The organism is Fibrobacter sp. (assembly GCF_045601785.1).
Classification (GTDB): Bacteria; Fibrobacterota; Fibrobacteria; order Fibrobacterales; family Fibrobacteraceae; genus Fibrobacter.
In genome coordinates, this window is sequence record NZ_JAZSAF010000064.1 from 1 (window position 1) to 115,343 (window position 115,343).

Annotated in this window: 98 protein-coding genes, 1 tRNA gene and 1 pseudogene (1 of these 100 running past the window's edge); 40 read left to right on the top strand and 60 right to left on the bottom strand. The window is 52.0% G+C overall.

Annotated features, from left to right (window positions below):
- From ACKI61_RS10070 to ACKI61_RS10085, 4 genes are all read left to right on the top strand, one after another.
- Window positions 1-444 (top strand): iron-containing alcohol dehydrogenase (locus ACKI61_RS10070; RefSeq protein WP_407457589.1); only part of this gene is annotated, 444 nt, incomplete at its 5' end.
- A gap of 108 nt (window positions 445-552) precedes the next feature.
- Window positions 553-1,971 (top strand): vWA domain-containing protein, encoded by a 1,419-nt coding sequence (locus ACKI61_RS10075; protein ID WP_407457590.1) that lies wholly within the window; start codon window positions 553-555, stop codon window positions 1,969-1,971.
- A 94-nt stretch (window positions 1,972-2,065) separates the two neighbouring features.
- A complete protein-coding gene (locus ACKI61_RS10080; RefSeq protein ID WP_407457591.1) occupies window positions 2,066-2,308 on the top strand; it encodes a CotH kinase family protein in 243 nt (80 codons plus the stop codon).
- A gap of 54 nt (window positions 2,309-2,362) precedes the next feature.
- Window positions 2,363-3,118, top strand: coding sequence for a fibrobacter succinogenes major paralogous domain-containing protein (locus ACKI61_RS10085; protein WP_407457592.1), 756 nt, complete (start codon window positions 2,363-2,365; stop codon window positions 3,116-3,118).
- Window positions 3,119-3,177: 59 nt separating this feature from the next.
- Here ACKI61_RS10085 and ACKI61_RS10090 read toward each other — a convergent pair whose 3' ends face one another.
- The 4 genes from ACKI61_RS10090 to ACKI61_RS10105 form a co-directional block, all read right to left on the bottom strand.
- Entirely contained in the window at window positions 3,178-3,936 is a 759-nt protein-coding gene (locus ACKI61_RS10090; protein ID WP_407457593.1) for an RNA methyltransferase, read from the bottom strand.
- A 106-nt stretch (window positions 3,937-4,042) separates the two neighbouring features.
- Window positions 4,043-4,113, bottom strand: a tRNA-Gln gene (locus ACKI61_RS10095).
- A gap of 44 nt (window positions 4,114-4,157) precedes the next feature.
- On the bottom strand, window positions 4,158-5,555 hold the full coding sequence (locus ACKI61_RS10100) for a carboxypeptidase regulatory-like domain-containing protein (RefSeq protein ID WP_407457594.1): 1,398 nt from the start codon (window positions 5,553-5,555) through the stop codon (window positions 4,158-4,160).
- On the bottom strand, window positions 5,552-6,403 hold the full coding sequence (locus ACKI61_RS10105; RefSeq protein ID WP_407457595.1) for a TIGR02147 family protein: 852 nt from the start codon (window positions 6,401-6,403) through the stop codon (window positions 5,552-5,554). Before ACKI61_RS10105 ends, ACKI61_RS10100 begins: the two co-directional genes overlap by 4 nt.
- A 250-nt stretch (window positions 6,404-6,653) precedes the next feature.
- On the opposite strand from ACKI61_RS10105, the gene ACKI61_RS10110 reads away from it, so the two are divergent.
- The 3 genes from ACKI61_RS10110 (at window position 6,654) to ACKI61_RS10120 (ending at window position 8,823) form a co-directional block, all read left to right on the top strand.
- On the top strand, window positions 6,654-7,457 hold the full coding sequence (locus tag ACKI61_RS10110) for an alpha/beta hydrolase (protein WP_407457596.1): 804 nt from the start codon (window positions 6,654-6,656) through the stop codon (window positions 7,455-7,457).
- 143 nt (window positions 7,458-7,600) lie between these two features.
- On the top strand, window positions 7,601-8,350 hold the full coding sequence (locus tag ACKI61_RS10115; RefSeq protein ID WP_407457597.1) for a hypothetical protein: 750 nt from the start codon (window positions 7,601-7,603) through the stop codon (window positions 8,348-8,350).
- Window positions 8,351-8,370: 20 nt separating this feature from the next.
- Window positions 8,371-8,823 carry a hypothetical protein gene (locus tag ACKI61_RS10120; protein ID WP_407457598.1) on the top strand — a complete coding sequence of 151 codons (453 nt, stop codon included), beginning with the start codon at window positions 8,371-8,373 and terminating at the stop codon, window positions 8,821-8,823.
- Here ACKI61_RS10120 and ACKI61_RS10125 read toward each other — a convergent pair.
- On the bottom strand, window positions 8,820-9,545 hold the full coding sequence (locus tag ACKI61_RS10125) for a UDP-2,3-diacylglucosamine diphosphatase (protein ID WP_407457599.1): 726 nt from the start codon (window positions 9,543-9,545) through the stop codon (window positions 8,820-8,822). The genes ACKI61_RS10120 and ACKI61_RS10125 overlap by 4 nt on opposite strands.
- Window positions 9,546-9,580: 35 nt before the next feature.
- Between ACKI61_RS10125 and ACKI61_RS10130 the strand changes: the two genes are divergently transcribed.
- The 3 genes from ACKI61_RS10130 to lnt are packed head-to-tail and all read left to right on the top strand — an operon-like array spanning window position 9,581 to window position 12,837.
- On the top strand, window positions 9,581-10,144 hold the full coding sequence (locus ACKI61_RS10130; RefSeq protein WP_407457600.1) for a hypothetical protein: 564 nt from the start codon (window positions 9,581-9,583) through the stop codon (window positions 10,142-10,144).
- A 31-nt stretch (window positions 10,145-10,175) separates the two neighbouring features.
- A complete protein-coding gene (rsmI, locus tag ACKI61_RS10135; RefSeq protein WP_407457601.1) occupies window positions 10,176-10,859 on the top strand; it encodes a 16S rRNA (cytidine(1402)-2'-O)-methyltransferase in 684 nt (227 codons plus the stop codon).
- Between the two features lie 34 nt (window positions 10,860-10,893).
- On the top strand, window positions 10,894-12,837 hold the full coding sequence (gene lnt / locus ACKI61_RS10140; protein ID WP_407457602.1) for an apolipoprotein N-acyltransferase: 1,944 nt from the start codon (window positions 10,894-10,896) through the stop codon (window positions 12,835-12,837).
- Here lnt and ACKI61_RS10145 read toward each other — a convergent pair.
- Complete coding sequence (locus ACKI61_RS10145) at window positions 12,834-13,472, bottom strand: alpha/beta fold hydrolase (protein ID WP_407457603.1); 639 nt, start codon at window positions 13,470-13,472, stop codon at window positions 12,834-12,836. The genes lnt and ACKI61_RS10145 overlap by 4 nt on opposite strands.
- Window positions 13,473-13,612: 140 nt before the next feature.
- Here ACKI61_RS10145 and ACKI61_RS10150 point away from each other — a divergent pair, with 140 nt between their 5' ends.
- The 5 genes from ACKI61_RS10150 (at window position 13,613) to ACKI61_RS10170 (ending at window position 17,697) form a co-directional block, all read left to right on the top strand.
- Window positions 13,613-14,563 carry a DUF6175 family protein gene (locus tag ACKI61_RS10150; RefSeq protein ID WP_407457604.1) on the top strand — a complete coding sequence of 317 codons (951 nt, stop codon included), beginning with the start codon at window positions 13,613-13,615 and terminating at the stop codon, window positions 14,561-14,563.
- Window positions 14,564-14,595: 32 nt separating this feature from the next.
- Window positions 14,596-15,813 carry a hypothetical protein gene (locus tag ACKI61_RS10155; RefSeq protein WP_407457605.1) on the top strand — a complete coding sequence of 406 codons (1,218 nt, stop codon included), beginning with the start codon at window positions 14,596-14,598 and terminating at the stop codon, window positions 15,811-15,813.
- Window positions 15,814-15,884: 71 nt separating this feature from the next.
- A complete protein-coding gene (locus ACKI61_RS10160) occupies window positions 15,885-16,718 on the top strand; it encodes a TPM domain-containing protein (protein ID WP_407457606.1) in 834 nt (277 codons plus the stop codon).
- Between the two features lie 8 nt (window positions 16,719-16,726).
- Window positions 16,727-17,416: a hypothetical protein gene (locus tag ACKI61_RS10165; protein WP_407457607.1), complete on the top strand. Its 690-nt coding sequence runs from the start codon at window positions 16,727-16,729 to the stop codon at window positions 17,414-17,416.
- Between the two features lie 11 nt (window positions 17,417-17,427).
- The gene (locus tag ACKI61_RS10170; RefSeq protein WP_407457608.1) at window positions 17,428-17,697 is read left to right on the top strand and encodes a hypothetical protein; all 270 of its coding nucleotides are present in this window, start codon (window positions 17,428-17,430) and stop codon (window positions 17,695-17,697) included.
- Between the two features lie 132 nt (window positions 17,698-17,829).
- On the opposite strand, the gene ACKI61_RS10175 is transcribed toward ACKI61_RS10170, so the two are convergent.
- From ACKI61_RS10175 to ACKI61_RS10190, 4 genes are all read right to left on the bottom strand, one after another.
- Window positions 17,830-19,599: a CotH kinase family protein gene (locus ACKI61_RS10175; protein WP_407457609.1), complete on the bottom strand. Its 1,770-nt coding sequence runs from the start codon at window positions 19,597-19,599 to the stop codon at window positions 17,830-17,832.
- Between the two features lie 271 nt (window positions 19,600-19,870).
- On the bottom strand, window positions 19,871-21,220 hold the full coding sequence (locus ACKI61_RS10180) for a hemolysin family protein (RefSeq protein ID WP_407457610.1): 1,350 nt from the start codon (window positions 21,218-21,220) through the stop codon (window positions 19,871-19,873).
- Window positions 21,220-21,702, bottom strand: coding sequence for an rRNA maturation RNase YbeY (ybeY, locus tag ACKI61_RS10185; protein WP_407457611.1), 483 nt, complete (start codon window positions 21,700-21,702; stop codon window positions 21,220-21,222). The genes ACKI61_RS10180 and ybeY overlap by 1 nt, the downstream gene beginning before the upstream one ends.
- Entirely contained in the window at window positions 21,702-21,986 is a 285-nt protein-coding gene (locus ACKI61_RS10190; RefSeq protein ID WP_173567445.1) for a hypothetical protein, read from the bottom strand. Before ACKI61_RS10190 ends, ybeY begins: the two co-directional genes overlap by 1 nt.
- A 150-nt stretch (window positions 21,987-22,136) precedes the next feature.
- Here ACKI61_RS10190 and ACKI61_RS10195 point away from each other — a divergent pair, with 150 nt between their 5' ends.
- The 7 genes from ACKI61_RS10195 (at window position 22,137) to ACKI61_RS10225 (ending at window position 36,522) form a co-directional block, all read left to right on the top strand.
- A complete protein-coding gene (locus tag ACKI61_RS10195; RefSeq protein ID WP_407457612.1) occupies window positions 22,137-24,032 on the top strand; it encodes a FecR domain-containing protein in 1,896 nt (631 codons plus the stop codon).
- A complete protein-coding gene (locus ACKI61_RS10200; RefSeq protein WP_407457613.1) occupies window positions 24,032-27,496 on the top strand; it encodes a right-handed parallel beta-helix repeat-containing protein in 3,465 nt (1,154 codons plus the stop codon). The genes ACKI61_RS10195 and ACKI61_RS10200 overlap by 1 nt, the downstream gene beginning before the upstream one ends.
- 76 nt (window positions 27,497-27,572) lie before the next feature.
- Window positions 27,573-29,207 (top strand): NAD(P)/FAD-dependent oxidoreductase, encoded by a 1,635-nt coding sequence (locus ACKI61_RS10205; protein WP_407457614.1) that lies wholly within the window; start codon window positions 27,573-27,575, stop codon window positions 29,205-29,207.
- Between the two features lie 112 nt (window positions 29,208-29,319).
- On the top strand, window positions 29,320-30,450 hold the full coding sequence (locus ACKI61_RS10210; protein WP_407457615.1) for an RluA family pseudouridine synthase: 1,131 nt from the start codon (window positions 29,320-29,322) through the stop codon (window positions 30,448-30,450).
- Window positions 30,451-30,554: 104 nt separating this feature from the next.
- Entirely contained in the window at window positions 30,555-33,389 is a 2,835-nt protein-coding gene (locus ACKI61_RS10215) for a TIGR02171 family lipoprotein (RefSeq protein ID WP_407457616.1), read from the top strand.
- Window positions 33,390-33,487: 98 nt separating this feature from the next.
- Window positions 33,488-35,923 (top strand): phenylalanine--tRNA ligase subunit beta, encoded by a 2,436-nt coding sequence (pheT, locus tag ACKI61_RS10220; protein WP_407457617.1) that lies wholly within the window; start codon window positions 33,488-33,490, stop codon window positions 35,921-35,923.
- 134 nt (window positions 35,924-36,057) lie between these two features.
- Complete coding sequence (locus tag ACKI61_RS10225) at window positions 36,058-36,522, top strand: hypothetical protein (protein ID WP_407457618.1); 465 nt, start codon at window positions 36,058-36,060, stop codon at window positions 36,520-36,522.
- 61 nt (window positions 36,523-36,583) lie between these two features.
- Here ACKI61_RS10225 and ACKI61_RS10230 read toward each other — a convergent pair whose 3' ends face one another.
- The gene (locus ACKI61_RS10230) at window positions 36,584-36,949 is read right to left on the bottom strand and encodes a hypothetical protein (protein WP_407457619.1); all 366 of its coding nucleotides are present in this window, start codon (window positions 36,947-36,949) and stop codon (window positions 36,584-36,586) included.
- A 77-nt stretch (window positions 36,950-37,026) separates the two neighbouring features.
- Here ACKI61_RS10230 and dnaX point away from each other — a divergent pair, with 77 nt between their 5' ends.
- Window positions 37,027-38,793: a DNA polymerase III subunit gamma/tau gene (gene dnaX / locus ACKI61_RS10235; protein WP_407457620.1), complete on the top strand. Its 1,767-nt coding sequence runs from the start codon at window positions 37,027-37,029 to the stop codon at window positions 38,791-38,793.
- 15 nt (window positions 38,794-38,808) lie between these two features.
- On the opposite strand, the gene ACKI61_RS10240 is transcribed toward dnaX, so the two are convergent.
- The 4 genes from ACKI61_RS10240 to ACKI61_RS10255 all read right to left on the bottom strand — a co-directional run bounded on the left by ACKI61_RS10240 (window position 38,809) and on the right by ACKI61_RS10255 (window position 45,305).
- Window positions 38,809-39,684, bottom strand: coding sequence for an EamA family transporter (locus ACKI61_RS10240; protein ID WP_407457621.1), 876 nt, complete (start codon window positions 39,682-39,684; stop codon window positions 38,809-38,811).
- 422 nt (window positions 39,685-40,106) lie between these two features.
- Window positions 40,107-43,661 (bottom strand): chromosome segregation protein SMC, encoded by a 3,555-nt coding sequence (smc, locus tag ACKI61_RS10245; protein ID WP_407457622.1) that lies wholly within the window; start codon window positions 43,659-43,661, stop codon window positions 40,107-40,109.
- Window positions 43,662-43,689: 28 nt separating this feature from the next.
- Entirely contained in the window at window positions 43,690-44,082 is a 393-nt protein-coding gene (locus ACKI61_RS10250) for a hypothetical protein (RefSeq protein WP_407457623.1), read from the bottom strand.
- Window positions 44,082-45,305, bottom strand: coding sequence for a hypothetical protein (locus ACKI61_RS10255; RefSeq protein ID WP_407457624.1), 1,224 nt, complete (start codon window positions 45,303-45,305; stop codon window positions 44,082-44,084). The genes ACKI61_RS10250 and ACKI61_RS10255 overlap by 1 nt, the downstream gene beginning before the upstream one ends.
- A gap of 119 nt (window positions 45,306-45,424) precedes the next feature.
- Here ACKI61_RS10255 and ACKI61_RS10260 point away from each other — a divergent pair, with 119 nt between their 5' ends.
- Complete coding sequence (locus tag ACKI61_RS10260) at window positions 45,425-46,300, top strand: radical SAM protein (RefSeq protein ID WP_407457625.1); 876 nt, start codon at window positions 45,425-45,427, stop codon at window positions 46,298-46,300.
- 31 nt (window positions 46,301-46,331) lie between these two features.
- Here the strand turns inward: ACKI61_RS10260 and ACKI61_RS10265 are convergent, their stop codons facing one another.
- Together ACKI61_RS10265 and ACKI61_RS10270 are read right to left on the bottom strand one after the other, a co-directional pair.
- Window positions 46,332-46,922, bottom strand: a complete 591-nt coding sequence (locus ACKI61_RS10265) for an inorganic diphosphatase (protein ID WP_407457626.1) — start codon at window positions 46,920-46,922, stop codon at window positions 46,332-46,334.
- A gap of 104 nt (window positions 46,923-47,026) precedes the next feature.
- Entirely contained in the window at window positions 47,027-48,352 is a 1,326-nt protein-coding gene (locus ACKI61_RS10270) for a BamA/TamA family outer membrane protein (protein ID WP_407457627.1), read from the bottom strand.
- Window positions 48,353-48,526: 174 nt separating this feature from the next.
- On the opposite strand from ACKI61_RS10270, the gene ACKI61_RS10275 reads away from it, so the two are divergent.
- Both ACKI61_RS10275 and ACKI61_RS10280 read left to right on the top strand, forming a co-directional pair.
- Window positions 48,527-48,991, top strand: coding sequence for a hypothetical protein (locus ACKI61_RS10275; protein ID WP_407457628.1), 465 nt, complete (start codon window positions 48,527-48,529; stop codon window positions 48,989-48,991).
- A gap of 54 nt (window positions 48,992-49,045) precedes the next feature.
- Window positions 49,046-51,613: an ATP-dependent helicase C-terminal domain-containing protein gene (locus ACKI61_RS10280; protein ID WP_407457629.1), complete on the top strand. Its 2,568-nt coding sequence runs from the start codon at window positions 49,046-49,048 to the stop codon at window positions 51,611-51,613.
- A 162-nt stretch (window positions 51,614-51,775) separates the two neighbouring features.
- Here ACKI61_RS10280 and ACKI61_RS10285 read toward each other — a convergent pair whose 3' ends face one another.
- The 15 genes from ACKI61_RS10285 to thiL all read right to left on the bottom strand — a co-directional run bounded on the left by ACKI61_RS10285 (window position 51,776) and on the right by thiL (window position 68,493).
- Window positions 51,776-53,332, bottom strand: coding sequence for a choice-of-anchor I family protein (locus tag ACKI61_RS10285; RefSeq protein WP_407457630.1), 1,557 nt, complete (start codon window positions 53,330-53,332; stop codon window positions 51,776-51,778).
- Window positions 53,333-53,353: 21 nt separating this feature from the next.
- Window positions 53,354-53,779: a hypothetical protein gene (locus ACKI61_RS10290; RefSeq protein ID WP_407457631.1), complete on the bottom strand. Its 426-nt coding sequence runs from the start codon at window positions 53,777-53,779 to the stop codon at window positions 53,354-53,356.
- A gap of 30 nt (window positions 53,780-53,809) precedes the next feature.
- Window positions 53,810-54,772, bottom strand: a complete 963-nt coding sequence (locus ACKI61_RS10295) for an adenosine kinase (protein WP_407457632.1) — start codon at window positions 54,770-54,772, stop codon at window positions 53,810-53,812.
- Window positions 54,772-55,665, bottom strand: coding sequence for a rhomboid family intramembrane serine protease (locus tag ACKI61_RS10300; RefSeq protein WP_407457633.1), 894 nt, complete (start codon window positions 55,663-55,665; stop codon window positions 54,772-54,774). Before ACKI61_RS10300 ends, ACKI61_RS10295 begins: the two co-directional genes overlap by 1 nt.
- Before the next feature lie 37 nt (window positions 55,666-55,702).
- Entirely contained in the window at window positions 55,703-56,203 is a 501-nt protein-coding gene (coaD, locus tag ACKI61_RS10305) for a pantetheine-phosphate adenylyltransferase (RefSeq protein WP_407457634.1), read from the bottom strand.
- A gap of 87 nt (window positions 56,204-56,290) precedes the next feature.
- Entirely contained in the window at window positions 56,291-56,839 is a 549-nt protein-coding gene (gene rsmD, locus ACKI61_RS10310; protein ID WP_407457635.1) for a 16S rRNA (guanine(966)-N(2))-methyltransferase RsmD, read from the bottom strand.
- 5 nt (window positions 56,840-56,844) lie between these two features.
- Window positions 56,845-57,858, bottom strand: a complete 1,014-nt coding sequence (locus tag ACKI61_RS10315) for a hypothetical protein (protein ID WP_407457636.1) — start codon at window positions 57,856-57,858, stop codon at window positions 56,845-56,847.
- Complete coding sequence (locus tag ACKI61_RS10320; RefSeq protein WP_407457637.1) at window positions 57,855-58,766, bottom strand: hypothetical protein; 912 nt, start codon at window positions 58,764-58,766, stop codon at window positions 57,855-57,857. Before ACKI61_RS10320 ends, ACKI61_RS10315 begins: the two co-directional genes overlap by 4 nt.
- A 38-nt stretch (window positions 58,767-58,804) precedes the next feature.
- Window positions 58,805-59,254 (bottom strand): ComEA family DNA-binding protein, encoded by a 450-nt coding sequence (locus tag ACKI61_RS10325; protein ID WP_407457638.1) that lies wholly within the window; start codon window positions 59,252-59,254, stop codon window positions 58,805-58,807.
- A gap of 17 nt (window positions 59,255-59,271) precedes the next feature.
- Window positions 59,272-59,982 carry a 3-deoxy-manno-octulosonate cytidylyltransferase gene (locus ACKI61_RS10330; protein ID WP_407457639.1) on the bottom strand — a complete coding sequence of 237 codons (711 nt, stop codon included), beginning with the start codon at window positions 59,980-59,982 and terminating at the stop codon, window positions 59,272-59,274.
- A 30-nt stretch (window positions 59,983-60,012) separates the two neighbouring features.
- Entirely contained in the window at window positions 60,013-60,300 is a 288-nt protein-coding gene (gene gatC, locus ACKI61_RS10335) for an Asp-tRNA(Asn)/Glu-tRNA(Gln) amidotransferase subunit GatC (RefSeq protein WP_407457640.1), read from the bottom strand.
- Window positions 60,301-60,375: 75 nt separating this feature from the next.
- Window positions 60,376-62,865: an ATP-dependent helicase gene (locus ACKI61_RS10340; protein WP_407457641.1), complete on the bottom strand. Its 2,490-nt coding sequence runs from the start codon at window positions 62,863-62,865 to the stop codon at window positions 60,376-60,378.
- A gap of 193 nt (window positions 62,866-63,058) precedes the next feature.
- Window positions 63,059-65,410 carry an FISUMP domain-containing protein gene (locus tag ACKI61_RS10345; RefSeq protein WP_407457642.1) on the bottom strand — a complete coding sequence of 784 codons (2,352 nt, stop codon included), beginning with the start codon at window positions 65,408-65,410 and terminating at the stop codon, window positions 63,059-63,061.
- A gap of 162 nt (window positions 65,411-65,572) precedes the next feature.
- On the bottom strand, window positions 65,573-67,507 hold the full coding sequence (locus ACKI61_RS10350) for an ATPase, T2SS/T4P/T4SS family (protein ID WP_407457643.1): 1,935 nt from the start codon (window positions 67,505-67,507) through the stop codon (window positions 65,573-65,575).
- Window positions 67,504-68,493 carry a thiamine-phosphate kinase gene (gene thiL, locus ACKI61_RS10355; RefSeq protein ID WP_407457644.1) on the bottom strand — a complete coding sequence of 330 codons (990 nt, stop codon included), beginning with the start codon at window positions 68,491-68,493 and terminating at the stop codon, window positions 67,504-67,506. Before thiL ends, ACKI61_RS10350 begins: the two co-directional genes overlap by 4 nt.
- Window positions 68,494-68,775: 282 nt before the next feature.
- Here thiL and ACKI61_RS10360 point away from each other — a divergent pair, with 282 nt between their 5' ends.
- Both ACKI61_RS10360 and ACKI61_RS10365 read left to right on the top strand, forming a co-directional pair.
- On the top strand, window positions 68,776-69,198 hold the full coding sequence (locus ACKI61_RS10360; RefSeq protein WP_173565637.1) for a hypothetical protein: 423 nt from the start codon (window positions 68,776-68,778) through the stop codon (window positions 69,196-69,198).
- 61 nt (window positions 69,199-69,259) lie between these two features.
- Complete coding sequence (locus ACKI61_RS10365; protein ID WP_407457645.1) at window positions 69,260-70,237, top strand: hypothetical protein; 978 nt, start codon at window positions 69,260-69,262, stop codon at window positions 70,235-70,237.
- 19 nt (window positions 70,238-70,256) lie between these two features.
- Here the strand turns inward: ACKI61_RS10365 and ACKI61_RS10370 are convergent, their stop codons facing one another.
- From ACKI61_RS10370 to efp, 4 genes are all read right to left on the bottom strand, one after another.
- Entirely contained in the window at window positions 70,257-71,843 is a 1,587-nt protein-coding gene (locus ACKI61_RS10370) for a sialate O-acetylesterase (protein ID WP_407457646.1), read from the bottom strand.
- A 137-nt stretch (window positions 71,844-71,980) separates the two neighbouring features.
- The gene (locus tag ACKI61_RS10375; protein WP_407457647.1) at window positions 71,981-72,277 is read right to left on the bottom strand and encodes a HigA family addiction module antitoxin; all 297 of its coding nucleotides are present in this window, start codon (window positions 72,275-72,277) and stop codon (window positions 71,981-71,983) included.
- 282 nt (window positions 72,278-72,559) lie between these two features.
- Window positions 72,560-73,402 carry a fibrobacter succinogenes major paralogous domain-containing protein gene (locus ACKI61_RS10380; protein WP_407457648.1) on the bottom strand — a complete coding sequence of 281 codons (843 nt, stop codon included), beginning with the start codon at window positions 73,400-73,402 and terminating at the stop codon, window positions 72,560-72,562.
- Between the two features lie 369 nt (window positions 73,403-73,771).
- The gene (efp, locus tag ACKI61_RS10385; protein ID WP_072978494.1) at window positions 73,772-74,356 is read right to left on the bottom strand and encodes an elongation factor P; all 585 of its coding nucleotides are present in this window, start codon (window positions 74,354-74,356) and stop codon (window positions 73,772-73,774) included.
- A gap of 41 nt (window positions 74,357-74,397) precedes the next feature.
- Here efp and ACKI61_RS10390 point away from each other — a divergent pair, with 41 nt between their 5' ends.
- Window positions 74,398-75,372 carry a KamA family radical SAM protein gene (locus tag ACKI61_RS10390; protein WP_407457649.1) on the top strand — a complete coding sequence of 325 codons (975 nt, stop codon included), beginning with the start codon at window positions 74,398-74,400 and terminating at the stop codon, window positions 75,370-75,372.
- Between the two features lie 94 nt (window positions 75,373-75,466).
- Window positions 75,467-75,985, top strand: a complete 519-nt coding sequence (locus tag ACKI61_RS10395; RefSeq protein ID WP_407457650.1) for a TlpA family protein disulfide reductase — start codon at window positions 75,467-75,469, stop codon at window positions 75,983-75,985.
- A 29-nt stretch (window positions 75,986-76,014) separates the two neighbouring features.
- On the opposite strand, the gene ACKI61_RS10400 is transcribed toward ACKI61_RS10395, so the two are convergent.
- The 7 genes and pseudogenes from ACKI61_RS10400 to rpsT form a co-directional block, all read right to left on the bottom strand.
- Window positions 76,015-77,442, bottom strand: a complete 1,428-nt coding sequence (locus ACKI61_RS10400; RefSeq protein WP_407457651.1) for a BamA/TamA family outer membrane protein — start codon at window positions 77,440-77,442, stop codon at window positions 76,015-76,017.
- A 20-nt stretch (window positions 77,443-77,462) separates the two neighbouring features.
- Window positions 77,463-80,351 carry a hypothetical protein gene (locus tag ACKI61_RS10405; protein WP_407457652.1) on the bottom strand — a complete coding sequence of 963 codons (2,889 nt, stop codon included), beginning with the start codon at window positions 80,349-80,351 and terminating at the stop codon, window positions 77,463-77,465.
- Window positions 80,352-80,356: 5 nt separating this feature from the next.
- Window positions 80,357-80,719 (bottom strand): hypothetical protein, encoded by a 363-nt coding sequence (locus ACKI61_RS10410; RefSeq protein WP_407457653.1) that lies wholly within the window; start codon window positions 80,717-80,719, stop codon window positions 80,357-80,359.
- Window positions 80,720-80,839: 120 nt separating this feature from the next.
- On the bottom strand, window positions 80,840-81,259 hold the full coding sequence (locus ACKI61_RS10415) for a roadblock/LC7 domain-containing protein (protein WP_407457654.1): 420 nt from the start codon (window positions 81,257-81,259) through the stop codon (window positions 80,840-80,842).
- A 403-nt stretch (window positions 81,260-81,662) separates the two neighbouring features.
- Window positions 81,663-82,226: pseudogene (locus ACKI61_RS10420) on the bottom strand (GTP-binding protein); the annotation flags it as partial.
- A gap of 110 nt (window positions 82,227-82,336) precedes the next feature.
- Window positions 82,337-83,158, bottom strand: a complete 822-nt coding sequence (locus tag ACKI61_RS10425; RefSeq protein WP_407457655.1) for a mechanosensitive ion channel family protein — start codon at window positions 83,156-83,158, stop codon at window positions 82,337-82,339.
- A 109-nt stretch (window positions 83,159-83,267) separates the two neighbouring features.
- Complete coding sequence (gene rpsT, locus ACKI61_RS10430; protein ID WP_173565653.1) at window positions 83,268-83,528, bottom strand: 30S ribosomal protein S20; 261 nt, start codon at window positions 83,526-83,528, stop codon at window positions 83,268-83,270.
- 102 nt (window positions 83,529-83,630) lie between these two features.
- Here rpsT and ACKI61_RS10435 point away from each other — a divergent pair, with 102 nt between their 5' ends.
- The gene (locus tag ACKI61_RS10435) at window positions 83,631-84,761 is read left to right on the top strand and encodes a DegT/DnrJ/EryC1/StrS family aminotransferase (protein WP_407457656.1); all 1,131 of its coding nucleotides are present in this window, start codon (window positions 83,631-83,633) and stop codon (window positions 84,759-84,761) included.
- A gap of 10 nt (window positions 84,762-84,771) precedes the next feature.
- Window positions 84,772-85,812, top strand: coding sequence for an aminofutalosine synthase MqnE (mqnE, locus tag ACKI61_RS10440; RefSeq protein ID WP_407457657.1), 1,041 nt, complete (start codon window positions 84,772-84,774; stop codon window positions 85,810-85,812).
- A gap of 75 nt (window positions 85,813-85,887) precedes the next feature.
- Here the strand turns inward: mqnE and ACKI61_RS10445 are convergent, their stop codons facing one another.
- The 8 genes from ACKI61_RS10445 to ACKI61_RS10480 all read right to left on the bottom strand — a co-directional run bounded on the left by ACKI61_RS10445 (window position 85,888) and on the right by ACKI61_RS10480 (window position 97,548).
- Window positions 85,888-87,195, bottom strand: a complete 1,308-nt coding sequence (locus ACKI61_RS10445) for a pyridoxal phosphate-dependent aminotransferase (RefSeq protein ID WP_407457658.1) — start codon at window positions 87,193-87,195, stop codon at window positions 85,888-85,890.
- A 3-nt stretch (window positions 87,196-87,198) separates the two neighbouring features.
- On the bottom strand, window positions 87,199-88,761 hold the full coding sequence (locus ACKI61_RS10450; protein WP_407457659.1) for a fibrobacter succinogenes major paralogous domain-containing protein: 1,563 nt from the start codon (window positions 88,759-88,761) through the stop codon (window positions 87,199-87,201).
- Window positions 88,762-88,803: 42 nt separating this feature from the next.
- Complete coding sequence (locus tag ACKI61_RS10455; RefSeq protein WP_407457660.1) at window positions 88,804-89,163, bottom strand: hypothetical protein; 360 nt, start codon at window positions 89,161-89,163, stop codon at window positions 88,804-88,806.
- Window positions 89,164-89,283: 120 nt separating this feature from the next.
- Window positions 89,284-90,849, bottom strand: a complete 1,566-nt coding sequence (leuA2, locus tag ACKI61_RS10460) for a 2-isopropylmalate synthase LeuA2 (protein ID WP_407457661.1) — start codon at window positions 90,847-90,849, stop codon at window positions 89,284-89,286.
- A 489-nt stretch (window positions 90,850-91,338) separates the two neighbouring features.
- Window positions 91,339-93,831, bottom strand: coding sequence for a T9SS type A sorting domain-containing protein (locus ACKI61_RS10465; protein ID WP_407457662.1), 2,493 nt, complete (start codon window positions 93,829-93,831; stop codon window positions 91,339-91,341).
- A 225-nt stretch (window positions 93,832-94,056) separates the two neighbouring features.
- Window positions 94,057-95,580, bottom strand: coding sequence for a fibrobacter succinogenes major paralogous domain-containing protein (locus ACKI61_RS10470; protein ID WP_407457663.1), 1,524 nt, complete (start codon window positions 95,578-95,580; stop codon window positions 94,057-94,059).
- Window positions 95,581-95,590: 10 nt separating this feature from the next.
- Entirely contained in the window at window positions 95,591-97,132 is a 1,542-nt protein-coding gene (locus ACKI61_RS10475; RefSeq protein ID WP_407457664.1) for a PEGA domain-containing protein, read from the bottom strand.
- Entirely contained in the window at window positions 97,132-97,548 is a 417-nt protein-coding gene (locus tag ACKI61_RS10480) for a sugar 3,4-ketoisomerase (RefSeq protein ID WP_407457665.1), read from the bottom strand. Before ACKI61_RS10480 ends, ACKI61_RS10475 begins: the two co-directional genes overlap by 1 nt.
- 320 nt (window positions 97,549-97,868) lie before the next feature.
- On the opposite strand from ACKI61_RS10480, the gene rpsD reads away from it, so the two are divergent.
- The 4 genes from rpsD to ACKI61_RS10500 all read left to right on the top strand — a co-directional run bounded on the left by rpsD (window position 97,869) and on the right by ACKI61_RS10500 (window position 101,750).
- Window positions 97,869-98,474: a 30S ribosomal protein S4 gene (rpsD, locus tag ACKI61_RS10485; protein WP_407457666.1), complete on the top strand. Its 606-nt coding sequence runs from the start codon at window positions 97,869-97,871 to the stop codon at window positions 98,472-98,474.
- 182 nt (window positions 98,475-98,656) lie between these two features.
- Window positions 98,657-100,729, top strand: a complete 2,073-nt coding sequence (locus ACKI61_RS10490) for a carbohydrate-binding domain-containing protein (protein ID WP_407457667.1) — start codon at window positions 98,657-98,659, stop codon at window positions 100,727-100,729.
- A gap of 140 nt (window positions 100,730-100,869) precedes the next feature.
- The gene (locus tag ACKI61_RS10495; RefSeq protein WP_298769546.1) at window positions 100,870-101,064 is read left to right on the top strand and encodes a hypothetical protein; all 195 of its coding nucleotides are present in this window, start codon (window positions 100,870-100,872) and stop codon (window positions 101,062-101,064) included.
- Entirely contained in the window at window positions 101,064-101,750 is a 687-nt protein-coding gene (locus ACKI61_RS10500; RefSeq protein ID WP_407457668.1) for a MauE/DoxX family redox-associated membrane protein, read from the top strand. The genes ACKI61_RS10495 and ACKI61_RS10500 overlap by 1 nt, the downstream gene beginning before the upstream one ends.
- Here ACKI61_RS10500 and ACKI61_RS10505 read toward each other — a convergent pair.
- Complete coding sequence (locus ACKI61_RS10505) at window positions 101,728-102,870, bottom strand: glycosyltransferase (RefSeq protein WP_407457669.1); 1,143 nt, start codon at window positions 102,868-102,870, stop codon at window positions 101,728-101,730. The genes ACKI61_RS10500 and ACKI61_RS10505 overlap by 23 nt on opposite strands.
- A 41-nt stretch (window positions 102,871-102,911) precedes the next feature.
- On the opposite strand from ACKI61_RS10505, the gene ACKI61_RS10510 reads away from it, so the two are divergent.
- From ACKI61_RS10510 to ACKI61_RS10525, 4 genes are read left to right on the top strand one after another with little or no spacing between them, the layout of a single operon-like run.
- Window positions 102,912-103,868 (top strand): glycosyltransferase, encoded by a 957-nt coding sequence (locus tag ACKI61_RS10510; RefSeq protein ID WP_407457670.1) that lies wholly within the window; start codon window positions 102,912-102,914, stop codon window positions 103,866-103,868.
- On the top strand, window positions 103,865-104,962 hold the full coding sequence (locus ACKI61_RS10515) for a glycoside hydrolase family 99-like domain-containing protein (protein ID WP_407457671.1): 1,098 nt from the start codon (window positions 103,865-103,867) through the stop codon (window positions 104,960-104,962). The genes ACKI61_RS10510 and ACKI61_RS10515 overlap by 4 nt, the downstream gene beginning before the upstream one ends.
- Window positions 104,959-105,858, top strand: coding sequence for a glycosyltransferase family 2 protein (locus ACKI61_RS10520; RefSeq protein WP_407457672.1), 900 nt, complete (start codon window positions 104,959-104,961; stop codon window positions 105,856-105,858). The genes ACKI61_RS10515 and ACKI61_RS10520 overlap by 4 nt, the downstream gene beginning before the upstream one ends.
- Window positions 105,842-107,284: a hypothetical protein gene (locus ACKI61_RS10525; protein WP_407457673.1), complete on the top strand. Its 1,443-nt coding sequence runs from the start codon at window positions 105,842-105,844 to the stop codon at window positions 107,282-107,284. The genes ACKI61_RS10520 and ACKI61_RS10525 overlap by 17 nt, the downstream gene beginning before the upstream one ends.
- 15 nt (window positions 107,285-107,299) lie before the next feature.
- Here the strand turns inward: ACKI61_RS10525 and ACKI61_RS10530 are convergent, their stop codons facing one another.
- The 8 genes from ACKI61_RS10530 to ACKI61_RS10565 all read right to left on the bottom strand — a co-directional run.
- The gene (locus ACKI61_RS10530; RefSeq protein WP_407457674.1) at window positions 107,300-107,728 is read right to left on the bottom strand and encodes a PTS sugar transporter subunit IIA; all 429 of its coding nucleotides are present in this window, start codon (window positions 107,726-107,728) and stop codon (window positions 107,300-107,302) included.
- The gene (locus tag ACKI61_RS10535; protein WP_407457675.1) at window positions 107,729-108,742 is read right to left on the bottom strand and encodes an aminoglycoside phosphotransferase family protein; all 1,014 of its coding nucleotides are present in this window, start codon (window positions 108,740-108,742) and stop codon (window positions 107,729-107,731) included. It abuts the gene before it with no gap.
- Window positions 108,743-108,826: 84 nt separating this feature from the next.
- Window positions 108,827-109,843, bottom strand: coding sequence for an ABC transporter permease subunit (locus tag ACKI61_RS10540; protein ID WP_407457676.1), 1,017 nt, complete (start codon window positions 109,841-109,843; stop codon window positions 108,827-108,829).
- A gap of 142 nt (window positions 109,844-109,985) precedes the next feature.
- On the bottom strand, window positions 109,986-110,816 hold the full coding sequence (gene dapB / locus ACKI61_RS10545) for a dihydrodipicolinate reductase (protein ID WP_407457677.1): 831 nt from the start codon (window positions 110,814-110,816) through the stop codon (window positions 109,986-109,988).
- Window positions 110,817-110,886: 70 nt separating this feature from the next.
- Window positions 110,887-112,959 (bottom strand): transglutaminase domain-containing protein, encoded by a 2,073-nt coding sequence (locus ACKI61_RS10550; protein ID WP_407457678.1) that lies wholly within the window; start codon window positions 112,957-112,959, stop codon window positions 110,887-110,889.
- On the bottom strand, window positions 112,959-114,164 hold the full coding sequence (locus tag ACKI61_RS10555) for a DUF58 domain-containing protein (RefSeq protein WP_407457679.1): 1,206 nt from the start codon (window positions 114,162-114,164) through the stop codon (window positions 112,959-112,961). Before ACKI61_RS10555 ends, ACKI61_RS10550 begins: the two co-directional genes overlap by 1 nt.
- Before the next feature lie 123 nt (window positions 114,165-114,287).
- Window positions 114,288-115,199, bottom strand: a complete 912-nt coding sequence (locus tag ACKI61_RS10560) for an AAA family ATPase (RefSeq protein ID WP_407457680.1) — start codon at window positions 115,197-115,199, stop codon at window positions 114,288-114,290.
- A 32-nt stretch (window positions 115,200-115,231) separates the two neighbouring features.
- Window positions 115,232-115,343, bottom strand: partial view of a glycosyltransferase family 2 protein gene (locus ACKI61_RS10565; protein ID WP_407457681.1) — the 3' end only. It continues 632 nt past the right edge of the window; only the last 112 of its 744 coding nucleotides appear in the window; its start codon lies off the right edge, out of view; it ends in the stop codon at window positions 115,232-115,234.

Here is a 115,343-nt window from a genome sequence, read left to right on the forward strand (position 1 = left end):
GAATTCAAGGACGCGCTCCTCTCCGACTCTCCCGTCGACGAAGGCCTTTACGAAAAACTCATGCTCACCTCGACTATCGCGGGCATGTCCATCGCGCACACGAGCACCACGATTCCGCACGGCATGAGCTACGACCTCACGCTGCACCAGGGCGTGCCCCACGGCCCCGCCGTCGGTTACTTCCTCGCCGCCTACGTGGAAATCTGCGAAAAGAAGGTTCCCGAAGATGTCAAGCGCATCTTGGAACTTTTAGGCCTCAAAGGTACCGCCGATTTCGCCGCGATGCTCGACAAGCTCATCGGTAAATGCAAGGTTTCGCGCGAAATGCGCGACCAGTTCGCCGCCGCCATGAAGGTGAACCGCTCCAAGCTGGACCTCGTTCCCGGAGGAATCACGCCCGAAGAAGTCGACTACATTTACGACAAATCGCTGGTCGTGGAATAGAGTCAAACAAAACCCTGTGACATAAAACATCAAAAAAAGCTTTTTCTAGCGACACTATTGCGTCTCGTTTTTGTTCTATCTATATTAGGCATAGATAAGGAGGGTTCTATGAAATCCAAAATCTTTTTTTCGATAGGGTTTGCACTAAGCTTGTTGTGCGCCGCTTGTAGCGACAGCAGCACCAGCGCCGATATAGCGGATATTGCAGACAATAGCGACGAGGAAACAACCGAAGACACACTCATCCACAAGAATCAAAACATCGAAACAGAAAACGGAGCCACCTTCGAAACCAAGGGTAGCGGCTTTTCCAACGAGTTTGGCTTTTCCGAAGATGGAGTAATCGTCGTTCGCGATTCTTACAAGGGCGACTTCATGGTGTCTGCATCTTATGACGCCACAGAAGCTCCATCCGTCATGGAACCCGAAATGCTCGTAGATGAATACGTTCCAATTGACTATGCACCCGGCGGAGATTTTGGGGAATATAATGGGAAAACCTATGGCCTGCTCACGGCCTCCGAATGGAACGATTTGGATAATTGGAGTGCCTGGGCAGACATCCTGACGGGCGAATTTTCTGACAAGACGACCTACTGGAAATTTCACCCCACAACGCTTGCAGTAGTAAAGGTTGTTGATGAAAACGGTACCGGCTTGGCCAACGTTTCTGTAGAACTTCTTAACGGCAAAGACGTAGAATTTGCCACCAAGACCGACAACAAGGGCCTCGCCTACTGCTGGGTAAGATTATTCGACGACGCAACCAAAGAAACCGTAAACGCCAAAGATTTCTCGTTGAAAGTTAACGGCAAAGTCTCTGAAGACCCCGTCAAGCTTTCTATCTTAAGCGATGAACTCAAAATCAACACGATTACCAGCGACGCCAAGCAAGCCGATGCCAAGGCAGACATAGCCTTTATCGTTGACGCCACCGGTTCCATGGGCGACGAAATCCGATTCCTCCAATCGGACCTCAAATACATCATAGACCACGCCCACTCGGAAACTAATGTCGCATTACGCACAGCAGTCGAATTCTACCGCGATGAGGATGACGAATACGTCATCCAAGGCAAGGACTTTTCCACAGACGTCGCCAACACCCAGACATTCATCGACGAACAGGTGGCAAGCGGCGGCGGCGACTACCCCGAAGCGGTACACACAGCGCTCGAATCTTCGTTACAGAACTTTTCCTGGAACGAATCGGCTCGTGCACGCATCGCATTCCTGATTCTCGATGCCCCCGCACACCATCAGGACGACGTCATCGAAAGCCTCCAGAAATCGATAACCCTCTACGCCAAGCATGGCATCAAGCTTATTCCCGTAGCGGCAAGCGGTGTTGACAAGGATACAGAATCCATGTTGCGATTCTTCGAGATTATCACGGGCGGCACCTATGTATTCCTCACCGACGACAGCGGCATCGGCTATTCCCATATCGAAGCGTCCGTAGGAGACCACGAAGTGGAAAAACTCGCCGATTTGATGATCCGGCTGATCAAGAAATACGTGGAATAAAAAATTTCTCCATTACAAGAGAGCTTCAATCTAGTCGATTGGGGCTCTTTTTTGATTACAAGAGATATCAAAATAGGTATATTATCAAAAATTTATGACATTCAAAAGAGAAGGAAAATTGAAATTCGGGCCATTTTGGGACTACGACCTGGCGTTCGGAAACAGCCTTTGGACACCCTACGCCAACGAACTGGACCGCATTTGGATGCTCAAGCTTCCGTGGTTCAAGCGCTTTATGAAAGATCCCGAATTCAAGAAAAAAGTGGCGGAGCGAGCGCATGGAAAATCTCAAACAGAAATTCGACCCTTGGGCACTGAACTAGGGTTTAAAAATTAAAAAAGAAAGAAATTTATTTATATTTTAAACGAATTTTCTAAGAAAGGATAAAATATGCACACCTCCTTCATCGTATTCAACATCATCGGTCTTATAATCGTCATCATCGCTGCGGTCCGCATCGGTATGAAAATTTCCAAGGCATCGAAACAGGAATCCCCCGATGCCCAGAACAAGATATCCTATGACGATTGCCTCGCCAAAAACAACAGCTCATTCAAGTACGGCACATTTACGGATACCCGCGACGGCGAAACCTACCACACCGTCAAAATTGGCAACCAGATCTGGATGGCCGAAAACTTGCGCTACAAGGCAGAAGGTAGTTTCGCCCCCAAAAACGACGAAGAAAACGTGAAGAAGTTCGGAAGACTCTACACCTGGACTTCCGCCCTGGGCATTCCGGACGAATATACGGAACAATCCCCGGCAAAGGACATCGAGATGTACCACCAGATAAAGGAAGATAACTTCCAGGGAATCGCCCCCGAAGGCTGGCACATTCCTAGCCTCAAGGAATGGGAAGAATTGATGAACAATTTCCCCGACAACTCCAATGGTATTGAACTGCGTAGCGAATGCATTTGGCAGCACCCCGGCGAAGACAGTGTCGGATTCTTTGCACTCCCTGCCGGTTACCGCTTCAACAACGGCACCTTCTGCCAGTTCGGCAAGCGCGCCCGCTTCTGGAGCAAGGACGAATACGGTAAGACAAATGCCTATCGCATGAGCATCACCGAAAACTCCATGGACCTCGAAGGGGTTTACCGCTCCGACGCCATCTCCGTCCGCTGCGTCAAGAACGTCTAATCCGCATCTAGATTGTAAGCGAAACTCCACGAATTTTCGTGGAGTTTTTTATCGAAATTTTATTCCTTCACAAGCTTTGCGCAGTAGATGGGGCCACGTCCTTCGGAATGGTCCGGTAGAATATGCACGCCAAATTCTGTGCGATCCGCCCCCGGCAAAAGGTCGGGGATTTCAACCATGTGCATCGAAGGTCGTTTCTTCAGAATTTTGCGGACGACATCGTCATTCTCCAGCGGAGACAAGGCACAAGTCCCATAGACAACGGTCCCGCCCGGTTTCAACGCATCTACGGCGGATGCAAGCAGTGCCCCCTGTTCCACCGACAAGCGTTTGACGCGCTTTGCCGACCACACCTCGAGATGTGCAGGCGAATTCAGCACATGGCGGTCCGAGGAACACGGGGCATCCAGCAAAATCTTGTCGAAGCACTCCTTTTTGTGTAGACCAAACTTCACGCCATCATAGCCGGTCACGCGAATTACAGAACGAAAGGCTTCCGGCAGACTGTTTTCAATAACATGCTGCAAGCGCAGGCGTCTGTCAGGAGAGCGGTCGTTACTCTGCAAGGAACCTTCGCCCTTAAGCATGGATGCAAGAACCAGGGTCTTGCCGCCCGGAGCGGCGCACATGTCTAGCACATCGTCACCAGGTTTAACATCCAAAGCCTTTGCTGCAAAAACAGAAGCTTCATCCAAAAAGTAAGGCTCCAGCGAATCACCGAACCGAAGCTCGACCGCGCAGCCTTCCCCTTTCAGGGCTTCAAGGAGCCCTGGCCAGCGTTCGCCGAAAAGCTTCTCGTAGTAGTCAAAGAATTCCATGGTACAAATATAGTAGGAAGTAGTTCGTAATTAGAGATTCGTGATTTGCGTTTGTGACTTTATAAAAAAAACTCCTTGTTCAGGGGTATGAACAAAGAGTTTTTCGTTGAGCTACCAGGATTCGAACCTAGACAAACAGAGTCAGAATCTGTTGTGCTACCATTACACCATAGCTCAATGCGCCCCCAAATTTAGTAAATAAGATTCCCTTCGGCAAGGGGTTATTTGAAAATATTTTGATTTGGTGGAGTGTAGGTCATCCACTGTTGCCTCTGGATGTTCCCTTCGGGGAGCGATACTGTCGTTAGCGTCACATAGAAGGACATCGGCATGTCCGACTTGCGCAAGGCGTCAACCGCCTTCGGAATTCCAGAATAAAGGACCACTTTCTGGTTCCCAATAGGAAGATCCGACAGCATAATAGGGTTGCAGGTCGCATCACGCACAAAGTGCGACGTTCCCTTGATACCCACCACAACGCTGTTTACCATGCAATTATTCGACTGGGTCGTATCATCACGGTCGATAACCAGGTTCACGCCACTTTCCAAGGCGGAAGGCTTCGAAAGGGATACTTCCTTGACTTTCAAGGTGTCCTTCAAGCCTTCTATTTCCTTCTTGGTCAGGTAGCGAGACACACCCACCTGGGTCACCAGATCGTCCTGCATTTTTCGGAACTCGAAACGGAAGGAGTCGCCGGGCAGGGAATCGGGAACAGGCAACCACCAGCGACCAAGACTGTCGGTCGTGGTCTGGACATCAAACACCATCGAGTCGCCTTCGACAAAATTGAATCCGTAGATGTCCTTGATCAGCATGACTTCGACATCCGCACAGGGATTGCCGTTCTTGCACAGCACCTTTCCCGAAATCCGAGCGACATTTTCAGCTTCCTTGATTAAGGTATCAACTTCGGTCGTCGTACTCCAAACAAACGGACCTGGAGTCACGGTATCCCCTGCCTTGATCTTGTTCAAGTTCCAATTGCGGAAAATAAGGCTGTCCGCAAAACCAAGGGACTGCATGCGGGCCACCGTCATGGAATCTCCCGGGAAGAATTCCAAATCCCAGTCTCCGGCGGGAATCAGCATGAAGGTCGTGTCGGAAGCAAACATGTCTTCGCAGAATGGCGTACCCGAGAGACAGGTTCTGAAGTGACCACCCACGGAAACGGCCGAATCTTCGACATCTTCGAAGTAGAGCACAAAATTCACCACGGCCGCCTTCGCAAGCTTGATGCTGTCGAGAGCCTTTGATTCCAAGGTGGTGCGCGGCAGGAAGAAGATTTCCGCAGCGGAAGTATCAATCACTGCCAGCTGGAACGTATCCGAAATGACCGAGTCAAAAGCATAGACACCGTCACTATCGGTGTAGACTTCGACCTGTTCAGGAATGTGCAAAACGGTATCGTAGACAGCCATACGAGCCATGCGCACCATGGCATCTGCTGCAGGGGTCCCATCGACACGGTGCACGACACCACTTATCAGCGGCCGTTCTTCGGCAATGGTGTTCCCGGTATCTGTAACTGTACCAGCAACCTTGTCGTTGCTGCATGCCACAATAGACAAAGCAAAAGCCGATACAAGACCCATCAAAAGGGAAAACTTCTTTCTCATTTTTCCTCCTCGGTTTCCGGCGGCAGATCCACCTTTTCCTTGCTCAGCGGGAAAAACTGAATATTCATCTGACACACCATCGTCTCGCCTTCGTCGGAGCGGATAATATCCACGACCTCTTTACGGAACAGATCGATTTTGCTGATGATGCGTTCGAGACCTTCGGCAGAAACACTCATGGTCATACAAGATACATTTCTGCGTTCGGTACTGTAATGGTCCAAGGCGTCCTTGCCCAGATCAATCATCTGCTTCTGGAACTGATGGACGAACAGCGGCGCAATCTCGGAGCCGCTGAAAATGGCCTTGTTCACCGAACGGTAGAAGCCCTTGTCGTCGAGTTCGATCAGCTGCAGGGACAACAGCAGCTGAATAGCCTGCTTCGCCTGCGGCAGCGTAATACGGGGATTCAGGAACAGGGCTAGTTCCTGGATGTTCTTGGGGCCAATGTTCAGGACGGACAATGTCTCACGGACGGCCACGTAATACCACTTACTATAATATTCCTGTTGGCTCTTGGTCAGCGACTTGATCGTGCTCGGAAGAAGGGCGGACATCTGTTCGAAGATGGCCTGCTTCGACGCCGGAGTCGTCGCATGCGTAAAATCAACCATCAAGGTGAAATAGCGGCCCTCCTTTTCATTCAGGCCGAGAGCCGCAATAAACTTGGGCAACATCTGAGGCGTAAGCGACTTGCGCCCTCGGACCAGGTCCAAATAGAAACCCGACGAGGAATACCCCGCCTTCTTGGCGAAGGACCTGTAAGAAAAGTAGCGTTGCACAGACTTGCGGTAATCGTAGTAGTCCTGCAGGTACTTTCGATAGTTGTAGTAAGCGTATACGTTCATCACTTTTAAATATACTTTTTTCTTCATTTTTTGGGAACACCCTTTTTCAGGTTTTTATCGTAAAAATGCGTTATTCTTTGTAAAAAGAACACATCGGGAACACTTTTGCATTTTGAAGTGATACGCTTCCGCTTTTTTTTAGATATATTCAAGGAACACCCAATCCCATCCTTTGGACTTTCGTCTGGAATCAGGCGAAAGTCCTTTTTCGTTTCCGAGCGCCACACCGCCTTTTTCTACATTTGGCACCATGAATCAGCCCCTTCCCAAAATCGCCGTGTTTCTGAAAGCAGTCGCATTCCGGCTTCTTCGCATCGCAGGCATTCTGTGCGTCATTTATGTCAGTATGGTGTTCTACCTGGCCCTTACGGAACGCAGGAACGCATTTCCGCGCGCCATCTACCACAAAGAAGCAAACGAAGCGATCCGCAGTAAGGCGAAGGCTCTCACCTGCACGCTCGAGGACGGAACAGTCCTGCACGGTTTTAGCATCGGAAGCGAGAACGCGAAGACTCTCCTCTACTACCCCGAAGCCGACGAGGACGCCGCCCAGTTTTTGGCACAAATCGATTCCATCCCCAATGTGAGCGTCGTCACATTCAACTATCGCGGTTCAGGAGAAAACAAGGGTACTCCAAGCGCTGAAACCTTCGAAAAAGACGCCGAGCAGATCAAGGAATGTGCATCCCAAGTCAATGGGAATATTCCCAGTTACATTGCGGGGCGCGGGACGGGAGCAATCCTTGCCGCACAGCAATCCACCAAGGATTCTTACACGATTCTTATCGACCCCATCCTGGACATCGCCTCTTCCATTCACCGGAAATATGGGTTTCTTTACCCCAAATTCCTGGTGCGAACATCACTGCGCGCAGATACAGATAAAATCAACGCTCAAGGCGAACGGATCATCGTTTTAATGGACCGCAAGCAACACGAAGAACGCACCAAAGAAGAAATCCAAAATCTCAAAAAAATACAAATTGTTGTTCGTGGCGGGGATCCCCTGCAAAAAACACTAACAAATTCTATCCGCGACAATTTATCTCCATAAACTAGGACAAATTCTTGCAGAAAAACATATAAAAAAAACTTTTTGTGAACAGTTTTTGTGCTTTTTTTCTTATAAGTATTGATTTTGTTAATTTTTTTTATTAGTTTACCTAGAAAACCACAAATAAACAAAAAGAGGTGTTTATGGATAATATCATTGTAAAAATGGATATTCGCGGTTTTCTGCGGTTTCCAGAACAAGCCATCAAGGCTATGAAACTCGACAAGATGGCCAAGCAAGAATCGTCCAAGAAGGGTGAAATCGTAGAAATCGGCCCCTATGCCGACATCGAAGTGGACCCTGCCGGCAAGCGTATCGCCATCACCCCCACCAAAGAAGCAAAGACGACCTCCTTCCGCTTCATTGTCGGAGTCAATTCGACCAAGTCCAAGTTTCTCTACATCAAGGGCGCCCTGAACGCCATCGGCGAAAAGATCGTCACGGGCCCCTACGAACTGGAAAAAGAAGGCAACAAGTATATTTTCTCAAGCAAGAATGCCACCAAGAAGAAAGGTCCTTGGCAGCTGATTGCCTGCCGCAACTCGATCGCGAACAAAACCATGCTCTCAATCGATTCCCGTGGCACCATCATTTTCGACCGTCACACCAGAGACGCCGTCAACACGACCGTCAACAAGACCATGATCGCCGACTACGATCGCGTGAAGAAGGTCTTCAAGCTCACCTTCAGCAAGGACAAGGGGTTCATTAACGTGCGCACCATCGCAAGCCATGCCAACGCATCGTTCATGGGAACCTTCTCGGCAAACGGCCTCCAGCTCCCCAAGCAGAGTTTCCGTACCGAATGCAAGGTTGACGGTAAAACAATCACCTTTAGCGTAGCCGCACTGGTATCAAGCCAGAAAGCCGCCGAAAAGTCGTCCAAAAAGTAACCTAGACAGAGAGGTCTATCATGATAGACATTCTAAAACTATTCTATACGACCCACTATAACCTTGGAGCACTCGCCGTGTTGATGGTGCTTCTTCTGATTTTCTTCTTGAGCAAGAAGAACTTCAAGGGAGCAATCATCCTGGTAGTCATCCTCATTGCCTACAACATCGCCATCTACAAAAGGACCGAGGGCAAGTCCTGGACCATTGAGATTGACCCGCCTGCTGCCGAATCGTCCGGATACGACAGTTTCAGCAAGCCCCAGCCGATCAAGATGACCTTCTCTGCCACGCCTGAAAAGTGGACCATCACCGATGAAAAGGGCGAAACCCATCACTGGTGTTGGCTCGATGACATGTGGGACAAGTTTGCAAATACCGACGTTGTCGCCTGGATCTGGGGTGAAAACGCCAGCAAGAAAATGATGAAGTCTACAGAAACTAGGGCGAACGACGCCCAGAACAGCAACTAGGCTTCAAATTCCTTAAGTGTCAACTCGCCTGCTTCCATCTGGAGGTAGGTGAGTTTTTTTATCCACTCGCCAGAAGATGCGACAACGCCGTTTTCGACATTCCAGATGCCCGAGACATGATGGTGTCCCAGGATACAGTAGTCGCAACGGTTTTTGCGGAGCATACGGGCGCCCCAATGCAGGTACTCATCCATTTTGATGACGCGCGATTCGCCTACCCTGCGGCTATTGCGGCCAACAAAGCGAGCAAGTGCCATTCCCCAATCCGGATGGATTTGGCGGAACAGCCAGCGGTTCAAGGGAAAATCTAAAACCCGACGCATGATGCGGTAACCGAAATCGGACTTTGCCACCCCATCGCCGTGCCTAAAGAAAACGCGTTTTCCTTGTATTTCGACGACAATTTCTTTGTGAACCTGCACTCCAATCGATTTTGGAAAAAAATCCCCATACGCAAAGTCATGGTTTCCTTGCAGAAGATGGACTTCGCAACCGGACTTCACCAATTCGTGCAGGGCAAAGAACAAGTCAAAATGGTTCCGGCAGACATAATCGCTGTATTCGTACCAGAACTCAAACAAATCCCCCACAATGACCAGATGAGAGGCACGCCCCTTGATAGATTCGATAAAGCGCACCAGTGCTTTTTCACGATCGGGAACGGCTCCCGGAGGATTCACCCCCAAATGGGCATCTGAAATAAAGTAAGCGGGATTGGACATCGTCCATAAGATAGTAATTTACTAATTTTTCAATAATGAGATTTTTCGTTTCTAAATCAATTTGTGCAGCTACGCTGACAGGCTGCCTCTTGGCGGGTTGTTCGGTAAATCTTGCCAAGTATGACCTGCAGGAATATCCCCGGACAATTCCCTTCTTTGAACCGATTTCCCTATCCTTCGGCGACAAGACAGTCTACCTGGACACAAACCTGCAACGGGCCTACTCATTTGCCGTTGACACAACGAGCTACCCCATGGAAAGCTGCCGAGGTGTTGCGCACATCGATGCTTCGGTCACCCCCGATGCAGAACAGAGTTCCTGGAACATCGGCGCGGCATTCATCCCCTTCTGGCCTGCCATGCCCATTGGCGAAACATGGAATTATCACATGGAAGCCCGCATTTACTGCCATGGCACGCTCACGTTCAAGGCTGAATTCAACGAGAACGAACATATAGAAGCCTTCTGGTTCGCTCGCCTGCGCGCAGACCTTGTCAATGGAGCTTCGCAGGAAATGCACAGAAAGCTCCTGGAGCGCCTAAAGTTTGAAACGCAGCAGAAACGAAGCACCGACTTAAACCTCGCGCAAGACTTCTAGCCCAGTCCCAGCAATTACTATCTTTCATATTATGCATACACTCTATATCGTCGCGACCCCCATCGGGAACATGGAAGACATCACCTACCGTGCCGTGCGAACTTTGAAAGAAGTCCCGTTGGTGCTTGCCGAAGACACGCGACACACGCGCATCCTTTTCGACAACTATGGCATCAATACGCCCATGGAAGCCTACCACGACTTCAATAAGGAAAAGGTGACCCCGAAATATGTGGAGTTTCTGAAAAACGAAGGCGACATAGCACTTGTGAGCGACGCTGGCACGCCGGGCGTTGCCGACCCCGCATTCAACCTAGTGCGGCAGTGTGTACGCGAAGGAATTGATGTCCGCGCCATTCCAGGGCCCTGCGCCATGATTACGGCTCTTGTTTCGAGCGGTATGCCGACGGACCATTTCTGCTTCCAATATTTCTCGCCCAAGAAGAGTGCCCAGCGTATCCACCTGCTCGAAAAACTGAAAGACGAAGAAGCAACACAGATCTTTTATGCAAGTCCGCACAACATCGACAAGTTCGTCGAAGAAATCGGGACGGTCTTTGGTGAAATCAAGGTCGCCCTGATGCGCGAACTCACCAAGAAGTTCGAGGAGCACCTGATCGGAACCCCGTCGGAGCTCTCGGCACACTTCAAGGGGCACCCACCCAAAGGTGAATTCGTGCTAATCTTCAATCCAAAGGATAAGAGCGGTCTGTAACAGATGTGAAATGTGGGATAAAAAAATCGAAAATATGTTGAATAAGATTAAGACTCGACTTAAAGCCCTTCCTAGAATTTACTGGATTTACCTGGCAACGCTTCTTATTGCTGAAATCGTTGCATTTGCAACGCGTCCAAACACACCAGGACTTTACACGCAGTGGCAACAGATTCTTCCGCTCATCGCCACCCTGCCGTTTTTCTTTTTCAAAAACATCCGAAGCTTCTTCAAGCGAGTCCTTTTTTCGTTTTCCATCGTATCCTTCCTCTTCCTCGCTCTCGACTACAACATCGGAGACATCAAGGGAGCAGGCCATGCCGGACTCATTCAGATCATTTTGACTTCGTGTCCCATCGGACTCTTCTGGATATCGCTCTTTGCCAGATGGAATTTTCACCACATCAAGGATAAGGACTCGCGCATCGCCCTTCTGCTATCAGCGTTTTCTTGGGGACTTTTCGCTTTCGCATACCCGCCCATGCCGCTTGGGCCTGCCGCACTCCTCCTTCTCACGCCTTGGTTCATCGTCTTGAATAAGTATTCCCGTGGGCAAGCCCTGTTCGCCACATTTTGGTCGGGAATGCTCTACAACAGCATCAACTACTATTGGATCTATAATGTGATGCACGTGGAGACAGCTCCTTCGGGACTGATCCTCTTTGGGCTGTTTTTGCTGATTGCTTTCTTTAGCGCCTACAACACCTTGGCGGGTTTTGTGTACACGCTCGCCAAAGATTCACCCGCAAAGTTACGCCCCGTTTTGCTCGCACTGTATCCCGTATTCTACGCGGGCCTTGAAATGACGCGCACCTACGGAGACTTCGCATTTCCGTGGAGCCACCTGGGCTATGTGTTTGGGAACCATCTCGAACTTTTGCAGATGCTGTCGTACATCGGAATATTTGGATACACCATTCTGGTGGTCGGATCAAACCAAGCCGTAGCGCACCTGTTCTGCAACGCCAAGAACATGAAAAGAGCCCTTCCTATTTTGGCGCTACCCGCAGTAATCTTTATTGCACTACTCATCCAAGGGAGCATCACCCTTTCAAGGGCCGAAGCGCAGCCGTTCCATGGTGCCGATAGTGAAGGAAACCCCACCATTGCACTCATACAGCCAAGCATTCAGCAAGGCGCCAAGTGGAGCAAGGAACGATTCGACGCCATCGTCAAAAAGACCGTCGGCATGGTAAACGACAGCGTCAAGGACGGCGCAGACCTAATCGTACTTGCGGAGACCGCAATTCCCGACCACATTCGCAGGCAGCCGCGTGTTATCGACTTGCTGCAAGAGACCGCAAATGAAAAGAACGCAAGCATCTTGACTGGAGCACTCGACTACCGAAGAAACCCGCCCAAAAGCATTCGCAAGTTTGACATCTACAATGCATCGTTCCTGTTCACACCCAACACGAAGGCTTTCCCGAAGCGCTATATCAAGAAACACCTGGTTCCCTTCAGCGAACGTATTCCGTTCGACGAAGTGTTCCCCATATTGAATTACGTGGACCTTGGCGAAGGCGATTTCGTTGCAGGCAAGGAAACCCCAGTCTACCAGCCCTTCTCGTGGACCCCCTACATCTGCTACGACGCCATCTTCGGAGACCTTGTCCGCGAAGCGATGCGAGAAGGTTCCAGGCTAATGGTGAATATCACTAACGACGGTTGGTTCGGCAGAAGCACCGCCCCCTACCAGCACCTGAACCTAATCCGTTACCGAGTCATCGAAAACGGCATGCCCATGGCCCGCCTTGCAAACAGCGGCGTATCGGCGTTTGTCGACCAGTACGGCCACTTTGACGGAAACACAGAAATTTTTACCGACCGGGTCATACAAAGAAAGATGCCGCTCAAGACACGCGACACCCTTTACAGCCATATCGGCGATGTTGTCGAAAAAGGTCTCCTTCTGTTTTTCGCCTTTTATCTGCTGACAACGCTTTTTGCGGGATTTTTCCGCAAAAAAACGACCTAGAACAAAAGCATTGGAGGCCAGTGTCCCGCCTTGGGACGCTCCTTAAATTCAACCCCGGGCAGCATGTCCTTCAATTCCAACGTCATAGCAGGAGAAATAGCCTGGTCTAGCTTACCGTAGAGAACCTGGACATTGTCGAGGCCTGCAATCGGGGTTTCTATCCGATTGCGTGCCATGTATTCCAACCCCTGAAACATCAGCTCGGGACTCATTGACCTGGCCTTTTTCAACCAATCATCCTGCCAGTCGCCAAATTCGTTTTCAATCGGTTCATAAAGCGCGTTAAGAGTCGCTTCGACGGCAGTCACCGTCTGGTGTGCAATGAAAGACAAGTTTTCGGGGGTCCAGTTGCCCTGTTCGGAACAATAGTCGGCATAGGGCGAAAGGAGCTTCCACATTTGTCCCTTCGGACGCTTTTCGGCATTCTTCAACATCAGAAACGCCCCGAGCCCCCACCCCACCACAACAGAGGCTTCGGCAATGCCAGGCATGTCGAACAAATGATCCATGTACGGGACCATACTCTCGTAGGAAACAAAGGAATGATCTGCACCGGGATCGATTCCCTCAAGATCATCTTCCCAGATTCCCATATCCGAGGCAAAATCAGGAAGCCAAAACCACTTTTCTAACATAATTCACACCTAAACCTCTAATTGCTATCCTCACCTAAATATATAGAGTTTTTTTTAAATAGTACATCTTTCAGACAAAAAAAAGAATTTTTTCATTTTTTTCTTGACGCACCCTTATCGTTTACATATTTTTATCATATATGAAAACTATTCCTTTCTTGCTTTTGCTCCTGTTCTTTTTTGTGCAAACGGCCTGTGCTGGCGACAATGACGCCATTCGGAAGCGGGCCAACAAAGCCTATAGCGAATTAGATTCCAAGGACAAGAAAAAGGCTTCCAAATATTCCAAGGCGGAATATTCCAATGCGAATAAAGAAGTGGACAATTATGCAAAACCAGTCATCATGGTCATCCCCGAAAAAAACGGGAGCGGAATTTCGGCGCTGCAACAACTGACGAGCAATCCCTTCGTGAAAGCAACGATGGACGGCATCAACGACTATCTCGCGGACAAGCACTACGAAATCAAGTCCCTAGAAGGATCATCTGAAATTGACCACATCGTCCAGCTGCAAAACGACATTGCCGGAAACGATGAAGACCTGGCATACATCGCCAGTTTGACCTTGAACGCAGACATTTTCATCAAGTATTCGGGGAGAATCGACTCCAAGGGGTTTGTCACCGTCGAACTTAAAGCCTACGAGTCCACGACGGCAAGACTGATCGGTTCTCAGAGCAGCTCCGTCGACAGCCACGGAAGAACAAGTCCTGTCGACCAACAGGCAAATCTCAAGTCCGCCGCTAAGAAAGCGATGCCTTCGATTGAAAAACAGATTCTTGCCTACTGGGTCGACGATCTCAATTTCGGTACACAGTACAAGGTCGTCATGAACATCACCGGAAGCTACGGCGACAGCGAACTGGAAGACCTCCAGGATCAAATTACCTTGACGCTCAAGAAGCAGTTCAGCAAGGTGAAGGTCAATACGATGACGGCAAAGACCATCGATATGGTCGTCTATGCGGACCCACTCAAGTACGAAGACGCAAATGAGGTCTACCGAACAATCCGCCAAACCGTAAAACCCTTGGCAGAAACCAAGAAACTGAATATTACAAAGAAGCTCATTGTGATGGAAGTAAAATAGGGATTGAATTAGGTTAGGGTTAAGAGAATCACATGAATCTGTTCAATTTTTCATTTTTAATTTTCGCAGGGATAGCCTTTGCAGGAAAAGTCGTGACCTACACGGCTACCTCTGATGTATCCCAAGAAGAGGCAAACAACACTGCCATGGCGGGAATTGCAAAGCAGATCTCGTCACGGGTCCAGGCCAAGCAGACACTCGAGAAAAAGGAAACGACGGACGCTGGCAAGTCGGCCCTTAGCGAAAACTACCGTTCGCAAAGCAACATTGAAAGCAATGTCAAGATCAAGGGCGCCATCGTAACGCCGGTCAAGGTGAGCAAGGGATACAAGGCAACCGCAACACTCGACCTAGATGAATACACTGCAGACATTCAGTTCCAGATGAAGTCCATCAAGCAGGAACTTGCCGAGTTGGAGACAACCATACACAAAGGACTTGGCAAAAGGCAATACGCCATCGCCGTGAACGCGCTGGATCAAGCCAAGAGAAAAATCAAGACCTACGAGCAACTGGTCGAGCAACTTTCGGCAGTCTACCCCGTAAACGACACGCACCAGCTAAAGCACAACATTCCTTCTTTGGAATCTGAGCTGCAGGAACGCCTATCCAAGATCCGCATCGAAGGGCCGACAGAAAAATTCACTATCGGTATGCCCGAAATGCCCGCATGGAAAGTCACCGTCTACGATGCCATAGGCCCCGTCGAAAACTTTCCCGTCAGAGCTAAACAGGGGTTCCAGACATTGCTGGAACGCCGCACCCAAGCAAACGGATCTGCTACGTTCAATCTGAGAAATGTCAATTTCGACAAAGGCCCATACACAATCGTTGTCGAACCCGACTTTTCGGATGAACTGCTCAGCAGCACAGGACTTGGCAAGGCGTTCGAGCTCTCCTACCAGGTGAACCAGGCCCGGTGCTCCATCCGCATCGTCTGCAACGAACTTGCCAACATCTGCTCTGCACTTGAAAAGAAACTTTCTCAGAAGGCTATTTTTCTCGATGCCGATTCAAAAGGTCCCCTACTGGACCTGAAGATTAGCTCCACCGAAGAAAAATCACTCAAGATCAACGATAGCATGACCCGATATTCCTACAATGTCGATCTCACCCTAAAAGGCAAGGGCATCCAGTTCATCACTTCGGCAAAGGAAGCAGGTAAAAATGTGACAGACGCGACCATCAAGGCTATCGGCAAGATGGATTTTGCCCCCCTACAAAAACAACTTAAGCCTTTTTGCAAATAAAAGCTAAATTCAATTGAAAAATAAAGTTCATAGTTTACCTTTTGGGTAATAAACTTTATATTTTCTAGGTGATGTTTCAAGAAATAAGGTTCTCCATTCGGCTTTTCATCCTTTGCTGCATAGGCTTTGCCATGTGGGCAACGGCAGAGACATCGCCCGATGCCAAGCGGTATCCGGAGCGTCCCGCCGACAGCAGAATCTACGACGAGAACCACCTGCTGAACGCCAACGAGACAAAGCTTTTCGACAACTTGGCACAGGAGCTTTTTCAAAAGACCGGGATCGAAATGGCCTGTGTCTTGATCGATGACATACCCTATTCGAACGAACGCGTCGACCGCTATGCAAACGAAACCGCCGACGCCTGGAAGCTCGGGCAGGGTTCCGGTGAAGGCATCATGATTTTCATCGCCCAGAAGCGGCACGCCAAAAACATCGTCGTGACACAAGCCTCGCAGGAACATCTCAACGATAAGGACCTTGTAGAAATCCAGCAAAAGACGCTTCTCCCCGCCTTTCGCGAATACCACTACAGCGAGGGGATTCTTTCCCTTTCGTACGCCATCGCAAAAAAACTGGCCGATGCCAAAAAAGTTTCCCTAAACATTGACGCGACTCCCTACAGGCTTAGCCAGAACAGCGTTTCATCGCTGATGATACTCTTCATTTTGTTCGTTTTCTTCCTTACTCTTATGGCAAAATTCAGCGGCGGTCGCGGAAACGGGATTTTCTGGTTCCTGTTCGGCGGCGCCATCAAGAACAAGAAGAAAGACGAAGTTGAGAAAACGGGATTCGGCGGCGGTTTTGGAAGCTCCCCGAACGGTTTTGGAGGTGGCTTTGGTGGTGGACTAGGCGGCGGTTTCGGGAGCGGAATGAGCCGATACGGCAACAGGGACTCCTGGTGAGGTAGATTATGAAAAAGAACTTGAGCATCATCGAACTTCAAAGGTCCAGGTGGCCGGGCATGCTGCAGCAAGCACTCGGCGACAACTTGATTTCGGCTTTCATCCACGGCGACGGTCTAGTGGAAGGCTTCAACGCTCTGGAACGCCCCTGGACGGTGAGCTTTATCTTGCGGGACAATTCCACCGAAAAGATTAGGCCGCTTCAGGAACTGCTACGAGACGCAAGGAAAGAAAACATCGAGTTTCGCTATTTCTTTACGCTCAAGGAAATCCAGACATCGGAGGACGTTTTTCCGCTGGAGTTTTTTCACATTGCCAATAGGAACGTAGCCATTGCCGGAGCAAAGCCGCTACCAAACTACGAACCCAACATGGAATGCCTGCGACTGGAATGCGAACGGGAGCTCAGGGGAATCTTGATTCACCTGCGCGAAGCATACCTCTACCTGCAGCAGGACCGCAATCCGCTCGGCTTCTTCGCCCGTGCGAACGCAACGCTCCTCCCCATCATGTACGGCGTCTATTACCTGAAGCACCGAGTCTATCCCGAAAGCCACCAGCAAATCTTTGACGAGCACCCTTCGCTCAGGGCGCCCATCAGCAGCAGAAACGAAAAGCTTTTCCTCGACAGCATAAATAACTATATTGCGACAGTCACCGACATCGTGAACCTAGTGGACTCGATGGACGTAGTGTAAACGAGGAAAGCATGATCTGCAACAATATTCTAGGTACCATTCACCACGGCACCTACAAGAAAGTCATCGACGTTCTGTTCGAGATGCATGAGCTTAAGGAACATTCCATCCGCCGCATCGCCAAGGACGGTGTCGAAATCGAGGTGGATGTAAACGAAGACCTACAGGAAGGCGACATTCTCGTGGAAACGGACCACTACGTGTATGCGGTGAAAATCTACGTTCCCAAGCCCCCAAAAGAAAATCTTGACCCCGTCAACAAGGTCAAGCATTACCTTTAGCATCACATTTTTAATCTGCAATAGAGTCGAGCGGTCTTTTCGTGAGCAACAAAGCCCCAAGCGTTAAGCTGGGGCGGTTGCGAGAGCGAGGCGATATCACATTTTTAATCTGCGATAGAGCCGAGCGGTCTTTTAACGTCCAAGCATCTTGCCGTTGAGCGTCGCAATCCAGTGCCGGTTCATCGCCTTGGCAGGAACCTTCAAGGTCGTGAATCCCTTACCAATTCGCGTCTTGTACAGCACTGTTCCGTTCAGATCTACCAAGGCAAACGTTCCGCCTAGACTCGTCTGAATTTCAATGTATCCGCCATTTACAGCAAAGTAATTTGTGGGAGAAAGCCTGCTCAGGTTTTCCATCTGAACGCTCCGATAAGTCGACTGCGTCATGGTATCCTTTTGCCAATCCGGGTCGTGAATCACAGGCTCTGTTACAATGGGATTTGCCGGTTCCGTAAAACCTAGCTGCTGGTCCATCCAGGCCATTCTTTCTTTCATCTTCTTGCGGAGGTGCTCGAATTCGCCGTCCCAAGTGTTTGCATTATTGCCACCCATGGTGATGCCGCCACCACCGCCACCCCACATTCCCCACGGGTTCTGGTTTTGGCCGCCTTGGTTCTGGTTGCTGCAATATTTCATCGGCTCCGGATCGGGATCCCCCTGACCACTACCCTGCCCCAGGTTAGGCCAACGCTTGAAGTTGCGGTCAGCTGCCTTGGTGATGTAGACCTTCATGGAATCCAGGTACGCATCCATCGTCTTGGTGTGCCATACGCCACTGCGGAGTTCCGCCCAGCGTTTCTTCAATTCACTCTGATAATGGCTGTCTTTCCACATGCCAAGCAGCCAGTTCGGAGCTTTCAGGCCACCACCCATCATCATCATTCCACCCTGGCCCTGTTTCTGCGGGTTCTCGATTTGCCAGCCGTCAGTCGATGTTGTGCCCATGCCGCCACCGTTACTCATGGCGAGGTTGAAATCCCAGGCCGGGCCAAGCGTCACCTTGCCGCCCTTGCTGTCCTTGGGCTTGTGCAAGAAGAAACTGCACCAGTAGGAATCGGAATTGTTGGTCACCTCTTCGTGCAGCACATAGTCCAGCGCAGAAGTCATATCCACATAGTTTTCGTAGCCGCTACCATTCTTTCCGTTCTTGAACAGGTTCTCGAGATCTTCCAGGTACTTTTTCAGGTAGGCCTGCTGCTCTGTTTGCAGGTTTTCCTTCTTGGGGTAGTGCATAATGACATTCAGGCCGTCAGCCGTGCTGAAACCTTCCTTGTTGATATCTTCCATGCCCATGCCACCGGTATTGGTGCCCGTCTTGTCGAAAGCCCAGATGTAGCCACCGGTCACGTCGTCGCCGCTAATGTCAGTTTCCTTGAGCTTGCTCACGTTCACGCGGTACTTGCCGCGCTTGATTTTTTCGATGAGCACGTAGACGCCGCGGTACACGCCGTTGATATACAAGTCGAAATGCCTGGTGCGGGGGCTGTAATGCCCAGCCTGCCTAAACAGCCAATGGGCAAGGGCGTTGCGCATCATGCTCTTGTCCACATACGGACCATGCAAGACCCAGTCGTCAGCTGGAGGGAGTCCGAACAGGCTTACATCCATGCCTTCGCCCTTCTCGTCGCGGACTTCGATGCTGTAACCCGGTTTCGGGAACTTGGCCGAGGACTGCCCACGAACCTTGATACCGATATCGTAGCGGGTCCCCTTGGCACTGTCGGCCACATTGTTCGTGGCGCCATCAAGAACCTTCATGGTGGCAGGGATTTTCTCGGTCACATTCTGGTCGAGGCACTCGCCCTTGGTATCAATGAACACAATCGGCAGATCGTAGGTCTGCGCTAGCGAAAAAGACGCCAATAGCGCCGTGGCAGATATGACTTTAGCCCAATAGCCCATAAAGCCTCCATTTTATCCATACTAAAGATATATCCTAGCGTGTAAAAACAATTGTTAATTTTAGTTTATGTGTTGTGAAAGACAACAACACCTCAAAATTTTTAAAAAACGCCAAAAATGCAGTTTTGACAAAAATTTAAACGCTTTTATCCAAAAAAACAAAGAAACGACCCCTACCGTAAAGTGTGTAAAAAATAACGCATAAAAAAGACTAGGCTAACATAAAAAGCCTAGTCTGTATAACAACAATAAAGGAGAGTTTTAATGCGAGCTAGACAACTTTGAAAGCCTGCGTACGGGGAACACCCTTTCCGCTCTTGCTCTTCACCTTGCCGGGCTGAATCATGAGCACCTTTTCCATGCGGGTACCGTCCATCTTGAGCACACGGAAGGTGTAACCCTTGATAGTGACTTCGGCACCAGGCGACGGAATAATACCGAGCGTCGCCTGAATCAGGCCCGAAAGCGTTTCCACGTGGGAATTTTCGGGAGCCTCGAGCTCTACGCCGAGCTTATATTCCAAATCGGAAAGCGTAATGACCGGATCGAGGATGAAGCGGCCGTCCTTGAGGCGCTGCACGTCTTCATCTTCGTCCACGTCGTCTTCATCCTTGATTTCGCCCACGATTTCTTCAAGGATGTCTTCCAAGGTCACAAGGCCCGCGGTTCCGCCGTATTCGTCCACCACGATGGCGAGCTGGTTACCCGTCTTGCGCAGTTCGGTGAGCATGTCGTCAATCTTCTTGTGGTACGGCACAAAGACCGGCGGCATCACAAGCTTCATGATGTCAAAAGGCTCGTCACGGTGTTCTGTGTACCATTCCAAGAAGTCGCGGTTCGAAAGGATTCCCACGATGTTGTCAACCGTCTCCTTGTACACCGGCAAGCGGGAATGGCGTTCGGTATTCAGGACCTTCACCAGCTCTTCGAGCGGGGTTCCCACCTCGACCGCGCACATGTCCACGCGCGGAGTCATGATTTCGCGCACCGGAGTTTCCACGAAGTCGAAGATGTTCAGAATCATCTGGCGTTCTTCTTGTTCGAGACCTTCACCGTCGCTGTCTTCTTCGTCGTTCATGTCGGCCTGCGCCTGAACCGCATCGCGGCGTTCTTCAGGCAAGAAGCTGAGCTTTGAATCGTAGCCAAGAACTTTAAGCATCTTGACAAACAGCAGGTGGCAAATCTTTGCCGGGAGCGCAAAAGGCAATCGAATGACGTTGAACAGCGGAATGAGCACGACCGCAAACGTATCCGGCTTCAGGTTTCCGAGCAGATTCGCAAAGAATACGGTAATCGTATAGATGCAGATACAGGCGACCACCAGGTAAGCCGCAAAGGCGAGTATCCAGAAATCCTGTACCCAGTTCCACGGAATCATCTGGAACAGGTAAAAGCCGAGAACACCCGCACCTACGTTGCAGAAGATGCGACCAATGGAAATCGTCTCGTTGAATCCGGGAAGTTCCACAAGGGCGGCGACCCGTTCTTCACGGCCTTCACGATCCTTGGCGTCGCGCTTCGCATAGATGGCGCTGAACACAGCCTTGATTAGCGAAAACAGGAACGAAGTCAGGACGAATACAACAAGGAACGCGACAGCGTAACTTTCAGAAGATTCCATTAGGCACCTTCCTTGTACGGGTCAAGTCCCAGGAATTCGCATTCGCGCCTACGCATCACCTTACGGTCAGAAGCCTTGATGTGGTCATAACCGGACAGGTGCAGAAGTCCATGCACAATCACGCGCTTTAGCTCGGCGTAGAACGTATTGCCGTATTCGGGTGCCTGTCTCCTGACCTGTTCCCTGGCAATATAAATTTCACCAAGCATCTGTTCGTCTTCGGGAATATCGACACCGAGCTCGTTCTTCCATTCGAACGAGAGCACATCCGTCACCTTGTCGAGCCCGCGGTAGTCGCGATTCATGGTGCGCACGAACTCGTCGGTGCAAAGCACGATATTCACATTCTTTTCCTTGCTTTCTTCGGCAAGGAGCTTGCGAGCCATACGCTCAAACTTATCCTTGTACGGAAAAGTCTCGATGTCCCCCTCGCAAAGGAACTCGATGACATACTTATTATTTCGACTAGCAGGGTCAGGCATTAAATATTATACCACTTCTTGAGGACATCTATGATAGCTTCGGCCTGGGCCTTACCGGTAATCTTGAACTTACCCTGGGGCTTGAACATGCCGTTCATCTTGCGGTAGCGGCGCAGCGACACCTTGGGTTCGGTGAATTCACCCGACTTGGGATCCTTTTCCTGATAAAGGAACATGACCGTGGGCCAGGCCCCCTTCGAAAGGATTTCCTTGCCGAGTTCCTTGATGACTTCCTCACCGGTATCTTCGTCGCTAAAGGCAACGCTCAGTTCTTCAACTTCCATATTCGGTCCTACAGTTTATATATGACAAACCTTCTTTCAAAAAGCTTTGAAAAAAGTCTTTATTTTGTTACCTCGAAGCTACAATCCGCTATCGAGATGTAAAAAAAATACATATATTTATCGACGAATGTAACTATAAAGCGAGGCTTTATGTCTTTTTCACGTTGTTTCAAGCTCCTAACCACCCTGTTGGCGGTTCTTATCGGGCTGTCTTTTGCGGCCTCCGGAAAGAAAATCGCATCGGGCAAGTTCCGCTATTCCGTCGGAGAAGTGTTTCTGCACCGCAATGGGGAAACCCTCGCGGTGAAAACCACCGAGCAGCCGAACCTTAAAAAGGCGAAAAACGTCCGAGAAGGGGACGACATCGAGACGCTGATTGAATCAGAAGTCATCGTGGCCCTCCCTGACGGAAGTTCCTTCAATGTCCAGGAAAACACCATCGTGTCTATTACGAAGCTTTCGTTCGAAGACGGCGAGAACCACTTTGCCACCGAAGTCAAGAAGGGAAACCTCTCGTTCGATGTGCAGAAGCAGGCGGGCAAGAGCACCTTCAAGTTCAAGACCGGCACCGCAACGGCAGCCATTCGTGGAACGTCGGGCACTATTGGTCAATCCCCCAACAAGAAGAAGGTCTTCGCCCTGAAAGAAGGTATCCTAGACATCAACTTCAACGGCCAGAACTACACCATTACTGAAGGTCAAACCGCCATCGGCAACGACAAGGAGATGAGAATCATCAACATCAACGGTTCCGGCGACCCGTCCTTCATGAACGACTTGCTTAAAGTAATTGACGAAGTCGAAGACCTGGACTCGCTCATCAAGATTATCGAAGATAAAGACCAACTTTATACATCTGTCATCGATTCCCTGAAAAATTCCATCAAGTGCACCTACCATATTCCCGACACGACCCTTGAAAACAAGATTCCCATCGAAGCGACATGCCCTGCGGGGGTCAAGGTCGGCATTCTCGATGATCGCGTGATGTCGGACGGAACCCCCATCCACCTGACTTTCGAGGTGTCTTCCGGCTCCTTCGGTATGAAGAAGATCCCGATCACCTGCCAGAGCGACAGCGTAAGCTTCCAGTGCGCACAACTTTCCGCCTACTACACGGCTCGCGAAATCAAAGCGACGGACACCGATGAACATACAACACTAAAGATTACGACTCCATCACCCTTCTATGTTTGCAACTCGAGCTCCGTCACCGTCGAAGGCTCTTTTGACCCTAGCGTTCCCGATGCAAAACTGTTCGTAAAAATCGGAAACTACCAGTCCGAAGACCTTGTTCCGAGGAGCGCAAACGGCCAATTCTCCCACACGGTCACGATTACCGACAACAACGGACTTTGGAACGAAGACAAAATCACCGTCGAATACACATCGGACAAGCATAAGGAAACCGCAACTCTCGCTCTCAATGTCGACAAGACCTGCAAGGCCGTGAACCTGCTCGTTCCCCAGGTGAGATTCAACGGCTACGACTCCCTGACTTGCAAGGCCCAAGTAAGCATCCTCAACCAGCAAAACGATTTCGTCTTCTACACCACAAGCGTTGACAATGCCCCCAAGAACAGCATCTACATCAACGATGGCGAAAGCTCTCTGGGCATTGACCTCACCCCGGGCATCCACACCTACGAATTCACCGTGGAAGACCAAGCCGCCAACAAGCACAAGATTACAAAGGAACTGGGATGCTATCCCAATATCAACGGAGCAAGCATCATTCTCGACAAGGGGCCCGAAGAAAGACTTCGCGTGCCACCTCCGCCCAGAGGATTCCAGAATACATTCCATAGGACCATGTCCTTTAGGATAGACAAGCTTCCCCAGAGCAGCCCCATTTATATTCAGCAAGTCAAGATCCAGCAAGAAGGGAAACCACAAATCATCTTGCGCGGAACCGACCTGCAAACCAACCGCATTGACCAGGATATCGAGCTCATGCGCAGTAAAACGAAGACTCACATCGATATCACCGTCATCCTGAAAAACGGCACCACCTTGCAGGCCACTAAGACATACGAGGTCCGCTAATGAAAAAGCTCTTTCTTGCAACGATTGCCTTAACAACAGCCATTGCGTCGGCTCAAGCCCAGGCTTCTGCTCAGGCACAGACTCCGGCACAACCCACTCCTGCGCAGGCCAAACCAGCAGTGGCAGACACCCTTGCAAAGGCTCCAGAAGCTACGCCCGCGACATCCCCCGCAAAAGACAGTACTGCGGCGCTTTCCGCAGATTCGGCTGCAAGCAATATTCAAAGCGCAGCTGTCCAGGACTCTACAACAACAGCCCAAAGTGACTCCGCAACGGTCGCCGCCACAGACTCCCTTGCAACACCCGCAAGCGATTCCACAAAGGTTGACTCAACCGTTGCCGCCGTACCAGATACGACAACACCCCCTGTTGCCTATTTGGAAGGAACTGAAATTTCGGGAGAAATCCAGGGCTTTTTCAAGGCAGACAACTCCCCCTACCTGGTCACCGACGACCTGACGATCGAGCCCAACACGGCAGTCATCATCGAACCTGGCGTCGTATTCCTGTTCATGCCGAACACGGGCATCCATTCCGAAGGCCAGTTTATCGTTGCCGGTTCACGTGCAAACACGGTCATCTTCCGTTCCGCGGCATCAAACCCCAAGCCAGGCGACTGGAAGGGCATCACGATTACGGGCAATGCTAGCTCCGAAATCAGAAACGCAAACATCCGCGACGCTGTCGCAGGAATTGCCGTTGAAAACAGCACGCTCTCCCTGCAGTCGACCAATGTCACGAATTCCCTCAGCCGTGGTCTTTTCGCAAGGAACTCCAAGGTTACCGTTACAGACGGAGCTTTCGAGAACAACAAGGGAGCGGCCATTCATGCAGACAGCTACACCGAACTTTCCGTGAAGCAAGTCAAGTTCTCCGGCAACCAGGTCGCACTCTACAGTTCCCCGATGTCCATCACCGATGTGGAATCGTCCCTGATGGAAGGAAACGATTACGGCATTCTCGACATGGGCAACAGCTTCCTAGCATTTAGCAACTCGCAGATTTCCAAGAACAAAACAGGCGCGAGCGCAGACGACGTCTTGGACAAAAGCATCATCGGAAGCGTTTCTGGAAACGAGACCGATTTCAACAGGGACTTCAAGACCGCAGCAAGCCTTCTCCCGCCAAGCCCGGAAATTCCGGGAGTAGAAAGCAGGCCGCTCAACACGAACGACAAGATCGGTGATTGGCTTTCCCAGAAGAACTCCGATGAACAAAAGAACGACACCACGGCAAAGACATGGTCCATTATCGGATCGGTGATGCTGGGCGGTTACTATCATAATGTTACCACACTCAAGAACAAGAGCGACTCTTCGATCGTCGTTTCAAGCGACACCATCAATCCGGGCAAGCATTACGAAAACACTTTCCAGGTTCCGGGATTTGGAGCCGAAGCGTCTGCCTACATGCTCATGCGTTCTAGCGATGGAAAGTCCATCGAATTCAGAACAGACCTGACGGCTGATTCCTGGAACCATTTCTCGCCGAACCCCGTCACCTTGAGCTACGCAGACAACTACAACTACGCAGTCCTGGGCGACTTCACCAAGATGGACGGTGACATCTACATGTCTTCACTTCAGCTGTTCGGCGCAGGCTACAGGCTTTCGCTCCTGAAGAACAATGCGAACCAGCCGCTCTTTGAACTTGACGGATTCTTTGGCGAAGCGCGCAAGCCCTACCTGCTGGGAGAGCGTCACCCCTACATCTACAACAACTACATCGAAGATGGCGAAGCCCAGGCCCAGCGCCTTGCCTACGGAGCCTCTTTCAAGTGGGCTCCTTTACGCCGCTTCGACGCGAAGTTCGGCTTCATCTACTCCGACGACGAGCTGAAGGATCCGCTGCTCCGCGACGGTTCCAGCAAGACATTCTCGACAAGCGAACCGCTCCAGCAGTCCATGACGCTCTATGCCGATGGAAACTGGCTGTTCTACCCGGGCGACATCGAACTTAGGGGACAAATTGCCGTGGGTCGCTCCGACACGACCGACGTTGTACGCGAAAGGGCCATCAACAAGGTCTTTACCGATGCCGGTCTGAATGTTTCTTCGCTAAGCAAGATGCGTGAGCTCATGAATAACGAAGCCAAGATCAGCTCGCTCAACCTGAATGAACTGGAAGAAATCTTTGGAGAAAACACGACTCTCACCCGTGGCGAGATGCGCGATTCCCTGCGCACATTGATTCGCGAAGCCAAGGTGATGAAGGGCGATTACGAAAGCGACCGTGACGAAGGCCGAGTCCTCGGACTCAACTGGGGCAGCCAGAATTTCGCCATTGGCGCATCACTGTACTGGAACATCTACAAGACCACCATTTCTGGAAGCATCAAGTATGTGGGCGAAGACTTCTACAGCGCAGGTTCCGCAAACCAGCTCGCCGATACGCGTGAATTCCATGGAAAAATTGAACAGATTATCACCGACTTCTGGACACTCAACGGTGGCTACGAACTCAACATCGAAAATGCTGCCAACGGCGGAAAGACAAACCTGATTGGTCTTGGCGAAGGTACCCGTTGGGGACTTTTCTCCGACGACGACTCCAAGTGGGCAGAAGAACACGAACTTGACAACGGACGCACCAAGTACATTCAAAACTGGAGACTCGGTAGCTCCTTCAAGATTGGCTCCAATGTCAATTTGGATCTCGGCTACAACCTGGAATACCGCACTCAATACCGCCCCTACCAACTTCACGGAGACTATATCTTGGAAGACGGTATCTATAGAGATGGCTGGTTTGCGGCCCGCAAGAACAGGTCCACGACCAAGATTGAGGACAGAGGCGACACCACAGAAGTTGACTCCGCTCGCTGGGCCGAATACATGAGACTTTCGAGCGAAGAATACCTAGCTTCGAAATTCCAAGAAAGAATCTACAGAAACACCTGGAAACTGGATGTTTCCCTGCAGGCGTTCAAGACATTCTTCAAGGTGGGTGGACGCTGGACGATCCGCACCGACGATTCCAAGTTCTACAAGGACGAGCCGATTGACGGCATTAACCTGTCTAACGAGACTTGGGCAAAAATGGGCTACTACTTTGGCGGAGCCAACTACTTTGAACATTCCTATCCGGTGTCCGCAACAACAAAACTCAAGAGAATCCAGAACTATGTGTCGGTGCAGCCGAGATTCAAGTCCTACAAGCGTGACGACATGAAGGAAAGCGAAATCACCATCGACGACGAATTTGAAATTTCGTTCCTGAACCGCTTCCTGATTCTTGGAATTTCGGGAGAATTCCGTTACCTCACCGTCGATTGGGAAGAAGAAGATGTTTCAATGGACGAAAGCGAAACCGACATTTTGGGAAGCACCAATCTCCGCGTGAACCACACCAAGCGTCTTTACAGCGAATGGTATGTCGGCTCGGCGCTGTATTTCCGTCCGGATAACGAAAGCAGCGAATACACTGATATTTTTGGCGGCGTAAGAGTCAATTACCAATTCTAGGTATAGTTGGCAGAACTTAGTTCGTAGAGCTTAGAGAATCAATCTCTAAGCTCTATTTTCTTTTTCTAAATTTGCTATGATGTTCACCTACCGCTACAGAGAACTTTCCGTTGCGCTTGCCAAGAAAGGCAAGTATCGCGAGGCTTTAGCCAAGGAACTCCGCCTGCACCCCGAAGAGATTTTCAACTTGCAGGTGGAGCGTTTTTCGCTGGATAGCCGCCGGAAAGGCGACCCCAAGTGGTCTTACAATGTGATTTTCGACTTGAAGCGCGAAGTCCGCGCCACGGGGAATCACGCCAAGGGACTTGTAGCGGCAACGCGTGACAAAGAATCTCTCGAAAGCGACCCGCAGAAAAATAGCGTCGCAATGCCCGGGCATGTGGATGTAATTGGCGCAGGCCCGAGCGGACTCTGGGCAGCCTTGCACTTGCTGCGCAAAGGTTTTGCAGTCGATTTGTACGAGCAAGGAAAATGTGTCGAAGAACGATTCCGCGATATTCGCCGGTTCTTTGTTGACCGTAAGTTTAACGCCTACAGCAACGTGCTTTTTGGCGAAGGAGGTGCGGGGGCCTTTAGCGATGGAAAGTTGAATACCCGCACCCGGAACCCGTTCACAGAACTGGTTCTACACGACATGGTGGACTTTGGAGTCGACGAATCTGTCGTGACCTTCGCCAAGCCGCATATCGGCACGGACCGCCTCGTTTTATTGCTGCGGAAAATGCGCGCAGAAATAGAAAGGCTCGGCGGCAAGATTCATTTTAGCACAGCTCTCGAAGACATCGAAATTAAGGATGGCCGCATTGCGGCGATCCAGTTAAAAAACGTCATTGCGAGCGAAGCGAAGCAATCCAATGCAGGCGCCGCAATCCCTCACTGGCAACCCTGCGAAGCGCTGGTGCTCGCCGTCGGGCATTCTGCCCGGAGCATTTACGAAATGCTCCACGCCCGTGGCGTTGCCCTCGAAAGCAAGGCTTTTGCCATGGGCGTGCGCGTCGAGCACCCGCAAGCGCTCATCAACATGCGCCAGCTGGGCCTGAATGTCGATACCAAGCTCACGGGTTCCGCCGAATATTTTCTCGCCACCCCGACACTGAACAAAACAAGCAGCGCCTACAGTTTCTGCATGTGCCCGGGTGGCGTCCTGGTGCCCTGCGCCTCGGAGCCCGGGACCCTTGCCACCAACGGCATGAGCTACAGCCGCAGGAGCGGTCCCTTTGCCAACGGCGCCATCGCCGTGCCCATAGCCGCAAGCGACAAGCTCTTTGGCGGGCTCGATTTCCAGCGAAAAATCGAAAGCGACGCCTACGCGGTCGGCGGCAAGAGCTACGCCGCCCCGGCACAAACTATTAAGGCGTTCCTCGCCCACAAAGAAGACAAATCGCTCCCGAAATCCACCTACCCCTGCGGACTCGTTCAGAGCAATCTGTGGGACTGGATGGACAAAACCATTTGCAAGAGCCTCGCCGAAGGATTCCAGAATTTTGACAAGAAGATCCCCGGATTCATCGAAGAAGGCCTGATTGTCGCCCCCGAAACACGCACCAGCAGCCCGCTTCGCATGAGCCGCAACAACGAGACGCTTGAAAGCGTGAATACCAAGGGCCTATTCGTGCTCGGCGAAGGCGCCGGGTATTCCGGCGGAATCGTCACCAGCGCTGCCGACGGCGTTCGCCTCGCCCACTACGCGAAAAAGGATCAACTGGTATGAGCAATGAGCTCGCTCATAAATTCGCTTTGAGGTCACTCCGCTTAAAGCCAATGCACCTTAAACCTCAAAGGCACGTAGTGCCGACCTCTTACACCACACCTCAGGTTAGCCTATGATTACCCGAGTCATTGACCGCAACTTTGCCAACATGCGCCTCGACCGTTTTTTGCGCAAGGCATTCCCCGACGAATCACTGTCGGTCTTTTTCGCCGTCATCCGCAAAAAGAAAGTCCGCGTGAATGGAGTCGTGGGCAAGGCGAATCAGATGCTTGCCGAAGGCGACACCGTCTGCATCTACGAAAACTTCAAGTCTGTCAGCGAAGAAGAAAAGAACAACGTCATTGCGCAAGCGCATGGCCGCTTCGGCTCAGCAATGCCAGCCTGCAAGCAGTCTGTCGCAGCATTCGCCTCGCACGTCATTGCGAACCCCGAAGGGGTGAAGCAATCCACCGCAGAAGGGTTTGCAAAAGCCAAGTCTACCTGGGGCAAGTCAGCCTCCCCCGCCGAGAAGCAGTCTGGCTGGGGTGCCAAGGAACTTGACCTCATTATACAAACCGAAGATTACGTGGTCGTGAACAAACCCTCGGGCCTTGCAAGTCAGCCAGGTTCCGGCACTCGCCCCGGCGAGAGCCTCGTAGAATATCTGTGGGAATGGGGCCGCCGCGAAGGGCTCGACTTTAAGCCCACCATCGCCCACCGCCTCGACCAAGAAACCTCGGGCATGATTATCGCCGCCCTCCACGGCGACACGCTCCGTGAACTCACGCGCATGATCCGCGAACACGAAGTCGACAAATTCTATTACGCACTCGTCAAAGGGAACCTCAAAAAAGACAAGGGAACCATCAACGAGACGCTCACACGCACCGATGCTGCCAAGGGTAGCAAAATGAAGGTTGGTGAAACCGGCAAAAACGCCCAGAAGGCAGTAACGCATTACCGCGTCAAGCAACATTACGAAGGCTACGACCTCGTAAAAATCAAGCTTGAAACAGGCCGCATGCACCAGATTCGCGCTCATTTTGCAAGCATCGGTCACCCGCTCCTCGGCGACACCCGCTACGGTGATTTCGCTCTCAACCGCGAAGCCAAAAAACAGCTCGGGCTCCACCGACTCTTCTTGCACAGTTGCAGACTAGAATTCACCTGGCACGGCGACAAAATCGTACTTGATTGCCCGCTCCCTAAGGAATTGCAAAGCGTCGTGGACCAGCTAAAGCCTATCCGTCACGAACATCGGTAGAAGCGTTTATTTATTCCCCTACTCGACCTGCTTGATGCATACAACAAACAGCATCATTTTTTCTTATATTGCAATTTAAGGGGTTGGAGGCTAAAGGAAAAAATATGAAATTTCTTTCAGCACTTTTTGTATTCCTGTTTTTGATAGGTTGCAGCAACAGTGAGTCGTTCACGCCCCCCGCAGACGATATTTCTGAGCCATCTTTTGCCGACACGACCGAAATATCTCCCACCACAGAAGACTCCGTTCCAGAGATAACAATCGAAGGTATGCTCCAACTTGCCGGCGGCAAGGTCACCCTTGGCACCAACGACAAGAACTTCAAAGAAAGCGAACGCCCCGCCATGGAAGTTGTACTCGATTACGAATTCTACATGGGCATTCACGAAATCACCTGTGGCGAGTACGCAAGCGTGGCAAAAAAAGCCAAACTCAAGACCTTCGGCAAATGCGAAAACGACAGTCTTCCCCTCACAGACATCACCTACTACGACGTTATCCTTTTTGCTAACGCCAAGAGCAAACTCGAAAAACGCGATACCGTCTACACCTATCGCAGAGCAGTCTTCGATGAAGAAAAGCACTGCACCAACCTAGAAGGATTCGCTTTTCATGCAGATATCGAAGGCTACAGACTCCCGACCGAAGCGGAATGGATCTACGCGGCAACACGCGCATGGGACATCAAGAAAAGCTGGAATAATAGTAACTCCGAATACAAGCTACACCCCGTCTGCAGCAAGGACCCCGACTCTGCAGGGCTCTGCGACATGGCCGGAAATGCTTTGGAATGGGTAAACGACTGGATGGGAAAATTCCGCGACACAACCATCACCAACTATGTCGGTGCACCCGATGGTGGCGATATGGGAGAACATGTCGTGAAAGGCGGAAGCTACAATTCAAGTTCTGAAGAAGTCAACCCCTATAGCCGTGGCGACGTCTACACGGTCACCTCCTCAACGCGGGCTGAATACGTAGGATTCCGTCTTGCTCTCGGAAAAATTCCAAACGCATTATGGATGAGTAACGACGGACACTCTACGGCAAGCATCGTCACGCCCACCGCGAACTCCGAAACAGTCAAGAATTTCACAAGAACATACAATGCGAAGCTCGCTTTCCGTAACGATGTCAGCGGCAAAATCAACTACATCGACTACCTCGACGGAACACTTTCCGTCAAAGAACTTTCTAACGATATCAACGCTTACCATCCAGAAATTTCTCCTGACGGGAACTGGATTGCATTCAGCACCGTCTACGAAGGAATCAGCGGAACATCGTCTGTCTACGTGCAACGCCTCGATGCCGAAGACGCTTCGGAGATCATCAAACTGAATGTAAAAAGCGCAGCCATTCCCCGCTGGCACATTCTCGAAAGCGGGGACACCGCCATTGTGTACGTGACCGACGCCGGCAACAACAAGGAGAAATCGGCATTCAAGGCCGTTTCCACTTGGCAGGTAAAATTTACAGAAGGCAAATTCGGTACACCGCAGAAACTGTTCGACGGAACTTACCACGGCGGCATCAGTGAAGACGAAAAAATCGCAGTATCGGGAGCAAGATTACTCCGTGCACGAATCTCGGGAAAAGATAAAATCTGGTACAATAAGGAACAAGCCTGTAACGTTTCTCTCGCACAGGACGGCAGCAAGCGAGTCGCTTTCCTGGACTTCGGCGGAGAAACCGGCAAAAAATTTGTCGGAAGCAAATATGCGACACACCAAAGAATTTTAATCGCCGATAGCACCGGAAAACTGATTCAGACCATCAAGGCTCCCGAAGGTTACACCTTCGACCATTCCGAATGGAGTACCGATGGAGAAAACACAAACATCGTTGCAACCCTTACCAACATAAATGGCGCCCATACCAAAATCGTCCTGATCACCCCCATTGACAGCAGCATTATCGATTTGGCCGAAGGCGATGAACTTTGGCACCCCAACCTGTGGGTCAAGAAAGTACAAAAGATTATTCCATCAACAGAAGATTCTGCCGAAGTCGACACGACATTCCATCTCGACCCAGACAGTGCGGGAATGTACTACAACACCAGCGGTGTTTATACAAGGGCAAGTATTCTCCGTTATAAAATGGAGATTTTGTGGCAATATAAGGATACAGCCAACACAGTTGTCATAGGATCATCCCGAACTTACCGAGGTGTCAATCCACTACTTTTCAGCGAACCGATTTTTGCTGTTAACTTGGCCGTTGGGGGGACTATCATTCACGCAAACAATGACTTTTTCCACAATTATATTTTGCCACATTATAAGAATTTAAAATTACTCATCATTTCAATCGACCTAGATAGAGCAGGCAACGATGGAAAAAATTCCGAAAATATGTTCTACGAAGCCTACAAATCCTATCCAGGGTACGTCTACGATAAAAATCACAACTACTGGAAAGATGAGTATCCAGAAGGATTATTTGAAGCAACATACAATTCTCCAGGACCTTCTAAAACCGCAAATAAACACAGACCGACAAGAGGATTCCTAGCAGACGTTGATCACGGATGGGGCGAACCCGCCGTTACAACAGATTCTAATTGGCTCGACGAAAATTATGAAATCTATCAAAGCAATTTCAATGAATTCGCGCAACTGCTTGAAACTTGCAATGAAAATGGAATTACTGTTATTGGCGTTATCACACCACAAAATCCTCGCTACAAAGAAACAGGTGCCTTTGGACGAGCCGGACAGCGGAGAAGCGACATGCCTAGGCTCATTCAGGAACTTGCCGATTTAAATATTACCTACCCGAATTTTATTCTAATGGATGAGAATAATATGGGAAATCATGATTATACAGACGATATGGCAAATGACACCGATCACCTGTCCGAAGCTGGGGCAGTCAAACTCACCCATCGTCTTGATTCTTTGATAAAAACGCTAGATATCAATTTTACAGAATAACCATATTTTCTAAATTTACCACCGAATTTTAAGCAGGCACGTGTTTTGCAGCGTCCCCATAAAACCGCGGCATCATTCGTGTCATAAAGGATAATACGATGAAAGTTTCTTTGAATTGGCTCAGACGTCACGTTGATCTTCCGGAATCTGCGGAAGAAGTTGCAAAGGCGCTCACCTCTATTGGCCTCGAAGTCGAAGGCATGGAAGAACCGGGCAAGGTCTATGAAAAGCTCGTGGTAGCGAAGGTGCTCACCTGCGAAGCTCACCCGGACAGCGACCACCTGCACATCACCACCGTGAACGACGGCAAGGAAACGCTCCAGGTCGTGTGTGGCGCCCCGAACGTAGCCGCCGGCCAGACCGTGGTGCTCGCCCCGATCGGCGCAGAACTTCCGCTCCCTGATGGTGGCACGCTCAAGATGAAGAAATCCAAGATTCGCGGCGTCGAAAGTTTCGGCATGATTTGCGCCGAAGACGAAATCGGCCTCAGCGACGACCACGCCGGCATCATGGTTCTCGACGACTCTATTCCCGCTGGCACCCCGTTCGTAAGTCTCGGCCTTTACGACGTTTGCTTTGAACTGAACGTGACCCCGAACCGCCCGGATGCATTAAGCCACCGCGGTGTCGCCCGTGAACTCGCCGCCAAGTTCGGCCGTCCGCTGAAGCCGCTCGCCTACGAACTCAAGGAAGATTCCGAAGCCGCAAGCTCTGCCATCAGCCTCGAAGTGGTTCCCGGTTGCGGTTGCTCACGTTACGTGGGCCGTGTCATCAAGGACGTGAAGGTCGAAAAGTCCCCCGCCTGGCTCGCGAAGCTTTTACACGCCGTGGGCATGAACAGCATCAACAACGTGGTCGACATCACGAACTTCATTCTGATGGACGTGGGCCAGCCGCTCCACAGCTTCGACATGGACCAGCTCCATGGCAACAAAATTAAGGTGCGCCGCGCCGTGAAGGGCGAAAAGATTGAAACCATCGACCACACCGCTCACGAACTGCTGGAAAGCGACCTCGTGATTTGTGACGGCGACCGTCCGGCTTGCGTAGCCGGCGTCATGGGCGGCGTCGAATCCGAAATTGTCGATACCACCAAGAACGTGTTCCTCGAGAGCGCCTGGTTCAACCCGACCATCGTCCGCAAGCAGGCCAAGCGCCTCTGCATCTCGACCGATTCCAGTTACCGCTTCGAACGCGAAATCGACTTTACCACCCAGGACGAATACAGCCGCTACGCCTGCGCCATGATTCAGGAAGTTGCCGGTGGCCGCATTCTCAAGGGAACCGTCGAATACACGGGCGACGACCACAAGAAGAACTTGAACGAAGTCACGCTCCGCACAGCCCGCGCCGAAAAGGTCATCGGCATGAAGATTGATGCCGCCGACATCGAAAAGTACCTCACGGGTATCGCCCTCGAAGTCGTGAAGAAAGACGCCGAATCTATCACCTTCAGGATTCCGGGATTCCGCCCCGACCTCGAACGCGAAGTGGACCTTATCGAAGAAGTCGCCCGCCTCATCGGTTTCGACAACATCCCGTACACGCTGCCCTCCTTCAAGATGCAGCCGAACGAACTTCCGCCCATCGAAGTCCTGAACAGAAAGATTCGCAAAACACTTTCTGCAATGGGTCTGCACGAATGCCTGAGCCTCCGCTTTACCAGCAAGGCCCGCACCGAAGCATTGTTCGGAGCTGAAAATGACGACCGCCGCAGCAAGCCCGCAGCGCTTCTCAACCCGCTTTCCGATGAACTCGGCGTGGTTCCGACCAGCCTGCTCCCGAACCTGCTCAAGTCTGTTGCCGAAAACGAAAAGAACCGCCCCGGTTCCGTTCGCCTGTTCGAAGTGGCCAAGGGCCAGTTCAAGCGCGACCGCAAGGACGTGCGCGACCCGGGCTTTGACGAATCGAACCTCGTCGCCCTCGCCGTTGCAGGCGCCTTCGACGTGAACCCGCTCAACGACAAACCCGCCCAAATCGACTTTGCAGCCTTCAAGGGCCTGGTGCAGAGTTTCCTCAAGCGCGTGGGCCTCGTGGTTGAATTCCGCGTACCTGCCAAGGCTGAAATTTACCTGCACCCGGGCAAGCAGGTCGAAGTCCTCGCCGACGGCGTGGTGCTTGGCACCATGGGCGAACTCCACCCGACCGCCATGGCCGCTTTCGAAATCGGCTACACCACCTACGTGATGGAACTCGACATGGACAAGATGGAACACGCCACCCACAAGAAGATCGTGTTCGAACCGTTCAGCCGCCAGGTACCGTCTAGCCGCGACATTTCTATCGAAGTGGACAAGACCATGACTCACGAAGACATCCTCGCTCGAATCAAGGGCCTGAACCCGAAGAACCTCGCGAAGATTACGCTCAAGAGCATCTACGAAGGCGACAAAATCGAAGCCGGCAAGAAGAACCTAGTCTACAGCCTCACCTACCAGGCCATGGACCGCACCCTTACCGACGACGAAGTCAACAAGGCCCACAACAAGCTGCGTGACAAGCTCGTCGCAAACGGCGATATAGTATTAAGATAGTCGGCAAACCAAGTTTGCCTCCCGCATACGCTTTGCGTATGCGTATGCGAGTAAAAGTTGTGCTCAGTCGGCAATCAAAGATTGCCTTCCGCATACGCTTTGCGTATGCGAAAAAATCTAGGTTATGAGGAAACATGAAATTATACGATTTAATAATTCTGCCGTTTGCATTGGCCTGTGGTGGGCTTGCGGCCTGTTCCACTGATCCTGAACCGGAGGACTTTTCCGCTGAAGAACTCAGGGACATGACCCCCATCATGCAGTTCAAGGGAAACCCCATTCCCGAGGATTGCTATTCCGAAGAACATGTCACCACAGACGTCACTAAAATCCGGGAGCCCGGTGACACATACTCGGGTCCCTTTTGGCGGTTGGAATGCTATTTCTACTATGAAAAATATGATGAATTTTACCAGGCCATTGAAGACATGGGCTGGAAATACGATTCAGACGAAGGCAACCAAGGTGATTGTGGGCCTAAACACGAATACACGAAAACCGTCAGCCACCGCAAATTGCACCTATACGTGAAAACCTGCGATGGCAGCGACTGGTTTGTATCTAAAGACCGCTTCCTATTCCACGTGGAATACAACTAAACCAAGCCAAAACCGTCATGGACATTCCATAACGGTTTTTCTTTCTACATAAAGACAAGCCTTATTCTAGAGCTTCTCTAATCTGCTGGATAAAGTCCATTTCTTCGGGGCTGACGTTGCTCTGGTTGTCGTCTTCGCGAGAGGCATTCGCGATTCGGAGCATGGATTCAAGCACTTTGCTCTTGAATTCCGGTGTTGCATCCTTCAACGCTTCAAGGCAGGCGCCGGCGCGATCTTTGGCAGAGGAATATTCGGCATAGGCTTTATTGAAGTCGTCCCAAGATACGTCCGGAGTCAGTTCGTCGTGAATCTTATCCAGCATATTACTTTCTGATAGCGTCGCCGAAGTAGAGCCCGGCAAGAGCTTATCCATTTCGACTTTATGATACAGGCATGCCGCCTGCCAAGAAAGAATTAATAATGCCATATTTTGATTCATCATGTTCCTCATCATTTACTTAGTAAAGATACTAAAATTTGTCGGATTTTACTATATTACTCTACATGGCATACGTAGCAATGGCCCGAAAGTGGCGACCGCAATCCTTCGACGACATGGTCGGACAGGAACATATCGCAAAGACCCTCCAGAACGCAATCGAAGGGGGAAGACTCCACCATGCATTCCTTTTCACGGGAACGCGCGGAGTCGGTAAGACCACCAGTGCCCGTATCCTCGCCCGTACACTCAACTGCACCGGCGGAGACCCGCTTCACCCCTGTGGACAGTGCGAAAGCTGCAAAGACATCCTGGGCGGAAACCCGATGGACGTCTTTGAAATCGACGCGGCATCCAATACCGGCGTTGACAACATCCGCGACGTGATTGAACGCGTGCAGTACCCGCCCGTCATCGGCAAGTACAAGATTTTCATTCTCGACGAAGTCCACATGCTGACCTCGGGAGCCTTCAATGCCCTTTTGAAGACGCTCGAAGAACCTCCCGAACATGTGATTTTCATCTTCGCCACCACCGAAGTGAACAAGGTCCCGCAGACGATTCTCAGCCGCGTACAAAGGTTCGACTTCAAGCGACTCACCGTCGAGCAGATTCGCAGCCGCCTGCGTTACATCTGCGAACAGGAAGGCATCAACGCATCTGACGAAGCGCTCGACATCTTTGCCGAAAAGGCAGACGGATCGATGCGCGACGGTCTCACCTACTTTGACCAGGCCTACGCTTTCACCGGCAACGAAATGAACGCCGATGCTGTGCGCAGCGTTCTCGGGATTCCTTCGGTAGAGCTGTTCTTCACCCTGGTTTCGGCAATTGAAGGTCACGATCTCAAGGGGTGCTTCAAGATGGTGGACGAAGCCTGCAAGCGCGGCATCGAATTTACACCGCTGCTAGACGGCTTCGGAAAGTTCCTCAGAAACCTGCTGTATGCCCGTCTCGATGCATTCTCGCCTGACGCCCTGAACATTTCGGAAGACCTTTATACCAAATACAAGAGTTGCGCCCTTGAGCTCAAGAACGGCGATATTCTACGCATCAGCAAGATGCTCATCGACCTGCAGGCTACGCTGCGCTACAGCACGAACCCACGACTGCTGGTAGAAACGACCTTTGCCCGCATGGCATGGCTTGACAGGCTGACGGATTTGCGGCGTGCCCTTGCGGCAATCAACGATCCGAGCAAAGCCAGCGCCTCCGACGAGGCGTTAAAAAAAAAAGTAACTGAAGTTCAAACCATGCTGGACGCCGAGGAAGAAGCCAAGGCGTTACGGCAACGTGAAGAAGATCCCTTCGCCGCATTGCGACAGAACTATGCCGGCGGATACAACGGAGACGCCTACAGCCGCTTTGAGATTGCCTCCGCGTGGGGCACAGTCAGGTCGCACATCGCCGAGTCCGACGATTACGCCTTCTCCGCTGCCCTAAACGACACCGTTCTCGAAACGATTGATTTGAATGCAACCCCCTTCCCCATTGCACTCACCTACCTGGGTGACACGGCAAGCGATGTCTGGGGCATCAAGCAAATGGAAGAGCATCCCGAATATATGGAGCGGCTCAAGCAGATTCTCGAAGAAAAACTGCAAACTCCAGTGATGCTGACATTGAAGACTAGGGCCTTCAACGAAACCGAGCTACAGATTCGCAAACAAGCGCAAATGTCCCCCTTTGACCTTGATCTGCAAAAGGAGCCCAATCTCGCCAAATTAAAGGACCTCTTTAAGGCGGAGCTCATCTATAGCCACAAAATCAACCGTCCCGTGGTCCCGCAACAGGCAGAGTCCTGCGACGCAGACGGTGATGAAAATAGCTAGTTTCGCCAACTAACTTCATTTATTTTTCTTTGCGGCAATCAGTACCACAGAGCAAAGAATCAGAGCGATGCCTGCCATGATGCGCGTCGTCAGCGTTTCGGCAAACACAGTCACGCCTATCGTCACGGCAGTCACAGGCTCCAGAGCGCCCAGAATCGCCGTCGGCGTAGAACCCACGATACGCACCGCCTTCACCATAAAGATGAGCGAAAGCACCGTCGGCACAAGGCCGAGCATAAAGCCCCAGCCCCACGAGCTTACCTGCGTAAACACTGGCGGGAGGCCCGAACCGAGCGTCACCGAGTAAAGCAACAAAAAGAACATGCAAAAGCAGATGGCGTAAAAAGTCATCTTGACCGAGCCCATCTGCAAGTTGACGCGATTTGCCATCACCATGTAAATGGCATAACTGATGGACGACAGGAACACGAGCAGGCACCCCACCGTGCTGAGCGTTGCGCCATCTCCCCCGCGGTACAAAAGAGCTATGCCCGCCATAGAAACCGCAATAGAAACAACCGTCCAAATTCTGATTTTTTCCTTGAAGAAAACCGCCATGAGCACAGAGACTTCGAGCGGATAAAGGAACAGGAGCGTTGAAGCAAGCCCCGCGTCCATGTACTTGAACGAGGCATAATACGTGAGCGAACTCGCTGCAAACATGAAGCCGAACGCGACTAAGATGCGGAACTCGCGAAACGAAATTTTAAAGTGCGAACCCTTGGAAAGCATGACGACCATCAGCAACAGCGCCGCCGTAAAGAACCGGTAAAAAAGCACCGTCTCGGGTGAATAGTTCTGCGCATACAAGTGGAGCGCACCCAGCGGATTCGTGCCATAGCAAATAGCCGAAAGGGCAGCAAAAATAAGACCTAAGCCTGTTTTTTTCACACACGCAAATATAAGAAATAAAACAACATATGGAAGCACGGTCTTCCGTGAGCAACAAAGCCCCATGCGTTAAGCTGGGGCGGTGGCGAGAGAACCGACTCCAGAGCAAGGATTCTGGAAAATTTAGTCGGTTCGGTCTTCCGTGAGCATAAAGCGCCTCGTATTAACGAGGCGTGTATGCGAGAGAACCGACTCCAGAGCAAGGATTCTGGAAAATTTAGTCGGTTCGGTCTTCCGTGAGCAACAAAGCCCCATGCGATAAGCTGGGGCGGTGGCGAGAGAACCGACTCCAGAGTAAGGATTCTGGAAAATTTAGTCGGTTCGGTCTTCCGTGAGCATAAAGCGCCTCGTATTAACGAGGCGTGTATGCGAGAGAGTTGGCTCCAGAGTAAGGATTCTGCTGGATTTAGCCAACTCGGTCATTAAATCGCGAACTTGGTGGCATCAGCCAGCTGCACGCTGGCGATGCGGGAAATACCCTTGATTTCCTGCGTCACGCCGTAGAGCATGTCGGCTTCGGCCATGGTACGCTTGTTATGCGTCACCACAATGAACAAGGTCTGCTTGCTGAATTCGCGGAGCAGCGCCATAAAGCGGCCCACGTTAGCGTCATCGAGCGGACCGTCGACTTCGTCCAGCACGCAGTACGGCGAAGGCTTTTCCATGTAAATGGCGAACAGGAGTGCCGTTGCAGTCAGGGCATGTTCACCACCGGAAAGCGCCTTGATACCGCGCATTTTCTTACCCGTCGGACGCACGTTGATTTCAATGTCAGCGTCGAGGATATCCATGGGCTTGCCCATTTCATCCACCTTCTCGACAAGGCTCATCTTGGTTTCGCCGTTCAGGAACAGCTTGCTGAACACGAACTGGAAGTTCTTCTGGATACGGGCAAACGTATCGAGGTAGCGGCTGCGGGCAATGTCATCGAGTTTGGTGATGGTGCGGTCGAGCGAAGCGCGGGCACGGTCCAAGTCGTCGAACTGCGCTTCCACTTCCAAAAGGCGCTTCTTTTCATCTTCGTAGTCTTCCATCACATTCACGTTGATGGGGCCCAGTTCCTTAATCTTTCCGCGGAGTTCGCGAATTTCACGGTCGGCTTCGGGCTGGCTATATTCCACGCGCTCGATGTCGTCGGGGTTCGCAAGGTCCACGCTGTATTCGTTGGTGATGCGTTCGGTGAGGCGGTCGAGGTTTGCCTGCAAGGCTTCCTGCCTGCGGCCCACATCGTTCAATTCCTTCATCTTCTCGATCATGTCGTCGCGAAGGCGGTTGACTTCGCTGCGCCATTCTTCGAGGTCGCCCGACACAAGTTCGTACTTTTCGCGGGCCAGGTCGCGCTGATTTTCAAGTTCACGCAGAGCAGAATCCTTGCTCTGCACCTGGTCAGCGACTCCCCTGCCGTCTTCCTCGTTCTTCTGGATGGCAGCCTGGTTCTTTTCAATTTCAGCCTTACGGCCCTGAATTGCATTTTCCAGGAATTCCACCTGTTCGGCGATGTAGTTCAAACGGTTCGTATTCTGCGTGAGCTTTGCAGTCTTGTCTTGAGCACTGCGTTCCAATTCGCGAACATCTTCTTCCTTTTCGCGGAACATCGTATCCTGTTCCGAAAGTTCGTCGTTCACGCGGGAATATTCTTCTTCGATCTTTTCGAGAGAAGCCTGGGCGTCCATGAGTTCCTGGTCGCTGTTCTTGGAGGCTTCTGCCGCCTGAATCTTGGATTCAGCGTTCTGCATTTCGCCCTGCAACTGCGCAAGTCTGCGGTCGCAACCGGCGATAATGTTATTCTGGATCGAAATGCCGGCGTTTCCGCCGCGCTTCATATCTTCTTTTTCGCGGATTTCGTCGACCAGCGAGGCAAGCATCTGCGTATCTTCGTCGACCAAATCCTGCAAGCGGCCAATTTCTTCTTCGGCCTGAGCCACTTCGAGGTTCACGCCTTCCAACAGGCTGTTCGCCTCGGCAATTTCGTTCTTGCGGCTGAGCGTTCCAGAAGTCGCCGTACCGCTGCTCATGAGGCCGCTCGTACGCACAATGCCTTCGGGAGCCACAAAGCAGAGGTCTTCGCCGCGCATGGCTCGCGCAAGGCGCACCGCCGTCGAGAGCGAATCTACGACAAAGTAACGAGAAAGCAGCGCCTTGAGCCAGCCTGCAATCTGTTCGTCGGCAGTCACGTAGTCCTTGAGGCAACCTACAACGCCATCGCCCTGGAGCGTTCCGGAATAGGGTTCTGCACCGGCACCCACCAGCGCGAGCACCGCCTTGCCTACGTTTTCGCCCTTCATGGCATCCACCGCGGCAATTGCCGCGTCATCCGAGGCAACGACCACGGCATCCATCAAGTCACCGAGGGCGGCCTCCACCTGGGCGGCATATTCGGGAGCAGCTTCGATACGTTCCGACAGGAGCCCGCCCACCAGGTCCGCCTTATGCTCCATGAGCCAGCGGCTAGCGTCGGTGCCCTCGTTGGCAACGCTCTGTAAAACGTCGATTCTTGAGGTGAGCCTTGCCACCTCGTTCTTCAGTTCCTGCAGCTTCTTCTGGGCTTCGAGCAAGTCGGCGCGTTCGGCATCAAGCCGTTCTTCGCGCGTCGAGCGCTGTTCCGTGAGGCGTTCCAGGTCGGCATCGGCGGCATCGAGGCCAGCATTAATGTCAGCCAGGGCCGATTCGGCGCTCGCCTTCTGCGACTGCACCTGTTCCATTTCGGCTCGCCACTTGGCGAGGTTCGCCTGCAACAGGCCCGATTCAGCGTCCATACGCTCGAAACGGCTCTTGAGGGAGTTCACCTGGTTCGTCTTCTGCAGGCGTTCGTTCGCAAGTTCCCTTGACTGGGTACGCAGGTCATCCACTTTGTCGCGCATGACCTGTAAAATTTCGCGTTCGCGTTCCAGCAGCGCGTTCATTTCGTCCACGTCGCTGTCGGAACTGAGCACCGCATTTTCTTCTTCCAAACGGGCGCGTTCAGAAAGGAGTTCCTGCACCTTGCCCGTGTTGCGGTCAATTTCTTCCTGGGACTTTTCGTTCGCGGCTTCCAGGTTGGAAATCACGTCGCGAATGCGGCCCATGCTGTTATTCAAGTCGTTGAGCTCGATGGTCGCCTTTTGCACCTCGCGTTCCAGGTCGCGGTAGGCATTTTCATCTTCGGCAATCAGGAGTTTTTTCTCGTCAATCTTTGTCTGAAGTACCGTGGCGTTGGTCTTCGAATTTTCCACATCGTGGTTCAGACGGCGGGTCGCGGTATCGAGGGTAGCAAGGCCCTCTTTCATGTCCTCGAACTTGTCGATACTGACCGAGAGGTCCAGTTCACGCAGGCGCTTACTGAGGCGCTTAAATTCGTTGACCTTTTCGGCCTGGGTTTCGTACAGCTTCACGGAACGGCGCACGCTACGCAGGTTGTCTTCGACTCGTTCCATGTCCATCTGCACGCGTTCAAGCTGGCGGCGGGTTTCCTTGCGCTGCTGCTTGTACTTGCTCACGCCGGCGGCTTCTTCGAACAGCACGCGGCGGTCGTCGGCCTTGTCAGAAAGAACCGCCTTGATCATGTCGGCGTTCATCTGCGAATAGGTACTGGAACCGAGGCCCGAGTCAAAAAGCAAGGCATGCACATCGCGTAGGCGGCATTCCTGGTTGTTAATCAGGTATTCGCCCGAACCGTCACGGTGCACGCGGCGGGTCACAATCACTTCGGAATACTCAGAATTCAGGGTGCCGTCGCTGTTATCGATTACGATAGAGACTTCAGCAAGGCTCATGGCGGCACGTTCTTCGGTTCCGCTAAAAATCACGTCCTGCATCTTGCTCATACGCAAGGATGCTGCCTTCTGTTCACCCAGAACCCAGCGGATAGCGTCGGTAATGTTCGACTTACCGCACCCGTTCGGCCCCACCACGGCGGTGAGACCCTTCGTCGGGAAGTTGATTTCGGTCCTCTGGGCAAAGGACTTGAATCCAAAAATCTTTAGCTTTGTAATCTGCACTGGCTAATAATGTAGTAATTTGGTAGCTTTACTTGAACTTCCACTGCAGGGAGTCACCATCAGATTTGATCACCAGGAAAAGGCTTCCCCCGTCCAGACTGAACGATTCCGTTGCCGTCAGTTCTTCACCGGAGCCATCCACCGACTTGGTATAGCGGAGACGGAGCGTAAAATCGCCCACCCAGTCTTCTTCAACAACGCGGCTGCGTTCTCCGGGGAGAACCTTTTCATCAATCCACTTTTTATAGGTATGGTCGCTTTTGACCACATCGACTCCAAGCAGGGTGCAGTCTTCGGTATCGTTCAAAACCTGCAAGCGCGACGTTGAATCGACAAACCAATGGCTGAGGCAGCCCGCCAAGACAAAACAGCAAAGCATCAGCAGCGCAAAGAATGGAATCTGTTTCAGCGAAAATTTCATCAGTTGCCCCCTTCAGAACCGGCCCTTTCATAGCGAATTCCCTTCGCCTCAATCGTTTTCGGAGTTCCGGAATCAGAATTCAGCGGAGTGATTTCGCTCTTTTGGGCACCCTTGGACTGTTGCTTGATGATATCCGTTTCGAGCGGCGCACTGCGGGCGGCACCGCGGTTGAACAGCCAGCCATCAACCGTCGCCAGGTTGAACTTGATTTCGGCGATAAAAGTACCCTTTGCGCCAAAGAAGTTGTCGTAATCGTAAGCAGCATTGTAAGCAAAGCGAACAAACAGCAGGTCAATTGCACCACCCCACAGCCAGTCGTCTTCAACATTTACCACGTCTCCTTCAGCCTTTATCTTGTCACGACGCAGGCATGTGGCTTCGAACCCGATCATGCGGGAAGGATCCGGATAAAACTTGAGAGCTGCGCTGTGGAACCAGGTATCGTCCAAGTCCATCTCGACTTCGGCATAAAGCTGCTGGTTGTAAAGATTCTGTTCCCAGGTAATCCGCATCGAATCTATGTCGGATTCGTCGTCGGCGTTGTACATCGCAAGCGACACATTGGGCAAATACGTCAGCAGTCCCGACTTCTTGCCGCCATAGATAGCGCGGCTTTCCAAGTCGAGCGAAAAACGGAAGAAACGCCAGTCGGCGCGATAGAAGTTCGCCTGGGCGCTCGCCTTGCTGAAACGCAGGTGAGCCCAGCTATAGGCCAGGGAATCGTCTTCGTGTGGATACACCTTGCCCACATGTTCCAAATTCTGGTGCTGCATACCAGCCGCAATCGTCCAATCCATCCTGGCATCGGTAAATGTCAAGCCCCATGTCACCACGGAGCGCTGAAGCGAGAAATCGTTATACTGCGGGAAAAGGAAGAAGTCTTCGCCATCCCAGCCAGAACGGTCAAACCAGAGGAGCGCACCCATGTGGCGGTTTTTAGCCACTTCGCCTGCGCCAAAGGCCGCAAAATGATGATTGAAGGCAAAGCCGTCGTGTTCGCCATACTGACTTTCCAAGGGCAACTGCTCACGGCTCGGCGTATAGTAAAATCCAAAGTCGATATAGCCGCCTCGTCCACCGCGCATAATATCGCTGATTTCGGAAAGGTGACGGTCGCGAGTCACCGCTCCGTCGTTGGCGAGGGCGTATGGCTTGATGCCATCGGCAATTGCAATCCCGACCAGCACAAGTGAAATCAAAGCGGACTTCAATACAAACTGCATACTGGAAAAGTAGTAAAAAGTAGGAAGTAGAAAGTCGACTGTAGACAGTAGGATGTTCTATTTTTTTGCTCTAACGGCATATAGATGCAAGCTATAACTTAGATTACTATATTTAGGGCATGACAGAACAGGAAAAAGCACTGATTGCAGCGTGGAGCAGCCACCCCCGCGAATGGAAAAACAACACCTGGGTGTACCCGGTGATTAGCCGTCGTGCAGGCGGTCTTTCTTTGGGCGTCAACCTGAATCCCGACCATCATTGTTCTTTTTCGTGCGCCTACTGCCAGAGCGGCCCGCAAGAAGGCCACAAACGCATTCCCGTCGACATCGATGCCGTCGAAAACGAACTGCGCAACTTTCTTGAGTTTTACGAATCAGGCGAATTCTCCCGCTGCAATTCTTTCGCCAATGTGCCGGCAGAAAAGAAAGCGCTCAAGGACATCTGCCTTTCGGGTGACGGGGAATCCACCCTCGTCAAGGAATTTCCCGAAGTTTGCCTACGCATGCGACAAATCCAGAAGGACTATGCCCCAAAATTGGGAGCATTTAAGCTAAGACTGATTACAAACGCAAGCCACCTGAACAATCCCACCGTAAAGCAAGGGCTTTCCCAGCTGCTCGAAAGTGATGGTGAAATTTGGGCAAAGCTCGATGCGGGATCCGAAGAATGGTTCAAGAAAATCAACCGTTCCCCGCTCCCTCTAAGCAAAATTTTAGACAACCTAACAGAAGTCATCAAGAACTACCCCATCTGCATCCAGACCATGCTTTGCGACGTGCAGGGAGAAGTTCCTGGCGACGACGAAATCGGGCGATATATCGAGAACCTTCGCCAAATTTACCAGAGCAACCCGCAAAATTTTGTGGAAGTGCAGCTCTACACAGTGATTCGCCAAACTCTGCTCGATGGCGTCATGTCGCTCCCAGTCGAATTCCTCGAAAATACCAAAACAAAAATCACCGACGCCATGCCGGTGAAAGTAAGATGCTTTTAATTGAAAACCGTCGCTAAAAAAGCGGCGTTTTTTAAATCAATTCGTCGGGCGGAAGATGGTCGACGCTTTCGGGTTCTTGGTAGCAAGTTTCAGGCACCTGAACCTGCATCTGGAAATAGGCACGGTGAGCGGCAATCACGCGTTCACGAGCAAATTCAGCATTCTTCCATTCGCCAATCTGAACATCCTTGCCTTCAAGTTCCTTGTAGTTCTGGAAGAAGTTCTTGGTAATGCGGAGGAACATCTGGTCCACATCGCCAATATCCTTGATCGGACGCGGGTTGAACACGGGGACTCCGAGAACCTTATAGTCCTTCTTGCCACCGTCCGTCATGTCAAGCGCACCAATCACGCGACAGGTGCAAACTGTTCCCGTCATCATGGAGGCGGGGCTGTAAATCAGCATGTCGAGAGCATCGCCATCGTCGGCCTTGGTGCTCGGGATAAATCCGTAGGTGCAGGGATAGCTCATGGAGCTGAGCAGGCAGCGGTCCAAGCGGAACACGTGCAGCCGTTCGTCATATTCGTACTTGAGATTGGTGTCCTTACCAATTTCCACGACGCAATCCACTTCGAACGGGTACTTGCGACCAATCGGGAGATCCAGATAGTTAATTGACATTTATACTCCAAAGGCCCACTTTGAGCCCATATTATCTTTTTAATACAAATATAAGTCCTAATTTAGCATTTATCAAAAATTTGTAAAGGGTTGTTTACTCAAAACTACCTGCTGCGCCAACGAGAAGAGGTTACCTTGTCAAAGAGGCCAAAGTAGAACGCGGGTTCTCCCCTATCGGGCCTATAACCCACTTCAAAGCGGATGCGGTCTAGTGCCGGGATAACTAGGTGCAGACCTCCATAGACAGCTCCCTCGTAATCGTCCCAGCCGGGTCGGCCGCTATCCCACAAAAGACTTCCGTCGAGACCAGCCACCAGCTGCACGCCATAGAAAAAGTTGACTCCCATGACACTGGCCGCATGGCGTTCCATCAATACAAAACGTTCCTCGAGCGTCAGCAAAACCTCGTGGACACCCAAACGCACCGAATCAGCTTTATCCTCTTTCCCACCAAGTGCACTGCCGCCACGACCGCGGAAAGTATTCGGGCCTCCGTGATAGTAATAATCGTAGAATTTCACATCACCCGGACGATAACGGGCCAGCACCGTCGCACCAGTCACAAAGCGATTCAAGGACCAGTAGGCACGGGCATCCGTCAGGAGTTCCCAGTAGTTTTCGCCACCCATTCCCTCGCAGCTTTCGCCATCAAATACATCACAACCGGAATCCTGATTGTCTCCAGCGCCCACATGAGTCAGCATGTATTCGTAATAAACACCCCTGCGGGTATCTAGCTTACTGTCGCGGAAATCGAAGGCGAAGCCGAAGCCGAACTCCGGCAAGAATGCGGCTTTCTTTAATTCGCGACCAGCAACCGTTCCCAGAAGAGAAAGGTGCGGCAACATTTCGTAATCCACATCAAGGTCCACAAGCCAGCTGTCGTCCTGATATCCATGGATATCATCGTAACTGTCGGTGCGCAGGAACTCGAAATTCCAGCCGAGCGGAAGGCCGAACAGGTATGGCGAACTCGCATAGAACGCATACTCGTTATTTTCGAGGAACGGATCCGTCGAGGTACGATACTGCACTTCAGCACGGATATCTTCACCAAATACGTTGAGATTCGCGAGAGCAAGGCCGATCATCAACCCGTCACGGTCAGTTTCCTTCCCTGCCGGAGACGGAATCCAGCGGAAGATTTCCTTGAAGTGGTACGTGAGATTTCCGCCTTCACACCCTACCGAGATTTCGGTAAAAAGGTCCAAATCCTGCAAGCGGCGTTTTTCCGCCTCGAACTTTTCGACGGAGAACGGCACCCCCACCTTGTTCAAAAGTTCGCGTTCCACCACACGAGGTTTCGTATGCTCAAGCCCCTCAAACTGGATAGACGAAATAACTGTGCCTTCGGGACAACCCGCAACATCAGCAAAGGCCGCGCCCGAAAAAAGCGCCGTTACAGCACATGTAAAAAGACATCGTTTCAAAAAACTTAACACAAATACGAATATAGAAAAGCTTGCCTCCTTAAAAAAGCGTCGGCCAAGGAAGGGGAGGGTGCAGGGAGGGGACCGTGCGGCCTTCGCAACTCCGAGCCGGGTCCCCTCCCGCATAAATCATTTATTTTTCTATATTTTCTTTCGTAAAGAAAAGAGGTTTTTATGTTAGATTTTCTCGCCAGCTATTGGCCCTTCATTGTTGCCCTTGTCCTGATCGTGCTCGGCGTGTTCGCTTTCCGCGGTGTCCGCAAAGCCCTCAAGGAAGGCGGTGGCGCATTCAGCCTTGAAACCATCAAGAAGAATACCGAGCCGAACTTTGCCGCCCTCAAGCAAAAGTCCCACGCTCTGTTGGCCGATGCCGACATGATTTGCGAAGTCAAGGAAGGTTCGCACCTCGTGGTTCCCAAGAAAGAAGACCTCAAGTTTTTCCGCCGCGCCGTGTCCCAAAAATACAAGCTCGCCATGTTCCTGGTGCCCGGCACCAACAAGGTCGCCTATTTCTTCTGCAAGACCGAACAGGGCCTGCGTCGCCGTATCGACAACTTGGTAATTAACCAGAAGTTCCACGAAGGCAAGAAGCCTTACAACGACGTTGCCACCGGCGAAAAGCTCAAGTTCCCAAGGTAGTAGCGAGCACGGCGCAAAGCGCGACCCATTAGGGGAGCGACCTCACGCCTCAATATGAATTACAAAGACTTAGCACTCGCCGAAGAAGAAGGCAAACTGGAAGCCGCGATAGCGGCTTCTCGCAATTTATTGATTGAAGCGCCGACCGGTTCGGGCAAGTCGCTGTTCATCCCCTACTTTTTAAGCAAGCATTGCAAAGGCCGCGTGGTTGTATTGCAGCCCCGCCGCATTGCGGCGCTCGCACTCGCGCAGTTCTCGGCAAAACTCCACGGAGAGTCTTGCGGCAAGACCGTTGGCTACCAGTTCAGGCAAGACAGTTGCAAGAGCGCAGACACGCGCATTCTCTTTCAGACCTACGGTAACTTTCTGCAAGAGCTCTTGCACGGCAAGTTGGACGCAGACTGGATCGTGTTCGACGAATACCACGAACGCAAAGCCGATATGGACTTGTTGTTCGCGTATTTTAGACGAGAGAATTGCGTTCCTCGTATCGCAATCATGTCAGCTGCACTCAACCGCGACGAGCTGGAAAAAGCCCTCGGCGTCAAGTGCTTAAGCCTCGGCCATCCACTCTACCCCGTCCAGATTATCAACCAAACTCCCGCCTCGGGGACATCACTTGTTTCGGGCATTGGACTTGACGCCGAAGTGGTGCGGGCGCTCCGCACGCTCTACCGCAACAACATCTGGCAAACCACGCTGGTATTTTTACCGGGTAAAGCAGAAATCGCCCGCTGCCACACCGCAGCCTCCGAAGCCTTAGGCAACAACTGCGCCGAATTCCTAGAACTCTACGGCGGACAGGACCGCGAAACGCAAGACCGCATCTTTGAAGTCACCGATCGACCTCGCGTCATCTTCACGACAAACATCGCCGAAACATCCATCACTGTTCCGAACGTAACAGGAGTCGTGGACAGTGGCATTGAACGCGTGAGCCTGTACGACGACAGCGAAAAAGTGAACGTGTTGCGCACACTCCCCATTTCGATGCAGAACGCAATCCAGCGCAGCGGCCGCAGCGGCCGTACGCAAAACGGCTGCGCGATTCGCCTCTGGAGCGAAGAATCCGAAAAGCGCATGCCTCAAGGAATCGTCCCCGAAGTCCTGCAAATCGAGCCCTCGGAATTGATTCTGCAGAAAGCGGCACTAGAAACAGTAGGAAGTAGGAAGTTAGAAGTAGACGAGAGAACGGGCTCTGCCCTACAGACGAGAGACGAGAGTATCGCAAAGATCGAGTTGCCGACGGCGATTCCGGATGCACGCGCAAAAACGGCGACGGCACTCCTCGAAAAATTCGGAATGCTCCAAGACGGAGTCATCACCGCACTCGGCCTCAAGGCAATCCGTACGCCCGTTTCCAGCATTCCGCTCGCGCTGCTCCTCGCATCGGCACAAAGCAAGGCAGATCTCCCCGACTTGCTTCTCGCAGCACTCGCCTGGATTCATTCCGGCACCGAATTCTTGCAGAAAGCAAAAGTCGCCTACGACATTCTGACTCTTGCAAGCGACACATTATCTAAAAGCCGCGACATTCCCCGCGAAGTCAGCTTTACGCTCCGGCAACTGCGGGATTACCGCGACAAAATTGCAAACCCCACACCCCAAAGGTGCGAAGCACCGACCTCAAACCTCATAGCGCATAGCCTTCTTAAGGCTTTCCCCGACAGGCTTGCGACCCCGAGCGGTAACGCCTACAAACTCGCCAATCAGAACGTGATTCGCCTTCAAGTTGCAGAACCACCTTACGCGATTCTCGCCCTCAGCATGCTCCGCACAGGCACCACCAAGTCGGAACTCAAGGTAAACCTATACGCGCCCATCTCGCAAGACATGCTCAGTGGCAACAAAGCCAAAACCCGCTACGAGCTCCTGTGGCGCAGCGGCCAGGAAAGATTCATCGGAGTCGAAATCAGCGAATCCGAAAACGCAGACGGAAGTACAACCGAGCTTTCCCGCAAAGAAATTCTCACGCAAGAGGCATCGCCTAAGGTTCTCGAAGAACTCAAGAAACTCACCGTCGACGCCTGGCGCGAAAAAATTGAGAAGGAAAACTGGAGTGGCAAATTCCTGACCGAAACTGTGCAAACGCTGCTCATCAAGATGCGCCTTGCCGCCAAGCTATATCCCGAATATGGTCTCCCCGAATTCAACGAAGAAGACATGGAACTCATCTTCGACGAATTCGCAAGCGGTAAGTTTCTGCTCCGCGACATTAACGAAGACCGTTACAAGAGCATTGTCGAAGATTACTTTGGCAAGTCCATGCTGCAATGGCTAGGCAAGACATTCCCCGACCATTACACGCTTCCGAACGGCAAGCGCGCCCGTTACAGCTACCAGGAAGTCGCCACAAGCGACGACGGGAAATCCGTGCAAAGCATCGAAGGCGTCTTAGTTGAAATTTCAGCCCGCATCGAAGACTTCATGCAGCTCCGCGGCGAGCACAAAATCGCCGACGGCAAATTAAAAGTCCGGTACGACATTCTGGCACCGAACTTCCGCACGATTCAAAAGACATGGGACCTGACAGGATTCTGGCAAAACACCTATGCTGAAGTGCGCAAAGAGTTGCGCGGGCGCTACCCCAAGCACCCCTGGCCAGAGAGGATTGAGCAATGAGCACGGCACTATAGTGCCTTCGAGGTCGCTCCGCTTAGAGTTCAAGGCTTTCTACAAAAAAACATTTTCTATCGCGAAATCGTCACCAAACTTTTTCTCAAAGCCTTGTATAACAAGGCGACCTCATCACTCAAAGAGAGCCGAAGGCGACCGACCTCGCACCTATTTCACCGTATAAATCGTCAGCGTTTTGCTGTATTCGTTGCCGACAATCAGCAAGGCCTGTTCCGCTAGCGGGCTTTTGTCTGCAGGAATGAAGAGAATTCCTTCGGGGCCACGGTCAAGCGGATCCAGATAATAATCAACAAGCTTCGGCGCAACCGGTTCCGTAATATCAATAACCGCCACGCCGCTAGTGCGTTCCAGCCCGACAAACGCATAACGGCGCCTGCCGACTTCACCCACCGTCACATTTTCAGGTTCACAGCCTTTGTCGGAACTTCGCTTATCCATCTTCAACTTGTTTTTCTTGGAATTCCAGTTGAAGTGTTCCGGCGCAATTTTCGCCAAGGCTCGTTCAAAAAGTTCTCCAGAATCCCAAATCAGCTTACCGGATTCACCATCTAAAATGCTCATGGAGCGCGAGCCAAAGGTGTACATGTAAGGGCACGTTCCGTTTGCCGTGCGGTTTTTACCCGTGTCGCAGCGTTCCAATGCACTTACAGACAATTCCTTCAGTTCCAAAAGCAGCGAATCGGTAAACACCTTGCGATCAAGGCGGTTCTGTTCCATAAGCATCATCGGTGTCGTAACATCGGTCCACGCCTTGTAATCGTTCACAGGAGCACCTTCATTCGCCGTGAGTACAAATGAGCGGCCACCTGCGGTAAACGACGCTATGCCATCGGGCTGGCGCAAGCCCCGAAGCGGATAATTCTTGATGTCAATATGGTTATTGCTCACCGCATCAAGGGCAAAGCCTGCCTTGGAATGGTCCACATAACCCAGCGGGAATACATCTACTACTTTTTTGGCAGAGACATCCACCTTTGCAATGGCGTTGTTTTCTTGCAGGCTCACCCACGCCCATTTAGAATCTTCGGAGACCGTAATGTATTCCGGCTCCAGCGAACGAACAAAACCCTGTACGCCTGGTGCACGAACCCCAGCCGCCTTCAAAGCCGCCGTATCCAAAGCATCAAACCCTGCAACAGACTGTTCTGCACTTTTCCAAAGTTCCACATTTGATGGATCTGCCACAGACAAAATGGAGATTCCCCCCTCGGGATCTTCCGCAAAATCAAGACTCGGCGAACCTTCACAGGCCACCAGCAAATTCTTGCCGTCGGGAGTCCACTTGATCATGTCCGGCTGGCTACAGACCCTATAGAGTCCAAGGACTTCAAGGCTGTCCGTATAGCGCAACACCTGCACCTGGCCATCTTTCCATTCTTCATCTTCGAGCAGACTCACCGCAACTAGGTCACCAAAGACAGTCACGCTCGAAGCATTTCCAGGAATCGACTTTTCGGCAATCTTCTTGGGAAGTCCCGGATTGTTCAAATCTACGACTTCGATTATCTTCGCATCGCCCACCACGAAAAGCTTGTTCTTGCTGGGCATAAATGCCGAAATTTCAGCCGTACTCATCGGCAATGAAGAAAGCGGCTTAAGAACCGATCCCAGCTGAAAGGGGCCCGCCAAAGACGCCTTCATCTTGGCAGAACAAAAACCTGCGCACAGAAGCAGGCTTACAGAAAGCACGGCAATTCTATTCATTCACACCTCATAACAACGGGGCTACTTCATAATGAGCCACATGATCAACAGGCCAATGCCCACACCTCCCAAGAACGAAGAGGATGTCGCCATGGCAGCAGCCCTACGGTCTTCCTGCTCTTTTTCTTGTTTTTTTTCATTCATACCTATTGAGGTGACAAGCATCTGGGCACAAGTTTCGTTGTCCTTCTTGACCGTATTGTAGCTCTTTTCCCAGTTATCGCTTTTTGCCTTTTCAGTTTCGATCACCGCACGCAGGGAATCCTTTTCGACAGAGCAGGCATTACCCTGCACCTGCATCACGCTGTCGCGCAACGCAATTTCCTGCTTGAGTTCCGTTGCCACCGTCGTAGCAGAATCCGCTACCGGCGCAGCCGCTTCATCAGCAAAGACCGCCGACAAAGAAAGGGAGAGCAATACCATTACGATTTTGAAAATTCTATTCATATCCGTTCCACCTTCGCTTCTTCATTTTTACTATCCACGGACAGCCAAAATGCGCTTCCAGCCGTCTTCAGGAATCTGGGCACCCATCACCTGCACCACCTCGTTACTCACGACGCTACCCAAGTTACCGCTGCGTTCCATATCCCAGCCGTTCATGTAGCCATACAGGAATCCCGAGGCCCACAAGTCGCCGGCGCCAGTCGTGTCGATGGCTTTTGCAGGGCCCGCCTGCACATGTACCACCTTGCCGTCTTTGGCAATCAGGGCACCGCGCTTGCCTATTTTCACCACGGCGACTTTCGCCTTCTTCGCAAGCACATCGAGAGCAGCTTCTTCCTTGACACCAGCGTATGCATAAGCTTCGTCTTCGTTCGCGATAATGATATCAATCATTCCCTCGGCGAAGAGTTCGTCAAAGAGCTTGCGGCAAGCTTCGACTACGCCAAAGCTGCTAAAGTCGAGGGCAGTTTCTACACCCAGGGTGCGAGCCAAGGTAAAAGATTTCTTGAAGCAATCGGCGTTAAAGGCGCGGTAGCCTTCGGCATACAGCAGACCTACGCCATCGTAAAGCGCCGGTACAAAGTCGTCGCTAGCGAGGAAATCGGAAGCTCCCAGGTAAGTCCACATGGAACGCTGAGCATCAGGCGTCACTGCACTAAAAACGCAACCGGTAGCGGCATCGGAAAGACCTAGCTTCGATTCCACGCCGTTGTTTTCCAAGTGCTTGGTAAAGATACGTCCCAGTTCGTCGTCGCCAATCTTCGAGATAAAGGCCGCCTTGCCACCCAGGCGAGAAAGACCGACCATGGTATTGCAGGTAGAGCCACCCGGCACGCGCAGCGGATTCTCGAGAGCTCCCAGGAACTTTTCCATCTGCGGCCAGTCCACCATGTTCATGCCGCCCTTCTGCACTCCCTGCGACTCAATCCAGGCGTCATCTACATTAGCCAAAATATCGACAAGGGCTGCCCCCATACCTAAGACTTTCTTCATTAGAAACCTCCTCTGCGGCGGCGCAACTTTTCGCTCGCCTGTAATAAGAATTGTCGTTCAGACTCGTTCAGCGAATTGATTCCCTCGCGGTTGACCTTCTTCAGGATTTCATCCATCCGCTTGTTTTCATCGACATAGAAGACTTCTCCTTCAATGGCATTATCCGGTTCGGCATTCGATTCGAAGCGAGATTTTTCCTCTTTACGGCCACCCTGGTGCACCGTAAACTTTGGGCCACGCATTTTTTCGAATGCCTTGCCGAGGTTACCGAAGCCACGTTCATAAAGGTGCATGTAAAGGAATCCACCCACGACACCGCCCAGGTGCGCAAAATGTGCAACACCATCTCCGGAATGCGCCATAAACACATCGACTGCAACCATGAACCACATGGCATACTTGATTCGCATCGGGAAAAAGAAGAACATCAGAAGCATGCGGTCCGGGAAGAACTTGTAATAAGCAACAAATATTCCCATGAGCGCTCCCGAAGCTCCGATAATCGGGGCATTCGTCATACCAATCCAATACATGACCAGGCTAAATACCGCGGCAAAAATGCCGCAGAAGAAATACATTCCCGTAAAATGCTTCGAGCCCATCATATCGGCCACATCGCTACCGAACATCCAGAGCATGAGCATGTTGAACAGGAAATGCCAAAAGTCCACATGCACGAACATGTATGACACAAAGCGCCACGCCTGCTCCGGGGCAAATGGCCAGAATGCGCCAAAGTAACCGATGTATTCGGCAAGGCTGCCATACCCGAGCCCCGGTAAATTCAAATGTAGTCCAAGAATCTTGCCACCTACAAAAGCAAGTCCAAAGACAACCGCATTTATAATCAGCAGAACTCGCAGAACTTTGGGAAGAAATCTAAAAGGTCTCATGGTTAGTAGGAGGTAGGAAGTTGGAAGTAGACAGTGGTTAGTGGTTGGTGGTTAGTAAAGGTACAGTTTCAGCGGGAACGTATTTCGCAAGTTTTGCACTGCCCGGCTTTGTTTTGCCAATCCCCACCTTCAATAGTTCACGGACTACGGTGCTCGAAACCATCAGGTGTTCGGGAGCGCTAGATAAGAAAACCGTTTCACAATCAGGATAAAGAACCTTGTTGTTCCAGGCGACCGTCTGCTCGTATTCCACATCGGCACCGCCTCGGAACCCACGCACCAAATACTTTGCGCCGATGCGCTTCATCAAATCGACCGTGAGCCCGTCAAAGGATTCCACCTTCACATTCGAAATCTCCGCGACAGATGCGCGGACCATCGCAAGCCGCTTTTCCTCGTCGAACATGTATTTCTTGGATGTATTCACCGCCAAAAGCACATACAGTTCGTCAAACAGCACAGACGCTCGCTTCACGACATCGAGATGGCCCAAGGTAAAAGGATCGAACGACCCTGCAAATACGGCGATTTTCTTCATGCTTACAATTTAGAAAAGTAGGAAGTGAGAAGTAGGAAGTACGAAGTTATATTCAAGAAAATCTGTCTACTTCCTACCGTCTACTGTCTACTTTCTATAGATCACTAGTGACGATTCGCCGTAGCGCCGAACCTGTACCGTTCCCGCCTCGTCGGCTTCTTTCACCCATACGGGCAAGTTTCGGCTGGGAGCCTCGAACACGGCAACGCCCCCCGGATTCAGCCAATCCCAGAACGGGCGCAAATCCGGGTATTCCATGTCCTTGAACGGAGGGTCCGCGTAAATCAGGTCGAAGCCCTCGGTTGCGCAAAGCAAGCCCTTATCAAGCGAAAGGGCGTTCTTTTCAAACAAAGTAAGTCTAGACTCCAGCGACAAAGCCTTGTACGCTTGTAAAACAAGACGCGCCTGGGCATGCGCCATTTCGACCGCCACCACATGCGAAGCGCCTCGGCTCAAGGCTTCGATTCCCATGATGCCAGTTCCTGCAAAAAGGTCCAGCACACGGAAACCTTCGACACCCTGCAAAATGTTAAAGAGAGCTTCCCTAGTACGAGAAGCCGTAGGCCTGGTCTTGGACGTATCCGGGGACGGAACATTCCTTCCCCGCATAAGGCCACCGGTAATGCGAATGGGCATCGTGATTACTTTGTCACAAACATTTCGAAGAGAATGGTCGATGCCATATCCTTCTTGGCCTGACGCATCTCAAGACTGCGAATGCCGACACGGAGCGGAGATTCCGCAACTGACGCGATAAAGGCGTTCAGTTCCGTAAAGTCAGCCGTAGTCGTGATCTTGAAGGTGTAACGCTTGTAGACACCGAACTCTTCGATGATCGGCTTTTCAAAACCAGACAGCTGTACCTTCTGTGCGGCAGCCAGAGCCTTGAGCGACTTGACTTCGCTCACCGCTTCGGCAAGCGGAACGAACGAGGACACCTGGTTCAGGTTCACATTGACCACGCCGAACACGCCGAACGCCGTAATGTCGGTCGCCGGCGCGTTCTCGGGCAGCGGCGGAGTCCTGAAGTCGGAGCTTACCGTACGGAGCCTATCCAAGAAGGACTTCTGCGATGTGGGCTTGGCAGCGACACCGCGCAGGTAGAAGTAGTTCGGTGCCTGGTAGATGCAGTCCGAGAAGCCGACATCGTCAGGAGTTGCCGTATTCAGGAACGCAAGGAACTGGCCGAACGAAGCCTTCTGGAAGGAAAGCTTTTCGAGCGGCAAGTAGGAATTGAAATCCGTACGCTTGTTGTTGAACAAAGCCTGAGGATTGATTTCACCCACGACCTGCTTCACCGTCAATGCGTCACGCTGACGAATAATCGCATTCGCCGCGGCAGCTTCCGCTTCGAGCGAACCACCGGCGGAGGTCTTTTGTCCCATGCCCATGGCAAGGGCTGAACGACTCGGGTCTTCGGCACCAATCAAAGAGAGGTACGGTGCAGGCAACAGGCCCTGCAGCGGGGCAGGAACTCCAGCTACACTCAGGAAGCAGCTGAAGGCGACCACCACGAACAGCGCAGCAAGCACAACAGTCAGAGCCTTCTTACGGGACTTCTTCTGCAATTCCTTAACGCTGGTCACATGGACCGGAGCCACGCTTTCAACGACATCCAAGCGTTCTGCAGCGTCAATCAAGTTTAAATGAATCATACACCCTCCACATTCAAGGCAGCCCCGATGGCACCCACGCAAGAGAGCACCACAGCGGCATCGTCCGCTTCGGTCGGAAGCCTAAGATTAGAGAAAGAATCCATGGGAGTCAGCGAGCATTCCGGCATCTTTTCACGAAGTGCACTCACGAAAGCGAGGTCGTTTGCCATTTCACCGCAAAGCTGAATCGACTTCGTCACGATTGCCGCATTTTCGGACTGCGCCAGCTGGACCTGTTCGGCAATGCTATCTGCAAGGATCTGGTAAGCCTCTTCCTTGGTCTTGTTCACCAAGGAAAGCGTCGATACGCAGCGAAGTGCCGAAAGGTTATCCTTCGTCTGCCAAAGGAGCGTCACGCCGGCATAGTCAGCCTTGACGACACATGTCAGTTCGGTTATGTTTTCGGCGTAATCCAGCAAATTCATAATCGAAAGCACATCGACATCCATAGCCTTCGGGGCAAGCATCTTGTTGCGGAAACCCTTGCGCAGGTTATCGACCCACTGCTCACGAACCGCAATCAGCATGACCGTATAGCCCAGGGACTCTTCGCCGCTCAGGATCTTGTAGTCGATAATGTATTCTTCGGGCTTCGCATTCGTAATCAACGAAACGTACCACCGCACATAGTCGCCGATATTCTTGGTCGCCTCGGCAGGGACATAAATCTGCCGGATAACGGACCTAAAAGCAGGGATCGCCACCGACACGGAATCGACCGATTCGATCTGGTTGAAATCCATCCATCCCTGGAGGACCGTTTCAAAAGCATAGACATCGTCAAGGGGAGCCGTTTCGGTATCGAGAACAGCCGTTTTGAGAACGCGACGTTCAGTCGCATCCAGGAGGGCGACCTTGAGAGAAGCGTCCCCCACTTCTATACCCATGTAAATCTTCGTATCACTCATATTATCAACGACTTATGAAAAAAAATACCTCTTAAAAACTAATCAAAAATTACCCCAGGAAGGAGCTTTTCCAACTTTTTCTTACCAATTCCAGGCACTTTTTTCAGGTCATCGGGGGTTTTGAAGGGGCCATTTGACTCCCGGACGCCCAAAATCTTCTCGGCAAGCTTGGGTCCGACCCCATTCAGAGCACAAAGTTCATCAAGCGTAGCCGTATTAATATGGACCGGCAAAGCCACTTTTTTTCGAATTTTGGGTTCCTTTTTTGGCCGATCTTTTAGGGTAGCGTCATTTTCTGACACAACGCTGTCTCTGGCAGCAACCGAGTCCTCCAAAGCGGGTATAGGGGCTTCGCTTGCAACAATCAAAGCGTCGCCCACTTCGAAGCTTTCGATGGACGGAAGCCCCCAGGGTAAAAAGCGCATTACAATTCCAATGACCAGCAGGCAAAATGCCAGCCGGACCACATTCCTTTCTGGAGCATTCATAGGATAACCTCCGACGGTTACCCTCGACCAAAGGACTTTGTTAGCGCCCCCTCCACAGCTTTTATGTCGGACGGGACATCGACCGAAATAGACGGATACGGACTTTGGACAATGCGAATGGGACGGATTCCCATAATGCGCATTTGCTCCAAGGACCGTTCCTTTTCGACTTCGCTTTGTGGCAAAGAAGAAAACTCATCACGACATCGCCTGGAATAGGCGTAGATGCCCTGATGCTGGAACCAGCGGTGAGCGTCCTCATTCGCCACCGACCGGCTAAAATCCTGTGCGTACCCCTCTTTGACCAAGACCTTGACCACCGTATTGAGTCTAGTCTCGGCAGGGTCCAGGGGACACGCGACCGTAACCCATTCGTCGGGGTGTGCTTCAAGCGCCCTTGCCACATCGCAAAGCACAGACGGCTCCACCAGGGGTTCGTCGCCCTGCAGGTTCACCACCAGGTCCAAGTCGAGGGCCCGCGCGGCAAAAGCGACGCGGTCAGAACCGGTTGCAGCATCCCCGGTCAAGATAAACTCAAAGCCCGCCTGCGAAACCACTTCCGCAATTTCTTCGGAATCGGTCGCGCATACTATGCGGTCAAAGCACTCAGCCAAGAGCGCACGTTCCATGGTGCGCACAATCATCTGTTTACCGAGAATTTTGACCAGGGGCTTGCCCGGAAAACGGCTGGACCCCATACGGGCAGGAACTATGCAGTGCACAGCCATCTTATTCCACACCCCAAAACTATTTTGGAACTAGCCGCCAATAACCTTCGGAATGGCGAAGTGGTCGTTTTCGACCGCCGGGGCGTTCATGAAGGCCTTTTCAAGAGAGAAGCCCTGCACAGGAATATCTTCGCGGAGGATAGTCGCACCGTTTTCGACGGCGGTCATCGGCTCCACATCGGAAAGGTCGAGCGCCTTGAGGGCTTCCAGATGGTTGAGCATCTTGTCCAGGTGCCCCTTCACGGATTCGATATCGCTTTCCGCCACTTCGAGCCTAGAAAGCTTCGCGAGTTTCAAAACTTCTTCACGTTCGAGCATAAAACCTCTTTTCTTACGGCAACAAAATAGCAAAAATTCTGGGCAAAAAAGCAACTCTGAGTTGCTAAATGCGCCCTACCCCACTATTTGCAATGCCGCATACTTCAAAACAATCGTGCGAACCGTCGGATCGTTCCCGAAGCGGACATCCACTCGGGCATTGTCACCCGTGCCATAGCACTTGACAATCGTGCCCACACCGTACTTGGTATGGCGCACGCGAACTCCCGGATGGTACGGATTCTCGCTGAATTCGTCGTATACCACGCGCGGGCCCGTCGGTTCGGCAGGTTTGACCGGGGCGGCAACCTTGATCGGATTGCGGTAAACGATACGCTTATCGTTCTTCTTGACCGAATCGGGAATCGAGGGGCGGCCAAAGCCATGCGAACCGAAGTTGTTCGGACGAGAAGAACTTCCACCAAAGCTCCCCGATGGCCTACGCGGGAAACTGGGAGGAATGTTCGGGCGGGGCGGCCTCGAAAAAGACTGGCCCGAGAAATCCTGGTTGAAGTCGTCGCCACCAAAGCCACCACCAAAATCCGTACATGGCCTAAAGTCGACTACGGACGGGTCAAGTTCCTTTAAAAAGCGCGAAGGAGCAAACGGGCGAATGTTCCCCTGGAAAAAGCGTCGTTCCGCATGGTACAAATACAGACGCTTCTCGGCGCGGGTACAGCCCACATAGAACAGGCGGCGCTCCTCTTCCATCTGCTCGTTCATCTCGGAACCCGAAAGCATCGAGGACATTCGAATGAGCGGAAAAATCTCTTCGTCGCAACCCGCAATGTGCACGGTGTTAAACTCAAGACCCTTCGCCATGTGGATCGTCATGAGTGTCACCTGCCCCTTGGAATTGTCAACCTTCTTGTCGGCATCGGTGAGTAGCGAAATATCCTGCAAGAATGCATCAAGTGTTGCACCCGGATGCTCTTCGTCGAATTCGCGGATGGCGTTCACCATTTCGTCCAAGTTACCGATGCGTTCGTCGGCAGTGAGTTCGTCCTCTTTACGCAGGAATTCCTTATAGCCCACATCGTTGATGATTTTTTCGGCCAAAATCGGAAGCGGCGTTTCGCCTGCGGCAAGCAGAGATTTCCAGCCGAGCACCAGATCGGTAAAACCCTTGAGCTTTGGGGCGGCACGCCCCGTTCCATTGGCTTCTGCCAAAAGATTTTCCCAGAAAGATCCTTCTCCGTTGCGTTCACGCTCCAAAATATTTTCGACGGTCGTCTTGCCGATGGCACGCGGAGGCGTGTTAATCACGCGCAGGTAGGCGGCATCGTCACGCTCGTTAGCCAAGAGGCGCAGGTACGCGAGCACGTCCTTGATTTCTTTGCGGTCCCAGAACCGCATGCCGCCAAAAATGACCGACGGTATGCGGCGGTCATTCAGCGCCTTTTCCAAGGCGCGGGACTGCGCGTTGGTGCGGTAAAATACGGCTGTCTTCGCATAGAAATCCTCGCCTGCCTTCGCAATCGTATCGGCAATCGCCGAAGCTTCGCCGCGGTCGTCCATAAAGTGGCGCACGTGAATGAGTTCGCCCGCATCCTCTTTAGAGAAAACGTTCTTCTGCATTTCTTGCGGACGAATGTTGTGCGCAATCACGGAACCAGCGCCTTTCACGATGTTCGCGGTTGAGCGGTAGTTGCGTTCCAGTTTGACAATTGTCACCGGTGCAAAATCGCGGTGGAAGTTGCGGATAATCTTGATGTTCGCACCGCGCCAGCCGTAAATGCTCTGGTCGTCGTCGCCCACCACCGTCACATTCTTATTTTCGTTTATCAGCAATTTCAACAGTTCATACTGAACGTCGTTCGTATCCTGATATTCGTCCACCACCACATAGCGGAAACGCTGCGCCAGCTGGTCTGCCAACTTTGGCAACTTCTGCAACATGTAGACCGTGTTGAACAAAAGGTCGTCAAAGTCCATGGCGTTAGATTCCTTAAGACGACGCTGGTATTCCGCATAAAGCTTAGCGCGTGCTTCCTCATCGGCAAAGGCCGCCATTTCAAGCGCCACTTCTGGCGTCTGCAGCTGTGCAAAGCCACCCTTGTTCAAGATCGTGTTCTTGTACTTCGAAATAGCCGCATGCAGTTTCTTGACCTCGGAAGCTTCAAAATTATCGCCAAGCTGTTCCCTTAAAATTTCCTTCAAGAGCCGCTTCTGGTCATCGTCATCATAAATCGAAAAATTTCCGTCGTACCACTTGCCGCCCATCGCCGCAACAACTGATTCCTTCGAAAGGCAAAGTTTCAACAGCCGCAGGCACACCGAATGGAACGTGCCCATCCAGGCAAAGTTCATGTTGCTGTCGAGTAACTTCTGAATACGCGACTTCATTTCGCGCGCAGCCTTGTTCGTAAAAGTCACCGCCAAAATGCGGTCCGACTCTACGCCATGCTGAGACACCAAATGTGCTATCTTATAGGTAATGCAACGGGTCTTTCCCGAACCGGCACCCGCCAAAATAAGCATAGGTCCATCAATCTTCTTTGCCGCTGCAGCCTGTTCCGGGTTCAGTTCCTTATCTAAAACAGCATTATCTACAATATTTGCCATGGGGGTCCCTTTTAATACACGGATGTGCAATATAGCAAAAGGCTCAGTCAGGCCAGACCGTACTTTGGGGCCGAAACTGCGAAATCGCTGCGGTATTCTTCATCAGCTTCGTTGTGTTCACCACGATTCCTGACTTTAGCAAGCTCTCGCTGTTCTTGAAATAAGGTGGCCTTGTCAAGTTCGGGCTTGCGTCTTATAGGCCGTTCTTGATGCATCGCACGGAACGGCCTGCACTCTTTGGACGGTCAAACACGGCGACACTGGTGCTGTTGCTGAACATGATGGTGTAGGCGTCGTATGCGTCTTGTTCGGTGGCAGTCCAAAAGTATGCCAAAACCCCTTCGTATTCTAGATTCGATGGACTAGAAGAAATGCCGATGGGCAAAACGGAAAATCCGAAATCGTCCGTTCCGTTGGCATAGCTGTCCGGTTCAGTCCAGCCGGTAGTCGATCTTAAGGACTCGCACTTGTTTTGGCCCGCGCAGCCCGCGTATTCAATAAGCTGTTCGCTTTCTTTCTTGGTGGGCAGGTGCCAACCTTCGGGACAAATATCCTGCATGGCTGTAGCCCAAGTGTACAACCTGCCTCCAACTTCGCAGCGGGAAAGATCTTCTCCAGGACACCAGGAATCCCTTTCTGCCATATTGACATCATGGTAATTCAAGTTCTCCGCCATCCATGTCTGTGCGCTGTCGCCTTCGCCGATGACGACCGTCCTGTAGGTCTTGCCGTCGCGCTTGTCCGTCATGGTCCCATAGCTGATTTTGGGATTCAGGCGGGATTCCTTGGGAACATCCCAGCTCCAGATATCCCATGCGGCCTCTCCTTCGGGAACTTTTAAACAGCGGACATAGATGCCTCCAGTCGCCTTACTGACAGAACTTCCCACCAAGCCATTATAGTCGTGCTCGAAGAGTTTTGTTTCGGCAGTTGTTCTCCCTACATCTTCCAGGTAATATAGCGAAGCGCTCCAGAAATGGGTTAAGAGCCCGGCAGAAGAATAAAACTTGCCAGAATAGCGGTAACCCGCCGGCATAACAGAGAATCCGTATATGTCGTCTCCGTTGCCCCCATTCTTCCAACCGACTTTTGATTTCAAGTTCTTGCCAGATTGACTTCCTCCGGCATTGCGAATGAGCTTTTCCCAATCGGAATCAAAAGGCAGATACCAGCCGTCGGGGCAAACGCCCTGTGTTTGGTACGGAACCTTGCAATATACGCCGTCGCCACATGTAACGGGCTGGCTGCTGTTTGCAAGGGCTACGGAATCGATGGCGGCGCTCCAGGAATAGAGCCTGCCTGCCAGTTTGCAGTTTTCCTCGATGTCTTCGTAGCACCAGGAATGATTTGCCAGATAAGGCATCTTTTCGGTATCGCCATAATTCAGGTTCTCCGCCATCCATACCTGTTTCATGGAGCCTTCACCGATGATGACCGTCTTGTAGGTCTTTCCGTCGCGTTTGTCCGTCATGGTCCCATAGCTGATGGAGTTGTTGAAATAGATTTCCTTAGAATCGCTCCAATCCCATTCCTTGGTTATTGTGGGAACAGGGGTTTTGGCAAGTGTCGCGGAATCGGTAACGCAGCGGACAGAGAATAATTCCATCTTGGCGAGATAATCGAGCCCGCCGATATCCCGTTCAGATCTAAACCCTGCGGCGTAAGCTTGGGTGTAAGGGCTGATGTTGTAGGGGGAGCTCGTCCAGAAATCCGTTCTCGAACCCACTTCGCCAAAGCTCAAAATGTTTGTGAATGGCATCGCGCTTCCTGCAGGCAAAGCCGAAAAGCCATAGTCATCCGTTCCATTTCCATTTTGATTCCATCCTGATTTGGCCTTCAACACTTTACCTGCAGATTCCTTGCCGCCCACGGAGGCGTAAAGGGTTTCCCATTCCTCTTTGCTGGGGAGGTGCCAACCCTCTGGGCAGACTCCGCGAATATTCTTAGGCATGTCGCAAGGAATATCCAGGCCGCATTTGACAGGAGTTTCACTCTTGGCCAGGGCAGCAGAATCGATGGCCATTTTCCATGAATATAGGGCACCTGCAACATTGCAACTGGAACTTTCGTATGCCCAGCATGCGCCTGCGCCACCATCGGTGTAGTTTAGGTTTTCCGCCATCCAGAGCTGAGCCCCTTTGCCGCTTCCGATAGAGACGTATTTATAAGTCTTCATGTCGCGGGCGTCGATAAAGGTCCCGTATTTGATGTCCTTGTTAAAGTACTCATCCTTGGAAACGTCCCAGCTCCAACCCACAGAGGCGATGCTGGAGCTGCTTACGCTTGAATCTGCCTTGCTTGAATCTGCAAGACAAGGGGAGGCGCTCTCGCTGGAACTAGAAAAAATTTCTGAATCAATTGCAGAAGAAATTCCTTCGCCAGAAGACGATTCAGTTTCAGGGATGCCTTCATCTGAATCGTACATGTCATCTTGAGAAGATGAAGATAAAATCTCGTCTGCATCGCTAGATGACGATTTGTCGTTGCCACAAGCAGTAAAAAGTAAAGAAGATAAAGCTGCGATTGCAAAAGTGAGTTTCTTCATGGCAGTAAAATAGCATTTTTCTATTTTTTCCGTCATGCGTGAACAGGAAGGCCGTCGCGCAAACGCCTCAAGCCTTGAACGAATCTTCCATATGTGTCACGGGGTCAATTTTCAAAGACCCTCCAAGAGGGTCTTTCTTTAAATTTGAATCGGGGGCTTCTACTAGTCGTCAGAGGTAGAGGCGCCGATGGCCTGTTCGAGCGTCGTGTGTCCGTCCAAAGCCTTCTGGATACCGTCCATACGCAAGGTAATCATGCCGCATTCCTGCATGGCGGCACGTTTGATGACATCGCCCGAAGAACGCTTGATAATCAGGTTACGCACGGTTTCGTTCGGAACCAGGAATTCGTAGATACCGCAACGGCCCTTGTAGCCCGAACCATCGCACTTGTCGCAACCCTTACCATGGTAGAACTGCATGTCGGGGGTCAAGTGGAATTCGTCGCGCATGGCCTGCGAAATTTCGACAGGTTCCTTACAGTACTTACAAATGCGGCGCACAAGACGCTGTGCCAGCACGCCCTTGATAGCGGTAGACACAAGGAACGGTTCCAGGCCCATTTCCAATAGACGCGGGAATGCACCGGCAGCGTCGTTGGTATGGAGCGTACTAAAGACCAAGTGACCCGTCAAAGCAGCTTCGATAGCCATGGACGAAGTTTCTTGGTCACGCATTTCACCGATCATAATCACATCCGGGTCCTGACGCAAGAGGGCGCGGATGCCCGCCGCAAAGGTAAAGCCCGCGGCGTTGTTAATTTGTCCTTGGTTCACACCGTCAATATTCAATTCCACCGGGTCTTCCATCGTAGAGATGTTGATCGTGGAATCCAAAATTTCTCGAATAGAAGCATAAAGCGTAGTAGACTTACCGGAACCGGTAGGACCGGTCACCAGCACAATACCGTTAGGAGCATTAATCGCATCCATAAACTGCTTAAGCACGCGCGGGTCGAAACCCATGTCCTTCAGCGGGAACTGACCGGAGTTCGGGTTCAAGATACGCATAACGATCTTTTCGCAAACGCCGCGCTTACGCAGAGAAATCGGGAACGAGCTCACACGAAGGTCCACTTCGGAGCCTTTGTAACGCACGGTAAAGCGGCCGTCCAAGGGTTTACGCTTTTCAGCAATGTCCATCTTCGAAAGGAGCTTAATACGCGAAAGAATCTGCGGCATCAAACGAGCCGGAATCGGGGACATCACCTGCAGGTCACCATCAATACGGTAACGCAACTTGAGGAAGGTTTCCTGCGGTTCCAGGTGAATATCGGAAGCCTTACGGGCAATGGCTTCGTGAATCAGGGTCGTCACGATCTTCACTACCGCGCGGCCTTCTTCGTCGGAAAGTTCCGGTTCGTCGCTGTTTCCCTGACCGCGTTCCACGGTCTCCAGTTCATCACCATCCTTCGATTCGCTAATAAGGTCGGCAAGGGATTCTTCGGCAGGACCGTGACCGGCAAACACGCGTTCGATGGCCTTCATCACGTCGGCTTCGGAGGCCATGACCACATCCACATCCATACGCACCTTGAACTTCACGATGCTGATGGTACGCATGTTGGTGGGGTCGGTCATCGCAATCGTCATCACCGAGCGGGTCTGGTGACGGTCGTCTTCACCCGTCTGAACAAAGAGCGGCACCACCTTGTACTGCTTGCACATGTCTTCGGGCAAGTAGTTGAAGGCGTTGGGATCGATATTGAAGTTTTCAAGCTTTACATACGGAACTTCGAACTGTCTCGAAAGGATTTCAATCAGGCGTTCTTCGGGCATGTAGCCCAGGTCCACCAAGGTGCGACCGAGTCGCTTGCCCGAGGTCTTCTGCGTTTCGAGAGCCTTGTCCAGCTGTTCCTGGGTAATGTAACCCTGCGCAAGGAGCATTTCGCCGATACGCATCTTGGTCGAAGACTGCATCTGCGAACCAAGGATGTTCGTCAGAGTCTCTTCACTCACCATGCCAAGGCGCACCAGAATCTTACTGAGCATCAGGCCCGTACGCTTATGTTCGGCCATGGCGTGAGCCAGCTGGTCTTCGTCGAGGACTCCCTGGCGAAGCAACAACTGACCGAGGTTCATCTTGCTGTTATTCATCATATATGCGACCATGCCCGCGGTTCTACGGGCAAAAATTCTCCATTTTTGCGGTGCATACGAACAGGAAAAACTTCGGTACTCTCCAAAGCCTTCCCTATCCTACACACCCCGCCCAAAAGGGCATTTTTTTCAAATATACTATTTGGAGCCGAATTTGCAAACAGCAGCTCGTATTCTTCACCGCCATTTAACGCAAATTTTAGCGGATTTTCACCATATTTTTCACACATTCGCAAAACTTCGGAATCTATCGGCAAAAATTCTTCTTCAATTTCCAGGGAAACCGCCGACGCACACGCCAAATGGTTAAGTTCCGACGAGAGGCCATCGCTGATGTCCATGCAGGCGGAGCGCCCGCAGAGCCTAGAAAGTTCTGCCCCCGCCGACTCGCGAATCCTTGGGTTCAGGTGGTATTCCACCAGCGTCGGAAAATCGGCCGCCGCTTCCGGATGGTTCATCAGGAGCCAAAGTCCCGCGCCCGACTTGCCGAGAGTCCCGTTTACATACAAGTTATCTCCCGAACGCACAGAAGAACGCAAAAGCGGAGATTCGCCCGCGAGTGTTCCCAAAAGCGTCGTCGAAAACATCCCGACATCCCCCGCCACGGTGTCGCCACCAATCAAGGCGATTCCACGTTTGGCAAAGCCCCGTGAAAGAGCATCACGCACACGGACGCGGGTTTCTTCGGACCAACTCTTGTTAATGCAAAGCCCAAGAACAGCAAGCTTTGGCACGCCGCCCATGGCAGAAATGTCGGACACATTAGAAACGATATGCTTTTCGACCGCCTGCTCCGGCGTTGACCAGTCCAGCCTGAAATGCGTATTCTCTACCGAGAGGTCCTTGGTCACGAGCCAGCCGTCGAATTGGGCGCAGTCATCGCCCACGCCGAGCCAGCCTCTTGTTGCGGGAGGTTCTTTTTTAAAGGCGGCAGTATCTTTTAAAAGGGCCTGAATAAAATTGAATTCACCTAGGTTAGGAAACATCTTTTTAAATCATCAAAAAGCTTTTTCTTTAAAATATAATTTTTAATGAGGGAGGGGCTTTTTTACGCTCCCCATCCTAGGCCGACGCTTCCATTTCCTCTCCGCATAAACCACTTTTTTATCCACAAGTGTTCCCGCTTCAACTATTCAAAAAAAACGCCAACACAACAACTTGGCGGTAAATTGTTGATAAATTGAATACAACTATTGGACAAAAAAATTTTTGTGAAAAAGACAAAAAAATCTATTCACAATCCGGGAGAATTACCTATCTTTTAGGGCATGGGACACATCTTCTTCATAGCCCCGTCTTCTCCAGGCAGCTTAGACCGCCTCAGTCAATGGACGTTCCGTTGGCTTTTGGAGCACGGTGATTTGGCGGAAGATTCTACGATGTATACCTGCAATTCCATCGAAGACGCCACAAACCTTCTGGAATCTGCATTGATTATCGGACAGTCCCCCGCACTCATCATTCTTGACCATGCGGACCGCCCCCACGAACAGAACCTGAAATTCAGCAAGCTCTTGCACGACGGTATTCCTGAATCGTGGATTGTGGAACTCGTTCCAGACAATATGCCGCTACCGGAAAGCGACGACAACTACTACTGGGTGCGCAAGCCCGTGAGCGAAGAAGAATGGTACAGCACGCTGGAACAGGTGTTGCTCAAGAGTGGCTCACCCCAGTGGGCTAATAATTAATAGAGCCTAACAGGCCCTTCGACAGGCTCAGGGACCTTCTCCAAATTCTACATTACTTACCATGATTAAAGGCGTAAGTTATTTTGGCGTACGCTCGCCCAAGCATGTTTTGGCCGACATGGCCGACATCAAGGCGGCGGGTTTCAATGCGGTTCTCCACACGTGGAGCGAAGAAGACCAACAGTATTACTACGGTACCATGAAGGAAATCGTGGACCAGTCTGCAGACTTAGGTCTGACTGTCTACGTGAACCCGTGGGGTGTGGGCCGAGTATTTGGCGGCGAGGCGTATTCGGAACTCACCGCAAGGAACCACGACTTATGCCAGGTGGCACTCGATGGCAAGCCCAAGGTGGCCGCCTGCCCGAACCATCCGGAATTCCGCGCCTACATGCACAAGTGGATCGAATCCGTCTGTGCGACCAAAGTAAGCACCATTTTCTGGGACGAGCCGCATTTTTATTTTGAGAAAGGCGGGCTTAGCAACTGGAGTTGCCGCTGCCCGCATTGCCGCGAGTTGTTCCGCGCCCGTTTCGGCTACGATATGCCCGCAGAACTTACCGACGACGTGTTGAAGTTCCGCGAGGACAGCCTGATTGATTTTCTGAAAGAAATGACTGAAGACGTGCACGCCCGCGGCAAGCGCAACTGCGTGTGCATGCTCCCGCCCTGGTTTCCCGCAGGTCTCGATGACTGGGGCCGCGTGGCAAGCCTCGAAAGCGTCGACGAAGTGGCCAGCGACCCGTACTGGGAACGAGGCGCCGCCGAGGAATGGGTCCGCGAAAAGTACGCCGAGACAGCCAAGAAGCTCGTGGATGTCGCCACCAAGTACGGCAAGGCCGTACAGATGTGGATTAAGGCATACCAGATTGAAGCGGGCCGCGAAAATGATCTCGCAATCGCCGTCAAAGAAAGCCGCAAGGCAGGCATCGACAACATCTTCGCCTGGAGCTACCGCGGCACAGAAACGCTCAGCTGGCTAAAAAGCGACAACCCAGACGAAGTCGCCCGGGTATTCAGGAAATCGCTCAGTCTCTAACGGAACGCGCGAACGCTAATTACTTCATCACGCGTATCGTTGCGGAACCCGCGCGGGATTTTGCGATGAACGTGCCGCCGTTTTTCACGAGGATTTTCGCACTGGCGCGGAGTTCCTGCATTCCTGAGGCTCGCACCTTTCCCAGATAATTGCCGTTCATGTCGAAGATGCGGTAGCTTTCGGCTCCGGCTGCGTGCGATAGCGCGGGCCTTACAAAGTCAAAGCAATTTTCAAGACATTCAATTTCGTCTTCCTCCGTGAGTATCGCGAAATAATCTACATCCATCCACGAGCCTGTCACCGTAAAGCGCAATATGTGTTCGCCCGCAGGGAGGTTCACCGTCGTCCGCACCTTGTTGTAGTCGTCGTAGTTGTCCTCGCCTTCGTTTTTCGGGACAGAGATCACGTCGGTGATGTTCTTGCCGTCAAGCGACATCTGGAAGCCTGAAGTCTCGTTTGCGGATGCGACCGATGCGTAGAAGGAATATTCGCCCGCTTCCTTCACGTTCACGGTGTATTCCAGCCATTCGCCTTCCTGGTTGTAACCCACGATGTAGCCCGTCGCCTTCTTGTAAATGTCGACGCCCGTCCCTTCGCGGTAATTGGTGCCGCCGTGGTCTTCGGAATCGGTTTCGCTGTAGGAGTCGTTGCCTGAGCCGACACCTGGGATGTCGAAGTCTTCCGCCTCAATCTTGCCCGGAATTTCAAACGGCTTACCCTTGAAAGGCTTTTGCGGTTCGGGAACCACCGGAGCGCGGTTTATTGCCTTGAGCATCTGCTCCGCATAGCGCTTGCCAAATGTCACGTATGCGTCGTGACCGAAGTGGTATCGGTCCACGCCGTTGCCGTCAAGGCCCTCGGACGACGCGTAGTAGGTATTATCCATCGTGTTCGGGAGTTTCGACACGCGGTCGGAATAGCAGCAGCCCGAACGCAGGAGTTCGCCCGCCACAAAAGGAACTGTATCGGAACTCATGTCTAGCGCCTTGAGAATGTCGTCGCGGGTTTTCTTCACGATTTTCGGCCAGTCCGGGTAGCCGCCGTCGGTTTCGCCCTGGTGGAAGATGAACCCCTTGATGACGCCTACCTGCTGCGCCTTCTTCGCGATATCAATAATCGTCTTCGCTACGTTGCCATCGCTCGCATATTCCTTCGCATAGTTCTGGAGCCAGCTTTCGGCGCCCGCGAGGTAACTTGCATACTGATCTTGATCAAAGAGCTTGATGCTAGCGCCACCCACCGCAACCGGGATAATCCCGACCGTTACGTCGGGCATGCTATCGGCCATCGTGCGCCCGAACCAGTCGGCAATGGAGATCGTGTTGCCGCAGTTAAAGAGCGAAGGCACCGCTGGGTAAACCTCACCGATGGTGTTGCGGCCCTTGCCGCTGCACTTTTGCGAGGCGAAAATCTTGAAGCGCGGGTTTTCAGCCTTGTCGGCACTCTGTGCATCTGCCGTGCCGCCCATATTGGACTGTCCGTACGCAATGTAAATGTGGAAATTCGGATCCGGAGCGGCCTCTGCAGGCGCAGTCCCGAACGCAATGAAGCCCGCAGCAAAACATGCTGCCGGCACGAAACCTGAGAATTTATTTAAAAATCCCATGACAACCCTTCTTTTTCAAACATCCTTCTTAAAGATATCTTGAAAAAAACACAAAAGGCGCCCCCAGCGCCCTTATTCCATAGACAGATTGTCAATGAAGGAAATTTGGATCGAAGTTCAAAAATATTTAAAACAATTTAAGCTGGTTCAAAGGTCTTGATTTTATCCAGTTCTTCAGCGATTTCGAGTTTCAAGTTACGAATGTCGATATCATCTTGCAAAGAGATGAAGTAATCGTCAGAAACACCAAAGAACTTGGCGAGCCTCAGAGAGGTGTCAACTGTAATCCGTCGGCGATCGTGAAGAATGTCCTGAATTCTTGAAACAGGAACACTGATTGCCTGGGCAACCTTGTAGGCAGACAATCCCATAGGCGTGAAAAACTCTTCGTTCAGGATTTCTCCGATAGTAGGTGTTTCAATATGCTTGCTCATGGTCTGCTCCTAGTGGTAGTCAACAATCTCAACGTTATAAAAATGCCCTTCGTTCATTGAAAAATTTTGTATCATTCAATATACCTATTTCGTGTGTATATGTCAAGTGGGTAGATTATTTTTACGAGTTTCTATATTACTGTACACGCGTTTTTCAGGCGTTTTTTGCCAATCTTGCTGGTAAAATGATTTTAACGGGACAAAAAAAGAGCCTGTCCGAGAATAAGACAGGCACAAAGTTGATTACAAAATTAAAGTGTCAGAGAACTTCTATGGAGTTCCTTAATCCTTAAGACAACGAATCGAAAAACCACTGTCCTTATAGAGCGCACTCAGTGTTGCAGATTCGTTGTATCCATTCATGAACACATGCTGCGCAAAACCAGCATCTTCACTTGCCACCGCAGAAGTCCAGAAGTATGCATAAACACCTTTGTCGTCATATCCCCCACCGTAACTTCGATCACCTGCAGGAAGCGCGGCAAACGAGAATGCGTCCGTCCCGTTAACACCATCAGATGTGACTTCATCCCAACCGGTAGAAGATTTAAGCGTTGTACCTGCAGACAGCGATCCACCGACAGCGTCAAACAAAGTTTCCCATTCATCTGGACTCGGCAAATGCCAACCTGCAGGGCATGCACCTTCGGTATTCCCCGCTGGATACATACCCATTGCAGCCCCCCATGTATAGAGTCGACCGTACTTGGTACAGTTACTCACATCGTTACGATAACAATAACTGTCATCTGCTTTATAATTGAGATTCTGCGCCATCCATGTTTGCGCTCCAATAACAACAGTCTTATAGCTCTGACCATCTCGTTCATCGGTAAGTAAACCATACACACAGTTATCTTCCGTCTCTGTTTTACAACCAGACACAGAACTCAACGGTTCTACCAAACTACTGCTAGATATGTCTGCAGAACTTGAAGAAGGTTCTATTGTCTGGTAATTACTTTCAACTGTTTGGCAGCTACTTGATTGAGTAACTGATGAACTGGAATTAATCAACGAAGACGATTCTTCGTTCGAATCTGAAAGCGGGGCTGAGCTACTAGAATCACCATCGCAAGCAGCGAACAAGGCTACAAAAAGCATCAGCACTACAAAATGCTTCATAGGGACCTCATGGAAACACAAATCATTAATTCTTACAAAAGGTAGTTTTTTATTCTCGGCAAAGATTGCTTATGCAGGCAGGAATCTGCCTTAGAGTTTCCACGGATCAGCATGTCAACAGACACAACATTCCCCGAAGCGGAAGAAGATAAGTCGGTGAGCGGACAATAAAGGCCGAAGGCCGTAATTTGTCCGCTAAGCGAGCTTAGCTCTGGGGGGCCTTCCCCTACATACAAAGAAAGCCCCGTCGCAGGGACGCATGACAAAGTGAAAAATACCGTGAGCGAAAAACGCCTGGTATTAACCAGGCGTGTTCGCGAGAGAACCGGCTCCAGAGTAAGGATTCTGGAGTGTTTAGCCGGTTCGGTCTTATTTCGCGCGTTCGAGGTAAGAACCGTCGCGGGTATCCACGCGGATCTTGGTGTTGTTCTCGATGAAGAGCGGGATCATCACCTTGGCGCCGGTTTCAACGGTGCATTCACGCATCACGTTACCGCTGGTGTTGCCCTGGACTGCCGGAGGAGCGTCGATGATCATGAGGTCAACGAAAGTAGGCGGAATCACTTCGATCGGAAGCGTAGCCTGAGTCTTCGGGTCCTTCCACCAAGTGACTTCGACAGTAGCGCCGTCGAGAAGCCAAACTTCGCAGCCATTGAGAGCTTCCTTGGAGATTTCTTCAGTTTCCTGAGTTTCGTTGTTCAAGAAATACCAAGTAGAACCGTCATTGTAGAGGTAGGTCATTTCGGTGAAGGTCACGTCGGCTTCTTCAACCGTATCGCCACTCTTCCAAGTGCGTTCGAGGGTGCGGCCGGTGACCAAGTTCTTGATGCGAACGCGGTTAAAGGCCTGACCCTTACCCGGCTTCACGAACTGGTTTTCGATGATTTCGTACGGCTGACCATCAACCATAATTTTAAGTTTCTTGCGGAATTCGTTGGTGCTTACAGTACCCATATTATCCTCTTGTTGATTTTGATTCTAAATTTAGCAATATAATGGAAAGCCCCGTTACCGTTTTTACGCAAATCCCTGACTTTTTGGACTATTTGGGATCCGATTTGGCGACAGTCATTGCCAAAACGACCGCACTTGCCGACCTTGACCTGAACCCGAAGTTTCCGTTCCTTTGTTCTAGGCATTACGCCGACCTGATCAAGAAGGCTGGCGACCCTGCCGCCCTGTTGCGCGAAATTTTGCCCACCAAGGACGAACTCAAGAAGGTCGAAGGCTTTGTAGACGATCCCGTGGGCGATTTACCGGCCGGAAAATCCGACTGTGTGATCCAGAAATACGACCAACGAGCCCTGATTGTCTCGACCGCCACCTGCGGTGCCCGTTGCCGTTTCTGTTTCCGCAAGAACTACCCGTTCCAGAACACACCCGACGTGGCGCGCCAGGTGAGCCACTGGCTCGACACCCATACCGACGTCTGGGAAGTGATTCTTTCGGGCGGCGACCCGTTGACACTTGGTCCCGGCGCCTTCCGCGAACTGATTGAAGCGATCGCGATGCACCCCTCGGTTACCACGCTCCGCATCCACACGAGACTCCCCGTGATGCGCCCGGACATCGTGATGCAGCATTTTGAACTGTTGCGCGAACTGCCTGCCAGGTTTAGCTGCGTGCTGGTGTCGCATGTAGACCACGCCGACGAACTAGACGAGGAATCGGCTACCGTATTTACACAATTACGCTTTAGCGGTTGGACGCTCTTGAACCAGAGCGTGCTCTTGCGGGGAATCAGCGATGACGCCGCCAAGCTCACCGCCCTGTGCCGCAAGCTTTTTGAGCAGGGTGTGCTCCCCTACTACTTGCACCAGCTGGACCATGCGAACGGGGTCGCCCACTTCGAAGTAGCTGATGACGAAGCCCGCAAGCTGATTGCAGAAATCCGCACCAAGCTGCCCGGCTATCTTGTTCCGAAACTTGTACGAGAAATCGCCGGCGAAAAAAGCAAGACTCCGGTTTAGCGACCAACGCAACAGCACGTATTGAGAATTTCTAAGGTCAAGCAGAAGAATATCTTTTTTTACTTATCTTCGAAAAAAAAGATATATTAAAAATATGACCTTGAAAAAACTAATCATTCTTGTCGTTCTCGCATTGGCAGCCTATTACGCCTTTTATATAAAAGGGTTTAATCCGTTCTCCAATAAAATTGATGGAAATGTCACGCTCTACAATCTGGAAGACAAGACATTCAGCCTGAACGAAGTCACTGGCGAAAACGGAACATTCGTCTTCTTTATGGGCACATGGTGTCCCGTCTGCGTCAGAGAAATCAGTGCCCTAAAAGAACTAACAGAATTCTTCAGAAAAAATAAAATCAACATATTATTCTGCGTCCATGGCGAATCCAAAGACGAAATCCGCCAATGGTTATACCAACGAGACATTCCCTGGGATTGGAAAACATTCTATTGGTACAACACTTATGAACCTGCGTTCCATATTGATGTGAAGGGCGTCCCCTACATGGTCGCAATGAATAAAAAAGGGGAAGTGACATTCAGTAAAGCAGGCGGCTTCCCCACCAATTACTTGTCCAAGCTCGCCCTGGACATGCTCGAAAGTAACAAATAACGCTGCAGCAGCACACCCTTTCAGGTCTCTCAGAATAGAGTCTTGAGGCCAAATCCAATTATTCCGTCCAAGTAATTTTCGCCATTGCGGAGAGCGTAGTACAGGTTCACGCTCCAGTTGCCGCGGTACTGCGTAAAGGCTATACCGTAGTCCTGTTCGCGTTTCCAGCCGCGGTCAGGGCGGCTGAAGGAACGGTAAAGTCCCGGCTGGTAGAATGCCTCGATGCTTAGATCATAGCCGTCTTGCCAGAGGATTGCAAATTCGGAGAAACCGTAGGCGCGACTGCGCATAAAGCGAACGTCCATGCCCTTGAAGCTATCCATGCCTCCTAGCGCAAAATAGTCGAAGCGGTCAAGTGCCGCATCGGTCGGGAAAATTCCGCCGGCAGCCCCGCTGAAGCGCGTTATCCAATTGCCATAAAGCGGCAAATAACGCGTAAGCCTTGCCAATGCCTTGAGGTAATTGTCAAGCGAATCGGGGCGATCCATGTTCCACGCTACGACCCCCTGGAACTGCGTGCCCGAACGCGGCAAAACAAAACGGTCCAACGACACATACGAAAGTTCCAATGACGAGGTTTTACGGTGCTTGCCGACGCCCACGAATACGCCCACAGTAAAGTCAAAACCGATATCGCGCGAAACACCAAGTTCACCATAAGCATCGCGCGTGGAGGAATCTTCGTCGAAGTAGCCCCTAGCAACCAGATTCCATTCGGTACCGAAAATCCACGGTTCCTTGTAGGCGCCATCGAGCCTGCGAGCATCTTCTGCGGTATAGCCTTCCAGAAGCAAATCGCGGGCGGTTCCGCGGATATTGTAGAGCGAAAGGTTCACGTTGCCTTCCCATACGTCAGTCTCGCTGGAATAAGTCAGAAGCGCATAAGCCTCGGAGACGGTTGCCGCCTGCATGTGGTACACCGGCACAATGCGGTTGCGGTTCTTGTCGCGGAACATCTGCACGGGGGCGGTACGGTTGTAGTAGCCAAGGCGCGCAAGCTTCATGTCAGAGCGTTCTAAGTCCAGGGGCGAGACAAGGTCTCCTGCAACAATTCCTGTCTGGTGGCGGAATACCTCGGGCCTGCTTCCCGAAGAATCCATATTTTCAGGACTTGCCCAGACCCATGCCGAGCCGCAATTGAGAGAGACGGTCAAGCGCCCTGCCGAATCGATTTCATCCTCGATCTTTGCCGCCAAGAAACCGCGGTTCTCATAATAGCTCAAAATACGGTCGCGTGTAAGCGGCCAGCTTTCGCAGGACTTGCCGATGAGCGCCTGAACCTGCGATTGTTCGTAAGGTTCGGATTCACCCACCCACTGCACCGCCGTAATGCGGCAATTAGTCGCAAATCCATGCACACAAGCGAACAACACGGAAACAAGAATCAGCAAAAGATCCTTCGACTTCGCGCATCGCACTCCGCTCAGGATTACATTCACTAATTTCTCATTTCTCATTTCACATTCCATATCACACATCAAAAATACGCCCTCGCTTCGGTAGAGAGCTTCTGGAAGATATTCTCCTCGGCGTCGCCAAACCGCAAAATATAGTGACAGCCCATCGACAAGTAATCGTTCAAGTCCACCGAGAGCGAAAATTCAAAGCGGTAAGTGCGACCATCGCTGTAGCCCGCCATCACCTGGTAGGGAATCACGTCGCCATCACTCTCGACTTGTACCACCGAGAAATTTGCGAAAGCGTTCACCTTCTTCTGCTTGTCGTAACCGACGCGGAGAGCCGTTTCCCAGAGATCTGATTCAAATTCTCCAAGTTCACTGCCGGTATCGTCGCTGCCTTCGCCTTTGCGGTAGCGGCCCAGCGGCTGCACGTAGAACCCCTGCAAGAAATCGAAACGGTAGCGAAGCGTCCCGTCGTAAATGTCCCAGTTCCATTCCTGCATCGCCGAAAGCTCGTTTTCCTGAATCAGGAGTGTCGCCCCTACAAAATGGTCCAGGTTGATCCGGTAGCCCGCATCGAATTCATGCGAATAGGATGTTTCGTAGTAAGATATCGAAGAAAGCTTCTTGTCAAAAGAGGCTCCCGGCTTATAGGCAAGCGAAACGCCCGAAGGGTGCTGCCAATCTACGAGGCCTCCGACTTCCATGCGACCCGATGTGGTGCGGTGCAGCTGCGAGCGGTTCACCGGCGGGAAATAGATTCTTCTACCCGTCGTATCGCTTCCTTCACCTTCGTAAGACACACCGAAAGTCACATCGCGCAAAAAACCGTCGCGGATCCCAAGAGCAAGTCCCGGATTAAAACGCAGTTCTGTACTGAACGCCGCATCAGAAGAAAGTACTGCCCCGACGGAATCGTTGCGACCCATTCCCTCGTACACAAAATCGCCGTTGTCGACGCCTTCGATATAGCTAGACGTAAGGCTGTCGTAGCGCACGTCGCCCGTTCCGGGCGCCACCGCCTTGTAGACCGCCGTGTAAATTTGCTCTTCGGTAAGCCCAAGCCTGTAAGATACATTCCCCTGCCAGCCTAGTTCTTCGCCACCGAAGCGGGAATCCAGATTGGAAAGCCAGCTGTTCTCGCTGTCGGAAGAATCCCTGCGGACGCGTTCGTACTGCAACAAGTGCGAAAGCGTGAAATAACGGCTATTGTAGTTTGCCTCCTGCAGCCAGGTGGATGCCCACAGGGAATCGGCCCAGTCGTCGCCATAGGTGTCGCCGCGGCGTTTTGCCATGCGACCGCCGATGCTTTCGCGAACTTCGCCACGGTCAAAGAAGATGCCTACGCCACTAGAAGACTTCCCATACACCACTTCATCTTCGATTTCGTCCAAGGTAATTTTTGTAAATCGCAAGTCACCACGCCCAAACGGCCGAACCATTCCCAGCAGGTATTCCGCGCTGGCTGTTCCCTGGTAGCGTTCCATCTCGCTCTCCTGTTCACTTGCCACGCGAATGAGCGAGAGCTCTCCCAAGGCGTTCCGGTTGCGATGTTCTATACCCAGTTCCACTCGTGAAGAATTCCAGTCTTCGCCTGCATTGCGGCGGTAACCCCACTGTGCATGCCCAAACCATTCCCGCGAGAACCTGGACCGCATCGCAAACTCGTCGTGCAGCAGGTCGTCGTTTAAAAACGAAGAATCTCCGTACGCCAGGTCCCAGGAATCGCGCAGGTTGTAAAGGTTCCAGTCCAAATCGGAACCGGGGTACTGCAGAATGTCGTAGCCCTGTTCCACTCGGTTACCGTAAACAGACATCGCAAGCGGGAAATGCAACAGGTCGCGCGTCGAATCCGAAGTCACATACCAGCGGAACGCGCGCCCTTCGGGACCATCAACCCGACTTGCCACCATGTTGGAATCGCGGCGGTTCAACGCCATTTCAAAATCGCCGTAGAACTGCCGGTTGTGCTGCAGGCGAACGCGCGCATTCATGCGTTCGGTGCGGTCGGGCCGATTCAGCGGTGGCAGGGTATCGTCGCGATTAAAGTCTTCGCCACGGTCCTTCTTGAGAAGCGCGTAGTCATCGTCCGTCCACACGCCACGCTTCAGGCGTTCCACGTCGTTTTCCAGCCGAAAACCCGACACATCCAGGTATAGGTTCGGGTGATGATAGCTCGCATGCGCTCCCTTCAGCGTATAGATGTTATCACCTTCGTAGGCATCATACTCTACGCGGATTTCATCGTCAAAGCTCGGGAGCACGGCTCCCTTGAAGTCGAGCATGCCTCCCGCATAGTTTACCAGGTAATCTCGGCCACGGACGAGACGCACCCCGTTCAGCCATACCGTCTCGGACTCTGGCACCACCGCGATAAAGCTCCCGTAGGCGTCGAGCGAATAGCCCTGCTGCTGTCCGCTCACGCCGTTGAATGTCCGCGTAAAGTGCCCCACTTCGTCGGTTCCCACCACGCCTCGCACCTGCGTATATCCGCCACCGAAGTCGCCGCGCACACCACCCATCACGCCCAGCGATGCGCGGCTCATGCCGGTGAACCCCATCGAGGTATCCACCCAAGTCAAATCGCCAAGATGCAAAAAATAGTGCGGAGATTCCACGCGAAAATAGATCTGGTCCACTTCTCGCAGCGTCGCCGTCGTCTGGTCGCCGGCACGGCGGCCCACATCAGAAAGAAGCGCATCGATATAGACGCTGTCGGTAAGGCGCCCTTGTATCGAGAGACGAAGCTCCTGATCCACCTGGGTGCCTCCATCGCCCACAGTCACCTGAACCGTCTTGTAGCCATGCGTTTCCAGGGAATCTGTTCGTAAAGCCGTATCTGGATTTACAACAAACGAATCGCCCCGGACCAACAGGGCAGGATCCCAGACCGGAAGCGAATCCACGTTCACGGCGAAAGCACATGCCGCAAGCAACAGGAGTCCCAACCAGAACTGCCGGGACATGGGGATTACCTTTCGTTAGGTTCTACAATAAACTGTCGGGTCGAAAGCAGTCTACGCCCCGCCACCAGGTCCACGCTCCACTCGCCCGCCTTTAAAAGCGTGGGCGCAATCGTCGTGAGACAGACATCCTGCGTCACATCGCAGGCTAGCTTTTGCACCGTATCGGCACCGTTGAACCAGACATGCATCAAGGTGTCATCCTTAAGCTGCAGGGCCGAAGATACGGTCGAGTAATAATAAAGGCGCATGCCTTCTTCAAAGGAGCTATCAACACCGAACGGGGAGCCATTGACAATGTGGCTGCACACCACGCTCTGTGCAAGCGAAAGTTCCGCTTCGGCATAATCACGGATTTTTTCGTCGCCCATATAGGCAACAATAATTCGATGAAGTAAAAAGCCCAGGAATACAACGGCTACGACAATTGTCGTCTTCCGCAAGTTACGAAGCGGCGGAAACCTTGTCACAGCGAGACCTTTAGCCTAAGCTTAACGAACCAGACGACTTGTATTCTGCGTAAAGGCAGGCACGGCATCGACGAGTTTTTCGACCAACAGGCGGTTGAAGTCTTCGATGCGGTTGGGAAGCTTGGAGCCGGGGAAAATCTGCACCAACAGGAGCGCCTGGTCTACAGGAGAAATGTAGATGGAGCGGTTTTCGCCAGTAAACGAAACCGCCTGGAAATTTTCGCCACCAAGCATCATGCCGACCTGGCGTGCAGAGTCGAACGAAGCCGTACTCAAGACTGCAAGCGGAGTTGCATCGACTCCCAACGAGCCCACTTCGGCAATGATGGAACCATCGCGGTGGCAAAGCACAATGTATTCGGCCTTGACGCTTGCCTGGTAGGCGGTCATCAAGCGCTGCACCTTTGCGGCATCATCTGAAAAAATCGTAAAATCACTCATATTGCAACTCTACCTATTTCTTCTTGGGAATGTACGGACGCAATTCAATCTCGTCATCGGCATCAGCCTGCGGCTTAGCCACATCGCGGCCAAAAGTCGGCATTCTGGGAATGGTCGTCGCGGCACGCGGACGGCCAAACGGCGAGGAAGTCGCTCCCTTCTGGAACAGACCTGCCCCCGAAGTCGAAGGTTGTGCGGGTGCCCCTGCAGGCGGTTTTGCCGCAAAAGATGGCATACGGAAAGGCGATGCAGTCCCAGGAGCTGCTGCAGGCTGCTGAGGTGCGGCCGGAGCCTGGGCCTTGACCGAGACACCTTCCTTGGTGAGCGAGACGTCGTGGACGCCGGTGTTGCCCACATTGGCGGCCGCCTGGCGGAGGAATCCCTGCTTCACGTTAAATTTTTCAATCACGAGCATCGCAATGGTCTTGAGCGTCGTCACGACACCCTTACCGTTATGGGCGGTCGCCGGGAAGAACGGCACATTGCGCGGATTAAGTTCCTTGTTCAGTTCGTCGAGCGTGAACACATTGTCCATGTCGCGCTTGTTGTACTGAAGCACAAAGGGCATGTCGTCGAGATCCATGCCGTAGTCCTGCAAGTTCTGACGCAGGTTCTGCAAGCTTTCCAGATTTTCTGCCTGACGGGACCTCTGGGAGTCCGCCACGAAAACAATGCCATCTACACCACGAAGCACCAGCTTACGGGTACTGTTGTAGTAAACCTGACCGGGGACCGTATAGAGCTGGAACCTAGTCTTGAAACCCTTGATGTCACCCAAGTTCAATGGCAAAAAGTCAAAAAACAGCGTACGGTCGCCCTCGGTGGCGAGGGACACCATGTCGGTACGTTTGTCCTGGGGCATCTTCTGGTGGATCACCTGCAAATTGGTGGTCTTTCCGCTCAGGCCCGGACCGTAATAAACGACTTTACAACTAATCTCTCGTGTAGCAAAATTTATCGAAGACATCACACATCCTTGATATATCTGTTACAAATCTAATAAAAAAAAGATTTTTTTACCGCCAAAAGCCCCTTTTTTGTACTCCAAATAGGAACATCGGCCACTTTCGGCGGGCTTTACGGACGCTCAACCAGGTGAACAGTGCGCTGCGGGAACGGAATCGTGATATTTTCTTCGGCAAAGCGTTTCTTAATCTCGGCGGTGTATTTCCACTTCAGGTTGAAGAAATCCTGCGTACGGGCCCAGGCCCTAAACGTCACATTCACACAGCTGTCTTCAAGCCCCGCCACAAAGAACTGCGGTTCCGGCTTGCGCATAAACAGGGGTTCGCCCGCCACTACATCGCGCATGATGTCGAGCGCCTTCTCGGGGGAATCGCCATAGTCGATACCGACCGTAATTTCTAGACGACGGAGCGGATTCTTGCTGAAATTTACAATGGGCTGCCCCCACAAGGACGAGTTCGGAGCGGAAATGTAGAGACCATCTATCGCCTTGAGCGTCGTGTTGAACAAACTAATACCGACGATATTCCCCTTGATATTGCCACATTCGATGTAGTCGCCCGCCTTGAAGGGGCGCAAGAAGAGGAGCAAAAGCCCCGATGCGATATTGGCAAGGGCGTCTTTCAGGGCAAGGCCCACGGCAAGGCTTGCAGCCCCCACCATGGCAACGATGCCCGCCGTATTGACACCCAGCACATGCAATACCAGCAACAGCGTGACAATGTAGATGCAGTAGGAGAACAGCGAAAAGACCAGCGGCTTTGCCGAAGTGTCCATGCCGCGGTTCTCGGCGTGGTTGACGGCGTATTTCAGTAAAATCAGGAGTCCCTTCGCGATAACCAGGAGCAAAAGTGCCGCAAACAGGCGCTGAAGCACCGTATGGTCGATGGCGTTACCCATCCAATCTTGAAAGAAGTGTTTTACCGAATCCATAACCTAAATATAGAAAAATGACAATACCCAATAAAAACAAGAATAAACCGACACACAGAGGTGCATCGGCTCACTCAGAATTTGATTAGCGATAAGCTAAGTTCGCTAATTAGGCAAGGCTATTGACGACCTTGGCGGCCTTTGCCTTGTAGTTAGCGGCGCGGTTAGCGCAGAAACCGGCACGACCCTTGGCAGCAGCCTTGTCGAGCATGCTGAACAGAGCCGGCATGGCCTTGAGGGCTTCTTCCTTAGTAGTTGCGCTACGGACAGCCTTGAGGGCGGTACGGATAGCGGAACGGGTAGAACGGTTCATGGCATTGGCCTTTTCGGCCTGACGCAGACGCTTTTTGCAAGATTTGTGTTGCGGCACCTTATTATCTCCGGGTGAAAACCTACTTAAAAATGTTGGCACAAAGTTAGTAATTATTTTGATTTTTTCAAGGGGTCGTCAATTTTTTCTACCTTTTAGGGTATGATTCCCTTTGTAAATCTCACTGGACAGCGCGAAAAATACCGTTTTGAACTAGAAAAAGCCGAACGGGAGGTGCTGGACAGCGGTTGCTATATCGGTGGACACGAAGTGGAGTCCCTGGAAAAGGAACTCTCGGACTACCTGGGCGGTGCCACCCGCACTATCACTTGCGCAAGCGGTACCGACGCCCTCACGATTGCCCTGATGGCAATGGATTTACGCCCCGGTGACGAGGTAATCGTCCCCGACTTTACGTTCATCGCCCCAGCAGAATGCGTTGCAATTCTCGGAGCGACCCCCGTTTTCGCCGATATCAATCCCGAAACGCTCCAGATTTCCCCGAAAAGCGTCAAAAAAGAGATTGGACCGCACACCAAGGGAATCATCGCCGTGAACCTGTTCGGTCAGTGCGCTCCCTTCGAGGAACTCCGCGAAATCGCGAGAGAACACCACCTTTGGATTATCGAGGACTCGGCGCAGGCATTCGGCGCAAGGACCAACCAGATGGCCTGCACCTTCGGAGACATCAGCATCACGAGCTTTTACCCCAGCAAGCCCCTCGGCTGCTACGGGGATGGCGGAGCACTCTTTACCTCTAACGAAGACTTCGCCAAAAAAATCCGCATGATTGCTAACCACGGATGCATCGGACGATACAAACACGAAACCCTTGGTATGAACAGCCGACTCGACGCACTGCAGGCGGCAGTCCTGCGCGTCAAGCTCAAGTACCTCGACGAAGAACTCGCCGTAAGACGCCAAAACGCAGCCAAGTATGACGCCTTTTTCGCCGAATACAACCGCACCGCAGCTGCCGGCGAGAAGATTGTTCCGCAAAAAATCGAAACCGGATGTAAGTGCACCTATGCCCAATATACAATTCTGGCCGAAAACCGCGAAGGTTTTATCCAGAAACTGAAAGCGGCCGAAATTCCCTACTGCATCCACTACCCCAGCGCCCTGCAATATCAGCCTTGCTTTGCACGCTTTCACAAGGAGGTTCTGGGAGGCATCATTTGGACAGAAGCGGACCACCCCGATCCGAATTCGGTCAAGGCATCAAGGAAAGCCATTAGCCTACCCGTTTGCGCCTTCACGAACGTGGACAAAATCATTGAAAAACTGAAATAGCGGTAAAAAGATGTCACGACTTTCGGAATCTGAAGCTTTAGACCTTTTCTTGAACGCCCCGCTCGACGAGCTCTGCGCCCGCGCAAACGCCGAAAAGGAACGCCGACACGGAAAGTCCGTGTACTGGGTGAACAACCGCCAAATCAACTACACCAACGTATGCGTGCTGCACTGCAAGTTCTGCGCCTTCTCGAAAATCAAGAAGGACAGTCCCACCGCCTACGACTGGGACTACGACACAATTCGAGGAAAGGCAGCCGAAGCCATCGCCGGCGGTGCACGTGAGCTGCATATTGTAGGCGGGCTCCATCCGGATCACCCGTTCGATTACTACATCGAAATGCTTCGCAAGCTGCGCGTAGAATTTCCGAAGGTGAACCTGAAGGCTTTTACTGCCGTCGAGATTTGCCATTTCGCAAAGATTTCGGGACAGACTCCGCTACAGATTATGTCGACGCTTAAAGAGGCGGGACTCGACGCACTCCCCGGAGGAGGAGCCGAGATTTTGGTGCAGGACGTGCGCGACCAGATTTGCCCCGGAAAGGAAACCGGCGAAGAGTGGCTCGATGTCCACCGCGCAGCCCACAAGATTGGAATCCCGACAAACGCGACGATGCTCTTTGGCCACATCGAAAAGATTGAAGACCGCATCACCCACATGAAAATGCTGCGCGACCTGCAGGACGAAGCTCCCGGCTTTTTCGCCTTCATTCCGCTGGTGTACCACCCGGAACACAACGCGTTGCATAAGATTGTTCCGAACATCACCAGCGAAGAAGACATTTTGCGGACGGTCGCCGTCGCAAGGCTTTTCCTCGACAACTTCCCGCATATTAAAGCGTACTGGATTCAGATGGGTATCGAGACTGCGATGAAGGCGCTCCACGCCGGCGCGTCGGATTTGGACGGGACTATTATCGAAGAAAAAATCACGCACGCCGCCGGCGCCACGGTTCCCGTGGGCATGAGCCCCGAGCGCATGAAGTCCTTGATTCTGAACGAGGGCTTGGAACCAGTCGAGAGAGACGCACTATACGAACGATTTTCTTAACGAGAATCGTTCTGAGACAAGGAGAGGCTCCGCCCCTCCTAACACCTTCCTTTTCCAAATACAAATTCGATTTTCTTAACGAAAATCTTTCATTCTCGCAACAGCTTCTTGGAATGCGGCGGGATCCTGCAACAGGCTCACCACCACCCAGCCGTCTTCGTCGAAATCGAAGAAAAAGCCTGGCTGCACCAGCACATGCTTTTCGCGGAGCAAACGGAGCGTGAGTTCCTCGTCGTCTTCACCGAGGCGAACCACCGCATACCAACCGCCGAGAACCTCGGGGCAGTACTTAGACGGGAAGGCTTCGCGGAGCGTCTGCCAATTTTGCAGGAGACGTTCCTTGACGCGGGCTTCGTAAGCAGCGGCCGCGGGCAATAGCGCTGTGCCAAGCGCCTGCGCCGGGGCGGACACACTCAGGTAGGCATCTTCTACAAATTCAAGCGCCGCGCGGATTTCTTCAAAGCGTTCACGGGGCGCGTAGAACGCCATCCAGCCGAGTTTGAGCTGCGGGGATCCTACGGCCTTGCTTAAGCCATTCAGCCAGAATATCGGACACTTGGGACCGTCTTCGGGGAGGTTGATGAAGTCGTTTCCGCCCGCATCCCATAGATTATTTGATTTTTCCTCAATGGATTGCTTCCCCCCTTCGGGGGTCGCAATGACGTATTGCCAAGTACGCGAGACTTTATCCGAAAAACCGTAATCGCCGAAGACTTCGTCCACCACGAGAATCATGTCGTTCTCTTCGCAGAAACGGACCGCCGCATTCCATTCTTCACGAGAGACGCAATGCCCTGTCGGGTTATGCGGAGAGACCAGCAGCAGGATTTTCGCTTTCTCAGGAGCTGCCAGCAGGCTGTCGGTATCGAGCACGAAACGGAAGATGGATTGCTTCGCACTTTGTGCTCGCAATGACGTTTTAATCTTAGTAAACTGCAGAAAATACGGTGCACATTCCAAATGTTCGAGCTGTGCAAGCGTATCGAGCAGCGGATAGCCGGGCATCGGCGTCAAAATCACATCGCCCGGGTCGCAGAAAGTCTTGAACAAAACAGAGTATGCTTCGCTGGTGCTCGCCGTAAGGATTATCTGGCCCGCAGTAAAGTTACCGCCGCGTTCGCGATAGTACTCCACCACCGCCTCGCGCGCCGACTTCCAACCCGCCGCATCCGGATTCCAGCAACCGAAATCCTTGCGAGCCTCCTCCACCGCAGCATTCAAGTCAATCGGGAGCCCCGCCTTCACAGGCGAAGAAACCGTCATGTCGATAAACGAAAGATCGCCCTCGGCAGCATCCTTTTTCACGCACGCCTTCGCGCGTTCCAGTTCAGCAAAGAACGGCGATGGAGACAGATCTTTGGGGAGTCGGGATGAAAGCTTCATAGACTAATTCCTGATACAGCGGACATTCATCCCAAAATGCTTATACTCGGGCGGAACCCAAATGGTGTTGTCTTCTTCAATTCTCGCAGAAATTGCCAAATCAGCGGAGTACTCCGTAGACACCCAGAAATAAGCATTGTTTTCATAGAAGAGAAGGTCTTCACCATACCATGTCCCTTCCGGATAAGCCGAGAATCCGTAATCGTCGGTACCTTCGGCCCCATCAGACCAACCATCTTTCGCCTTCAGCATTTTCGTCGTCGTTGGTTTTTGACCGTCAATAGCATCCATAAGGGCGTACCATTCCTTTTGCGACGGAAGATGCCAACCGGTAGGACAAATTCCCTCAGCATAGTCGTAGTTAATGAGTCCGCACTCGTGGCCTTCACCGCATTCTTCTTCAGTTTTGCCAACGGCATCTGCCCATTTATAATAGCGACCGTACTTGGCGCAGCTATCGGGAGAGGTATAGGCACAATAGCTGCTTTCCGTTTCGTAGTTCAGGTTCTGTGCCATCCATTCCATCTCACCAATCTTCACCGCCCTGTAAACCTGACCGTCGCGGGAATCCGTATAAGTCCTCTCATTATTGCGAGAAGAAGACGATTCTTCATGGGACGAGGACGATTCCGGCGCATCATTTGAGCTACTCGAAACCGACGAGGAAGAGACAATATCAGTCGCATCAAAATCCTTGATGCAGCGGACCGAATGGGCATAATCCTGTGTTCCCTGACCAAAACCTAGTCCTTCCTTGCTAAAACTCAAACTTTGTGACATATAATCGTCTTTATACGAGGACACCCAAAATTCAACATAACAGTCCAAACATGAATACATGCCAATATCCACCATGCTCCGAACACCGGCCGGAAACAGAGCCATGCCATAGGTGTCAAGACCATTAGCATCGTTCTTCCAGCCAGTCTTCGATTTTAGAGCTTTAGAAGCAGCGCCCTGTCCACCCACAAAATCGAACAATTCACTCCAATCGTCCCAATCGGGCAAATGCCAGCCCTCGGGGCAGGCTCCCCGCACTGGTAAAATCGGTTCACAATGTTCCCCGTAGCCACATCCCTTAGCGTTGTCGGAAAACAGCCCCGCACCATCAACCGCAGCGCTCCACAGGTACAGGCGACCGGACTTTTCGCAATACTGGATGGAATCGTTGTAGCAGAAACTGCTCGAATCGACTTTATAGTTGGGCTCCAGATAGCGGTAATTCAAGTTTTCTGCCATCCACCACTGATTGCCGATTTTCACAATCTTGTAGACCTGACTGTCGCGCTTATCGACAATCTCTTCGTAAGAAATTTCGGGATTCAAATAATCCCAAGTTTTCACAAAGCTGCTGCTAGACGGTTCAGTCTGCATTTCACTCGACGACTCCCCTTCTGCATCTGCAGAAGATAGGAGCAGTTGGTACGAACTGCTCGAAACGGTCTCGCTCGAAAAGGGAATTTCATCTTCTGCTCCCGAACTCGAGCCATTGTCGCCACAGGCAACAAAAAGGAACGACAACAAAACAAGCATCATTCCTTTAAAGCAACATGCAAAAGAATTCATGTTTCCTCCTAGCACTTTACACCCCAACAAAAAAAGAAAGCGCTACTTTTTCCGGCGAAGAAAACCCGCCAACGCCACCGCAATCAGGATGCCCGCTGGGAGCACCACGGCAATCGTCAAAAGAATCAGTTTCTGGAAATCCGTCAAATCCTTGAGCGAATTTTTGAAATCCTTGAACTTCGCGACAAAGCCTTTAATGCCCGTCGGCTTTGCTGCGGCATCAACAACGGCACCTTCAGCATTCTCGCCCGCCAAATCCTCGGAACCCGCAAAGGCTTCCATCTTCGGGAGCATCGCAAACAACTTCGACGCCGATTCCTTGACCGGGCCTACAAAGCCGTCAAGCTTACCGCGGTACTTTTCGTAGTGTCTCTTGAAAGGGCGCTTAAGTTGTTCGAGCATAGTCATTCTCCCATGGATTGCTTCGCTTCGCTCGCAATGACGTCCAAGGTTATGAAGCAACGGGCGTTTACGCATCGTTATTTCATAACCGTAGAGTCATGCGCTTTGCTCAATGACGTTCTACACCTTCTTGTACAAGAGGTTCACGCCACCGAAGAGGGCACGCATGTTGGCCTTGAGCGTATCGCTAGACACACCGCGGCCTTCAACCTCGGTATCGCCAGCCTTCAACAGCATGCGGCTGAGGCCACGGCCCGCCCACAGTTTGTCCTTCTCGGGAACGACGAGCTGGCGGTATTTGACGAGTTCGACCGGCATGCCGATTTCGCGCATGAGCATGAGGGCAGCCTCGATCGGGCCTTCTGCCGTAATGGACCTCACCAGCGGTTCGCCATCCTTCTTGAAGTGGAAAATGAAGCGGTTCTCGTCAGGAATAACCTCGATGTTGTTGAACACCAGGCGTCCGTTCACGTTCACGCGCTGCTCGCGGAACACGTCCAGCACGCGCTCGGCGCTGAGTTCGCCCTCCTTTTCGCTGCAAGCCTTCAACACCGGCTGCAGTTCGGCGGCTTCGGCGAGCGTCATCTTGTAACCGAACTTCGTGATAATCTCGTACACGGCGGTGCGGCCGCTCTGGCTCGTAAAGCTCAGGGCGTCGTTCTGGTGGCGGCCGATGATGGAGTAGTCGATCGGGCGGTAGGCGCCCTTCTTCATGTCCTTCGTCTTGGAGGCGCCATCCTGGTGGATGCCGCTACGGTGCACGATGGCTTCGGCGCCGATCAGCGGGGCGCGGCTGTAGATGTTGATGCCAGACCACTGCGAGATGAGAATCGCCGTCTCGTAGATGCGTTCCATGTGCAGGCCGGTCTGTACGCCGGAGTTGTGCAGAGCAACCGCGACTTCGTAGAAGTTCGTGTTGCCGCAACGTTCACCGAGACCATTCAGGGCAACTTCCAGCTGGGTCGCACCCACGAAGAAACTTTCGACGGTCGCAGCCGTTGCCATACCCAAGTCGTTGTGGCAGTGGACTGAAATCGTGATATTCTTCGGCAGGGCTTCGTACACCTGCTTGATTTGATTCACGTACAGGAACGGACGATAACGTTCCACCGTATTCGGCAGGTTGATGGTCGTCGCGCCGGCTTCGACCACGGCCTTCAGCACGTCAATCACGAAATCCATGTTCTCGAGGCAGTCACCGAAATGCTCGGCGCTGAACTCCACATCGCCCTTATCGCCAACGAGCGACTTTGCAAACTTCACGCAATGAACCGCCTTTTCCTTCACCTGTTCGGGGGTCATGTGCAGCACATGCTCCATCGAGAGCGGGCTCGTGGCGAGGAAGGTATGAATACGCGGATGCGGAGCGTACTGCACGGCCTCCCAGCAGCGTTGGATATCGCTCTCCACGCAGCGGGCCAGACCCGATACCACGATGCGCTTTGCGACTTCGTCGCCTTCTTCGGCCATCTTGGCTGTCAGCTGGGCAAGTTCCTTACACGATTCAAAGTCCATCTCGCTCGAAGCCGGGAAACCGACTTCGGCACCCTGCACGCCGAGCTTCAAGAGCTGCAGGTATACGTCCTTTTTCTGGGCATTGTTCCAGGGCTTCGGGAGCGCCTGGTTGCCGTCACGCAGGGTGACATCGTAAAAGAAAGGTTGTCTTGCATTCATGTTGTCGTTCATCTTTTATCTCCTTGCCTCTCCAATCAGGCGGCAAGCTCATTTTTCGTCTAAAAAATAGAAATTTGACTTAAAAACGAAAGCCCGCGTCCTTATTGGAGCGGGCAAAACGGTTTAAGTTGGTTTAAATCCTTAGGTTAAAACTCTGAAATCGTCTTGAACCTACGCTTAAAAACCGGCTTGCGCTCCAGCGCAATGTCCTAGTAGGTTAATAAGTCGTAGATCCAAAGTCTTTTTCATACGTGAAGCAATAATAACAAAAGTTCAGATTCTTGGCAAGATAGGCTTCAAAAAAGAAAATCCACTGTCGGGGTGGACAGTGGAATTTTCGCAGCGCTCGGCCCAAGGCCCCTACGCTGTTGAACATAATATAGCACTATTTATTCTTATGCGCAATAGGATTTTTGCAAAAAAAATTTAGCCATTCCACACAAAGCACTTGTTCGAAATCAAACACCAAATTTTCCGCAACAAGAACTATGTATCCTCTTTCTAGCGCTTTACAATTTTTTGCTGGTAGGCCTTGCCGCCCGCCACCAAGCGTACCAGGTAGACACCCGGCTTAAGGCTACACAGGTCCACACTAGACTGCGACACCACTTCGGTCGAGAGTTTCACGACATTTCCATTGACCGCGAAAATATCCAAACGGCGGACATTTTCAGCGAAAATCTCGAGGCGGGCATCGCTTGCAACATAGCGCATCGGAGCAACACCGTATTCCACCGACACCAAAGCAGTCGTTCCGCCTTCTTCGCTAGGGCTACTCGTTTCATCGGTCGTGCTGCTGGAGCTTGTGACAGAGCTGCTGGACGGAGCCGAAGCTTCGTCGACATCGACTACGATCAAGAAGAGGTTTGCGACATCGCCTTTGGCGATCTTGTGCGTACCCGCAGCAAGTTCCACCGTCACGACACCAGCAGATGCAGCCACCTTGTTGCCGTCTACCTTGACATTCTTTGCAAAGTCGCTGTCGAACACGAGCGTCACCGTCGCCTTTTTAGACAAAGTAAATTCAATTAAAGTAGACGATTCCATCTTGAGGCAACGGGTCAGCGTCAAGCCCTCGAACGCCACCGTGCCCTTGCTTGTCGAAAGGCTTCCGACAAAATCAAAGTAGTCGCTCGAAGTCGCATCTTCGGTGAAGTTATGGACAACGTCCCTGTCGATTGGAGTCGTAGAAACATCTTCATCAACCGGATCTTCATTTACCCCCACAGAGCTGCTGGACTTAGGGGTCTGCGAGCTGCTCGAGGACTTCGGAGACGACGAACTGGAACTTGTAACCGAACTACTCGAAGTCGGCGCCACCACGGGCAAGTTGCCTTCGCCCTGAATGGATTTCACCGTTCCCTTGTATGCAACGAGAGCATTCTTGAGCGACTGATTGACAGCATAAGCGGCATCATCCACAGAATTGTCGAAGGTCCACTTGAAATCGCCACCGTTCACGCGACCCGCGTACTTCATCACATTCGCCTTGGCCGCGGCGGGCTCGTCGGCGGTGTACTTGTACATCACCGAGCTGTTCAGGTCGAAATTGTTATAGGTATTGCCACCCGAAAGCGACTTCACCGATGCAGGCATTTCCTGGTTGCGGCTCGTAATCACATAGGCGTCAAAATCCGTCTTACTGTCGATAGAGCCGATGGACGCTTCGGCCCCCTTGAGCATATACTTGCTCGCGCCATACGCAATAAAGGTTCCGCCTTCCATGTAGTTGTTGAACGCCTTGATGGAACCGCCCGCCTCTTTACTGAATGTGGCGTTGTCGTTGGACTTGCTAGTCGTACCGGCGTAAAGGTCACTCCCCTGCATCGAGGTGAGCATCGGGAACTTGCAGTTGCGGAAATAGTTTCCTTCGGCAAAGACCGACGAACCGAGCGTCGAGCCGATACCGTACTTGGCGTTACCATCGTAGTAGTTATTGTACACATGAGCGCTGTAGTAGCGCACGCGCGGATGGCGGCTATCGGAATGGTCGTACCAGTTGTGGTGATAGGTAATGTAGTAGCCATCGGTGGAACCTTCGGAAAGACCCAACAGGTTCGACTTGCCGTTGTCCCAGAAGTGGTTGTAGCTGAAGGTGATGTAGGTGGATTTCTTGCAGTCCAGCGCACCGTCGCCCTTCGCCTGGTCGGCATCGGAACCCGCATCGCCGTAGAAGAAATCGTTGTTGTGCACCCAGACATACTGGTCGTTCTGCTGCAGGCCGATATTGTCGCCTTCGTTGCTGTTCACGTTCATGATGCCCAAATTGCGGATTTCCACATTCTGCGCATTCTTGATACGGATACCCCAACCGTTCACCACGGCATCTTCACCGACACCTTCCACAGTCACGTAAGTGTTTTCGGAGCTGCCGAGGTCAATCATCATGTCACCCTGTAACAGCGAATCGGAATCCGTCACGTTACCGATAAAGCGCAAGTCCAGGGGCGTCGTCTCGAAGCCTTTCTTGTAGCAATTCAGAATTCCCTGAAGGCTCTTGCAGGTCGTCTTCGAGCCCTTGGCGTTTGTCGTCACATCCATCGTCACCGTGTTCTTGGTGTTCTCGGAGATGTAGAGGATAGCAGCACCGCTCTTGAGCGTACCGTCGGCATTGTAGGCACCGGGAACGCGCCCGTTACTGAACGCAAAACCCGTGCGGTCGTGGGCCAGCACCGTCACCGTCTTGGTCGTCGCAGCCCCTTCGGCTCCGTTCACCACCGGAGCAATCTTCAAGGTATGCGAGCCCGCCTTGAGGCCGAGTACATCGGCACGCATATAGCTACCGTAGCTACGAATCAGCTGATTGTCGATCTTGTTGCCGTCGCAATAGACATTGTAGCTGGCCGCTCCCGAAACAGGGGCCCACTCCGCGTATGCGGATTCCAGCCAGCCTTCGGCCTTGTTCACCGTTACCTGGGCATACGCCCCGGCAAAACCGAGCAACGCTACACCAATCGCCACCCTAGAGGTCATTTTTGAGCATTTCGAAGCCATATTCGTCCATCCCTTTTTAATGTTCTCAAATTTCTTCTTAAATATACACAAAAGTTTGAGAAAAATCAATACAAAATTAACTTATTTTGTAAAATTTTAACATAATTTTTAAAACAAATGTTCTCAAAATTTTAGCTTTTGTTCTCAAAATTCATCAAAAGTAACACAAACAAAAAAATCCCCGCTACAACGGGGAAATTCGAGTTTTCAGAAAAACTTCGTTTGTTACTGCACGGGTTCGCAGGAGCCGTAGCGACCTACGGACATGATATTAAATCTGCCTGTGATTCCAGATTGAGCCTGAAATTTAAACTTCAATGCCGCAAGCGCCTTCGAAGCATCCTCTCCTGAAATACGATCTATTCCCCAGCCGCCTTGTGTGAATTTGCTCCAAGTATATTCCCTCACAGAGACCGAACTACTCTTTGGCAGAGTAACAGACGGCACATCATAACCTACAGAGGCGTCACCATCACTACCCAGCCCCATTTCAAGGGTAATAGGAACATCCGAAGAATACACAATGCAAATGCCACCCCATGCAGACACATCAACCGGTTCCGCATAACCACTGCCGTCGGCAATATTGAAGCCAACTCCCACAAAGGGGTTATAATCCAAAGTTCCTTTGTCTAGAACAAACAATCCGCAGAGTCCCTTACACTCGTCTATGATTGGCTCTAAAGTCTCTGCTGAATATTCGTTACCCTTATCCACAGGCCACTCAAACCAAGAAGCACCGCCATCCTTTCCGTCGCTAAAATCATACCAATTACCGGAAGCGGCATACCCCGTACTGACAGCGTAATCAAAAGTAGCACCACACCACATATCGCCACAAACACTAGCCACATCCGAAATCGACGACGAATAGCCATTGTCATCACTCGAGCTCGACGACCATCCATAGCCATCATACGAACCGCTAGAATTTTCAGCACCAGATTCTTCAGAACTACTCGACTCAGTGAACGCCTCTCCCGTCTCGTCTTCGATGCAGCGAATCGAAAGTCCCGAACCCCTATGCATCCAGTCATTTATTTCTGCCATGTCATGATCACTACTGAACGAAATAGCGGAAGAATTTCCATAAGTCGCAGTCGTAGAGGTCCAATAATAAGCGTACTCCCCCATGTAATCATAAGACGACAGGGACATCATCATTCCGCCCGGCAATGCGCCAAAACCATAAGTATCTACACCATAGCCTCCGCCGTCCCATACACGAGTCGACTTGAGCGCACGCCCTGCAACATCCATTCCGCCAACCGCATCAAAAAGAGTCATAAAGTCAGTCGTTGTAGGCATGCGCCACCCTTCCGGGCAAACGCCTCGCACCAACGAAGGCAAATCACATATAATTCCCGAACCGCACTCATCCTCCAACTTTGCAACCGCCGCGGTCCAGGTATAAAGCCTGCCATACTTAAGACAAAGCGCTTCTTCTTCATCATAGCAATAGCTGCCGTCCACCTTATATCTTAGGTTGTCAGCCATCCAGGTCTGCGAACCAATCGTCACGGTATTGTATTTTTCGCCATCGCGGGCGTCATACAAGGAACCCATCTGCACGGTAGCCGGGTCTACAGGCTCACCAGAACTCGAGCTGCGGTACGGATCCCAATCCGCATACTTACTATTTTCCTTTTCCCACTCGTCGTGGTCGTCCTTCATCTGCTGCACATAATCTGTGCAGGCAGAAAGCGCAAGGAGCGAAAGCATCGAGAAAATTTTAAGCAGATTCTTCATTTCGCTCCCCCTAGAAATCAATGCTCAGCACAATGCCAAGGGCACCCAGAATAGTAGCACCGATACCCACATTGCGGAAAGTTTGCCAATAGCGAGCGTCATCGAGATTCGTCTCGTACTCGCTTTCGGTATCGTAATCCTTTTCGGCGGCATCCTTTGCAAGGATATTGCCCAGAATCCAGTACGTGATTCCCGACGCCATAATCAAGGCACCCGCCGTAAAGAGCCCCCAGCTCGTCCCGCCACTCGACTGAGCGGCCTTGTCGTCGGATGCCGCCACAAAGCCATTCCACTGGGACTCCTCATCGGCTTCGTATGTTGTCGGAATAGCAAGTTTCACCGTATCTTCAGCCGCAGCAACCGCCTTGGGGTCGTGCGTTAGGCTATGGGTGATGCGCTCCACCTTGTGCCATTCGGGGTTTGCATCCACACGCTCTTCCCAGCCGTTTCCCTTGAGCACAACATCGGAACAGAGTGGAACCTTCCTTGTGAACGGAGTGTTCCCTGCTTCTACCCCATCAAGATAAACCGGCACGACCTGCGGAACGCCCTTGTACTCTGCATTCAGGTCGAGACCACCCAAACCGCGGGTCATTTCCTTATCGAACACCTGCGTCTTGTTCCTGACAATAGACACCTTGAAGTCTACCGGATCGTAACAGGGGTGCGCCACATGGACATCGTGCACGCCCGACTCAAGTTCCACCTTGGTCCCTTCGACAATAGCACCGTCGACCGATACCGAGAGCGCCCCCTTGTTGGCAGGTCCCGCCAAAACAGGGCTGACTTCCAGCCAGCCGAAGTTCGGCGGAAGTGTCAGCATCACCTTCTGTTCGTTCTGCTTGACATCCACCACCAATTCTGCCGTCACATAGCGCTCCTTGGTCACGACAAAGCGGTGAGACCCCTCTTCGACCGCCACCTTGCAAGGCGTACTCAGGCACTTGGGATTCGCCTGGCCATCGATTGTCGGCACGGCTCCCGAAGGTTCCGAGGCAATTTCGACGATAAACTTCTTCTTGTCTTGATAATCGAAGGCGGCCGAATTATCGACGAAGCCAAAGCCTCCTACGCCAAAGCCGCCCTTGACCATCCTGAAGAACTCCGGGGATTTCTGCTTGATGATTTCCAAGAGCTCCCCCACGTTTTCGCCAAGTCCGTTGAAGCTTGCAATCAGCTTGTTACCCGCCGTCTCGTAGAGTTCCGCCGAAAGCGTTAGGGATGTTCCAAAGACGCCCACGCGCGCCTGGCAAATGTAGTCGGCGGCGATGTTTCGTCCCGTTTCGGCAAGACAGCCGCCTTCGCAATCTTCTATTGCCTTACCCGGCGGAAGCATGGCACTGATGTTTTCGCGCGTCATGATCGTATAGTTCTGCACTGCGGGCAGTTCCTTGACCGCCTGTTCACGAAGCACGTTCGTCAGGTACTGCCTGTCCGACAGGGATACCTTGTCCTTGGCACTTTCGTCTGCACCCGTTTCAAGAACAGCCACGTGCGTCGCAAAGGCACTTGCAACAAAGAAAAACACCACTAAAAGGGACCGCAACATCATTAGACTTCTTTCTTGAAATCGTCGTACTCGTAGATGTAGTCCGACTCATCGTAGTGTTCGGACGCGAGCACCATGCACACAGCACCCGACGAAAAATTCTCGATTTCGCGCCAGTGCATCGTCGGAATGTAGAGCCCGTGGTAGGAACGGTTCAGCGAATACTTGGTGCGTTTCTTGCCGTCGTCCAAAACGACATCGAAGCTGCCACTAGCGGCAATGATCAGCTGACGGAGCTTACGGTGGGCATGCCCCCCGCGGGTGGTTCCGCCCGGGACATCGTACAGGTAATAAACGCGCTTGATATCAAAGGGAATGAGCTCTCCCCCCTCGACCACGCTCAGGTTACCCCGCTGGTCGTGGGCAATGGGGATATCTATCAAACGGGGCTCTTTTAGCTGATTTTCGTTCCAATCCATGCCCCTAATATAATAAAGTAGGAAGTAGACAGTAGACAGTGGTTAGTGATGTGGAATGTGGGATGTGTGATTATTTTTCATTACACATTACCCATTACACATTTCACATTATTTGTGGGTGTTTTTGAGTGCATTTTCAATCCTCTGGGGGTGGTTCGGGGTGTTTTTCCGGAAAAACTAGCGAAAATGGATTGCTTAGCTTCGCTCGTAATGACGTAAAAATGAAATTTTTCTATATATGTAGCTCCAAACGAGTGCATGTCGTGCCAAGCTCTGCCAACATGCATGTAAACCAAAGAGCTTCCTTTTACGAGGTAAACATGTCCTCTTTCCGTGGACCAAAAGGTAAGGTAGCCCGTTCTCTCGGACTCGCCGTCTCTCAGAAGACCCAGAAGGCGCTCGATCGCCGCAACTTTGCACCCGGCCAGCACGGCCAGACCCGCAAGAAGTCTTCTTCTGTGTACAAGCAGCAGCTCGTGGAAAAGCAGCGTCTGCGTTTCACCTACAACATTTCCGAAGCACAGCTCGCCAAGGCCTACGCCGAAGCCAACCGTCGCGCCGGTTCTGCTGGTGACAACCTGATGATCTTGCTCGAAACCCGCCTGGACGCTCTCGTCTACCGCATGGGTTTTGCCCGCACCATTTTCGCTGCCCGCCAGTACGTCGCTCACGGTCACTTCTCCGTGAACGGTGTTCGCAGCTACTCTCCGTCTCGCCAGGTCAAGGCCGGCGACGTGATTGCCGTTTGCGAACGCTCCAAGGAACACGTGCAGATCAAGGAAGCCATTGCTAACGCAAATCCGGCTCCTGAATACCTGACCGTCGACGCTTCCAAGATGGAAGGAACTCTCGTGAAGCTCCCGCTCCGCGAACAGATTCCGGTTCAGCTAGAAGAACAGCTCGTCGTGGAATACTACTCCAGGTAGTCCCCGCGCAAACGCAAGTTTGGGAAGCTCGGCTCTGCCGGGCTTCTTTTTTTTGTAACGAAACTGCCCGCTCGGGAATTTTCGTTCCAAAATTCATTTAAGGTTTTTCGAAAAACATCTTTTTTTCACTTTTCGCGTAAACACCCCTAAGGTATCTTTATAACCAAAAGGGAGTGTTAAAAATGAAATCAACCAAAATACCACTTATCGCCTGCAGTGCTGCATTCCTATTCTCCGCCTGCGGAGATTCCAGCAGCACCAGCGCCGAAAACGAAGCATCCACTAGCACCGAAAGCACCGAGCAGGTTTCGGGAACCATTACCGAGACGCCCGATGTCGTCGGCGAAACGACCGCCATCCAGTGTTCCGATGGAACAATCGTACAGGATGCAGCGGAGTGTCCGCAAGGTACCACCGCCGCAGAAATCACCACCTACACCTGCGGCGACGGCTCGACCGTCACCGATGCAAGCAGCTGCCCCACCATCTATACATGTGCGGACGGCTCGCAGACATACGACAAAAGCGAATGCGTCGTTGCACCGAATAATGACAAGCCGACACCGCCAAACAACGAGACATCGTCTTCGTCCAACAGTGGTTCGCCTACAAGCAGCGCCGAAAGCGAACAGCAAATCGTCGAACCCGAAATACCCGAACCGGTCAACGTTACAGAAATCGAAGGCGATCCCATCATCAAGTTTGCATCGGGCTCCGTCAGCATCGAAAACGACAACGGCTGCATCAAGCAAGAAGGCAAGATCTTAAGCATTACCTGTGGCGGCAATTACCAGCTCACGGGAACATCGAACGACAACCAGGTGCAGGTGCAGACTCCTGCTGGCGACACCGCAAATGTCTACCTTTACCTGAACAACCTGCAGCTCACCAGCGCAAGCGACGCGCCGATATATGTTCGCAACGCCGAAAAGACCTTCCTGATGCTTGTCGACGGCACAAGCAACACGCTTGAAGATGCATCGACACGCACCACGACCTATCAAAAGACAGACGGAACTCTTGATACCACGGGCGCAACGGTCTACGCCAAAGACGACCTGACCATCAAGGGAAACGGCACACTCAAGGTGACCGGCAACTACAACAACGGAATCCACTCCAGCAACGATCTGCGTTTCCGCGACCTGCCCAATGTGACGGTCAAGGCGAAAAACAACGCCATCAAGGGCAAGGGTTCTGTCACCATTAACGGCGGCAAATACACGCTCAACGCGACTCAGGGCGACGGCATCAAGAGTGACGAAGCCGAAATCAACGGAAAGGACACCCTGATCATTGAGAACAAGGGCATCATCGTCATCAACGGCGGCGAATTCGACATCACTGCGGGCGACGACGGCATGCAGGCATTCAACTACCTGCTGCTCGCCGATTCCTCTTCGACTCCGAAAATCACGGTCAATAGCAGCGGCAAAGGTCTCGTTTCCGACCACCGCCTCTATGTCAACGCAGGCATCGTGAACGTGACATCCAAGGACGACGGCATCCACTCAAACCTGAACATCTACTTCAACGGCGGCGAGACTACAGTTTCTGCCGGCGACGACGGAATCCACGCCGATTCCACGCTCCTGATTGCAGGTGGTTCCATCTACATCACCAAGGCCGCCGAAGGCATGGAAGCCTTCTACATCAAGGCGCAGGGCGGAAAGACGGCAACCGTTGCTAGCGACGACGCCTGGAACGCTGCAGGCGGTTCTGCCGACGCAGGTACATCTAGCGGTTCCCAGTGGGGCGGCCCCGGCGGCGGCGGAATGGCAAGTAGCTCCAAGGGCTACATCATCATCACCGGCGGTTACCATTACCTTTATGCAGCTGGCAATGACGTGGACGTTCTCGATGCGAACGGAACGGCAACCATGAGCGGCGGCGTCGTGATTCTTGAAATCGGTTCCAGCGGTGGCATGGGCAGCAGCCGCGGCGGAATGGGCGGCAACAGCGGTAGCGGATGCTCCACCAACATGTCCGGTGGCATGATCGATACCGACAACGGCTTCACGATTTCTGGCGGTGTGTTGCTCGGTTTCGGCAACCAGACCGAAGAATATCCCAGCTGCTCTGCCACAAGCTTCACGGCAGGAACCGCCTATGGCACCTCCAATGCGGCATTCAAGCCCAGCGGATCGGGCAGCATGATCATCTACGGCGGCGATGTCAAGTCGGTCGCCCAGGTCGATGTGGGATCCATGAAGGAAGTCAAACTTCCTAACGGCATGAGCTACTACGAAAAATAGCTCCGTTCCACACCTTTAGAGCTTCCAAACCAACCCTAAGTCTTCCGGTGCGAGCCGGGAGGCTTTTTTACAATATTTTTTCATCAAAAAAACAATGCCGACGAATAAACCACTCGCTTCCTTTTTTGTATCTTGTAATCATGAAGCAGATTCTCACTAAAATTGCAGATGCACTCAAGGGTTACTTGAAGTCGCTGAACTGGATTGTTCTCCTAGGTCTTGCTGCATTCAGCATTGCGCTTGCCATCATCAACAACATCCGCGTCGATGACGCCAAGTCCGTCGAATGGATCGGAAGCCAAGAAATCCTTGAAAAGCCGGACGAGGTGCTGTAATGAAGAACACCGTTATCTCCGCAACGCTTTTGACTATCGCCTCGATCCTTGTCGCCTTCGGTGTCGCCGAAATTTCGTTCCCGGAATCGTATCTGACCTTCACCGACCAGGACTGGCTCATTGACATTTGGCCCAAGGCATACCGCTACAATATCCAGGTGGGGCTTGCCGCCATCGTCATTGCAACAGGAATCTGCGTACCGGCTTATCGCCTGCAAAAGGACTTTGCCATCCGCGCATTGGAAACACTTTTCCGCCTTGGCATCGGTGGCATGTTCATTTTCGCAAGCATCTACAAGATTCAGGACCCGCACCAGTTTGCAGTCCTTGTGGCACAGTACCAGTTTTTCCCGGCTCTGCATCTAGAGAACCTGAACAACTTTTTTGCTCTCGTCTATCCGCAGTTTGAATTCTGGTTCGGCTTAGCAATGATCGTGACGCCGTTCGTACGCGAATCTGCGTTTGCCATTTTCTGGATGTTCGTAAGCTTCATCATCGCGCTCGCCTGGGCACTCGGAAACGACCTGGGCATCACCTGCGGCTGCTTCGAACTTGAAGACGGTGCCGCCCATGACAAGGCAGAAGCCTGGACAAGCCTGATCCGCGACCTGATTCTGATCTGGCCGACGCTCTGGCTTGCAACCCGTAAGAACCACAGCCTAATTAAAGTGTGGAAAAGAAAGTAGTCACTCGCTGACTGAACGATTTCATGGAGCAGCGGTCCAGAAGGGCTGCTGCTTTTTCGTTGTCGACGATATTTTCGCCGGCTAGCACACGGTCAAGGACCTTGGCGTAGGATTCCGCATCGGTCGGCGGATCTATCAGCGGACACACACCATCCAGGTTTTCCTTGATTGCCGATGTAGCGGCCCCCACGGCAGGCGTTCCACAAGCGATTGCCTCGATGGGCGGAAGCCCGAATCCTTCGAGCAGCGACGGATACACCATCAGGTCGGAATGGCGGTAAAAATCGCGGAGTTCATGAGCCTGGAATTCGCTGAAATGGTACACGTTGTAAAGTTTCTTCTCGTTGACTATGGCACGGAGGCGATCCGAGAACTTGCCCACGCGCACAAAGGCAATATGGGGGCGCAGGCTTGCCATTTCAAAGAAGGTCTCGATGTTCTTGCGCGGTTCGTCAAGACTCACATTCAGGCACATTCCGTCAAAATTCTTGATGCCGAACTTGCGTAGAAAAGCCTTCTTTTCGGCAAATGTCGGAACCGATTCAGGTTCGTTGAACATTTCACGGTCAATAGGGCAGCCAATAACAGTTCCGGGCTTCTGCGACATCTGCGGTCCAAAATGGTGCGACGCTTCACCACGGGTCCACGCTGAATTGTAAACAAACGAATCGGCCTTGACGGTCGGACGGATGTAGAACAGGTTGAGCAGCCTGAACTTGAGCGAATTCGGGTACAATGTCTCTGCAAAGGTGTCGTGGACAAACATCACAGTCTTCGTGCGACCCTTAACCACCGGCACCAGGAACCCCAGTTCCGGACGGATAAAGAAGACAATATCCGGAGCGATTTTCTTCACCAGTTTTTTCAAGGGGGCGCGGAAAGTAACATACCCCGTATAGAGCGACTTCGCCCAGACTTCGTGCGATGTGTAAGGCATGCCTTCGGTACCATCGCCATTTTTTTCAGCGCCCGACAAACCAAAGAACTTGGGCGTCTTGAGCCATAGCACATGGGGTTCAAACTCCCCTGACACCGCCTTGACCAAATTGATGGTCAGGCGACCAAAACTGGTGCATTCGTTCTTGTCGCAAACAAAGAGTATTTTTCGCAAAGACGCCATAAATTAAAAGATACAAATTTCTGAATTGCTATATTAAATACATGGCTAAAATCGGCATAGTCCTTGCAACCTACAACGGCGAAAAGTATCTTCCGCAGATGCTCGATTCGCTTTTGGCGCAGACGCGCCCGGCGGATTTCATCGTGGCCGTAGACGATGGTTCCAAGGACAGCACGGTTAGCATTTTGGAAAGCTACAAGAACAAGCTCCCCCTGCAAATTGTATGCATGCCCGAAAACCGGGGCCACCGCGCTGCCTTTTCGAAGTCGTTGGAACTTTCCCAGCCGCAGCTCGCCGATGACGACCTGATTGCCCTGGCGGACCACGACGACATCTGGTGTCCGCAAAAGTTACAGCAGCTGGAAGAGGCCATCGAGACCCCATGCAACGGAATTTTACCGACGCTGGTTTTAGGTGATGCGACCGTCATCGATGCCGAAGGAAAGCCACTTTACGATTCCTGGAGAAGAGTAGCCCACATTCGGGCGGAACTCCCCGTAGAAGCGCGCATCGCAGGCACCAACAACATCACAGGCTGCATGACCCTTTTCAGGGCGTCCCTTTTGAAATACGTTCTGCCGATTCCTGCCGCCGTAGGCGTACATGACGCCTGGATAGGCCTTCTCGCCGCAAAGCACGGAACAATCAAGGTCATCGATACCCCCGTCATTCAGTACCGGCTGCACGGCAACAACTCCGTCGGGCTTGGAAACCGCTACAGTTTTGACGAAACATGCAGACGGCAGATCGACTGGACCGACATGCTTATTGCACAGTCGAGCCTTTTGAACTTGAGCCCCGCCGAAGCAAAGTTTCTCCGGAAGCTGAACCGCTACTGGCACAAGAGGGCGAATCGGGCGCTCCTCGCCGAAGAATTCCCCTTCCTGCTTCGATTTGGCCACTTTTTATTTCCCGAGCAGCGCGGACGACTCAAAAAGGTTCTATTTTCGCTTTTAGGCTCCCCCGCCGTCCACCTCCTATTCGGGCACGATAAATGAAGACAATCGCTTTCTACTTACCGCAATTTCATCCGATTCCGGAAAATAACCGCTGGTGGGGCGACGGTTTTACCGAATGGCACAACGTTAGCCGCGCAAAGCCGCTATTCAGGGGACACCGCCAGCCGCAAATGCCGGCCGAGCTCGGCTTCTACGACCTGCGCTGCGACGAAACGCGGCACGAACAGGCCTCTCTTGCAAAAAAATACGGCATCGACGCCTTCTGCTATTACCACTACTGGTTCAACGGAAAGCAGTTGCTCGAAACTCCGCTTAAAAAGCTTTTGGCCGACAAAGGCTGCGACATGCCGTTCTGCCTCTGCTGGGCAAACGAATCTTGGTCCAGGGCCTGGGACGGCAAGGATCGCGAAGTCTTGATGGAGCAGGTCTACAGCGACGAAGATTTCAAGAACCACGCTGACTACCTTTGCGAAATTTTCAAGGACTCTCGTTACCTGAAGTCCGAGGGCAAGCCGATATTCATCATCTACCGCGTCGGAAAGATGGAGCACCCCGCAAAATTTGTCGAAATTCTGAACGAAACGGCAAAGATGGCGGGCTTCGAAGGCGTGCGCGTCTTTGCGGTGCGAAACTTCACCTGCGACGTTCCCGACGAAACGCTCGCCTCCTACGGCATCGGCGACATTGTCGACTTTCAGCCTAACAACACCGAGTATCCGCCACGTTCCGTCCTCGGCAAGGGCATCCGCCTGCTGCAGCGCCAGTGGAACGCCATTGCAAAGAAGGTGGGGCTTCCCGAAGTCTACTCCGTTCTCAGGCTCCGCTACACCGATGTCGCGAAGAATGTCCTGAAGCTCTACGAGACCTTCAGCGAACACCACCACCCGACCGTTTTCCCCAACTGGGACAATTCGCCAAGAAGAAAGGCGGCGACGATCATCCAAAACGACAACCCCAAGGATTTCGAGAACTGGGTGCATAAAGCAGCAAGCATCGTCCGTAAGAAAAGCGACGACAACCAGTTCCTCTTTGTAAACGCCTGGAACGAATGGGCCGAAAGTGCCCACCTGGAACCTGAACAGAAGATGGGCAGGGCTTTCCTGGAAGCGTTCAGGCAAGGTATTTCCAAATGAGTTCATCCGTCTGCATCATACTCGTCAACTTCAAGAACGAACAGAAGACCGTAGATTGCCTACGCGCCCTTGAAAAGAGTACCGTGCAGCCAGAATGCGTCTGCATTGTCGACAACGCATCTACCGAAAAATCCAAGCAGCTTTTCTGGAGTCACACCTTCAAATTCAAGGTGCGCTGGATTTGGAACGAAAAGAATCACGGCTTTGCCGCGGCCTGCAACCAAGGAATCCGCGCCATCCAAGACGACTATGCGGACAGCTACATTTGGCTATTGAACAACGACACGCTCCCCGAACCGGAAGCACTTCAGAAGTTGCTTGAAAAAGCCGAAACGACCAAGGCAGGGATTACGGGCTCGCTGATCAAAAAAGCAAACGGGGATTTTTCGGGCGGGGTCTGCTTTATTCACCCAAAACTAGCAACGGTCAGGCGTCCAAGTTCCCCCGAAGAGACGGGCTTCGACTATGTCGAAGGCTCTTCGTTCCTGATTTCGCCGGAATGCCTAAAAAAGACGGGGCTCCTGAGCGAAGACTACTTCCTATACTTCGAAGAAAGCGACTATTGCCAAAAGGCAAAGCGAAACGGATTCAGCCTTGCATGGGCAACCGACAGCATCATCTGGCACGACATCGGCTCTTCCACCGGGAGTGAAATTGCGAAGGGGGCAGTCCCCTTCTTTATCGACTGTCTGATGATCCGCAACCGCATCCACTACGGTCTAAAAAACGGCTACCCCGCCGCAAGCATCCTCGCTGGGCTATTCATCAGTCTCGGACTGCGCCTTAAAAGGCTCCAGTTTGCAAGAGTCGTCACCATTTTCGCCATCACCTTGTCCACGCACCTTTTCAAAAAGTTCGTCGAACGCCATGGGGGCTACTATGAAATTCCACGCTAAATTTTCCATAGCAGTTCTGCTAGGCCTTGGCTCGCTTTCATTTGCACAGGATTTTCCGACGCACATCGCATTCGCCGATTCCGCGAGGCGCCACGAAGTGGTCGTCGGCGCTCAACTAGTCGATTCGCTCGCCGTCGTGAACCTGACGACTGCACCCACGCACTACGACAATTCTGCCTCAGTGCGCCTATTCTTGAGCGGACACTTTACCGAACGGTTCCTGTTCAACGCTCGTGTCAAGGTAAGCACGGACCACACCAACAAGGACATCGTCGATCACTTCTACAATCCGAGCGAAGGAATCCCGTACAACAAACAGAGCGACAACAAACGCACCTGGGACATCTTTTCGGCAAACGCCAGCTACAATCTGGATGCGGTCAAACTCCTTGCCGGATTTGACTACCTGAGCATGGGCCCCGCCCGCAGAAACCATGTAATTTTGCGCGGCGAGCAGAGCAATTACCGCCCGTGGCAAGATTCTACGAGCCGCATTTTTGAACCCGCCCCCACGCCTTATTTCGGCTACCAGTTTGAATTGGGCCCGATTGTTTACTCGCAGTACGCCATGAAGCTTTTCGAGAAAAAGAACTTCGGCAAGTACATGCACGTACACCGCTTGGATTTGAACTTGCCCACGAACATTACATTCGGCCTTTCTGAAACGGCGCTCTACGGAAGCACCACCGAGGAATTCCCGAACCCGAACGAAGACGCCGACAGCACCGGCCGCGAATTCGAATGGGCTTACGTGATTCCGTTCATTCCTTACGTTTTCCAAGAACACCTGCAGGGCGACCAGGACAACATTTCACTCGCGTTCGATTTGAGCGTAAAGACGATTCCGCATTGGGAATTCTACGGAGAACTCTTGTGGGACGACATGAAATCGCCTACGAGCATGTTCGATGACGGCTGGTGGGGCAACAAGTGGGCCACCTCGGTCGGCATCGCCCGCGATAGCCTTAAACTCGGCAGCACGCTTTGGAACTGGTATCTGGAATACACCCGCGTAGAACCTTGGGTATACACGCACCACAAGGGCGGCGGTTACACTTACCGCAGCTATTCCCAGAGCCTCGGCTCCGATCTCGGCCCGAACAGCCGCGAAATCTATAGCGAAGTCAGCGGGCTCTACAAGGTCGAAAGCGGACTCTTGAAAGACGCCTTGTTCAAAGGAACGCTACATGCAAGTGCCGTCGCAAAAGACACAGCCTTCGGCGGAAATATTACCGACATGCACACGCCTGAAAGCGCCACCGACAAGAAATTCTTGAACGAAAATACCACCTTGCACTACGTGGAAGTCGGCGGTAAAATCGAAATCAAGCCGTGGGAATGGATGACATTCCGCGCGGGCTATGACCGTTACTTTGGTGATTACGAAGGATTCCGCGCCATGGTGGGCGGAAGTTTCCAATACTAACTAAGAGAAAGTTTTTTATTCCTCGAACAGTGCATTCAGCTGTTCGGGAGTTTTGGCTTCTAACGCCTGGGCACGCCACTCCGGGTTCAGTAGCTTACGCGCAATACCTGCGATAAACTGTGTATGGCAATTGGCAGACTCTGCCGGAGAAAGCAGCAAGCAAATGTATTGCGGCACTTGCCCTTGCTTTACAGCGATGTCGGTAAAACCCTTGGGGCAAACAGCAAAAGCAAACAGCGGCTGCGGGAGGCCAGGCACACGCGTATGCGGCAACAAGAGGCCCTCGCCCATGTAGATTCCCTGAGACACGCGTTCCGACAAAGACTTCCATGTTGCCATGGCATCGAACTTGACCGGGCCATGCACCAGAGCGTCGTAAGCAAAACCCAAAGCCCTAGCGAAGGATTCGGGTTCTGCATAATGTTTTACGTAAATAGGCTGCATTTATACCAGTGCATTGTCCATGAAGTCGAACACCTTCGGCGAAGTCGCCTTTGCGATTTTCTTGAACTCACTGAAGATTATTCGCAATTGACGCTTGCCCGGTTCAATATACTGTTCGAACTTCTGGATTCCCTTCACCTTGCTCAAGAAGCAGTAAGCGCCCATGGCCTGCATCACGCGTTGCAAACTCGCATGAATAAAGGCTTCCCAGGCATCGTCCTTGGTGTAGGTCCTGGTTTCGCGATACGAAACGCGCCAGTATTCGAAGAAGTCCTTGATTTCAGTCAGGGAAAGTTCGACGTAGGGATCCCACAACAACGATGCAAGGTCATAGAACATGGAGCCACGACGTGCACCCTGGAAATCGACAAACGTGATTTCGGAATTCGGCTTAACCATGATATTCTGGCTCTGGAAATCACGGTGCATCAGCACCTTGTGCTGGGCTTCCACAGAAACCGCAATCAGGGAATAGAACTGACGCACGTATTCGGGGATTTCAGCAATGCCCTTGAAATTCTTCAAGTAGTTTTCGGTGAAGTAGTCGGTTTCCCACTTGAGGGCGGCAAAATCAAAGCGACGCAGCCAGAGGTCAGAGCGAGAACTGAAAAGCGAGCGGGAAATATTCTGCCACTTGATCAAGGAATCGATGACTTCGGGGTAAAGAATACGAACGTTGCCCGTCTTCTTTTCGGAACCCGGCGAAACAATGTTGTCGAGCAAGTTGTGGGCACCCAGGTCTTCTTGAAGCACAGAGCAAGAGGCTTCGTCTACGCAATAAATCTTAGGCACCGGAAGTCCAAAAGAATTGAACGCTTCGGCATAATCCACAAAACGCTTAAAGTCTTCATCGACCGAGGCAGAAACCTGCAACACGGCACTCTGCTTACCGGAGGCAATTCGGTAATACTTGCGGCCCGAACCGGCACCGGCGATAGAGGTGACTTCGTAGTCGGCATAGCCGCGGGACTTCAAAAACTTTTCAATAACAGGCGAAACAATTTCGTTACTCATGGTTTGTAATATAGTTATTTAGTAGGAAGTAGACGGTAGGAAGTAGGAAGTAGACAGTGGTTGGTGGTCCACAAACAGGACTAACTACGAGAATTTGATGCGCGGGTCTACGAGGGTGTAGAGGATATCGCTGAACAAGCGCCCCACCATAGCCATCAAGCTGCTGAGGAAGATAACTCCCATGACCACGTTGTAGTCGCGATTCACCATGGAGTTGTAATAAAGCAGCCCCATGCCGTCGATATCGAAGACCTTTTCGATGAGGAGCACGCCCGCAAACATCAAGGTGCAGATTTCGGAAAGGCGCGTGGCAATGGGAATCAAGGCGTTACGGAGCGCGTGGCGAACGAGCGCCTGGTTAAAGCTCATGCCCTTGGCAAGCGCCGTGCGCATGTAGTCCTTACCGAGTTCTTCGAGCGCAGAGTTCTTCATCAAGAACGTAAGGAAAGCGAACTCGCTAATCATGTAGCAGAATATCGGCAAAATCAAATGGTACCCGAGATCCACCACTTTTTCGAAGAAAGTGAAGTCCTCGAAGTCGTCGCTCGTGAGGCCGCCTAGCGGGAAAATGTCGAGGTACGAACCTCCCGCGAGGAATATAATCAGGAGGATTCCGAGTGCGTAACCCGGCATCACGTAGCCAGAGAAAATCACGCCCGAAGAAAGCGAATCGAGTTTGCTCCCGTGATGAACCGCCTTCCAGAGGCCCAGCGGAATACAGACAAGGTAACTCAAAAAAAACGAAGTGATTCCAAAGAACAGCGAAATCGGGAATCGGCTCGTGATTACGTCCCACACAGGGAGCCCGTAGGTGTAACTGGAGCCCAGATCCAGGTGCAGAACGTTCCAGAGCCACATCAGGTAACGCTTCCAGGCGGGTTGGTCAAAACCGAAGTACGCCTGGATTTGTGCAATCTGGTCGGGCGAGAGTGCCTTGGAGGCATCTACCCCGCCCTTCATGGCAGCGGCCTGCTGCGCACGCGAAATCATTTCCTCCACAGGTCCACCCGGCAACAGCTGGATAAGGATAAAGCATACCAGTGAAATCCCGATGAGAGTCGGAATCATCAAAAGTAAGCGGCGGAGGATATAGGAACGCATAGAAGTGGTTAGTGGTTGGTGGTTAGTGGTTAGTAGTTAGTGATTGGTAGTTAGGATAGCATTAAGAACGTTTCTGTTTACTTAACCACCGTTTACAAACCACTTAAATATTCCTGTTTACTAACCACTAATCACTGTTTACTTATCTCATCTTGCCGGAGCGGAGCACGTCCATCATGTTAAAGGGTTTGGCTGTTCCGTTTGCGATGTGGCATGCGAGGAAGTTCACGGCGTCCACGGTGCCTTCGGCGTAAATCTTGCGGCCGCAGACATTGTGCTGGAATTCAAAGTGAACCGTACCATCGGCGCTGTCAAGGCTGTAGGTGTGGAAGGCATGGCCGCCGAGGTATTCTTCGGGTACGTGCATGCGTTCCATCTGTTCCTTTTCGTCACGGACCTTTTCGATGTCATCGACGGTGAAGTCGAAACCCATCTTCTGGAAGTCGCCCACCACGGCCTTCGCGGTACCGCTCGTATCGGCCTTGGTTTTCTGGTGGCTTTCCACCACAGAGAGTTTGTAGCCGCTGAATGCCGTCGGGAATTCCTTGGCCAAGAATTCGATCATCGTCTGGAAAGCGACAATCTGCTTTGCCATATTCGGGGCAATTACGCTCGGGTGATTGGCATCGGCAACGAGCTTGGCGAGCGCTTCGCGGTCGCCACCGGTGGTGCCCATCACGAACGGGATCTTGTGCTTTACGTAGAAAGCGGCGTTGTCGTTCACGGCCGTCGGGTGCGTGTAATCGATGCAAATGACGTTCGGGTATTTTTCGAGAACTTCTGCAATGCGAGCTTCGCGATTGCTCGGCTTCAAAAGTTGGATGGTCTTGCCGGCGACTTCGGCTTCGTTTTCCACAATAATTTCACCCGTCAGAGAATACGGAACGAGTTCGAGACCGCGGGCCACGCAGGTTTCGGCCACAATACGGCCCATGTTGCCCGGAATACCATTAACCATCACTTGAACAGACATAATAACTCCTATTTTTTGAAAGGAAAGATAGAAAAACAGTAGGAAGTAGGAAGTAGACAGTAGACAGTAATTAATGTTTCCAGCGCTGTTCCTCGTACTCATCGAGGGTGTGCAAGGCCTGACGCGCCTTCTGGATTTTTTTGAGAGGGGTTTGGTTCTCGGCGAGGCGTGAAAGCGCAATCCGGCAGCGTTCTGCAAATTTGCCGACAGTTTCACCGGGCTCACGGCGGAGTCTCACGCGGGTCAAATCCCGCTCAGCGCGGTCAAGTTTTTTTACCCATTCCAGAGACCGTGCCGAAACAAAGGCGTGATTCTTTGAATTTAATTTATACGCAATGTAAATCTTGCGGCCAGCAAAGCCCACAACAAGAATCACCAAAACCGCATACAGAATCGGACTTTCCAAGAGAGCGGTCGATTGATTCTGCCAGCTATCAACGACGCGACGCCACTCGCCTTCTTTAAGGGCATGCATCACGCGGGCAAGACGCCCGCGCACGCCCTCCCATTTGACGCTCCACCAGCTGGGCGATTCCGCAAACTGCGGCAAAATGGGAGGCGTCGGGTCGAAGATTACCCAACGATTATCTACATACGCTTCGACCCATGCATGCGAATGCTTGCGCCGGAAAATACTATAAGGCAGCCCCTCGACCACTTCAGGATTTGCAAAGCCCGTCACATACCGCGAGGGAATTCCCAGGCGTCGAAGCACCAGCGTCGAAAGCGTCGCATAGTATTCGCAGAAGCCCTGCTTTTCACGCCAGAAAACAGCCAACGGTTCATTCTTCGCTCCATTCCAGCGCGTAATTCCCGGTACCGAAAGCGAATAGGTGAAATTTGCGAGGTAATAAGCCAGCATTTTCTGCAACACCAGAGAGTCCGGCACCGATTTTGCAAGCGCCGTCGAATCCGTAGCAGCAGAATTCGCGGAGATAGAATCCGTCAGAACGGTGTCGCGCAATCCCATTGCAGCAATCACGGTATCAATCAGCGGCAAGTACCGCTCGCCTACCAGCAAATCGCCTTCACTCGGAGCCATCAGAGAATCCGGCAACGAGCAAGCCTCCGACGATGTTTCCGCCGAAACCGGCTTGCACTTGAAATAATGCCAGTCAGAACGTTTTCCGTTTCCGTCCAAGCCCTGCACCATGCCGCCCGCGTAATAGGTCAGCGAATCCACATCTTTCGCCGCAAAACCCACGGCACCGTACGGCGCAAACACAAAGCCAAAGTTATTGAGTGTCGATTGCACCCAGATTTGTTCTACCTCGCGCAATGAATCGGCCTTCGTCAGCGAATCCGCGGTTTCAAATACCGCATAGTCCACCTGGTAATAAGCCGGATAAAGGCGTTTCACAAATTTTGTCGGCAACTTCCAAATGCCCGCCACGTACTTTTCGTAGCTTGCCGCCTTAAAGTAACGCGACGGTTGCTTATCCCACACGCGCAACACCACTTGGCTATTGTAGCGAGAACTATAATTGCTCCCAAAGCTACCCAGAGCCGCGACCGGATCAAAGCCCATCATTCGTTCGCGTTGGTAATAGTTTTCGGCCATCTGCGCGCCATAGCGATAGCGCTGCGTTTTCCAGTATTGCCAACCACCGTAAGAGATGGCGCCGAGGGCCGCTATCACGAGCAAAAAGAGCCCGTACTTGTAAGGCGCTGTACCGCGGCGGCTATAAGCACAGAGCGCTAGCAAGAATCCTACAAGGCCCACAAAGCCCCAGCCGTGCGGCACCATGTACATTCCAAAGAGCAAAGCACCTACACCATCGAAGGCGACAAAGACCTCAAAGCCGCCGTTTCCGCGGCTCCGTTCCTGCAACGCCGCCAAATACAGCAAGTAAATTCCCGGCAAGAAAATCAAATAAGGCGACACGCCGTTTTCAACGGACGGTGTCATCACCCAGAAAAGTGCGAGCGGCACAATCGCGCCGTACGCCAAAATCTTGTTATAGCGCGGGCGTTTCGCAAACTCGCACCGCCGCGTCGCATTCAGCACACCGACAACAACAAAGTAGATGGCAAATAAAACGCCGAGCCACAAGAAATCAAACGTATGCCCCAGATTCACCGAGGCAAGGCAAAGGAATAACACCTTGAAGGCGTAGCGGATGTCTACTTTCTCGCTTGCCATCATAGCGTTACCACCCCGCGTTCAAGGCCATCCAATTCTTCAGGCGATACCACCAGCAGTTTGTCGTCAGTCGAAGCAGGCAGCGTTCCGACCACGATATGCTTGTTTACAAGCGGTTCTTCGTTTTCGTAAAGTCCGATGCGAAGTACCGGGTCCATCGGGCGCGCTGCAGGTGCCCAAGGTACCGGCAGTTTTGCATGCGCAAGCGATGCAGGCGGAATTCTCGCCAAGGCATCCAGCAAATTCTTGCGGCTTTCGCTACCGCCATCCAGTGCGATTTCTTCGCTATCAATAAAGAACCGTCCGAGAATTTCGCGATCCAAAAGCCACTCGCCCACCGCAGCCGTCATGCGAATCGCCTGCTCCAAGTATTGCCGCGACTTGAAATTCGGTGTCGCCGTATCCAGGAGCAGAATAATACCAGCGCCGCGTTCCACCTCGAATTCCTTGGTGAAAGGTTTTCCGTAGCGGGCAAAAGCCTTGTGGTGCAAATCCCGCAGAGAATCTCCTTCGCGGTAAGGCCGCACGCCTATAAAATTCATGCCGCGGGTAAGACTCGGCATCAAAAACGGCGCAAACGCCATGCCCGAAGCTCCCTGCGTCAGGAACGGGAATTCCTGCACCTTGAGCGTGCGCGGGTAAACTAGCAATTCCACCGAGCCGTTAAAGCCATAAGGCCAGCGCAAGAGTCCCATGATTTCGGGCACATTCGCCGAGACCTTATTCAGCATAAAGGAGCCGCGGCGCGTCGTGCACACTTGGCATTCCATCTTGCGCGGCGGCTCGCCCTTCTTAATCTTTGCGCGGTCCGATTCAAAACCTATCAGCGAGGGCGGCAAACGGTTCGCTCCCAAAGTCACACAATCAATCGTCGAGTGCACCGCCACAAAAGCAGTCACCGTAGCCGTTTCGCCTTCGCGCACGCGATTCACCGAAACGCTTTCAACCCAAATCTTGCTCCGCTTCGCCGTCACGAACAAGCTGAATACTAGCCCCAAGAACAGCAGAAAATCAATTCCTGCAAAAATCCACGCCGCCCAGAATCCAGGCACTGCGCCTGCAAACATCGCCAGCAAAAAAAGCGAGGCAAAGGCGCGACCTGCCGGAGTAAAATAGTCAAGCCACCAGAAGTATACCGCCATCAGGAGTCCCGATTTTTTCGGGGCCCGCGGAATAGAACGAATAAACCAGTGGAAGAAGGACATTGTAGGAAGTAGGGATGTGAGGTACGAGGTATGAGGTTTGAGGTCGGTGCAATGCGCCTTTGAGATGTAAGGTGTGGGATGTGAAATGATTAGTCATTACACACCACACATTACACATTGTTTTTATTTGGGTACGTTCACCTGCTTTAATATTCCCTGCAAAATCTTCTTGCTGGCGTCGGGGTCGCCGCTGTCCTTGGCGAACACGCGGTGTTCCATCACTGGGAAAAACACGCGCTGAATGTCATCGGGATTCACGAAATCGCGGCCATTCACATACGCACAAGCCTGCGCCATGCGCACCAAATTCAAACCTGCACGCGGACTAGCTGCCAGACGCACGCCGCCGTCGTTACGCGTCGCCTGCACCAGTGAAATCACATAGCGCTCCAGCGATTCATCAATATGAATGCCGCGCACCGTGGCACGAGCCTTCAAAATTTCTTCGGGGCTCGTCACCGCCTTCAAAGTATCAATCGGGCGACTTGTGCGATGCGCCCGCAAAATTTCAAGTTCCGTTTCTGCACTCGGATAACCCACGGAAATACGCACCATAAAGCGGTCCATCTGCGCTTCGGGCAGCGGGAACACCCCGTGGAACTCCACCGGGTTTTCAGTAGCCAGCACCATGAAAAGTTCCGGCAGCTTATACCGTTCGCCTTCCAGCGACACCTGGCGCTCTTCCATCGCTTCGAGCAAGGCGCTCTGCGTACGCGGCGAGGCTCGGTTGATTTCATCGGCCAGCAGCACCTGCGTAAACACAGGGCCCTTCTTGATTTCAAAGTCGCCCGTATTCGCCTTGAATACCGCACCACCCGTCACATCGGCAGGCAGCAGATCCGGCGTAAACTGGATTCGCGCAAAATCAGCCCCAATGGCAGCCGCAAGCGCCTTCGAAAGCGTCGTCTTGCCCGTACCCGGAACATCTTCCACCAGCACATGACCATCGGCCAGCAGCGCCATCACCAAAAGTTCCACCGTCTCGGACTTGCCGAGCAGCACCCCATTCAACGCATGAATCAAATCTTTAACCATGCTTTAAATATATATTAAAAACAATCAATAAATCAAGCGATAATACGGCGGAAAACCTGACGCAAAACGCGCAGACCGTAGGTCACTACATTCAGATTAGACTTTTCGCCGGCATAACGCGTCGAAATCGGAAGTTCCGCAAGT

Bases quoted from the DNA above. Each gene is read 5' to 3' on its own strand.
- ACKI61_RS10105 (WP_407457595.1), bottom strand. From the start codon at position 6,403: ATGAACGTATACGCTTACTACAACTATCGAAAGTACCTGCAGGACTAC.
- ACKI61_RS10090 (WP_407457593.1), bottom strand. From the start codon at position 3,936: ATGGAATTCTTTGACTACTACGAGAAGCTTTTCGGCGAACGCTGGCCA.
- ACKI61_RS10480 (WP_407457665.1), bottom strand. From the start codon at position 97,548: ATGGATTGGAACGAAAATCAGCTAAAAGAGCCCCGTTTGATAGATATC.
- ACKI61_RS10115 (WP_407457597.1), top strand. From the start codon at position 7,601: ATGGATAATATCATTGTAAAAATGGATATTCGCGGTTTTCTGCGGTTT.
- ACKI61_RS10445 (WP_407457658.1), bottom strand. From the start codon at position 87,195: ATGAAGCTTTCATCCCGACTCCCCAAAGATCTGTCTCCATCGCCGTTC.
- ACKI61_RS10500 (WP_407457668.1), top strand. From the start codon at position 101,064: ATGAAGAACACCGTTATCTCCGCAACGCTTTTGACTATCGCCTCGATC.
- ACKI61_RS10315 (WP_407457636.1), bottom strand. From the start codon at position 57,858: ATGATTCATTTAAACTTGATTGACGCTGCAGAACGCTTGGATGTCGTT.
- ACKI61_RS10300 (WP_407457633.1), bottom strand. From the start codon at position 55,665: ATGAGACCTTTTAGATTTCTTCCCAAAGTTCTGCGAGTTCTGCTGATT.
- pheT (WP_407457617.1), top strand. From the start codon at position 33,488: ATGAAAGTTTCTTTGAATTGGCTCAGACGTCACGTTGATCTTCCGGAA.
- ACKI61_RS10195 (WP_407457612.1), top strand. From the start codon at position 22,137: ATGTCTTTTTCACGTTGTTTCAAGCTCCTAACCACCCTGTTGGCGGTT.
- ACKI61_RS10085 (WP_407457592.1), top strand. From the start codon at position 2,363: ATGCACACCTCCTTCATCGTATTCAACATCATCGGTCTTATAATCGTC.
- ACKI61_RS10475 (WP_407457664.1), bottom strand. From the start codon at position 97,132: ATGATGTTGCGGTCCCTTTTAGTGGTGTTTTTCTTTGTTGCAAGTGCC.
- ACKI61_RS10205 (WP_407457614.1), top strand. From the start codon at position 27,573: ATGATGTTCACCTACCGCTACAGAGAACTTTCCGTTGCGCTTGCCAAG.
- dapB (WP_407457677.1), bottom strand. From the start codon at position 110,816: ATGTCTGTTCAAGTGATGGTTAATGGTATTCCGGGCAACATGGGCCGT.
- rsmD (WP_407457635.1), bottom strand. From the start codon at position 56,839: ATGCCCATTCGCATTACCGGTGGCCTTATGCGGGGAAGGAATGTTCCG.
- ACKI61_RS10470 (WP_407457663.1), bottom strand. From the start codon at position 95,580: ATGAAGAATCTGCTTAAAATTTTCTCGATGCTTTCGCTCCTTGCGCTT.
- ACKI61_RS10110 (WP_407457596.1), top strand. From the start codon at position 6,654: ATGAATCAGCCCCTTCCCAAAATCGCCGTGTTTCTGAAAGCAGTCGCA.
- ACKI61_RS10330 (WP_407457639.1), bottom strand. From the start codon at position 59,982: ATGGCTGTGCACTGCATAGTTCCTGCCCGTATGGGGTCCAGCCGTTTT.
- ACKI61_RS10325 (WP_407457638.1), bottom strand. From the start codon at position 59,254: ATGAATGCTCCAGAAAGGAATGTGGTCCGGCTGGCATTTTGCCTGCTG.
- ACKI61_RS10250 (WP_407457623.1), bottom strand. From the start codon at position 44,082: ATGAAATTTTCGCTGAAACAGATTCCATTCTTTGCGCTGCTGATGCTT.
- ACKI61_RS10165 (WP_407457607.1), top strand. From the start codon at position 16,727: ATGAAAAAGAACTTGAGCATCATCGAACTTCAAAGGTCCAGGTGGCCG.
- ACKI61_RS10530 (WP_407457674.1), bottom strand. From the start codon at position 107,728: ATGCAGCCTATTTACGTAAAACATTATGCAGAACCCGAATCCTTCGCT.
- ACKI61_RS10360 (WP_173565637.1), top strand. From the start codon at position 68,776: ATGGGACACATCTTCTTCATAGCCCCGTCTTCTCCAGGCAGCTTAGAC.
- ACKI61_RS10210 (WP_407457615.1), top strand. From the start codon at position 29,320: ATGATTACCCGAGTCATTGACCGCAACTTTGCCAACATGCGCCTCGAC.
- ACKI61_RS10465 (WP_407457662.1), bottom strand. From the start codon at position 93,831: ATGGCTTCGAAATGCTCAAAAATGACCTCTAGGGTGGCGATTGGTGTA.
- ACKI61_RS10295 (WP_407457632.1), bottom strand. From the start codon at position 54,772: ATGAAGAAAGTCTTAGGTATGGGGGCAGCCCTTGTCGATATTTTGGCT.
- ACKI61_RS10160 (WP_407457606.1), top strand. From the start codon at position 15,885: ATGTTTCAAGAAATAAGGTTCTCCATTCGGCTTTTCATCCTTTGCTGC.
- ACKI61_RS10190 (WP_173567445.1), bottom strand. From the start codon at position 21,986: ATGGAAGTTGAAGAACTGAGCGTTGCCTTTAGCGACGAAGATACCGGT.
- ACKI61_RS10505 (WP_407457669.1), bottom strand. From the start codon at position 102,870: ATGGCGTCTTTGCGAAAAATACTCTTTGTTTGCGACAAGAACGAATGC.
- thiL (WP_407457644.1), bottom strand. From the start codon at position 68,493: ATGTTTCCTAACCTAGGTGAATTCAATTTTATTCAGGCCCTTTTAAAA.
- ACKI61_RS10125 (WP_407457599.1), bottom strand. From the start codon at position 9,545: ATGTCCAATCCCGCTTACTTTATTTCAGATGCCCATTTGGGGGTGAAT.
- ACKI61_RS10075 (WP_407457590.1), top strand. From the start codon at position 553: ATGAAATCCAAAATCTTTTTTTCGATAGGGTTTGCACTAAGCTTGTTG.
- ACKI61_RS10525 (WP_407457673.1), top strand. From the start codon at position 105,842: ATGAAATTCCACGCTAAATTTTCCATAGCAGTTCTGCTAGGCCTTGGC.
- ACKI61_RS10150 (WP_407457604.1), top strand. From the start codon at position 13,613: ATGAAAACTATTCCTTTCTTGCTTTTGCTCCTGTTCTTTTTTGTGCAA.
- ACKI61_RS10285 (WP_407457630.1), bottom strand. From the start codon at position 53,332: ATGAATAGAATTGCCGTGCTTTCTGTAAGCCTGCTTCTGTGCGCAGGT.
- ACKI61_RS10230 (WP_407457619.1), bottom strand. From the start codon at position 36,949: ATGGCATTATTAATTCTTTCTTGGCAGGCGGCATGCCTGTATCATAAA.
- ACKI61_RS10395 (WP_407457650.1), top strand. From the start codon at position 75,467: ATGACCTTGAAAAAACTAATCATTCTTGTCGTTCTCGCATTGGCAGCC.
- ACKI61_RS10080 (WP_407457591.1), top strand. From the start codon at position 2,066: ATGACATTCAAAAGAGAAGGAAAATTGAAATTCGGGCCATTTTGGGAC.
- ACKI61_RS10490 (WP_407457667.1), top strand. From the start codon at position 98,657: ATGAAATCAACCAAAATACCACTTATCGCCTGCAGTGCTGCATTCCTA.
- ACKI61_RS10120 (WP_407457598.1), top strand. From the start codon at position 8,371: ATGATAGACATTCTAAAACTATTCTATACGACCCACTATAACCTTGGA.
- efp (WP_072978494.1), bottom strand. From the start codon at position 74,356: ATGGGTACTGTAAGCACCAACGAATTCCGCAAGAAACTTAAAATTATG.
- ACKI61_RS10550 (WP_407457678.1), bottom strand. From the start codon at position 112,959: ATGGCAAGCGAGAAAGTAGACATCCGCTACGCCTTCAAGGTGTTATTC.
- ACKI61_RS10145 (WP_407457603.1), bottom strand. From the start codon at position 13,472: ATGTTAGAAAAGTGGTTTTGGCTTCCTGATTTTGCCTCGGATATGGGA.
- gatC (WP_407457640.1), bottom strand. From the start codon at position 60,300: ATGCTCGAACGTGAAGAAGTTTTGAAACTCGCGAAGCTTTCTAGGCTC.
- mqnE (WP_407457657.1), top strand. From the start codon at position 84,772: ATGTCACGACTTTCGGAATCTGAAGCTTTAGACCTTTTCTTGAACGCC.
- ACKI61_RS10345 (WP_407457642.1), bottom strand. From the start codon at position 65,410: ATGAAGAAACTCACTTTTGCAATCGCAGCTTTATCTTCTTTACTTTTT.
- ACKI61_RS10510 (WP_407457670.1), top strand. From the start codon at position 102,912: ATGGCTAAAATCGGCATAGTCCTTGCAACCTACAACGGCGAAAAGTAT.
- ACKI61_RS10425 (WP_407457655.1), bottom strand. From the start codon at position 83,158: ATGGATTCGGTAAAACACTTCTTTCAAGATTGGATGGGTAACGCCATC.
- ACKI61_RS10520 (WP_407457672.1), top strand. From the start codon at position 104,959: ATGAGTTCATCCGTCTGCATCATACTCGTCAACTTCAAGAACGAACAG.
- ACKI61_RS10495 (WP_298769546.1), top strand. From the start codon at position 100,870: ATGAAGCAGATTCTCACTAAAATTGCAGATGCACTCAAGGGTTACTTG.
- ACKI61_RS10180 (WP_407457610.1), bottom strand. From the start codon at position 21,220: ATGGAATCTTCTGAAAGTTACGCTGTCGCGTTCCTTGTTGTATTCGTC.
- ACKI61_RS10290 (WP_407457631.1), bottom strand. From the start codon at position 53,779: ATGAATAGAATTTTCAAAATCGTAATGGTATTGCTCTCCCTTTCTTTG.
- rsmI (WP_407457601.1), top strand. From the start codon at position 10,176: ATGCATACACTCTATATCGTCGCGACCCCCATCGGGAACATGGAAGAC.
- ACKI61_RS10170 (WP_407457608.1), top strand. From the start codon at position 17,428: ATGATCTGCAACAATATTCTAGGTACCATTCACCACGGCACCTACAAG.
- ACKI61_RS10535 (WP_407457675.1), bottom strand. From the start codon at position 108,742: ATGAGTAACGAAATTGTTTCGCCTGTTATTGAAAAGTTTTTGAAGTCC.
- ACKI61_RS10515 (WP_407457671.1), top strand. From the start codon at position 103,865: ATGAAGACAATCGCTTTCTACTTACCGCAATTTCATCCGATTCCGGAA.
- ACKI61_RS10350 (WP_407457643.1), bottom strand. From the start codon at position 67,507: ATGATGAATAACAGCAAGATGAACCTCGGTCAGTTGTTGCTTCGCCAG.
- ACKI61_RS10320 (WP_407457637.1), bottom strand. From the start codon at position 58,766: ATGAGTGATACGAAGATTTACATGGGTATAGAAGTGGGGGACGCTTCT.
- lnt (WP_407457602.1), top strand. From the start codon at position 10,894: ATGTTGAATAAGATTAAGACTCGACTTAAAGCCCTTCCTAGAATTTAC.
- ACKI61_RS10275 (WP_407457628.1), top strand. From the start codon at position 48,527: ATGTTAGATTTTCTCGCCAGCTATTGGCCCTTCATTGTTGCCCTTGTC.
- coaD (WP_407457634.1), bottom strand. From the start codon at position 56,203: ATGAAGAAAATCGCCGTATTTGCAGGGTCGTTCGATCCTTTTACCTTG.
- ACKI61_RS10255 (WP_407457624.1), bottom strand. From the start codon at position 45,305: ATGCAGTTTGTATTGAAGTCCGCTTTGATTTCACTTGTGCTGGTCGGG.
- ACKI61_RS10225 (WP_407457618.1), top strand. From the start codon at position 36,058: ATGAAATTATACGATTTAATAATTCTGCCGTTTGCATTGGCCTGTGGT.
- ACKI61_RS10380 (WP_407457648.1), bottom strand. From the start codon at position 73,402: ATGAAGCATTTTGTAGTGCTGATGCTTTTTGTAGCCTTGTTCGCTGCT.
- dnaX (WP_407457620.1), top strand. From the start codon at position 37,027: ATGGCATACGTAGCAATGGCCCGAAAGTGGCGACCGCAATCCTTCGAC.
- ACKI61_RS10540 (WP_407457676.1), bottom strand. From the start codon at position 109,843: ATGCGTTCCTATATCCTCCGCCGCTTACTTTTGATGATTCCGACTCTC.
- leuA2 (WP_407457661.1), bottom strand. From the start codon at position 90,849: ATGAACGACAACATGAATGCAAGACAACCTTTCTTTTACGATGTCACC.
- ACKI61_RS10130 (WP_407457600.1), top strand. From the start codon at position 9,581: ATGAGATTTTTCGTTTCTAAATCAATTTGTGCAGCTACGCTGACAGGC.
- ACKI61_RS10435 (WP_407457656.1), top strand. From the start codon at position 83,631: ATGATTCCCTTTGTAAATCTCACTGGACAGCGCGAAAAATACCGTTTT.
- ACKI61_RS10340 (WP_407457641.1), bottom strand. From the start codon at position 62,865: ATGGCAAATATTGTAGATAATGCTGTTTTAGATAAGGAACTGAACCCG.
- ACKI61_RS10390 (WP_407457649.1), top strand. From the start codon at position 74,398: ATGGAAAGCCCCGTTACCGTTTTTACGCAAATCCCTGACTTTTTGGAC.
- ACKI61_RS10175 (WP_407457609.1), bottom strand. From the start codon at position 19,599: ATGGGCTATTGGGCTAAAGTCATATCTGCCACGGCGCTATTGGCGTCT.
- ACKI61_RS10375 (WP_407457647.1), bottom strand. From the start codon at position 72,277: ATGAGCAAGCATATTGAAACACCTACTATCGGAGAAATCCTGAACGAA.
- ACKI61_RS10100 (WP_407457594.1), bottom strand. From the start codon at position 5,555: ATGAGAAAGAAGTTTTCCCTTTTGATGGGTCTTGTATCGGCTTTTGCT.
- ybeY (WP_407457611.1), bottom strand. From the start codon at position 21,702: ATGCCTGACCCTGCTAGTCGAAATAATAAGTATGTCATCGAGTTCCTT.
- ACKI61_RS10265 (WP_407457626.1), bottom strand. From the start codon at position 46,922: ATGTCAATTAACTATCTGGATCTCCCGATTGGTCGCAAGTACCCGTTC.
- ACKI61_RS10555 (WP_407457679.1), bottom strand. From the start codon at position 114,164: ATGTCCTTCTTCCACTGGTTTATTCGTTCTATTCCGCGGGCCCCGAAA.
- ACKI61_RS10280 (WP_407457629.1), top strand. From the start codon at position 49,046: ATGAATTACAAAGACTTAGCACTCGCCGAAGAAGAAGGCAAACTGGAA.
- ACKI61_RS10400 (WP_407457651.1), bottom strand. From the start codon at position 77,442: ATGAGAAATGAGAAATTAGTGAATGTAATCCTGAGCGGAGTGCGATGC.
- rpsD (WP_407457666.1), top strand. From the start codon at position 97,869: ATGTCCTCTTTCCGTGGACCAAAAGGTAAGGTAGCCCGTTCTCTCGGA.
- ACKI61_RS10200 (WP_407457613.1), top strand. From the start codon at position 24,032: ATGAAAAAGCTCTTTCTTGCAACGATTGCCTTAACAACAGCCATTGCG.
- ACKI61_RS10415 (WP_407457654.1), bottom strand. From the start codon at position 81,259: ATGAGTGATTTTACGATTTTTTCAGATGATGCCGCAAAGGTGCAGCGC.
- ACKI61_RS10405 (WP_407457652.1), bottom strand. From the start codon at position 80,351: ATGTCCCGGCAGTTCTGGTTGGGACTCCTGTTGCTTGCGGCATGTGCT.
- ACKI61_RS10370 (WP_407457646.1), bottom strand. From the start codon at position 71,843: ATGGGATTTTTAAATAAATTCTCAGGTTTCGTGCCGGCAGCATGTTTT.
- ACKI61_RS10365 (WP_407457645.1), top strand. From the start codon at position 69,260: ATGATTAAAGGCGTAAGTTATTTTGGCGTACGCTCGCCCAAGCATGTT.
- ACKI61_RS10260 (WP_407457625.1), top strand. From the start codon at position 45,425: ATGACAGAACAGGAAAAAGCACTGATTGCAGCGTGGAGCAGCCACCCC.
- ACKI61_RS10560 (WP_407457680.1), bottom strand. From the start codon at position 115,199: ATGGTTAAAGATTTGATTCATGCGTTGAATGGGGTGCTGCTCGGCAAG.
- ACKI61_RS10450 (WP_407457659.1), bottom strand. From the start codon at position 88,761: ATGAATTCTTTTGCATGTTGCTTTAAAGGAATGATGCTTGTTTTGTTG.
- ACKI61_RS10455 (WP_407457660.1), bottom strand. From the start codon at position 89,163: ATGCTCGAACAACTTAAGCGCCCTTTCAAGAGACACTACGAAAAGTAC.
- ACKI61_RS10410 (WP_407457653.1), bottom strand. From the start codon at position 80,719: ATGGGCGACGAAAAAATCCGTGATTATGCCGAAGCGGAACTTTCGCTT.
- ACKI61_RS10155 (WP_407457605.1), top strand. From the start codon at position 14,596: ATGAATCTGTTCAATTTTTCATTTTTAATTTTCGCAGGGATAGCCTTT.
- ACKI61_RS10215 (WP_407457616.1), top strand. From the start codon at position 30,555: ATGAAATTTCTTTCAGCACTTTTTGTATTCCTGTTTTTGATAGGTTGC.